The organism is Sulfidibacter corallicola (genome assembly GCF_017498545.1).
Lineage (GTDB): Bacteria > Acidobacteriota > Holophagae > Acanthopleuribacterales > Acanthopleuribacteraceae > Sulfidibacter > Sulfidibacter corallicola.
Window position 1 is genome coordinate 2,133,842 of the sequence record NZ_CP071793.1, and the last position, 115,343, is coordinate 2,249,184.

The window sequence follows — 115,343 nt, forward strand, 5'->3', positions numbered from 1 at the left end:
AATGCGTCGGTCACGCGCGGATCGCGAATCCACGCGTCCGTTTCAAGGCTCTCCTCGGCCGCGGCCTCCAGCGCGATCAAGCCGGCAGCCCGCGTTCGCGTCGCCACGTCCCGATCCCCTCCGAGATCTCGCAATACGCCGTCCATCCTCCGCAGCAGAGCCGGATCCGGAGGGATCAAATCGTAATAGGCAGCCTGTACCGCCGGATCCAAATCATCGATGAATCCGGCTTTCAGCAACAATTCCTTGGCTTCACCAACATCGCCCCTGGCGAGAAGGCGTTTGGCCTCTGCGATTTCCACACGAACACTCCCAGCCGACTCGTTTCGACAAGGCGACCCGAAAGGCCGCTCACCCAAGAGGTCCACCGACGCCCTTCTCCGCGAATCCGATATTTCCGTCACGAACACTGACGCCGAGGCCGGATTCATTTCGATGGCAGTCGCGGACCCGGTCTTCGCGTCAAGTTCCATGGAGGTCTCTCGTTCGAGCCACGTGGACACGAAACGGGAATAACGAAAGATAACAGGCCAAAACAAAGGATAACGAAGGAGATACCGCGAATCCTAACACGTTTTACCGTCAACGCAAGATCAAGCAGCCGCGTTTTTCCACACCAACAAGAAAACCCCGCGCGAACGCGGGGCATCCCATCTGCAATTCGATTGGTAAAAGCGCGGCCTCACAGCCAAAGCCATCAGTTGAGTTTAACCAAGGCGCCGGAAATTTCGTGCAGGCCGATCGCCGCGCTGGTGATCTTGACCCCACCGACTTCCACACCGGAAGGTTTGATGGTGATCGTATTGGCACCAACCCCCAGGGTCAGTTCCTGCGTGGCGGTGATCGACACCTTGGCGCCGGAGATCGAAACCTGCTGGTTGCCGATCGCGGTCAGGGTCTGGCCGCCGGTGATGGTCACCCCTTGACCGGCCGCGAACGAGGCGTTCTTGGCTGGAGCGCTGAATCCCATGTTGCCCGTGGCCACGGTGGTGGTCATGTCGCCGGTATTGACGTTCACCGTATGGCTGCCGGTCAGAACGTTGAGGGTGTTGCTGCCGGTATTGACGTTCACCGTGCGGTTGCCGGTCAGAACGTTCTGGGTCTCGTCGCCGGTGTTGACATTGGTCGTGCGATTGCCGGTACAGATGGTGATTTCCTCGTTGCCGTCCAACACCATGCGGTGGTGTTCGTTTTGAACGGTGATCACCTTGTCGCGGCCGGTGTACTCGCCGTAATCCTCGTCGATCACGTCGACCGTCTTGGTTTTCTGGACCACCTCGTGGCTGTTGTTGTCGACCACGACGAACTTGTCGTGATGCACCGTGGTGGACATGTCGTTGTCGACCACGATGGTCTTGTCGTGGTGCACGGTCGTGGTCATGTCGTTGTTGACGGTGATGGTCTTGTTGTTCAACACCAGCGTGTTCATGTCCTTCTGGGCACGGATGTCGATCATCTCCTTGCCGTCCTCGTCGTCGAACATGATGTGGTTGTCTTTGATGGTCTTGATGATGTTCTGGTACTTCTTGTCCGGACCCAACGGGCACTTGTTGAAGTCGTTGTAGACCCGGCCCACCACCATGGGGTGATCGGGCATGCCGTTGAGGAAGGCCACCAACACCTCGTGCCCGACCCGCGGAATCCACTGAATCCCGTAATCCTTGCCGGCATATCCGTTGGAAACGCGAACCCAAATGGAACTGCGATCGTTTTTCTGTCCCTCGCGGTCCCAGTGAAACTGGATCTTGCAGCGACCCAGATCATCGAGGTACACCTCGGCCCCCGGCGGTCCCGTGACGGTCGCGGTCTGGATCCCGTAAACCCGAGGCGCCTTGGTCTTGCGCTCGGGTCGGAAGTTGAGCTTGATCGGGAAGCAGGTGAAATGAACCACGTAGTGGCCCTGCTCGAGACTGATATGACAGGAGGTCAGCAGCCATTTGGCGTTGAAATCATCGCGATAGTGGTCGGTCATCTCGAAGACGTGGCCCACTTCGAACGAGCGGCAGGAGGCCATGCCCTTGCCGACCTTGTTGATCGACTCTTCGGCTTCCTTGCGCAGCGGCTTGTAGTAGGAGACATTGCCCGAGACCTTGTAGTTCTGGGTGTGCTCGTAAACCTCCAGTTTGGAGAAAAACGGCGGCGCGGATGCGGTCTCGCTGTCCATCAGGCCGGTTTGCGAGGTCTCGTGGTGGTAATCGTTAAGGGTAAAATTGCCGGTGGAGAGAACTTCCCGGTAATGAAAATCCTGAATGTGTTCCTTGGCCCCGAATCCCTGTTTGAGGTCGTCGTCTTCCATGTACTTGGCTTTGGGGTTCGGTTTACAGTCGTCGTGGCCACCGGCGTGATTGGCGAACACGACCTGCTGTTGGTCGTGATCGAAGTAAAAACAGATGCCGTCCTCTTCCATCAACCGGGAAACGAAGGCGTAGGAACTCTCTTCGTACTGAAGGCAATAGTCGCGGGTCGGCGGCGTGCTCTGCAACTCCCAGCGGTGAGCGATGCCCAATTCGTCCAGGCACTCGCCGACAATGTCCTTGCTGGTCTTGTCCTGGAATACCTTGGAATAGGTTTTCTTTGTCGCCAGCCACAGATCGGGCCGAATTTCGACCTGATAGAGGAAGGCCGGATCGGAGGTGGTGCCCACATCCCCGTGAGAGGTGCGTGCCTGGGCGAACCCGGTGATGATACCCGAAAAAACGCGTCGATCCGTCAATTCCTCGCCACACATCAATACGATACGGGCGTTGGCGTGGATCATGTCTTCGAACTTCAGATCCCGTTGTTCCGACTTGATGTCGGCCTCGATCACGTACAGCTCGGAGATGGCCTCCCTGATTTTGGCTTTAAGGACCACGACCTCGTCGCCGCCCGGTCCTTCCCAGAAAATATCGCGCTCTCTATTGGCTAGTGAAGTCACGGCATTCCTCTTCATATCATAGGTTTTTCGAAAGCATGAGCCGCGCTCTCCATATAGGGAGAGCAAGGATAAAGCCTTGGCACATACTGTGTTCCGGCGATTTTGGAGTTCATCGTTCCCGTGTTTCGGGACACACGTGGCCGGCAAAAAAAGATCCGAATCGATTTCATTATAGCCAGAAGAGTTCCCCCTGTAACGGGAAAATAGCGAGATCCGCATTTTTCCGAACGAATACGTCATGTTCGGTGAAATCTCACACAAAATGTCTCGAAGAGAAAAACCAAACCCCGAAATTGGCCACGTGCCCTCGCATGACCAGGGTCGAGGGAGCGGAAATTCCCCTCCCCCAACCGTGAGTAAAAACAACCCCGATCCAGGCGAAATGACATAGAATGAATCGGATTCCCGGGCTTTCCAATTTCCCTCGAGGCGACGCTTACTTGTCCACCAATAGGCCTCATCCAGACTTGGTTCATTCACCAAATCGACGGTTTTCCGACCCTAATTTATCGTTCGTGATCTAGAACACTCTTTCACTATTTGTTTCACCTCAGACATTTTCTATATTGAAAAAAACCTATCTTTCTGAACCGTTCCGCCAACATCGTTCGATTATTTGGAGGTTTTCATGTACTCCTGTCGCCGTCACGCCAACTCTCGCACGCTTCCGAGCCTGTTCCTGGGCCTTCTTCAAGGAATCGCCATGTTTGGGATCTCGACCGCGTTGCCTGTGGCTGCCGTGAAGGCCGGCGAGATTGCCTTCGATACGCTGATCGTTCAACCGACCGGCCCCCAAACGATCGAGCAAGGTTCCGCCCTGACCTTCGCGGCCCAGATCGAGAGTGCCGAACAAATCGAGGTCAAATATATATGGACGCTTCGCAATAGCGACAGTGGCGCCACCCTGGATCAGCGCGAGGGCCAGACGACGACCTTCTTTTTCCAAGAGGCGGGCAACTTCCTCGTGCTCTGCGCCGCGGAAGACGTCCAGGGCAATGCGGACCCGACCCCGGCTTCGATCTCGGTTCGGGTCATCGGCGGGACCGAACCCGTGGAGACCGCGATCGTCTCGCCCACGTCGCCACCCCAGATCACGGCGGGCGAGAGTGTGTCCTTTTCCGCAACGGCCAGTGGCGGTACGGGTAACGGTTACGTGATTACCTGGAACGTCACGGGCCCCGCTGCCTCGCCCTCCACCGCGGAGGGTGAAACGGTCAGGATCACCTTCGAGGAGCCCGGCAATTACACGGTCTCCTGTGCCGCTCGCGACGAACAGGGTCAGATCGATGAAACGCCGGCCACCATCGCCGTCTTCGTGGAACAGGTCCAAACCGCACCGCCGGAGACCTTCATCGTCGAACCGCAATCCGATATGGAAGCCCAAGTCGGTGCGCGGATCACGTTTTCGGCCACGGCCGAAGGCGGCGCGGGCGGTCCCTATGGTTTCACCTGGCAACTGCAAGTAGGTACCAGCACCCAGAATTTCGACGGCGCTACGGTTACGATCACCCTCGAAGAGCCCGGGACCTACCGCATGTTGTGTGCCGCTACGGATGTGGGTGGTGAGACCGACCCCACTCCGGCCCAGCGCACGGTGGTCGCGGTGGCGCCCGTGGAAATCGAGACCACGATTACGAACCCTCAGGGAACCTCAACGATTCAGGTCGGCCAGTCGCTCACGTTTTCGGCAACGGCCTCCGGCGGCACGTCGCCCTACAGCTTCGCATGGGAATTGAGCGGACCGCAAAGCGAGCAACTGAGTGGTGAAACCGTCACATTCACCTTCCAGGAACCCGGCAATTACGTCATGAGCTGCAAGGCCACCGACGCCGAGAACCGCAGCGACGATTCTCCCGCATCGGTTCAAGTGGTCGTGGAAGAAGTCGTTTCGGAACCCATCGACACCGAGATCAGCCCCAGTGGCTCGCTGGAACTGCCTTTGGGTGAATCGATCAGCGTCTCGGCCACGGCCAACGGTGGAGACGGCGGGCCCTACAATTTCGCGTGGTCCCTGCAGGGGCCGGACGGCACCCAGGTCCTGAGCGGTTCCAGTGTCACCCTGACTTTCACCAATTCGGGCAGCTACGTGTTGAGCTGTACCGCCAGTGACGAAACCGGAAACGTGGATACCACGCCCGCCCAACTGAACATCGAGGTGGTCGGCACCAACGAGCCCGTCGAGACCCGCATCGAACCCGGCGGCCCCTTTGAAATCGACGAGGGCCAGAGCCTCACCTTCGAGGCGATCGCCAGCGGTGGCGTGGGCGGCCCCTACACCTACACCTGGACCTTGACGGGACCGAACGCCAACGAGACGTTCAGCGGTCCCAACCTCACGATCACCTTCCAAAACCCGGGCACCTATCAACTGCGTTGCGTCGCTGCCGATGCCCAGGGGAACCGCGACGACACACCGGCTTTCGTCGACATCACGGTCAACGAGATCGACGAAACGCCGGTCGTCACGCAAATCACCAGCCCGTCCACCAATTTGGAGGTGGCGCTCGGCCATCGCCAGACTTTTCGAGCCGCGGCAAGCGGCGGTTCGGGTGGGCCCTACACCTTCGAATGGACGATCGTGGAACCCGACGGCACCACCGACACGGATGAAGCCACGGAGATCGCAATCGTGTTCGACGAACCCGGAACCTGGCGCATCAGTTGTGTGGCTTCCGACAGCGACGGCGTCCGTGGCATCACCCCGGCATCGCGAACGGTGGTCGTCCTCGAAGATGCCGAACCGGTCAATACCGCGATCGTGGAACCCAGCGGTCCGGTGACGATCGACCAGGGCACGACCCTTTCCTTCGCGGCCGCCGCCGAGGGCGGGGCCGGACCGCCCTACACCTACACGTGGACCACCGACGTGCCGAACGGCACCAACACGGTGAGCGGCCAACAGGTCGCGATCACTTTCCCCGAACCGGGCACGTTCACGGTCGCCTGCGCGGCCACGGACAGTGCCGGCAACCAGGACACGTCCCCCGCCACGGTCACGATCACCGTGCGCGAACAGGATCGGGAACCGCCGCAGACCTTCATCACGGAGCCCCAGGGACCCATCGAGTTGACGGTCGGCGAATGGGCCACCTTCTCGGCCGCGGCCGAAGGCGGCACGCCTCCCTACCAATTCACCTGGAACATCACCTCCGGCAATATCACCTCACTCGACCTGCCGGGCCAAACCGTGAGCTTCAACTTCACCGTGGCCGGCACCTACCTGATGCGTTGCACGGCGACCGACAGTGCCGGCCTGAGCGATCCCACTCCGGCGACCCTGAGCGTCACGGTCCATCCCGAGCAGGTGGACACCGTGGAGACCGTGATCACCCAGCCCGCGGAAGACATCTCGGTCGCACAGGGCACCAGCGTCGTATTCCGAGCCACGGCCTCGGGCGGCGCCGGTGATCCGTTCGAATTCCGCTGGCAGGTCAACGGATCCGACGGCAACGCGGCGACCTTCACCGGACGCGAGCTTTCGTGGACCTTCGAGAATCCCGGCACTCACCTGGTGCAATGCACCGCCATCGATAGCGAGGGCAACGAGGATCCGAGTCCGGCGATCCGCCAAGTGACCGTGATCGAGGACAATCAAGGCGATCCGCCGGAAACGGTGATCGTCAGTCCGGAACAGGATCCGGTTTCGGCCCAGGTGGGCGACGTGATCACCTTCGCCGCGACGGCGCAGGCAAGCGACGACACGCAACTGTTCTTCGATTGGGAATTGCGCGACGAGTCCGGCCATGCCATCGAACGGTTCAGCGGCATCACGGTGTTCCTGACCGTTCGGGAGCCGGGTAACTTCACGATGGCCTGCGCAGCTCGCGACGCCGCCGGCAACCGCGATCCCACGCCGGCCACGCGCACCCTAAACGTAGCTTCGCAAGGCGGTCCACCGGAGACCCGCATCGTCGAACCCGATGGAGACCTGACGGTCGAGCCCGGCACGACGGTTTCTTTCAGAGCCGAGGGAGAGTCGGAAACGGACGACGTCCTGCGCTTCGTGTGGCAACTGACCGCACTGGAAACGAATGCGGTACCGGAATACGGAGAGGGCGCCCAGCTCAGTTTCACGTTCGAGAATCCGGGTGCTTACGAGATTCTCTGTGCCGCCGAGGACACGAGCGGCCGCAGGGATCCGACCCCGGATCGCCGGATCGTCACCGTGCAACGCGATGATACGGTCCCGCCGGAAGGAACCATCGTGGAGCCTCAGACGGATGTCACCATCGAACCGGGTGACACCGTGCGCTTCGTCGCCGGCGCGGACGCCAACGGCTCGCCGGTGGCGACCTTCCTGTGGCGGGTCTTCGGCGGAGAAGACCTCTCGACGCAGCGAGAGTTCGTGGGCCGCGAGGCCATCATCGATTTCGACGAGCCCGGCAACTACACGGTCACCTTGACGGCGGTCAGTCCCGACGGCATCCCCGACCCCAGCCCCGATTCGCGCACCGTCATGGTCGTGAGCAGCCGTCCCGACCCCGCGACCGAGGTGACGATCACGGAGCCCGCCGCCAACCTCAGCGTGGCCCAAGGCAGCAGCGTGACCTTTTCGGCAACGGTCACACCGGAAGAAACGTCGCTCGTCTGGGCGGTGATCCTGCGCGGTGCCGATCCCAACGGTCGTAGCTTCGAGGGTCCGACCGCGATCGTTTCCTTCGACGAAGCCGGGGTCTACGAGGTAGTGTGCGTGGCGCTCAACGCCGACGGCAACCCGGCCGCATCCGACAGCCGCACCGTGACCGTGGTGGGCTTGGGTGTGGAGATCGTATCGCCCACCGAGCCGGAGTTGCACATCGACACGGGCAGCACGCTGACCTTCCAGGGCAACGTCACCACGGGCGAGAACGCGGCACTGGAACCCTATTGGTATTTCGCGGACGCACCTCAGAATCGCACGTTCGGCACCACCTTCTCCCATACCTTCGCCGAATCGGGCATCTTCCAACTCTTTTTCGAAGCCCAAACGAATGCGGGATCGGTCGATCGCGATTTCCGCTGGATCCAGGTCACCGGCGTCGAACCCCTGGCGGTGAAGATCACGAGCCCCGACAATGGCGCCACCTTCGGAATCAACGAAAACTTCACCGTGGCCGCGGAGATCACGGGCGCCGACTCGGATTCGGTCGACATCGATTGGGTGGTCAACGGCGAGGTCTTCCAGGGTGGCCCCCAAATCGCGCAGGTCTCGATTCCGGAACCCGGCAACTACACGGTGGAAGTCATGATTCGCGATTCCCGCACCGGTGCGACCGCGGCCGACCTCATCCAGATTTTGATCTACGACCCCACCCGTTCGCTGATCGCGGAGATCATCGAGCCCTTGACCGATCTCCAGATCGTTCCCGGCGACACGATCTACTTCAAAGGCATCTCCAACGGCAGCCAATTCGGCGACGATCTGGTCCAACAATGGGAAGTGATCGACCTCGACACCGGCACCATCCTTCAAACGGCATTCGAACTGGGGAACTACACCTTCCCCAATTCGGGTCGATTCCAGGTTCGCTATTGGGTGACCTCGGATACGCTGACGAGCAACTCGGACACGCGAACCATCGAGGTGGGCGACGTGCCCTCCGACCTTTTCTCCAACAACGACAGCGAGGAACGCGCGGCGGACATCCAACCCGGCCGCTACGACGCGCTGACCCTGGACCGCGATCATTACTTCTCGATCGACCTGAGTCGCGGCGATCAGAACATCGAGGTCGGTACCCAAATCGAGGGTCAGGCCGATATCTCGGTCTATCGTCGCGAGGGCGATCAGTTGGTCATGTTGCGCACGGTACGCGTGAACGGGACCCGAGGGTTCCGGGTGAACCAGGTACCGGCCGGCACCTACCTGATTCGCTACCAACCGGTGGCGGGCAACAAGAAAAACCTCAGTTTCGGCTTCTCGGTGACGGTTCTGAGCCCGGCCCTGTATTTCCCGGATATCACGGACGACGCCTCGTTCTCCACGGAGTTGGGCATCGTCAACCCCAGTGACGAACAGATCATCCTGGAAATGGTGGGCTACAATGCCGAGGGCAACGTGGTGGCCCAGTCGTCCCGTGAAATCAAGGCCATGGGTAAACTGTCCGGCGACCTGGACGCCTTCTTCGACAATTCGGAGGAGGAGATCAGTTGGGTGGCGGTCAATTCACCGCGACGATTGCTGGGCTTTGCCCATACGCTCAGTCGCGACGGCGAGGAGGCCTACGCGACCTGTGCCGCCACCAAGCTGAGCTCGGAACTCTTCGTACCACACATCGCCCAGAAGACGTTCCAGTGGTACACCCGCGCCAACGTGGTCAACGGCACCGCCAAGACATCGACCGGTGAAATCCAGGCGGCCGGCGGCAACACCAGCGACCTGGTCAACTCGAAAAGTTTCTCGAAGGACCGGTTCCTCTTCGTGGACAAGTGGGATGGTAGCCTGCCCGAGGGGGCGGTGTGGGCCAAGTTCAAGGAAACCACCGAATCCCTGTCCCTGATCGGCAACGAGATCTTCGGCCGGGTGGACGGCGCGCGTCAGGTGGCCGGTCTCGGCCTGGCCGACGGCGAGCCCGACAATCCCAATTTCACCTATGTGGGACGGAACATCTATTTCACCCACGTGGCGCGCGATGTGGGCCAATTCTGGACCGCCTTCGCGCTGGTCAACGTCAGCGAGGCCGATACCGGCGTCCGCATCATCGGCTACGACGCCAACGGTCAGGTGACCGGAGAGAAAACGCGAACCCTGGCCCCTGGCGAGAAGGTGGTGGATCTGGCGGACGATTTCCTGAGCGGCATCGGATCTCCGGCCACGGTGGACTGGGTCGCGGTGGAAGCCGATTCGGGCATCGTGGGCTACGAATTGTTCGGCACCCACGACGACAAACGCCTGGCCGGTTTCGAGGCGACCACCTCGCTGCGGCAAACACTCACCTTCCCGGTGGTCGAAGCCGGCGACAAGTGGCAAGGCATCTCGGTGGTCAACGTCAACAGCCAGGAAGCGCAGCTCACTTTCACGCTGTACAACTCGGTCGGGACGCCGCTGCACAGGGTGCAACGCACCCAAGCGCCCAACACCAAGGTCCTGGCCACCCTTCGCGACCTGTTCTCGTTGTCGGAAATCCCGGCGAACGCCAGTTGGGTCCACTGCTCGTCCAGCCTGCCGATCGCGGGCTTCGAGCTGTTCGGCGACAACGAGAACAAGCGCATGTCGGCACTGATCGCGGAATGATCGAAAACCCGGCTTCCCGAGCTCGGGAAGCTGGGTTTCACCGGAGCCATCCGGTGCGGAGGTCCCGCATCGAAAGAGAGCCGCCAGGCCCGTAGGTTGAACAGCTTGTTCAACCAATCGAAGTAACCCAAGCAACAGCAATCAACTGCGCCAAAGAGCCAAGCCAGTTTTCGCCCATATCGAACACCAACCAGGTCGCAAAGCCCAAAGTCCCCGCATCACGAGATGGGCGTCGGGCCTGTAGGTTGGCCCGCCGGGCCGACGCATCGAAGTAACCCAAGTAACAGCAATCAATTGCGCCAAAGAGCAAAGCCGATCATTTCCCTCACGCCCCCAATCGGAAGCCGTAAAATCCAAACTCCCCGCATCACAAGATGGGCGTCGGGCCTGTAGGTTGGCCCGCCGGGCCGACGCATCGAAGTAACCCAAGTAACAGCAATCAATTGCACCAAAGAGCAAAGCCGATCATTTCCCTCACGCCCCCAATCGGAAGCCGTAAAGTCCAAACTCCCCGCATCTCCAGAGGGGCGCCGGGCCTGTAGGTTGGCCCGCCGGGCCGACGCATCGAAGTAACCCAAGCAACAGCAATCAATTGCGCCAAAGAGCAAAGCCGATCATTTCCCTCACGCCCCCAATCGAAAGCCGTAAAGTCCAAACTCCCCGCATCTCCAAAGGGGCGCCGGGCCTGTAGGCGGAGCTGCCAGCCTTACCGGCCCTGCTCCACCAATCGAAACGATGCCAGCTTCGGCTGATCATTGGCCCAAAGAGCGAAGCCGGTTCTTCTGCAGAAGGTTCTCCACCGAAGTGCGTTGCCTCGTAGTTCCCGCATGCCGAAAGAGGCGTAGTTGCCGTCGGTTGCTCAGAGGCGGTAAGCCGGCCCGAGCGACATGTCGAAGCAACCCAGCTAGCGTTTCCGTGGGTTACGCAAAAGCGTAGCCGATCCCTTTCGCCGAAGAGCCTCCGTCGAAGGAATCACCCACCTTGTTTCTGCCAGGGCACGACATCACTCTGGAGATGCGGGCACTACTAGGATGGATCGCTTCGAACGGTTCATCGGGCCGATGAACCTACCTGGCTTTACGTCACTCTGGAGATGCGGGCACTCCTGGAATGGATCGCTTCGAACTGTTCATCGGGCCGATGAACCTACCTGGCTTTACATCACTCTGGAGATGCGGGCACTACTAGGATGGATCGCTTCGAACGGTTCATCGGGCCGATGAACCTACCTGGCTTTACGTCACTCTGGGGATGCGAACACTGCTGGGATGGATTGCTTCGACGGGTTGAGCGAGCTGCCTGCGCGGCCCGGCTCAACCCACAGGCTTTGCATCGTTTATGCGGATGCGGGCCCTGCGGACAGTGACCCTTCGCGGGTCGCGGCTGGTCCACCATCCGGCCACTGTTCCCGATATCGCCAAAGCCCATCGATCGCGTCGCCCCCTTCCAGGAGCACCGCCGGGAAAACCGAACGAGCCCGAAAACCATATAGATATAGGATTGTGGGCCCCTCGGGCGAGCCCTATCTTTGAAGGTGTAACGGATACGAGCCCGCCAACGTCACGAATACGCGGGCCGGTATCGCTTATCAATATGATTCACCGTCGGATATCGACGCATCGCTGCACCAATGATTATGAACCTCGGGCATCCGGTTCCGCGCCGTTCACCGCCCCTATCAGCGATTTCGTCGACCGACCGCGCGAAGGGCAGGTAGCACCGTGAGTTTATCGTTCGAGCACCAAGAAGATTCAGGTTCTTCATCGGGCGGGGACATCCCCACCTACTTCCATCAAAACAACACCGAAGACCTGCTGTGGCAAGGCCCGGGCGGCCCCTGCACCGTCGTCGAGATGCAACACTCGGAAACCCTTTCGGAGCCGGCGCTCACCCGTGTCACCCTGCGATTCGGCGATGTGCTCGATCCCCAGGAATTGTTGCACCGCCAAGGTGCCCTGGTTCTCAAGGCCGGCGAGCAACAACGCGCCAATCGTTTCTTCTCGGGCGTCATCACCCAGGTGAGCCAATCCAACACGGTCCACCACCACCTCAACGCCGCCACGCGCAAATCCTACGTCTACACCCTGGAAATGCGGCCACGCCTGTACCTGCTCAGCCGGGTTCGTCGTTCGCGGGTCTACCAAAAGATGACGGTCCCCGAGATCGTGACGGCCCTGCTGCGCGAAAACGGCATCGTCCACGAGTGGCGCCTCCAGGGCCATTTCAAGGCCCGTGAATATTGCGTGCAGTACAACGAGAGCAACCTGGACTTCATCCAGCGGCTGCTGGAAGCGGAAGGGATTTACTTTTTCTACGATCACGAGCAGGGCAAGCTGATTCTGGTGGACTACATCGGGGCCCACACCCTGTGCCAACCCACACCCCATGCGGACTACGTGGAAGGCGCCTACCAGCTCAAGGAGCGCGACCGCGAGGGCCTGCTCTCGGCGCGCTACAGCGTTCGCCTCGATTCGGGTCGGGTCGCTTGCCACGACTACAACTACCAGACCTCGCAGATCAACCTGACCGAGGACGGCGCGATCGCCAACCCCGCCGTCGACACCGCGCTCGAGGTCTACCTCCACAACACGCTGCACGCCGACAACGACGGCGGCGCCTCGCTGGCCAAGTTGGAGCGAGAGATCATTCAGGCCAACTTGGCCGCCTTGATCGGCGAAGGTAATTGCCGCTCCTTCGCCGTGGGGTTCCTATTCGAGTTGCAGGGTCATTTCGACCCGTCGCTCGACAAGCGCTGGATGCTGACCGAAATCGAAGCGTCGGCCCAGCAAGGCAGCTTCCACTGTCGCTACAAAGCCGTTCCCGGCGACGTCATCTTCCGCAAGGCGCGCACCGCGAGCGCGCCGAAGGTGCGTGGACTCCAAACCGCGGTGGTCACGGGGCCCGAGGGCAGCGAGGTCTACCTGGACGATCTGGGCCGTTGCAAAGTCCAGTTCCACTGGGATCGCGAGGGCGAGCGCAACGACCGGAGCTCGATGTGGGTGCGGGTCAACAACAACTACGCCGGCAAGAACTACGGCATGCAGTTCATTCCACGGGTCGGCCACGAGGTCCTGATCGAGTTCCTGGAAGGGAATCCGGACCATCCGGTGGTGATCGGCAGGGTCTACAACGACGACCAGGCACCGCCGCTCGGGCCCGCACAAAAGTACCAAAACGGGTTCAAAACCATCAAGGACCACCACTTCATCATGGATGACATCGACGGCAAGGAGTTGGTCGACCTGCGCTCCGCGCGCGACATGAAGGTGGAAATCGTGCACGACGATACGGAAACCATCGGCAACGATCAATCGATCCAGGTCGGCGCCAACCAGAGCCAGTCGATCGGCGCCAACCAGACCGAGAGCGTCGGCGTGGACCGTACCATCTCGGTGGGTCGCGACGATACGCTGACGGTCAACCGCGATCGCAGCACCACCATCGTGCGCAACGAGGAACGCGAAGTCCTGGGGAACCACCGCAAATCGGTGGCCTTCTACGATACCGAGTCGGTGGGCATTTCGAAGTTCCTCTCGGTGGCCGCCAACTACGTCATCAGCAGCCCGTTCATCAACCGCAACGCCAATATGATCACCGAAACGGTGAGCACGGACATGACCCTGAACATCGGCGAAACCCTGACCATCACCTGCGGCGCCAGCTCTCTGACCCTGGCCAAGGACGGGACCGTCACTCTCGCGGGAACCACCATCAACATCAACGGTTCCAACCGGGTACAGGTCCAGGGCGGCCGGATCGATCTGAACTGAGTCACGAGCGGCAGGAGGAACGCCATGGGGAAACTGGCAGCCTATCAAAATGGCGGCGAAACCATTTCGACCCCCTCTCCGATCAACGGGACCCCGGCCCCGATCGACATCTACGTCGCTCCGGCGGCCTCGTCGCCCGTGCCCTGCACCAACGTGGCCGGTTTGGATGTGGCGGTCGACGTCTCGCAGGACGTGTACATCAACAGCAACAGGGTCGTACGACTGGACACCACGGTACCTACTTCGCTGAGCGCCGGCGCGCCGCCCGGCGGATTCGGCATCACCTCGGGCCAACCACCGCACAACGTTTCGGAAATGGTTTCGGGAAGCGCCACGGTCTTCGCGAACGGGGAACCGCTCATCCGTCACCGCGACCCGACCACCCAAAGTGCGGCCAATTGTGACGGCGCGGTCAAGCTGGCCAACGGCTTCTCGACAGGCAACGGGATCGAGATCGACAGCTCCCTGACCGAGGCCGAGCAGCAGCAGATCATCGACGCGATGGACCTGCTGTACGAGCGGCCCCGCAGTCGCGAATTGATCGAGACCATGCAGGACACCGCGAACAACCAGGGCCACACCACCACCCTCACCCTGACGCCGGACGGCAACGCGGCGGGCGGCTACAGCGACGGCAGCGCGCGGTTCATGGTGGATCCGCCGGCCGGTTCGTCGGATCCACCCACGCCCGGAGTCGGAACGAGCCTCACGGTCTGGTTCAATCCCACCCGAACCTTCGCGGGCACGGCGATGGAACGACCACCCGAGGTGGGATTGGCCCACGAGCTGGTTCACGCCTACCAGGCGATGGCCGGCATCATGATTGATGGAACTCGGCAAAACCCTGGCCACTCGAGACCCACTAACATAAGAGAGCTCCAAGCGGTCGGTCTGGAGGAATTCGCCGACGACCCCTTCACCGACAACGCCTTTCGCGAGGAGCGCGGCCTTCCCACACGCGACAGCCACGACAACACCAACACCTTCGATTACATCCCCACCAACGTGCCGCCCATCGCCTGGGCCACGGGGACCGGCGGCGAATCGCTGGTCTACTCCGGTTGAGGAGATCCCATGACCATCAAGACAGAAACCGAAGCGCTCGAGATCTCCTTCAACGTCCACAACACGTCCGGCCGCACGGTGTATCTCTACGAACCGGATCCGCCCTATCTGCTGCCAGGCTTGGACGACCGCCTCCTGATCCTGTTCGGGCGATTACCCGTGCCGGAGGATCACGACGTGGAGGTTCCCGAAACGCCAGGGGTCGCGATCCTTCGACCGGGAGACCTGCTGCACCGCAGGCTGAACCTGAGATTGCCTGTCGAAAAAAAGTACCCCTACCCGGTATTTCCGCTGGGAACCCGGGCCACGCCCACCGTGCTTCGCAAGGTACAGGTCGCGTTTGGGTACGTCGCCGGCGACCTGGACATGGGCATCGGGTATTTCGGAGAGCAGGAGGTCGCGACTCCCAAGATTTCGGTGACCCACCAGGCCTTCGTGCTGTCGCCCCTGTTCGAGATCGAGGTACCCGCACAGGCCTGGAATTGGCCTTTTCACGCACCCGAGGCCGAGCTGAATCCATCGATTCAGACCCAGGTCAGTGCCAAGATCACATCGCATTCCGACTTGCAGGCAAAGTGAAGGAGCCCGTAGCGAGCTCGCTTCACCTACATAGCCCCACCACGGGGGGATCCCGGCCGACTCATCTGGGGAGGTAAGTCGGTCGGGATCCAACTTTTTTCGGTGGTCCACCACCACGCCAAAACGCCTTCGAAAGGATGGATTTCATGACGACCAAACGGGCTTTTTTCCATACCCAGTCCTATTACGACCAGCAGGTGGAGGATCGCGGTCAGGAAGTGGTGCGCCTGGACTACGCGGTTCGCGGCGAGCGCGGCACGACGGACCACCTGAACGCGTGGTTGTGCCAGCGCATCGAGTTGTTGATTTGCCGTTACAGTCAAGGCCAGAGCCGAGAGGCCCTGCGCGCGAGCTTCAAAGCCACCCTGGCTACCCTGATCGCCAAGGATCCCGTCAAGCCGCTGGAGCTCTTCGAGCTGGATACCATCGAACATTACTACCTGGCGCTTTCCACGTTCTCGCTCGCCATTCTGTTCGAGATCGACGACGCGATGTTCGCCGGTCTGGTAAACGTCTACGAAGATCAGCGGGCGGCCGCGGGCCGAGACCGTTTGATCGATACCCTGATCGCGGCACGCATCACCACCTTCTCACCTGTGGAAACCGCCATTCACCCATCGACCTACGAGCCTCTATTGGCGGCAATCGAGTTGGACGACACCCAGGAACGAACCAACCGGCTGACCCTGTTCATGACCGAATACGATCGACGCCTGGGCGAGCTGAGCTGGCACAAGGGCCAGTGGTCGGGCAAGAGCCGCAGCATCGGCCTTTGGTCGTTCGCGACCGCCGCCCTGGTCAAACTGTGGCGTTGTGACGATGCGCTTTTCGAGAGAAACATCTTTTATCCCAGTGAATTAGTGCGAGAAGGCGGTTCTTGGGGCGGCGAGAACCCCAAACCCGCAACCCGGATCCAGCAGGCGGTCGGAGCCTGAATTTGATCTCAGGCCCCGGGAACCAGGACACCGGCCGCCCGCCTGGACCCTTCGACTCGAGCCCTTCCCGACGGCAATTTGCCGCCATCGGATATAATGACGGTGGAGGCATGGATGGAAAAAGCCGTAGTCCTGTTCGATGGCGTCTGTAACTTCTGCGTGGGGTCCGTCCAATTCATCTACAAGCGAGACCCCAAGGGCCGGTTCCGATTCGCCTCGCTTCAATCGGAAGCCGGGCAAGCCCTCCTGCGCGAGCACCGATTGCCCGCCGACGATTTCGACTCCATGGTGCTGATCGAGGGCGATCGGGTCCACCTGCGCAGCTCGGCCGCGCTGCACGTCGCCCGCGGCTTGAAAGCCCCCTGGTCCCTGTTGGCGATCTTTCTCGTGGTTCCTCGGCCCATTCGCGACCTGGGCTACCGACTCATCGCCGGCAATCGGTACCGTCTCTTCGGCAAACGCGAAGCCTGCATGGTGCCCACGCCAGAATTCCAGGCTCGCTTCCTCTGAAAATCCGACATCGTCCCAAAGATCCCTCAACCGGGAAAAAGTCACCGTATCCAGCTCGTTTTCGAGCGGTTTCAGGGCCTGTCATTTTTATGCCCAGGGCAGGAAACAAAGAGTTTTTCCCCTTTTGGTGGTAGACTGAGAGATCATATGGGCCATTTTGTTTTTCTTTCGATGAATGAACCGTGACCTGGTGTGCTCCCATGTTCGACGGCGAGGGTAGGCGTCTCACGTGCTCCTACTTCGAGCAGCGGATCGCGACAGTGACATGGTTCGCTTTCCGGCACGAAGAGTGGGGAACATACGTTGCTGTTCGAGGACCATCTCAGCTTATTCTTTTTTTCGATCATCCTTGCGCTGTTCCTGGTGGCCTTTGTCTGGGCATCGCTCTATCTGCGCCGTAAAAACCGGCTGATGGGAAAGCACCACATCGAATACGTTCGTGACGAAACGACCGAAATCATCGCCATTCAGGAGAACCTGCTTTCGGAGAACCGGGACGAGCGCGAACACGCCACGGTGATGCGCGCCATCCGCCAAATCCTCAACGCCAAAAGTACCGAGGCCATCTACGAGGAGATTCCGGCCGGCCTGGCCGAGGGCTTCGATTTCGACTTCGTCTGGATCGACGTGATCCAGGTTGACGCCAATCGCATGATCCAGGCGGGCGCCTATTGGAACGGCCGCGATATTCGAATCGATCCCACGTACCGATTCAACCTGTCGCAGCGAGTGTTGGAAACGGGCAAATCCCACATCATCGCCGATCTGTTCGAGGACGACCAGCCGCTCTACGAACCCTACCGCAAGGAATCGATTCGCGCCATCCTCGCGGTGCCGCTGGGCACGGACGAGCATCCCTGGGGTGTCCTGACCCTGGCCGGAACCCAAGCCCACGACCTCTCCAAAAACGGCTTGGAAAAGCTCCACATCGTCACCGATTTCCTGTCGCTCTCGGTCGAACGCCGCCGCGATACCGAAGCGCTGCGCATCAGCGAGGCCCGCAGTCGATCCATCGTCAATACGGCCGCCGACGGGATCGTCACCATTCGCGACGACGGCACGGTCACTTCCGTCAATCCCGCCTTCGAAGAACTTTTCGGGTACTTCGCCGAGGAGATTCTCGGCCACAACATCGACCTGATCATCCCCGCCCCCCACCGCGATCTGCACGAGGAATACATCCTGCGCTACCTGCAGACCGGCGAGCGGCGCATGATCGGCACCACCACCGAGGTCGAGGGTTGTCGCCGCAACGGCGAGATTTTCCCGATGGACATCACGATCAGCGAATTCGTGCTCGGTTACAACCGCATGTTCACCGCCATCATTCGCGACATCACGGCGCGAAAACAGGCCGAGGTGGAGCTCCAGAAGGCCAAGAACGAAGCGGTTCAGGCCACCAAGGCCAAGAGCCAGTTTCTCGCCAACATGAGCCACGAAATCCGCACGCCCATGAACGGCCTGTTGGGCATGACCGCGCTCCTCTCCGAGACCGAACTGAGCCAGGAACAGCGCGAATACACGGAGGCCGTCCAAACTTCGGGCGACGCCCTTCTGGCGATCATCAACGACATTTTGGATCTCTCCAAGGTGGAAGCCGGCAAGCTGGAATTGGAGAGCATCTTTTTCTCGCCGTGCAAGGTCATCGAGGAAGTGGCCGACATCATGGCGGTTCGGGCCCAGGACAAGGGCCTGGACGTGGTGGTCTTTCTCGACCGCCACCTGCCGGCCCGCATCAAGGGCGACCCGATTCGCCTGCGCCAGGTGCTTTTGAACCTGCTGAGCAACGCGGTCAAGTTCACATCGCACGGGCAAGTGGTCCTGCGCGCCCAGGCCATGGGCACCAACGGCGAGAAGGCGCACCTGCGCTTCGAAGTGAACGACACCGGGATCGGCATCCCCGCCGACCGCCTGCAGCTCCTGTTTCAGCCCTTCTCACAGACGGACGCCTCCACCACCCGCCATTTCGGGGGTACCGGCCTCGGGCTGGCCATCTGCCGGCACCTCATCGATTTGATGGGAGGTCACATCGGGGTCAGCAGCGAGGAGGGGTTGGGCGCGAGTTTCTATTTCGAAATCCACTGTGCCACCAAGGAATCCTCACAGCCGGAACCGCCTCCCGCGTTGCGGGGCCGGCGGATCCTGATCCAGATGGCCAACAGCCAGGCCTACGCGGCCCTCAACGAGCTACTGGCGCCGTTGGACTGCACTTGTCTGTGGGCACCCGATTTGGAACATGCGAGCAAAAAGATCGAAGCGTTACATCGCGAAGGACGCGTGATCGACCTGTTCATCGCGGAGTATCTCGACCGGGATTCCGTTCAATCGATTTCCCGGTTGCTGGCGCGAAACCCCTGGGGCGATGCGCTTCCCCTGGCCATCCTGACCCCGTTCCGAAAACGGAGCGAATCGGTGGAGCTGCTGGGTGACCGGGCGGCGTTCCACCTCGTCAAACCCGTGAAGCGCCGCTTCCTGCTGGATGCCCTCAACAATGTGTTCGAGGTGGTTCAGACCGGCAACGACCCATCTCGGTCGACCGACAAAGAGCCGGCCCCCCAGGGACCCAAGTACAAGATCCTGCTGGTCGAAGACAACCCGGTCAATATGAAACTCGCCCTGCGACTGCTCACCAAGCGCGGTTTCGAATGCCTCGGAGCCGCGAACGGCCAAGAGGCCATCACCATGATGGCCGAAAACGAAAACAATCAACCGGACCTGATCTTGATGGATTGTCACATGCCGATCATGGATGGTTTCGAAACCTCGCGACACATCCGAGATGGCGAAGTGGACGACCATCGCATTCCCATCATCGCCATGACCGCCGAAGTCATGCCCGGCGTCCGCGAGCGCTGCCTGGAAGCGGGCATGGACAACTACATCAGTAAACCCGTGCGTCCGGAGGAACTCATGAAGGTGATCGAAAAGTACCTGCCCCCTTCCTGACGCCGCGCCCAGCCGGCGAACGTGGTTCCGCAAGCCCATTTCCACCGAACGAAAAGGAGGCTGTCTTGTGCGGTCGATTCGGCCTGCATCTACCGGCCAAAACCATTGCCGACTTTTTCCTGACCCTCAACGAGCCCCAAATCCCCCCGCGGTACAACATCACGCCCATGCAGGACATCCTCATCGTTCGCGACGACGAACAGGAGAAGGGTCGAATCGCGGTCTACCACCGTTGGGGGCTGATTCCCTTCTGGGCCAAGGACGAGAAGATCGGAGCCAAACTCTCCAATGCACGCTCCGAAAGCCTGGCCGAAAAACCTTCGTTCCGGGCCGCCTTGCGCTACCGGCGCTGCGTCATTCCGGTAAGCGGCTTCTATGAATGGAAACGCGAAGGGGGCCGCAAGCAGCCCTATTACATCCAGGCCGCCGAAGGAGACCTGCTGGCGTTCGCGGGACTGTGGGAAACCTGGACCGGGCCGGACGGACGGCTCATCTTCAGTGCCACGATCGTCACCACCGCGGCCAACCGCCAAATGGAGGAGGTGCATCACCGCATGCCGGCCGTGCTGGACCGGGATCAGGCGGCGTTGTGGCTGGATGCCTCGCAAAACCGGGTCAAGGAATTACGGCCGTTGTTGAATCCCCTACCGGAGGGTGCCTTGGTCCTGCGCCCGGTTTCGACCTTCGTCAACCGGGCGGGCAACGAGGGCCCGCGCTGTATAGAGCCGCCCGGCGAGGGTTCGCCAACCGCCAACGAGGGGAAAAAGGGCGACGGAGCGGATCCGTCACCCCCCGAGGGCGAACAACTCAGCCTGTTCTGAAGCACGGAGTCGCTGCTCAGGCCGAAGGCCGGATTGCCGTGGTCGGGATGCCGGTGGCCGGTGTGCCGGACCATCGGCACACGGGCTACTGGGTTCTCGAGTTGGAAATAAATAGAAGCGAGCCAATCCGGGGAGCCCGCATACGCGCAAGCGACGTAAAATCTGTAGGTTGAGCAGCCTGCTCAACCAATCGAAGCGGGCTAGAATGGATCAAAATCGATCACCGAGAGATCTGGGGGCCCGACTTATCTGCTTCGCGCTTTTCTCACTCGATCTTGCGAAGCCTGGGCGCTTCGAAGTGTCGGCCGGGCCGGCATACGCCCCGTGACCAACCTACTGCCGTGCCGATCCTCAAAGCTTGCGGGAACTCCTCGCATGGCTCACTTCGGCGAGTTCAGCCAGCGGCCTTACCGGCCCTGCTGAACCTACCGGGCACGACGAATCTCCCGGCATTCGGGAACTCCGAGCAGGTTTGTTTCAAATAAGTGATCCGGCCGATCGAAACGTCGCGCACAGGGGCCCAACGCTTCGATCGGTGCGGGAAAGGTCCCCAATCACTCCCACTCGATGGTGCCCGGCGGCTTCGAAGTGACGTCGAAGACCACGCGGTTGATGCCTTTGACCTCGTTCACGATTCGGGAGCTGACCTCGGCCAGGAAATCATAGGGCAACCGGGTCCAATCGGCCGTCATGAAATCGTTGGTGGAAACCGCGCGAAGCGCACACACCTGTTCGTAGGTGCGGCCGTCGCCCATGATGCCTACCGAGCGAACCGGCAACAGTACCGCGAAGGCCTGCGACACGTCGTTGTAGAGACCCTTGGTGTGCAGATGCTCGATGAAGATGGCATCGGCCTCCTGCAGAATGCGAATCGATTCGCGATCGATGGCACCCAGGATTCGCACGGCCAAGCCCGGGCCCGGGAACGGATGGCGTTCGACCATGACCTCGGGCAGGTCCAGGAGCCGTCCCACCCGTCGAACCTCGTCCTTGAAGAGCTCGCGCAGCGGCTCCAGAAGCTCCATGTTCATTTTCTCAGGCAGTCCGCCGACATTGTGATGGCTCTTGATCGTCTGGGCCGGGCCTACCGCCACGGCGGACTCGATCACATCCGGGTAGAGCGTGCCCTGGGCCAGGAATTTGGGCGCCGGCAACTTGGCCGATTCCGACTCGAACACTTCGATGAAGGTTCGGCCGATGATCTTCCGTTTGCGTTCGGGATCTTCCACCTCGTGCAACCGGCCCAGGAACAGTTCGGAGGCATCCACGGCAACCAGGTGGATGCCGAACCGATCGCGGAACGTCTGTTCGACCTGTTCGCGTTCGTCCTTGCGCATCATGCCGTGATCCACGAACACGCAGGTCAACTGATCGCCGATCGCCTTGTGAATCAAGGCCGCGGCAACCGACGAATCCACGCCGCCACTCAACCCGAGGAGCACGTGTTCGTCGCCCACGCGCTCGCGGATCTCGGCGACCGTCGCGTCGATGTAGTCTTCCATGCGCCAATCTTGCGGGCAGCGACACATGTCCAGCACGAAGTTGCGGAGCAGGCGGTCGCCGTTGACCGAGTGGGATACTTCGGGGTGGAACTGGATGCCCATCAAGGGGCGGTCGCGATGCACCATGGCCGTCACGGGTGCGTTCTCGCTGGTTCCCACGACATCGAACCCCTCGGGCGGCAGCTCCAGCCGATCGCCGTGGCTCATCCAGACACGCGTTTCCTCGTCGAAGCCGGCGAACAGGGGATGATCGGTCTTGGCCAGGTTCAAGGTGGCGGGACCGTATTCGCGGTCGTCGGCGGAAATGACCTTGCCCTCGAAATCGTGGCACATCAACTGGAGCCCGTAGCAAATGCCGAGAATGGGTTTGTCCAATTCCCAGAAACCAGGGCTCAAAGCGGGCGCATCGGTATCGAAAACGCTTCGAGGTCCTCCGGAAAGAATGATCCCCTTGATGGCAGGATCGGCCAGCGCTTCGGGTTTGGTATTGAACGGCACGATTTCACTATACACGGAAAGTTCGCGAATGCGCCGGGCGATCAGCTTGGTGTATTGGGATCCAAAATCTAGAATGGCGATTTTGTTCAAGTGTTCCATGGGACCTTCCTCACGAAGAATCGTCTCGTTGTCGAGTCAAAATTCTGCATTATACCCAAAGTGAGCGATTCCCCAAACACCGGCGGTCTCCCGATATCGATCATCCCCGGACTTCGCGGGGACCCCGATTGCAGCCCGCTCGAACGATTTCGAACCGGCACCGACGCTCACCGCCTATTTGCGTCCTCCCGATTTCGGGGCGCTCCCTTCTTCGAGACTGATGGCATTCTTGATCATGCCCTCCAGGACCTTGCTCATCATGGGGGGCGGGTTGGTGATCGTTTTTCCGGCTTTCTCGGCCAGTCTCAGATACTCGAGCGCCTTGGAACCCTTGCCCAGAAGCAGATAGTAGCTTGCCACGTTGATGCCCCATGTCACGCGAGCCAAAGGTTCGTCCGGACGCTTTTGGGCATAACCGTCGATGAAGACCTGATCCATTTTGGTGATCTTCTGAACCAGGAGGTACTCGAGATAGGTTTGGAACAGCGACGGCGATCGGGGATCGAGATCCAGGTAGGACTGAATGTGGGCGTTGTATTCCGCTTGTCGTTCCATGGATCGAAGGCAATCCATCCCGATGATCCAAACGAAATTGTGGCCCGGCACCAGCTTCAAGGCATGGTTGACCGAGGTCATCGTATCTTCGTAACGACCCATTTTAAAGGAGGCGCGAGCCGCACCGGACAGACTGTTGACGCGCTGTTCGGGATTCGCGGCTATTTCGAAGAGGTGCCGAGCGGTCTTGAGTGCCTGCGCATTGCGTCCCGAGGCGAGCTGCAGGTTCATCATGGCGTCGAGTCCTCGCGGGTGATCCGGGTCGAGCGCCAAGACCCGTGCGAACAAGGGCTCGATGGACTCCGGTTTCTCGTTCTTGCCATAGCGGGTGATACCCAACTCCAGCGTGCTCTCCGCCGTGTCGTACCCCGTTTCGAAGGCCCGCTGAAACGCGGCGGAAATATCGTCCGCGCTCACAGTGAACAGCGGTTTGACCAGAAAACCTTTGCCGTAATAATAAAAATAGGCCTTGGCAAATTGGATTTGAGGATGATCGGGGAAGGTTTCGGCCGCTTTGACCAACAACTCGCCCAGGCGATCTTCGACCGGCATCTCACTCTCCCGCGCCACGATCGCCTTGCTCATGTTGCGAAGGTCTTCCAACCGCTCCCCGGGCAGCATGTTCTTGACGAAGAAAACCCGCCAGGCGAGTTGCTTGGTGTGACGATCGACCAGAAGGGTGGTGTAGCGGCGAACGACGGCAGGATCCTTCAGTTCCCAGGCCAGGGGCTTGAGCAATTCGGCGGCGGCAAGGTAATTGTCGGCGCCCAGGTGCTTCTCGAGTGGCGCCTGCCACTTGGGCACCGCGGAGGGTGTCGGTCTCTCCGCGGCCTCTCCCTTCGAAGCGGGCGAAGACGGTGATGCCTGATCACCCGCGAAAGCCGGAGCGAAAGCCATCAACAACCCGCAAGCGAGAAGCGCCGGGCGAAGCGGACGCCCCCACCTCGCAAAAAAATCAAAAATCCGCCCAACGGGGGAAAATGAACCAAAAACTTTTCGCGAAAAAGAACCAATCACAGAGATTCTCCATTCCATGCCGAGATTCACGTTCGAGTGCCTACTTGTTCTTTCGATCCGGGAACGACGTCTCATTAAAAGAAATTCCCGAATGGGTGCGTAGAACCATGTCGAAATGCCTCAAAATTATATCTCGCAGATCGATGAGATTTGGACGGGAACCCGAACAAAGGTATTAACATTGAGCGAAAAGGTTTCGAAAGTGACCTGTCACCCACTGATCTAGTATAAGCTTGACATCTACATAAGAGAGGAATACATTTGAGCTAAATCACAAATGGAGCGAGTTCATGAAATCCAGAAGCGGTTTTTCCTTAACAGAGCTCATGGTCGTCGTTGCGATCATTGCCATTTTGGCCGCCATTTCCCTCCCCATGTACCGGAATTACGTTCAGCGATCCAACTGGGGCGAAGTCCAACCCTGCCTGTCCGACATGGCCTTGAGGGTGGAGAACCAACGGGGCAACAGCAGCGACGGACGTTATCCTCTAGAAGCTGACATTGCCCAGACTACCTGCGGCAACTACACCACCATGTATTTCGTCAATGGAGATCGCTCGCGCTTCTTGATCGTCGCATCCGACGAAAACGATCCCATTGCCAACAACGGTCTCAATGACATCTGGGCCGTAACGGATTCCAGCATGTCCATTTTTCACATCAGTAACTCGGTTCAAAGCACCGACGGTTCATGGGAAGATCTTCCCACCGGGTATAGCTATGCGGTTGGCGGTAGCGGGACCGTACCGGACTGAAGACTTTTCAACCAACAAGACATCGAAAGCTCGGCGAGTTCCGCCGAGCTTTTTTTATTTTTGGGCGGACGCCAACCAACCGAGTCGAAACCCCCTGCAATTGCGGCCAATTGTCGGCGAGTTAGGCGAAAAAACGTTCTCGTTTTCAAAGTGAACGGCGCACCCGACCGAGTTTTGTCGCGCGGTCTTTTTTGGTATGGAGTCACCGTTCAGGCCGGTGGCCGAAGGATCATCGAAGTGAATCGCTTGGGAGTTCCCCCATTTGTGAGAAGGGCATCGTGCCGGGTAGGTGTCGGGCCCGCCCAGGGCGCTGGGCCGCCTTTTTGACGGCAGTTCCGACCAACACGCACCAGCGGGCATCCTCGCTCGATTTCGAGAAAGAAACAACCCGAAGCGAGCCGGCATGGCTGGTCCCGGCGGCCTGAGAGGGTCGTCGTGCCGGGCCGGTATGGCACGGCCGGTATGGCACGGCCGGTTTGGCACGGCCGGTATGGCCAGGTAGGTGCGATCGCTGGTCGCACATCCCGAAGCTCCTGCTTCTATTGATGCTTCGCTCTTTGGCGTTTCGTATTTTCGCAGCCTTGATCACTTCGAAGTGTCGGCCGGGCCGGCCAACCTACTGCGGTTCCGACTCTCAAAACATTCGGGAACTCTGGGCATGGATCACTTCGGCGAGCTTACCGCCCCTGCTGAACCTCCCTGGCACCACGACTCTCCCGGCATTCGGGAAATCCGGCGGATTCGTTTCAAGAGAGTCGTCGCTGGGTCGCGGGAGGGGTTCGAGCGACATTGTCCTGGGCAGTTCATCAGCCGTAAATAGAGGGCGCCATACCATCATTAGGTACGTGGAACCCACAACTCGGCACTTTGGTAACGAAACCAGGGCAGCTCTCACTGCCGTGAAACGATGCCACTCCGAAACTAAAAAACGCCAACACGCAGCCCGTGGTGCATTACTATGATTCGAACTTCATTCTCGCAGGAGAACCGACAAAAAAAGGCCCGTTTCCGTTCGAGAGAGAACGGTACGGGCCAAGTGAAGGGTTAGTATTTATTGGAGGGTTCAGTTTCCGATGGTGATTCGGTTAAACAAAGTATCTTCCCATCCGAGAATACCGAACACGGTTGCCGCCGACATCTGAATCGGTTCGGTTCCGCTGGGCTGGGACGACCACGGCGACGAAGCCTGATCGCTCAAGGGAACCCCTCCGTTGCCGGCCTCGGTCGACATGTTGTTCATGTGCACTTCGACCTGAGAGCCGCGAACGATGATGGCACCCACGACCGGCGCCGAAGTGGCGAGGCTGTCCTGCAGCTCGTCACCGGCACCCAGGCGACTCACGTCGACCAGCAACAGGTTGCCCGGATCGTTGCGATCGTAATCGCAAATGCTGTAGGTATCCCCGGTGGCCGTACCGACCACCAACTGGCTGCCAACCAGAACCGGGCGACTGAACACCTTGTGGCGCGGGGCCAAATCGTAAGAACCCAAGCCGTTCCAGGAGTTGTCGCTCGGGTCGAATTCGAAGCCGTAAATGCTGTTGACGAAGTTCGAATTCACGTACTCGTCTTCGTCGTAGACGAACGGGCTGTCGCTGCTGATGACGAACATTTGCAGGGTCTCGTTCGCGACGCGTACGTTGGGCGTGTGGAAGAAACGGGCATTGGTCACGGATCGCGTGGACACCGGACCGCCGTTCTTCAGGTCTTTGACGAACAGGATGCCCTCGGAAGTGGCACCGACCAGGTGATCGTGAAGGCCGTTGCCGTCCACGTCGAGCAAGGCGGGAGATCCGACCATGACCGAATTGGAGTTTGCGGTACCGATCGTGGCGGAAAGCGAATCGATTTTCTCACCGGTGATGGCGTCCAGTACCAGGTAGCTGGGTGCCTGGTTGGGCACGGGGGTCGCACCGGAACCGTACACGATCACCCAACGGCGCGAGTTCGCGCCCGTTTCGATCCAACCGATACTCGGCAGGGTCACGATGTCCTGGGTTTCCAGGTCGCGACGATGCCACATCGGCTGGGGATTGTCGGGATCGGTGAGATCGAGGGCGAGAACCACGTTTCCGGTACGCGACTCGCCGCCGGAGTACTCTTCGTTACCGGCTTGATAACCCTGTACCACATAGGCCACGCGGCGCCAGGTGGTGTTGGTTTCATCGTAGACGATAAAGCTGTGTACGGTGGCGTCAATCTTTCCGAGGATCTGACTGGTACCGGCGTAATTGTGTTTCATGTCGTCCAGCAGGTGGCCGGGCAGCATGGCCCAGACTTCCTGGCCGGTTCCGAAGTTGTCACTGCGGAAGTGGCCGTCGGCGTACTGGTCCGTGGGGTTTTTGCGGTTACCGACCCAGGTGCCCGCGTCGATGCAGTGCAACAAGCCCCATTCGGTGCCGATCAAGACACGCGTGGACAGGTTTTCCTGCGATTCCATGAAGTCGATGTAGGAGCGTTTGATGCTGGAAGGCAGTCCGCTGCCGAAAATCCAAGGAGGTACCCCGGGGGCCCGGATCACGTCGACTGCAGGCCGGTTGATGCCGCCCAGAATCCATTCGCGTTCGGGACCGGTGCTGTCCACGTTGCCGCTGGAAACCACGGGGTTTGAATAACCGTGAATCCAGTTCTGAAGCCACAGAGCCGCGGAATCGCGATCTTGGGCCGGTGCGGACGGGTCGTGGAAGTTGTACAGCCACACACCGTTGCTCTGTTCACCCGTGAGATTGAAGGCGCTGACGATGTCGGCATCGACGGTGGTCCGGCTGAAATCATGACGAGCGAGATTGTTGCTGTATTCCGCGGTGGCATCGCTGGGAATGTAGGTGTAGATGTTCCGGGTGGTTCCGGAATCGAGATCCGCCTTCATGGACACCCCGGCATCCCATTGGATCGGCTGGGGGGGTTGGGCGGTCGGCGTGTCTTCGGGGTTTTGGTTCAAGACGGTCGGGGTCAAGGTTTGACCGTGGTCGAAAGCCTTGTGGGCGTAGAGGTGACCGCGATTCCGGTGGCGCTCTTCCCATGCGAATTCGGGCGTTTCCACGGAGGGAATGTAGCGAATTTCGGCGCTGGGGATGATCGGCGCATTGTAGAAGAAATCGTGAACCAGGGTCTGGTAGGAGACCTCCGCGTCGTAGACTCGAGGTTGGAAGAGGTCGACACTGTCGGTGGCCATTTCCACTTTCCAGTAGAGTTCCTGCTTGCGATCCTGGACCTGGATGGTCACGGTTCGCGTCACGCGGCCATTTTCGACCGTGGTGGATCCGATATTCGGATGGAACACGTCGGGCGTGCGCTCGTGTTTCCCGCCGAGCAGGGGAATCCATTCGTCGTTGGAGGCGAGGCGGTAGAAGTAGTTCACGTACCGACCCTCGATGTTCCAGTTCCCATCGGTGAAATTGTCCTCGAAGGTGAAGGACACCTGGGTGAGCGAGAAATCCTCGAATTGGTCCCGAGCTTCCTGGGCCACGTTCAGCGACTGGAGCTGACCACCGGCCTCGCGCTTGACGTAGAAAACGACGTCTTCATAGTCGCGGTCGTTGCCGCCGTCGGTTCCGTGCAAATCCTCCCAACCGAGCAGCCAAGCGTCGCGCGAGGACTGCGGGGCACCGACCATCAAGTGAGCCATTTTGCCGTTGATGGCGCGAATCAGGGAGCTGTCGTTCTCCTGGGACATGTCGAGACCGTAGCGGCCGTTGATGACGTTGTTGGCATCGACGCTCGTGCCACTGAACCAATCCCGCAACGAACGGTACTGGAGAATGCGGCGACTGTTCTGCCAGTTGGCCCACATGTCGACCCACTCCTGGTTGGCCGAGTTATGGGCCACCGGGGCACTGCCATCGGTAGGCGAAGTCGCGATGTCGCCCCAATCCGTCCCGGATCCGAAAACCCTGCGGGCCAGGAGATTGTGATCGCTGGTGTGTTGGAAGCGCGGATACCAGTCGTTCAGCGAAGCCGCACCACCGAAGGCGTCCCCGTTGGTGCCCGGCGAGTTGGGCGCGGTGTTGAAGACATTGAAATCGTCGTTGTTAAACGCGGATTTGGAGTAGTACGTGTTCACCTGGGAAGGACCACTGGGGTAGAACACAACCAGGAAGAACACCATCTCGCGAGCACCGGAGACGTTGGACTGGTACCAACGGAATTGCCAGTATTGCTCGTTGCGGGGCGCCCCTGTGGTCTTGGGTGTGCCGTCGTCGTTTTTCAGGATTTCGGGCACGTTGGGATGGGTACCGCTGTTCACACCATACAGGTAATAATCGGGTTGGGCGTTGGTGCTGCTGAGGACGTCGTTGACGGCCGGATAGTAGGGCGAATAAGTCTGGTACTGACCGGTGGTACCGCCACCGCCATCGTCATCGGCGATGTAGAAGATGGTGGACCCGATCCAATGGAACTTGTCGTCCACCGTGGTACCCGGGGTACCTTCGTAGGAGAAACTGCCCAAAAACCCCAGCCAAGTGCCCTCGCTGACGTGGGTCGCATCGTAATCGCGATCCACGACGAAAGGCGGCAACTGGTTGTTGTTGTATTCCAACACGTCGGGCACGCCGTTGGGACCTCCGCCGCCACGGCGGGTGTTGTCCACGTAGATGTAGGCGCCCGGATGCTCGAAACGCCCGTTGTAATCGCCGCCGCTGATGGTGCTGTTGGGAACGAACTGCCAGTAATCGTCGGAGTGATCACCGCCGGTGTAGGCCTCTTCCCCATTGCGGAAAAAGGTGTAGGGCATCGAGGTGACACCGGTGGGCTCGCGATCGGAGCTATCGGGGATGCCGTCGTTGTCGTCGTCGCTGTCGTCGACGTTGGGAATCCCGTCACCGTCCAGGTCGTCGTTGGGCCCCACTTCGAAAAAGTCGGGGATGCCATCCTTGTCGGTGTCGATGTCGAGGAAGAAAAATCCGAAGAGGTGGTTGGCGCCGGCACCTTCCGAAAGGTAATCGACATAGAAGGGTTGGTCGATACCCAATAGCAGGTTTTCCGTATCCAGGGTCAGATCCAGGGGAAGGTGGATCTCGTTGTCGACGATGATCCCGCCGTCGGCTTGAAGAAAATCGTCTTCATCGAATTGGCTTCCGTTGTTGTATTCCTTTGTCTGTTCCGTGCAACTGTCGTCTCCCACTTGAGCCATGAGGGCGAGGGAGAAGAAGCAGAAAAGCATAACAAGCATGATCTTGATTGTATTGTGCACTGTCATTCCTCTCTTTCACGGCCCGCTCGAGGATAGAAAATCCCCTAGTCAGGCCCATAAGCCATCTGTTGTCGAACCCGTCGTACGTTGGAATCAGGCCCTATGTCAGGGATTGGACGCGGGGAACGTGATCGTATCGGGAGAAGTGGAATATCCGTCGTTGGATCCGTCGCCGCCGGCTTCCGAAGTAGCCACGGCCGCACCGTCGGCGATCGTCATGCCGGTCGGTGCGATGAGCGCCGATTGAACCGCGAGGGGTACACCCGGCTCGGCGGTACGGAAGACGACAGCCGTCAGGACGATGCGGCCGTCGGTATCGAGGGTGGGATCCAGGTTGGTCGCCAAACCATCGGCGACGATGGAAAGGTCGTCGGGGTTGTTGGCGACGTAGACCTTGTAATCCAGACTGACGTCGGGATTGACTTGAAAGGTGCCGGTTCCGAAAAGGTTGCCGTAGCCGTCCGGGCTGATTTCGCCGTCCAGCGGGGCGGATCTCAGCAGTTGGGTGAAGCGAAGGTTGCCTTCCTCACCCGAACCGTTGGTGATGTCGCCGGGGGAGACGAACGCGTCCATCAGATCGCTTTTGTGCCGGTGAATGGCGTTTTTGGCGACCAGGGTGTCGATTTGAGATAATTTCAGACCGCCGGTCATGACGGAGCGTGACTTGGCTTCCATGGTCAGACTCAGTGCGAGCCCGAGAAAAATGAGAAGGACCAGCATCGAAAGAACCAATGTGGATCCGCGGTGGTGGTTCTGATATGCCATCTTATGAAGCTCCTTGACTAAAGGTAGGGCGTGGGCAGCGTCGTATTGATCTTGAACTGCTGGCTGAAGGACCGAGCCTGTTTGTCGGGTGTCCCACTATCTTTGACCAAATTGGAGGTCAAGGTCTCGAGTCCGAAATCGACCCTGGCGACCATGGCATGACGCCCGATGATGATGCGATAGTTGTCTTCGCTGACGCCGAGGTCCGCCGCCGAATCGGCCCAGGTCGTGAGGGTGTCCCTCACCGAGACGGCGCCATCCATATCCGCCAGCAGTACCAAACCGGGATCACTGCTGGGATCGACGTCCATCCCCAGGGAGATCCTGAATTGGGTCACCCCTACGGCGATCACCTCGGGCGTGTCGTTGTTGTGGAAACGAAGCAGGGTGGGTACGGTCTGGCCGGTGTTCGGGTGGACTCCGGAGAGATCCACTTCGTAACGAACCCGGTGGAACCCGGTCCCGGGACTCAACCGGCGTGCGATGATGATGTCCGCTTGAACCGCGAACTTGTTGTCGCCATCGCCCTGGGCGTTCAAACCGAGATCGGGAAGCGTTTGGGGCCCCGTCTCGGCGTACACGTTGTCGATGCTGCCGCCGGGAAAGTCGTTGTCGAACATGTTGTCCCCGGCGGGCGTGAACTGAAGCTCCCGTTGAAACGCAAGGTTCAGGCTGGACGCTTCAACCCCGCCCATCGCGGAGACTTGAACGAGCAGCGCATCGGTCTTCGCCGTACCGGGCTGGTTGAGGGCGGGATTGTTCCAGGCAGCGGGTTGACCGTCTTCGCGCTGATAGGCCTCGTTTTGCGTCAAGGCGCTGGTTTGGTAGACCAGGAAGACATCGCCCTCTTGGAGAAGGTTCAAATCGTCTTCATTGTTGGAGTGCACGAGGCCGGAAACGACCTGACCTGGCCAGGCGTTACCGCCGCCCGGCAAGGTGAACACGAAACTGGGGGTGGTGGATGCTTCCGCACCGACCAGGTCGTAATCGAACCACTGAAGCGTGATACTACTAAAACCGTTCCCGTCTTCAACATGGTTGGTCACGCCGTAAAAGAAGTTTCCATTATTGACTTCGGCAACGAAACCCGGCGTAAAACGATACTTGATGTTCATCGCGCTCATGTCGCTGAGACCTTTGGCGGCATTGGCGAAATCGTGACGAAGTTGGGTGGAGAGACCGTTCATGGACACGGTCATATCGTTGCTGCGCGAGGCATCTCGCGTAGATTGATTGATTCGGCTGAAAGAAGCCATGAGGCCGCCCAATACGACGATCGAGATGACAAGGGTGACCATCAGCTCGGTCAAGCTAAAGCCCGACCGGCCGCGAAATACGGGGTTCATGTTGACTCCTATAAATTGTACCGCTGGAACCGATTATCGATTACGGACTGGCGCCGCCCGATAAGACGTCGTATTGCGCACTGAGCAGCACATTCGCTTCATAAGCGAAAACGTTGGTTGAGTTGATGCCTGATTTCTCGGCCTCGGTGACCCACCCGGACCAGGTGACGCCGACCGAGAGTTGAGACCAGCCGAGACCCGTGGCCGTCTCGTCCAGGGTCACCGTGTAATAGACCGGATCGGACCCGGCTTCGGGGGTGCCCATGCGATGGCCTTGATAGGTGAATTGGAATTCGTCTTCCAAAGCCGCCAGATCCCACTCACCGAACGAGGTGGCCGTCAGCTCGTTGACCACGGTTTCGACGATCATCGCCGCTTGGGCGTGATTGCGCGCGGTCACGGCCTGAAAAATGTTGTGCTGAAAGGCCGCCGCCAAACCGCCGATCCCCACGATCAAAATGATCAGGGAAACCATCGCCTCGATCAGCGACAGTCCACGGGAGACATGGGTGCCGCACGCTTCGTCTTCGATCAGTTTCGGTTGGATGAGTTCTTCAGACTTGTAGCTCATGATGTCACGCTCCTTCCAATCCGGACCTATTCGATCCAGTTCCATTCTCCGCCGGAATGCCCGTCTCTGAAGGCCATTTTGACCTCGCCTTTCGCGGTGATGTGGACCGCGGCCTGGTACTCGGGTCGACCGTCGATCGCAAAGGAATCACTCGCCAGGAAGAAGGTACCGCTCGTCGTTTGCAACGGGGTACCGGACAAGATGCGACCGTCGGGCAAAATGATGAACTCGTTGTTGGGAAATTCCTCGACGGTCAGCCCCGCAATTCCGGTGTAATGGGGCAGATCGTTGATTTCGGGGGAGAGAACCACATTCCGGTAGGGCGAAGGGTTCCCCGTAGTGACGTCGAAGCCGAGAATCAAGCTTTCCTGACCGGCAGGAAAGAGGCCGGTCCGCGACGTGTCCCAAACGACCAGGATGGAGCGATCGTTGCCCACGGTCACCCGGACGGGTGCACTGTGTTCGATGGCCCGGGCCTTGGCGATGGCGAACGTAGATTTGAACAACCGTGACTGGTTGATGATTTGATTGGAGCGCAGGACGGAAGTCGTCAGGCGCAATCCAATGGCTGCAAACAAAGTGATGATGACCACGACGACCATCAATTCAATCAACGAGTATCCGGTCCATCGTTTTCCGAGATCTCGTTTTGGATGATTTTTTAAATCGGTCATGTGCTTCCTACCTCTCTCGACGGTCTCTTGTAAGAACAAGACCCATGCCACCGTACAAGACTATTATTATCAACTAATTAAACTCTAACCTATCCATACCACGGTAATCTGACGGCAATGGAACTCGGCAACAGTGCAGTTTTCTGCACCTCACGCCATGTTTCGATTCAAGCTGCCCGAAATGGCCCCGTTCGCGCAATGCTTCGTCTCGCGTCTCTCGACATGCAAAGGGAGGGTTGGCCGAGGCGCCCGTCGACATGGCGGGCGATCCGCATTCCCTCCGTCTGAAGATCGGTTCGAGTCCGTGGTTCACCATGGCTCCCCCGTTTTGGGATCCGCGCCGGAGACCGATCGAAGTTGGAGTGTCACTGAACGGGGCGCTCCGTCACCCCGCTTCGGTCACTCGTCCGAATTGGAACGAAAGTGTCGCAAGGTGATCGCTTGCAAGGCATTGATGACTGCAAGGCGAACTTTGCGCTCGTCCAGGTCCTTCTGCTTGGAGCAGGTTCGATGGGGACTCGTGAAGATGACCTTCTCGACATCCCAGGATTCTCGTTTTGTTTCGTTCTTGCTCTTCACCGTGTACTTACCGTCCTGAGCGGTAAGGTTCAATTGCACCACTTCCCTTTTCTGATAGGTCACCAGCCAGAACTCCACGTTCTGGTCGCGAATATCATCCGTCCAATCGATCTGAACGACGGGCCCGCTCTCCAACGTGCTGTTCTTGGCTTTGTCGATCAGTTCCTTGCGGCCGATCCGCTCGCCACATTTGGCGCGCACGAACAGTCGCAGGGTGGCGGGGGTGGAATACACCCGACGGAACGTTTTGTCCGGCGCATTTTCAGGCGCACGGGATCCGGGTCTCGGTCCAAAGTCACGCGAAGAGGTGCCGAATTTAGGCGCCCGCTTGGGTACCGGATACACCACGTTCTGTGCGAACGAAGGCACGGCGAAAGCCATGAAAAAGACCATCAACCAAAAGCAGGTGCGTGTCGGATTCGAAGTGTGGATGTTGTTCGAGGATTTCATTCCCAGGTGCTCCTTTTCGCTCTCATGTATGTGTGTCGAGAATGCATGAAGCCAAACCGGTTGGGGCTTTTGGGCGATGCCAGGTTCAAGAAGCCACTCTTGAAGGCGAGGGTCGGAAAAGGTGAAGGGTGAGGTGACACTCGATTATTTAGTGTAACCCGAATCCCGGGTTTTGACGGTTCCTTCGCGACATTTGGTGAGAAGATCCGACGGATCTTCCCTAACCCATCTTCCGCGAGCGAGCGATCCAAGGCCTTGCACTTTTCGTAAGCCCCTGATTAGGTGGAGCTTCCCGAATCAGCCCGACCAACCCGAGAAAGGCTCACTCTTTTACCACGCATATCCATGGGTAAAAAAGCGAGCCTCCCGAATTGGCCTCATTCGGTGTGATCCGTCACCGGAATCACTCCGTGTCCAGCGACAGGTTCCGCAAGAGGTTGTTCTGCCAACCCAGGGTTCCGAACACCGTGGCGATGGTTCGGCGTACCGGAGGGTTGAATTCCAGAGCCGCATTGCCATCCGCGTCGGTCTGGACCTCCTGGAAGGGACTGCCCGCCGGGTTGTCGCTGCGGATATTGTTGACATGGGCATGGATTTCACGACCGTAGACCATGATCGAACCGGCGATCGGTGCCCCCAGGCTGACCTCGTCCTGCAATTCCTCGCCGGCACCCAACAGACCGGTATCGATCAGCATCAGGCGGCCGGGATCGGCGGGATCCACATCGCAGATGCTGAGCGTATCGCCGGTCGAGGTACCCACGACCAATTGGCTGCCCACCAGGGCGGGCCGCGCAAAGGGCTTGTGGCGTGTCGGGAAATCGAAGGTGCCCAGGTCGGACCATTGACCGGACTCCGGATCGAATTCAAATCCGTAGAGGGTATTGGTGAAATTGGATGACGCATAGAAACTTTCGTCGTACACGAAGGGGTGATCGCTGGAAATGATGAACATCTGCAGTTTGCCGTCCACCAAGCGAACGTTGGGCGTGTGGAAGAAGCGCGCGCCGGTCACGGACCGAGACGAGAAGGAGCCGCCGTTCTTCAAATCGGTGACGAACAGAATGCCCTCGGAAGTGGCTCCGACCACATGGTCGATGTACCCGTTGGTGTCGGTATCGAGCAAGGCGGGCGTGCCCACCATGACATTGGAGGATCCCGCGGTGCCGACCGTCCGGGAAATGGTATTGTCCACCTGCCCGGTCAAGGCATCGACCATGAAGTAGGCGGGTGCCTGGCCGGTAACCGGTGTGGCACCACTGCTGTAGGCCACCATCCAAGAGGTGCCGCCGGAGGTTTCGACCCAACCGATGCTCGGCGGGTTGATCATGTCCTGAGTGTTGCTGTCGACGCGCTCCCAGAGTGGCGTGGGATTGTCGGGATCGGTGATATCCAGGGCGAAAATGGCGTTACCGGTGAGATCGTTGCCGCTGACCGTTTCGGTTCCGCCCTTGAAGCCCTGGGACACGAAGGCCACCCGTGTCCAATCGTCGCCGTTTTGGATGACGGCCGAAATCGCCGTGGCATCGACCTTGGCGGTCACCGTATTGGCGCCGGTGTAGTTGAATTTGACGTCTTCGAGCAGGTGGCCCGGCAAATAGGACCACACCTCGGAGCCGGTACCGAAATTGTCGTTGAGGTAGTGACCGTCGGCCCAGATGTCGGTTTCGTTGCGACGGCGGCCCACCCAGGAGCCGGCGTCGAACATGTGCACCAAACCGGCTTCACTGCCGATCAGCAGCCGAGTCGGCAGGTTGAGTTGGAAATCGGTGGTGATGAAATCCACGTAGGACCGCTTGATGGACGGATCCACATCGGACCCGAACACGAACGGCGCGAGACCGGGGGCACGGACAACCTGGACCGAGGCCCGGTTGATACCGCCCAGCAGCCACTCCTTGGTGGGACCGGCCGCCTGAACCGCGCCATCGGCCACCAAAGGATCACTGTAGCCGTGGATCCAGTTCTGCAGCCAAATGGACGCGGAAATCTTGTCCTGGTCCACCGCATCGGGCTCGTGGAAATTGTTCACCCAGATATTGTCCTGTTTTTCGTCGGTCAGGTCGAAGGCCTCGACCAGATCGTCGGTCGTGGAGGAACGCGTCATCTCGATCTGGGTCAGTTGGTTGCTCAGTCCGTTGGATACGGCGCCGGTTAAGTAGGTGTAGATTTTCCGTTCGTTACCGGTATCCAGATCGTTTTTCATGGTGACCCCGGCGTCCCACTTGAAAGGCTCCCCGGGCTGGGCTTCCGGTGTGTTCTCGGGATTGACGTCGATGGTTACGGGCGTCAAGGGGTTGCCGTGATTGAAGGTCTGCACCGCGTAGAGGTGGCCGCGGTTCTTGTTGAAGATCTCCCAATCCAGATCCGGTGTTTGAAACGCGGGAACGTAGCGGATGTTGGAGTTGGGAATGACCGCCGAGTTGTAGTAGAAGTCGTGAACCAAGGTCTGGTAGCTGATTTCGGCCTCGAACACCTTGGGTTTGACGGTATCCACGTTGTCGGTGGCCATCTCGACCTTCCAGTAGATTTCCTGCTTCTTATCCTGGACTTCGATGGTGATCGAACGGGTGATGCGTCCGTTGTCCTCCGTGGTGGCTCCACCGGAACCGGGCTGGAAAAGATCGGGATCACGCTGGTGTTGGCCGCCCAACAGGGGGATCCACTCGTCGTTGGCAGCCAACCGGTAATAGTAGTTGACGTAGCGGCCATCCTGGCCCCAGAGATCCTCGGTGAAGTTGTCGACAAACTCGAAAGAGACCTGGGTCAACGAGAAATCGTCGAAGGCCTGACTGTCGTTGTCGACCACGTTCAGCGATTGGAGCTGACCGCCCGCTTCGCGTTTGACGTAGAACACGACGTCTTCAAAGTCGCGGTCGCCGCCGGAGAACAAATCCTCCCAACCCAGCAACCAGGCGTTCTTGGTTTCGGAGGGCGCACCGACCATCAGGTGAACCATCTGGTTGTTGAAGGCGCGGATCAGCGAGCTGTCACCCTCGGCCGACATATCGATACCGTAGCGGCCGTTGATGACGTCGTTGGCATCGACCGCGGTCGCGTTGAACCAATCACGCAGGGCGCGGTACTGGATGATGCGGCGATCCTGGCGCCAGTTCTCCCATTCGTCGACCCAATCCTGGTTGGCGGGGTTGTGGGCCACGGGCGAGGTGCCGTCGGTGGGTGCGGTGGCGATGCTGCTCCAGTTCTGGCCGTAGACCGCTTGAGCCAAAGTGTTGTGATCGCCGGTACTGCGATAGCTGGGGTACCAGTTGTTGAACGAATTGGAACCACCGAAGTGATCGCCGGTGGTCGCACCCTGACGGTTGGGGCTGCCCGGCGGATTGTCGCGGTTGAAACCGGACTTGGAGTAGTAGGTGTTGACGTTGGAACCGCCACTGCCCCAGAACACGACCAGGAAGAACACCAACTCGCGCGAGCCGGAGATGTTACTGCTGTACCAACGATAGCGCCATTGGGCGACGCCCCGACCGTCGATGATGGGAGAGCCGTCGTCTTCTTTCAAGATGCTGGGAATCGCGTCGCTGCTGGGGTCGGACGTTCCATAAATATAGTAGTCCGGGTTGGCGTCGGTGCTTCCCGAGATATCGCTGTAGAGGTTGCTGCCACTCACGCGATAGGGGTTGTTGTTGTAGTTGCTCGTCTGTCCGCTGCCGCCATCGTCGTCGGCGATGTAGAAAACGGTGGAACCGATCCAGTGAAACTTGTCGTTGGTGACACCGCCAGGCGTCCCGCTGTAGAAGAAGTTACCCAGGAAACCCGGGGTGCTGGTGCCCAGGTAATCCTCGGTGAGCCAGTCGCGGTCCACCACGTAGGGCGGAATTTCGTTGGCGCCGGTCACGTACTGCATCATGTCGGGGATTTCGTTGTTGTCGTTGTCGACGTAGAGGTAGGCCCCGGGATGCTCGAAAAAGCCGTCGTAGTCGTCGCCGCTCTCGAGAAGGTTGTTGGGAACGAACTGCCAGTAATCGCCGGCATGTACGCCGTTGTCCGCGGCGACCGTCCCGTTGCGGAAATAAGAGGCCGGCATGCTGTTGGTCACGCCCGCGGGCTGCGTGTCGGATCCATCGGGGATCCCGTCGTTGTCGTCGTCGGTATCGTCCTGATTCAAGATTCCGTCGCCATCCAGGTCATCGCCCGGTTCGGTTTCGTAAAAGTCGGGAATCCCGTCCTTGTCGGTGTCGAGGTCGAAGAAGAAGAAACCGAACAGGTGGCTGGCACCGGCACCTTCCGACAGGTAATCCACGAAGAAGGGCTGATCGAGACCCAGTACCAGGTTCTCCAGGTCCAGTTCGCGATCGGTATCGAGGCGAATCTCGTTATCGACGAGGATGCCGCCGTCGGCACTGAGGAAGTCGTCTTCCTCGAAACCGTTGTTGTTGTATGTCTTCGTTTGCTCGGTACAACTCTGATCGCCTTCCGTCTGCGCATGGACCGGCATCCCCAGGCCGATGAGGGCCATCAGGATCAACACATTCGACATTTTCGACATTGTCAATCGGGTCAAGTCTCGCACTGTCTACCTCCCGTACTGGGCTGCTTGATGGTACAGGTTTGTCTCAGGGGCTTTGCATTTCGCTGGATTTCGCAACCGGGCCATGCCGTGGGGCACGGGCCCCAATCACTGGAACTTGCCCAGATCGAGTTGCGAATCGAACGAATCGATGGAACCAGTCCCCTGGCGGTCCATGTTCTGTTCGGTCACCGACAATTCGGCGTGTTCCACGGTCTCTTCGCCGGTGGGCGCGATGATCGCGGACTGAACGGCAACGGGCGATGAAGTGTCGTAGCTGTTGAAGATCTCCGCGGTCATGATGATCCATCCGTCGGTGTCGACCCACTGGTCGTAGGTCTTGCCGTATCCCTGCATGCCGCTCATGATCACGGCCAGGTCGTCCGCGTTGTTCTTCACGTAGACGTTGTACACGAGATCCATGGCGCCGGCATTCATGGTCACCGAACCCGAGGCGAACAATTTGCCGTAGCCGTCGGCGCTTTCGGGCCAGGCTTGCCCCAACAGATCCGAAAACCGCGTATCGTCCTGCCAATAGGAGCCGATCTCCACCTTTTCACGTTGAATGGCGCTGAGTGCGGCCATGTTGTGCATGCGCGAGAGTTTGATACCCGAGGTCTGAATGGAGACCGATCGGGATTCGAAAAACATACTCATGGTCATGCCCAGGAAGATGAGCAGGGTCAACATGACCAGAACCAAAGTGGCGCCAGGCTGGCGATGACGGGAAACACGTGACATCATGACTCACCTCCTGCAATTCAATAAAAAGGGGTTGGCAAATTGTTGTTGACGCGGAATCGCTGCTGGAAGCTGCGCTTGGCCCTTTCCTTGGTCGTCAGGAGCATGGTCGTCGATTCGGCGCTCACGGTCACGTCGGCGGCCATGGCGTGGCGACCCACCAACGTCAGGTAATCCTCGTAGCTGGTCTGAAAATCGTTGAAGTCCTCGGACCATATGGCGGGTTCGATCATGGATACCAACCCGTCCATGTCGCCGCGCATGACGCTGTCGGGAACGATGCCCGGCTGGATGTCGAAGCCCATCAAGACCTGGAAATCGGTGATGTTGGTGGAGATCACCTCGGGACCGTCGGCATTGTGGAAGCGAAGCAGCGTCGGGAAGGTACCCGTGGTGTCGACCGAATACCGCACACGGTGGAAATTGTCCCGATTGCCCATCTTGCGGGCGTAGAACACATTGGCCAACGGGCCGTTGTTGTAGTTGTTCTGCACGTCACCGGCGGAGGGGAAGGTGTAATCCATCAGCAGGCCGTCAGCCTGCAGGTCGTTGTCGAAGATGGATTCGGCGGTGGGGTTGTCGAAATTGACCGTGACCATTTTGAGGGTGGAGAACGGATCCCGGCCATCTTCCACACCGCCGACGGCGGTCACTTCGAGAATGATGGCGGTGTTCTTGGGCTCCGATCCGCCGCCGACCTCGAACACGTTCCAAACGGCGGGCTGATTGCCCTCGTCGGTATCCTTGTAGACCGTGGCGTTCTGGCGAACCTCGTTCTTGTAGATGAGGAGAATGTCGCCGACTTCCAGTTGGCCGATCGCGTCTTCCTGTCCGATCAGGTTGGCATCGGTGAAAACCCCGTCAGCGGGGAAGCTGGTGGCGGTCTCGTCGGTCAAGGCAAAGATATAGGTGGGGGTGGTGGTCTGCGAGCCGCCCGCCAAATCGTAATCGAAATACTGAACCACGACGGTGTGATGACCGGAAGCGGCGTCGATGTCGTGATCCGCAATGCCGTAGAAATACCTGGGCAGGTTGGTCTCCGCGACGAAACCGTCCCTGAAGTTGTAGCGGATGTTATAGGCGTTCAGGTCGTTGAACCCCAAACCGGCATTGGAAAAATCCGCTTCCAGTTGGATGTACAGTCCCCGATTCGCCATGGTGACATCGGTTCCTCGCGAGGCATCCCTCGAAACTTGATTGATCCGCTGGAAGGAGAACATGACCCCCCCCAAAACCGCTACGGAAATGACCAGGGAGGCCATCAATTCGGTCAGGCTGAATCCTTGACGACGTGCTGCCATGATTTCTCTCCTTTCCCTTGGAAAAGCTCGTTCGGGCTTGTGAAAGCGCCGAGAAGTGGATCGCGATCGACGGGTCGACCGATGCCGAAATTCGGACTCGAACGTGAAGGAAGACGGATGCGTCTCCAAAACGTCACACAGGTGACGAGACCCATGAACGGACCCTCGAAACGATGTTTCAGGCGATGGAACTCCAGACATGAACTCCTCCCCAATACCTGACAACCCGAACCGGCCTGAACCGGTCAAAAACAAAGCGGCCGCGTAAACCGAACTCGATCAGGGGGAACGAGACGGGTATGCGGACAGGTTGTGAGGGCCACGACGCCCCGGGCTGTTTGGCTTGTGCTGACTCTGGAACATGAACTTCTTCTCAATCGGTTTGAAAACCGGGGCGTTTCGGTTTGGATGGGCCAATCCGATCCCGGTCAAAGGTTAAAAACCGTTACCAGTAAACTGGTGGCGAAGGATTCCTCTTTGAGATGCTGGGTTGCGAGGATGGATTCCAGATAGGCATAGCGATCCGATCGCGCACCGGGGTGACATAGGCCTCGAGCGCGAAGATCGGAAACATAGCGGTACAAACCGCAGCCAAAACCCGATAGAGGGTGGCGGGAGTAAAGGACGATATGGAGCTTTTTATAGGGCGATAGGAAGAGAAAACACGGCTCCGGAGAGCCAGGACATTGGGGTCATCGACCACGAGGGCCAATGACTTTAAATCGAGGCCACGACCGAAGGTCGCAATTGGATTTGGGCACGCCGAGGCGGCGAACGTTCGTCCAAAAGCGGTCCAAACGGTTTCATGCGCATTACCACGTGAAGTGTGGCCTATTTCCATGGTGAAGTCTCCTGCCGTTCCAAAAAGCAGAAGCTGTGCCACAAGCAAAGTGCCTGATATTTTTCGACTAACGAAAAAATTAAAGGTGCCGACACGCAACTCTCACGGTAATTTACCGGCACCATCTGCAAAAAAATGCATCGACTTATATCGAAAAGTTGAGTATCTGCCTCTCAACAGCCCTCCCAATATCGTCACCGATGCCATGACCAGCCCCTTCGACCAGGTGAAATTCACCTTCATTTCCCCGTTCGAGGATCTCCCCGTGACAGGAAGCCGCCCGCTTCGGATCGACCATCAGGTCGCGCGCACCGTGTACGGCATCCAACCGAAAGGGCAACTTGCCAGTCAGGGATTCGGCTCTAAAGCGGCAATTGATCCCGATCACCTGGGTCACTCTTTCAAGGGCAAGTCCTACGAACGGCGCGAGATACCCTCCCTGAGAATAGCCGATGACACGTTTGGGCCGGTGCCACCAATCCATCGCGCGAACCAGGGCGGACACTTGGGTGACCGCCTGCTGCATGTCCACGTGGTAGATCCCCGTTTTGGGATCGAAGAAGTACCAGGTGAACCCCAGGCGAAATCCGCCTGCGGTTTTTTCGGGTATCGGAAAAGGTGCATCGGGCGCGATCCGCATCGCCTCCATGTTTTTCAGAAAGGGCTGCAGTTTGGTTTGGATCACCGCACCACGCTGGCCGAAGCCGTGGAGCAGAATCAAAATCTCGCCGGAATCGTCGCCCTCCAGTTCATAACTCACACGCCAGGTAAGGTCGAGGTTTCGCTCGGGCATGGCTGCTCCTTTCGATTCAAAAACGCTTGTATTTTCGGCATCGCCTTCTGGAAGACCTTGGTCACCGGGATTTGAGCGAGATCGTCGGCGGAAACCCAACGAGTGTCGGCATAGCCGTCGGGAGCGATCCGCCAATCAAACGGATGGGCGGCCTGGAACAGAGAAAGTCGATAGGTGGCGTGAAGATGGGTGAAACGGTGGACGACGGGCTCTTCGAGCCGTCCCAGATATTGCAGCTCACCGTGGAACCACTCCGGCCAGGGCCGGCCCTCGTCCCGGACTCGGGTCGGCAGCTCCCACATCGAAGCCATGAGCCCCGAATCGGGTCGACGTCCCATCAGAAACAGCGGCGATTCACCGGCGACAAACACGAACAGGCTCTCGAAATCGACCTTGGAGGGCTGAACCCGTTTGGTCTTGACCGGGAACGCCTCGGCCATCAACCCCCGTTGCACCACCGAACAGTGGTCCGACACCGGGCATGCGAGGCAAGAGGGGGACCGCGGCGTACAGATGGTCGCCCCCAGTTCCATCACGGCCTGATTGAAATCTCCCGGTTCATGACCGGACAGCAGAGCCTGGGCGGTTTCCTGGATCCGTTTCTTCACGGCGGCGCGACCCACGTCCTCGTCGATGGCCGCGATCCGGCTGATCACCCGAATCACGTTGCCGTCCACACAGGCGAAGGGCAACCCGAAGGCGATACTGGCCACGGCCGCGCTGGTGTAGGGCCCCACCCCCGGCAGGGCGTCGATTTCGGCCTTCGTGGAAGGAAATCGGCCACCGTGGTCGGCCACGATCGCCTTGGCCGCTTTTTGGAGATAGCGAGCGCGGCGGTAATATCCCAGGCCCTGCCAAAGCTTGAGCACCGACGCTTCTTCCGCGGCGGCCAGGGCGGCCGGGTCGGGAAAAGCTACCAGGAATCGCCGAAAATAAGGAATGACGGTCTTGACCTGGGTCTGCTGCAGCATCAGTTCGGAGACGAGAATGGCGTAGGGGTCCCTGGTTTCGCGCCAGGGCAGCTTGCGCTGAAAACGACGGTACCAGGCGGTGAGTTGACTTCCAAACGAGTGTTCTTCGGGGGGCAAGGGACGACTCCTTCCGGGAATGAGCCACCCATCATAACCCGTCGCGAAGGGGGAAGCCAGTTGACCCCAAAGGCCACTTCCCCCCGTGCCGGACCACTCAGGAAATCATTTCGCTGAAATCGATGATCTGCTTTCGCAGCGCGAACACCACGGTGTCCAAGGCGATCGCATCCGGATAACCGAACCGTTTGACCATGTTCTCGAGAATGGTCTCCACCAAATTCCGAATCTCCACGGAGTAGGTCTTGTAGTAGCTGTAGTTGTTCTTCTTCTGGAAGAAGGCATCGCGCAGCAGTTCGGCGTTGATGCCTTCCACCGTACGCCGATGGGAGAGCAATTTGGCGTAAAGATCGTGAAAGCAGACGATGACGTTGTCGTTGCGGGAACTGAGGACGTTCTTGCCGTCTTCGATCAGAATCTCGCCGTTGCTCTGCATGGTCAGGAACTTCTGGGCGATTTCGCGCCGAAAATGTCCCGGGTCACGGTCGGGTGCGATGACCTTTTCCAGCGAGGCCATGTAGTGAAGATCGGGCGCATCCACCTTCTCCCCGGAATTGGGGTGGATGAAGGCGAACTTGGGTACCATGATGTGCGCGAACGCCTTGTTTTCGATGGCGTTGGCCAGCAGGACGTATTGCAGGTAACGCCGCAGGTCGGCTTCGATTTCGGTGGGATCGCGGTCCACCGTGGCCTCGGTGATCTCCTGGTCGATGATCATGAAGTACAGCGACTGCACGACCTTCACCAAGCCGCTGAAGTCTCCGTAGTCGCCTTCCCCGGCGCCCAGTCGGAACCTGCCGATCTTGCGGCTGGGCACCGCCTTGCGTTCTTTCTTGTACTTGTGATCGATCGACATCCAGTGATGCAGTTCCGCCCCTTCCTTGATCATGCGTTTCAACTGGCTGAGGAAGGTACCGACGTGCACCTTGCGCCCATCGGAATTGGAGATCGTGTTGCGCATGATGTTCTGGAGCTGCCGAACCGAAATGCCCTCCCTGCCTTCGTAGGGATAATGCTCGCGGAACAGCTCGCGCATGAACTCGTCGTCGATCAGTGCCAGTTCCTCGTTGGAGAAGAGCCGTGATTCGCCCAGCGAGACGGCGTCCGGGTGCCGGCTGATCAGTTTCTCCAGCGATTCGGGATCGTAGAGGTTGAGACTGAGCTTGAGCGCCTCGTTGCGGAACGGGTGCCAATGGGGCAGCTTCTGGATGGTCGCCAGTGGATCTTCCGACTGACAGGCGTACAGAAACAATTTTTTCTCGACGGTGATGTCGTTGTAGAGCATCTGCTTGCGTTGGCTCCAGTTGGAAAGGAACTTCTTGCGGGTGGGCGGCAGCAGCCGGGTCATCACCGCATAGTAGGCGGCGATCCGCAGGAGGTTGGGATCGACCTCGTAATTGGATTCCATGATCGCCATGTCGCGCTTGAGAATGTCCATTTCGGAATTGGCGTCGAGCAGGTAATTGACCGGAACCTTTTCGATCCGATCCAACAGCTTGGAAGAGGTGAGCTGTTTCTCGAGCAGCGCCATTTCCTCGAGGTTGGTGGTCATGACCACGGTGCCGTCCACCGAAGCCTGGGTCGACTCCACCGACACCTTGCCGCTGCCCAGCAACATCAACAGCGGTTTGTAATCGCTTTCGCTGGAGTTGTCGGTGCCGAAGGCGTCGTGGATGTGCAGGAGGCCACGATTGGAACTGACGATGGCGCCGGTGTACTGGTAGATGTCGCCGCCGGGCAGGTGTTGATCGAGAATGCTCTTGTCCTCGGCGCTGATGTCGCGGCGCCGCATGCGCACGTTCAACTGCTTCATGTCGTCGATGTTGGCGATGCCGGTGGCCTGGCCGTTGGAAAACACGATTTCCTCGATGCGCACGTACTCTTCCAAAATGTCGTACAGGCTCTTCCCCCGATTGAGGGGGTTCTGCAGCAGCCCTTCCATGATGTCGAGGCTGCACTTGTCGAGGCAGGCGTTGTGGTAGTAGGTGGGAATGACCACCTTGCCCTTGTGGGTTTCCTTGATGTGTTCCAACAGTTCCTGGCGAGGACGGGTCACCGTGTCGCCCTTGGAGAGCACGGTGGGGAAGAGCAGCAGGGGATTGTGGAAGAAGCTGCTCCACACCTCGAGACTGCGGTTCCCGGTCTGGCCGCGGAACTCGAAGAAAAACGAATAGAGCTTGACCGACTTGCGCTTGGTGTACTCTTCCAGGGCTTCGGTGATGAGGTCGATGATGTTGGTCTTGCCCGAGGCGGGCGGGCCGACCAGGACCAGGCCGCGGTTGGGGCCGGTCTCCTTACCCGCGGAATCGATCGCCGACACCAAGTGTTTGATCGCCGCTTCCTGACCGAATACGGCGTTGGTGCCCTTGTTGAAGATGTCGTGAAAAATGCGGTAACTGATGATGGGTTCTCCGGCACGAACGACGATATCGAAACCGAAGTACTCGATGGCCTTGGCCAACAAGGTCGATGAAGTCTGCAAAAAATCGTGGGGCCGACGAATGACTTCCTCCACGAAGTTTGAGAAGCGCAGGGTTCGGTTGCGGGTGTAACCCAGAACGCTTTTGAAGTCGAAATCGGTCATCCATACCCCCCGGTTTGTTTCTGTTAGGAACGAGGCACCGGAATGATGTTCCCTGACAAGGTCGATCGCTTTCTTATGATTACATATCGAAGCGTGTGGGATTCTGGATTAAAAAAGAGAGAAACCGAGTGAGGCTTTCGGTTCGCACGGAATTGGGATTTGCCGCTCGAGGGCCGCTTTCCACAGCGTGCCGCCGAGCGGTTCCGGAAGGGTTGAAGTACCTGTTCGAGAGCTGATAGGTATCTAGAAGCAAGTGACATGCCTACAAATGCACGTCCTGGGGAGACAAAACCTGGGCGCCGCTCCTTCGCGGGAGCCACGGCTAATCGAGCACCAGCGGCTTTTTTCCGTCCCGCATGCGATCCACGACGACCTCGAAATCGACCTCGGGAATGCGCATCTCGCGATAGCGGCCACCGGTATATCCGTAGAGCGTGTTCTTCGAAACCAGCGAGATCCCGCCCTTCCAGATCATGTTCAGGTTCTTAAGGGTGGGCTGGATCCAATTGGCCTTGAGGCGTCGACCATCGTCGCGGTGGAACAGCAGCAGCCCGCCGTCTTCGAAATCGGCGTCGATGACATAGATGCGCGGGCGGTAGAAGTGCGTGAAGAATTTGAGCATTTCCTTCTTGATGGGCTCGGGGTTGAGCCAGACCCAATAGCGATCTTCCTGGATCACGTCGCGCTTGGAAATGCCCAACCGCGCCACATCGCGCTGGGGTACGCGATTCAAATGGAATTGGTGGATCAATTCGGGCGTGAGGAAACGCCGCAGATATTCGTAATCGGTCACCGTGCGTACCAGATGGCGCATGGCGTCGATGGGCTGGGTGCCGGATTCGCGTTTCCAAGCATCCTTGGCCTTTTGGTCCTTTTCCTCGTGGTAATCCAGCGACACCTTGCCGTCTCGGTAGAGTTCCTCCACGTGACACCACATGTGGAACCCCAAATGATAGGGATTGCGCATGTAGTAGGGCCTGGGATAGCAGACCCCGGAAAAGACCTTGGAATAGTCGATGATACCGGTGCAGGCCCGTTCCTTGAACAGCTCCAGCATGATCTTCTTTTCCCAATACATGGCCCACCCTTCGTTCATGATCTGGGTACGCACGACGAAATCGGAAGGGGCGTGAATGGTGTAGAGATAGTCCAACACGGAGCGTTCTGCGTTGGTCGTGGGTGCGTAATACCGCAAAAAGGCGAACACGTCCTGACAGGGGCAACGCAAGCGGAAACCGCGGCGCGACAGGGTTTCCTGGCGGAGCTTGGTTTTCATTTCCCGCTCGTAGGGATTGGCGTCGTTGCGCGGTCGCAACAACGCGTCCAAGGTCGAGGAGAGCGGGGTGTAGAACGAGGGCGTCACCGGCGCCTCTTCGACGCGCTTTTTGGTGCCGGTGCCGGTGACCGTGTCGGATTCCACGGCGCGACCCACGTTGTACTGGGAATTGGGCGCCATCATCGGCAGGGCCGATTCGGCCGCGTTCCAGTAGCTGATGAAGCTTTTTTCGCCCATCTGGTGGCGACCCAGGTTGACCTTCTTGACCAGGAACATGACGAACTCGGTCCGATCCGGGTTGGAATCGCGCAGCACGTTGAGTTCGCTGAATTCGCAGTGTCCCAGCACGTGGGCCATGACCGAGGCCTGCATCATGGGCGAGTTGGTGTTGTTGAGGTAGGCATAGCTGGGATTTCCGGTTTGGACGACCTCGTAATACAGACTCGATTCCATGCCCTCGGAAATCCGGTATTTCTTGCTGACCATGCGCTTGCCTTCCCAAATGTTGGAAGGACTGGCCGGATAGACCCTTTTTTCCAGGAGCGAGGCGAACTCCAGGCCGTCGAGTATGTAGAAGCGAACTTCCGGCAGGGTCATCCCGAACTCTTCGCCGAAGTACAGTACTCGATCCTTGAGGTGGTTGAGAACCTCGTCGGTGTGAATCATCCTCATGGTGCCATCTCCGTTTCGGGGGTCTCGATTCGGCGACAAGCGAAATCGATGGTCTCGGGTTCGCGTTGACGGGAGATCGCGCGACCGCTTCCGAATAGGGCTCGGGCCGTGCGAGTGGTGGTCTGGAGGCCTTCGTTTGGGTGTCGGAGGGTGAGGGCGGGATGGATTCGACGAGGCGGGCGAATGAGGGCACCGAGGGCATTCACCGGATGCTCAATTGCGCTCCCCGAACAGTTTCTTGATGACTTCGATGGTGTCTTTCTTGTGTTTCAATTCACCCAGCCGCACGATCTTGTCGCGGCGAAAGCGATTGCTGATCTTGGTGTTCAGGTGGGAGGAACGGCTGGGCTGGACCTCGACCACGCCGAGCCGATTGAAAATGGGCACCATCTGCTCTTCGACGATGGTCACGATTTCCTTGGCGTCGTCGGCGAACAGTTCACCGTCGCCGAAGTAGAAACCGTAGAAGTTGGTGGTCGTGGGGTCGTATTCGTTGACGGCGATGCGCGCCACCAGGTCGAAGACAATGGAGGCACGGGTGCCGCCGGCATTGGCCACTCGATAGAAATCTTCCGGCATGACCTCGTAGGCCTCGGAATCGTGCACGAAGAAGCGATGTTCGACGGCCTTGGGCCCGTAGTTGTAGTCCAACCAGTTGTGGATGAATTTCACCAGGCGCTTCTCCAGTTCCAACCGCTCGCCGTAGGTCGAATAGGAAATGTCGCCCATGTAGAACACGACGGCCTTGTACTTGGGTCGCTCGACCCGTTGCGGCAGCTTGTAGCGCCGATCGCGGCGACGAAACTGGAGTTCGTAGATGCCCTCTTGCGGTTGATAGGAACCGGTGGCGATCGAGGTCTTGAGGACCCGCTTGAACGTGCGTTTCTTGTCGAGGATGATGCCCAACTGACCGAAGGTCTTGAAGGTATAGGACACCTGCTTGATCTTGCCGCGACCTTCCTTTTTGAGGTCGGGCAACTCCAGGCGCTCGGCGATCAACTCCATCAACTTGTCGAAAGGCAGGCTGAAACTCATCTTGCCGCCGCCACTACCGGGACCGCTGCCGCCGCTGCCGCCGCCGCGACCATCGTCGCCGTAGACGAACGACGGCGGCTGGATATCGTCGAGCTCGACGATCAAGTCGCTGCCGCGTTCCCCGAATTCGGTCAGGTCGCCATCGGTGAGAATGCCTTCGATCAAATCACTGAGCTGGTCTTCGATGAATTCGTTGAACGCCCCTTCCGATTCGTCGGAATTGATGCGGTCGTTGTCGAAGGGTATCGATTGCAAGGTCATCCCCGGCCTCCTCGATGCCGCGTGGCGCGGCGGGCGTACGCAATGGCCCGGGCTCGGGCCGTTTCGGTCGCGGTCGGCGCGGGCCGGACGGATCCGGAACGCCCACGCCGCCGGCCCTGTGGGTCAGACAACGATACTCGAAGCGTTGGCGGTGATGGTCAGCGCCTGGAACGCACATTTGCCGCAATAGCCACGCGTATCCATGAGGTACTTGATGGTGTCGTTGAGCTGCTCCTGTTCCTTGCTGTTGACGTTGGCCGCACTGGTGCCGCTCTTGATCCAGCCCAACAGCTTCATGTTCTCACCCGACTTGAACTCGTTTTCGAACACGTATTTCTTGATCGCGTTCTGGTAGCTGGGTTCGTCTTTCAACAAGACCGTGTAGCTCACGCTGGAAATGGCGTCCGAGAGTTCCTTGCGGAAGACTTCCTTGTCGGGAATGCCCAGATACTGCTCGATGGTCTGCATGAACTTTTCGTCGGGCTTCACATCGGCCTGGGTCACCTCGTGTTTGACGGTGGTGTTGTGGGCGTAGGCCCGCACGTGATCGGTGTATTTCTTCCAGGTGGTCTCGACGATCGAATCGTCGCGCAGGATGGCACTGTAGACGTCGCTGGCGATTTGCCCGAAGATCCAGTTCTTGGCCTGGGGCAGGATCTTCTCGGCGTAGTGGCTCAACTTGACCTTGTTGTTGGCGAAGTTCTCCTTGATGGAGCGCTCCATGACCACGGCCAGGTCGAGCGGCGTGGTGCACGGGTTCTCCAGTGCGATCGAAGTCAACAAGGCGTGTTCACCGCTCTCTTCGCGGAGTTTCTGGATGTTTGCCGCGTATTCGTTGATCTGGAAGTGCTCGGTTTTTTCGAACACGTTCTGGATGAAGCGCGGATCCAGGCCGAAGGTCCCTTCGGTGGGTTTGACGAACTCGAACTCCTCGAGAATCATCTTGGCCATGTTGTTGTCCACCCCGGAATCGGCCCGGCCGGCATAGATCAGGGACTTCTGCAGCAACGACAGGTTGGGATTCTGCTTGGATTCGTAGAGCCGCGACATGGAGGCGGTCAGGCTCAGGAACTCCAGGCTGTGGGGCGCCACGTGGCACATGTGCTTGCGGTCCTTCAGCCAACGACGGTTGTCGTTGGAATAGGTGAAGCTGTAGATCTTCTCCTCGTCCTTGAAATTCACGCTGAGCGGCATTTCGATGAAGGTGGTGCGCGAGCGCAGCGCCTCGAAACTCTCGTTGCTCATGAACATGTTGAATTCGTGGAAGTTGGTGTGGCCGATGATGACGCCGTTGAAGGGAATCGGCGGCTGCCCCTCCGGCTTGAAGAACCGGTCCTGGGTCGCGAAGAGCAACTCGTAGAGGAACTTGTCGGAAAGCTTGAGGATTTCGTGGATTTCGACGAATCCGTTGGCGCCGGCACACAGCTCGCCCTTGTAGTCGTGGACCAGGGGATGGGATTCACTGCCAAATCGCGGCAACAGGCTGTAGTCTATGTTGCCCACCAGCGAACCCGCTTCCTGGCTCTTTTCGTCACGCGGCGTGTAGGAGCCGATCCCCGTCTTGGTACGCGCATCGAAAATCATGCGCTTCACTTTCAGATAATCCAGGACACCGTTGAAATCCAGGTCCTTGGCCGCCATGAATTCGTCGAGGACGTAGCGCGCGAACGGCGAGATGCGACCGTTGATCTTCACTTCGAACTGGCTGTCGTAGTGGGGGTGTTTCTCGAGAAAGACTTCCAGGTTGTCCCGATTCAAATTGGCGTTCAGTTCCTCGCACATGGGCCCACGAGCGTATTCCGGCATCACCTGGAGCGGGCGTTCGAAAATCGGCGCCTGCACGTAGTAGACCCCGGCTTCCTCGAACACCATGCGGTCGCGCAGGCGCTCGTCCACCGTGGGCAGCAGCAGGCTGTAGGTCAAGCCCGCTTCCAACCGGCTGTAGAGGTTCAGGGCCGTCTTGATGCCGTCCATGCTGCGCGATTTGGCCGAGCCCGGCGGACCCAACAAAATCCACAGGCGCTTGGAGGATTCCAAACCGCGGCTGGCGTTGTCGATTTTCTCGACGAGGTTTTCCTTGGCCTTCTGTTGGCCGAAGACGATGAAGGGCCCCACGGCGGTGGCGTCCTCGAAAAAGCCGTAGCGATGCTTGACCGGTTTGCCGGGCGAAAGCGAGTGCTCGACACCTCCGCTGAGAATCATGTCGTGCAACAACTGGAAGGTGTCGCGACTGATCCAGGGTTTTTGAGTCACCAGGTCCAGATATTCGAAAAAGGACAGAACTTGGTCGGTCTGGTTGGCCACCGCCGACGCCTGCAATATGTTCTTCAGCTTGTCGCGCATGGTTGCTTCCACCTTTCACGAGTCGATTGGCTCGGCAAAATCGCTTGCGGTTGGCATTGGGCTCCTGATACCGGGATACCGCGGACTCTGGCAGAACAAACCCGAGTCTCCCCCAATCGATTCGGAGGCACGTCACCGAATCCGAGTTTCTGTCCGGTTGTCAGGTTCGGGATTGAGATTTTGATGAATTAGCAAGAGTGAGTACGTTTTATCATATCGACCCAAATGGGACAAACTTGAAAAGGGGATTCTTACTGCAAGAGCTTCAATCTCAGCAATTTTCATTTCCGGTCAAGCCTTGGGACCACGGTACGGCATTTTTTGAAAAAAAGGTTTCACTTGCACCGCGGCGCACTTTCGACCACTAAATATTTAGTGAATGAAAACAGCAACCGATGTTCATCATGACCCATCCAAGACGAACGCTCAGCTTTCCGCTGCTGGTCTTCAGCAAACCGGCGAGATGAAGGAAACCTCCTCGGCTTTCTCCTTTCCAAGCGAGACCCGAATGGGGTAGATTCCCTGTGTTTCGCGCGGCGGCTGTTTCGACCGCCTTTGGGCCCGAAACCTCGAGTAAAAACCAACCCCTCGCATCGGAATCCTTCTCAAAAAGACCATGTTCCCGTCGTCATACACGGCAACGCCGTAATTTGTACGGTTCCGGATTCCCCCTCCAAAAACCACAACGGCTATAATGGGCGCGACCTTTCCCACGCGCAGTACGCCTCTCGGAGTATGTCCTTGTCTCTTTATGACTTCGGTCACAACAGTTCGCCCCAGGCGACGGATACCGCTCAATTCCATCCGGATGCGGAGCAACTCAAGAAATTCGAGCAACTCGTCAAACTGCTCGATGCGGAGTCCGAGGGTGTTCGTGAAATGGTGCGCCAGGAGTTGCTGGGCTTCGGCGACCATCTGCCGACCCTCGCGGCCGCGAGCAGCCCCGACCTGAGTCCGGAGCAGCAATACCTCCTACACGAGCTGTTGAACCGCCATAAATCGATGGCGTTGCGCGGGGCCTGGCACGAGTGGGCCCAACTAGAGGACCCCAACGCCCAACTGGAAGCGGTCCTGGGTTATTTCGCCCAAATCCAGGAGACACCCCAGCCGTTGCCGCCGCTTTCCCACCAACTCGACTACCTGGCCCGCTGTTTCCGCAATACGGGTCGCACTCGCAACGTCATGGAACTCAACCAATTCCTGTTTGCGGAGGGCCGGCTTCGGGGCGCTCAGACCGATTACTACAACCCGCTCCACGGCAACCTGTCCTGGGTCATCCAAAACGGACGCGGCTTGCCGATCAGTTTGGTCTGTGTCTTCATCCTGGCCGCCCATCGCCTCGACCTGATCGTGGAGGGATTCAACTTGCCGCGCCACTTCCTCGCCAAGGCCACCGTCAACGGGAACCTGATGTTGTTCGACTGCTTCAACAACGGCAAGATCCTCAGTGGCCAGGAAATTTCGGCGCTCACCCTGATGCCCAACATCGATATCCACGAATTGCTGTCGAATCCGCCCTCGGCCGGCCAAATCGCCCAGCGGGTGCTGCGCAACCTGATCAACGCCTACAGCAAGTCGGGCAACCTGGCGCGGGGCCAGACCATGCAGAATCTCCTGGAAGAGTTGAATCAAATGCCGCGGGCCTTTTTCATGTCCTGCCCGCGCGTGTCCTCGAACCCCCAGTTCCGGCGCGGGCAACTGGTGCGCCACGGTCGCTACGGGTATCGAGGCGTCGTGGTCGAATACGACGAGCGCTGTCAGGCCGACGAAGCCTGGTACCGAGCCAACAAAACCCAACCGGACAAGAACCAACCCTGGTACCACGTCCTGGTTCACGGCTCCAACGTGACCACCTACGCCGCCCAGACCAGCCTGATCCCCGACTACTCGGGCGCGGAAGTGATTCATCCGCTGGTGGACGTGTATTTCGATAAATTCACGAATGGTTTCTACCTGCGCAACGACCAACCGTGGCGCGAGGATCACTGAAATCGAGGGCTTCCCGATTTCGAAAACGGTTGGCCCATCCTCTCCAACCGAGATGTCTCGTCGGGCTTCCGACTGGATTCGCGTTTCGAATTCGGTAGCGTGGGCGAACCGAGCCGATCTGGTCGCCGCACCCACTTGCCCCAAACGCCCCCGCACGACGCCTCCCTTCGACAGATGAGAACATCACACAACCGGACCGAGAACGGCCGGACCCCGGTAGGCCGGACCCCGGAGGGCCGGACCCCGGTAGGCCGGACCCCGGATAGTCGTCCATCCCAGACCGGTCCGACAGTCCAGAACACCGGACCGGCGCACATCGAGGAATCTCCGCCCGAAAAGTGGCTGCCCGACCCCGAAGAACCGCCGCACCGTCAACCGTCTGTTGAAATGAACTCCCAAGTTTAGGTAGGCTTAGGTCAGATTCCCGCAACTCAACGAACCCACTTCCGACCTTCCCCGTCCGCAAACGGCAGGCCCGAACTTCCGACGGTTCCCGAAGCGGTTCCGCCCATCACCTCACCGCGACGCGAGCCGCCCGATCGATATACCGTCACGCCATCGCTTCCCGTAAACCCGCCTTATGCCCCTTCCCCTTCGCGCTGGAGATTCCCTTATGCAGCCGCAAAGCATTCCCCAGTTGTTTTTTGACGCTTGCCAGCAATTCGACAAGCGTGAAGCGGTGCTCGTCAAGCAGGACGGCGAATACGCGCCTTTTTCCCACCGCTTCTTTCGCCAGCGGGTGGACCATTTCGCGCGCGGCCTGATCGCGCTGGGGCTCGAGGTGGGCGAGCACGTGGCGATCCTGGCGCCGACGCGCTGGGAGTGGGCCATCGCCGACCTGGCGATCATCTGCGGCGGCGGCGTGGTCGTCCCGGTCTACCCGACCCTGGGCCCGGCAAAAATCGGTGCGATCTTGGATCACGCCCATTGTGTGGGTGTCGTCGTGGCCGATGCGTCCCTGGCCGAACAGGCGCTCTCGCTGCGCGAGCAACTGCCCAACCTGCGGTTCGTGATTTCCATGGATGGGGCAGACCTGCCGGAAGGGGTCCACCACCTGCCCGAGGTGGAAATCGAGGGCAGCCGTCACGACAACGAACACGAAATGGTCGCCCGGTGGCAGAGCAAGAAACCGGAAGATTTGCTGACCATCGTGTACACCAGCGGCACCCAAGGCGATCAGAAGGGCGTCATGCTGACCCACGGCAACATGATCGCCAACATCAGGAGTTGCGAACCGTTCATGAACTTCGGCCCGGAAGACATTTGCCTGAGCCACCTGCCGCTGAGCCACGTGCTGGAACGCATGGCCGGGTACTACACCATGCTCTACCGCGGCGTCACGATCGCCTACACACCCACCATCCAAACCCTGGTCGAAGACATGGAGGCGGTTCGGCCGACGGTGCTCATTTCGGTACCGCGGGTATTCGAAAAGCTCTATGCCCGGGTGTTGCGCGGCATCAACACCGCCGGTTTCCTCAAACGCAACATGGCCAACATGGCGCTCGGCGTGGGTCGCGAGGCCCTCCCCTACCTGATCAACGGAGCGCAACTCCCTTCCTGGCTCTCCCGAAAGTACCGGGTCGCCGACAGGATGGTCTTTTCCAAGATTCACGAGAAGACCGGCGGCCGGTTGAAGCTCATGGTCTCCGGTGGCGCGCCCCTGCCGCGCAAGGTCACCGAGCTGTTTTTGGGTATCGGGTTCAAGGTCATCGAAGGGTACGGCTTGACCGAGGCCGCCCCCGTCCTGACGATCAACCGGCCCGACAAGAATCGCCCGGGCACCGTGGGCCCGCCGATCCCCGAAGTCGAAATCAGGATCGCCGAGGACGGCGAAATCCTCGCGCGCGGTCCCAACGTGATGCCAGGCTACTACCGCGACCAGGAGGCCACCCGGGAAACGTTGATGGACGGTTGGCTGCACACCGGCGACATCGGCGTCATCGACGCCGAGGGCTGCCTGCGCATCACCGACCGAAAGAAGGACCTGATCATCACTTCCGGCGGCAAGAACATCGCGCCCCAGCCGCTGGAAAAGGCCATCGTCCTGAGTCCCCTGATCGAGCGCGCCGTGATCATCGGCGATCAACGCCCCTTTATCGCGGCCATCATCGTCCCCGCCTGGGAAAGTATCGGCGAGTGGGCTCCCGAGCGCGGCTGGTCCACCAATCCCCAGGTCCTGGTCGGAAACCAGGCGTTTCGCGACACGATCGAAGCCGAAATCGCCACCCATTCGGAAAATTTCGCCTTTTACGAACGCGTCAGGAAGTTCCAAATGCTGCCTCATTCGCTCAAGGTGGAAACGGGAGAGCTGACGCCCAGCCTGAAGGTCGTGCGCCGCGTGGTCATCGAACGCTACGGGAAGTTGGTCGAGGACTTGTATCGCGAAGAGGAACCCGAACCCCTGGTGCCCACCGACGAGGCCGACGAATCCCTGGAAGCCTGAATCCTCCGGACGAAGCGCGCGGCGCATCCACCGGCGGATGAAGCCCCGAAATCCATTTGGCCCCATCGGGACCCAGGATGCGCAATGGTTCCATAGAGCCCGTCACCATCGTTACCCGCCCAGCATGCCGCCCGACGCGGCAGCATGCCCACGAAAGTCAGCCCCATTTTCGCGAAAGATCATTCAAGTCGCCGGAGGTGTTTCTTGGTCGACCATGCCGAGCCCCGCGTTTTCCCCTGTCGTCACTGCGGCGCGCAGAATCGCCTGCGCCCGCTCGATATCGCTTCACGAGTGAACAAAGTGCGTTGCGGCGGTTGCAGCAAACCCTTTTTCCTGGATCCAGACGCCCCCTTCCCCCATTTGACGTCGACCGCCTACGAACATCCGTTGGACCGCAGTGCACTCGACATGTTGCGTCGCGTACCGGGCGTGAACACCGTTCTTCGCTTCATTCTCCGCGAGCTTTCCGAGCGACGCATGCGCATGCTGTTCGTCCAAACCGCGGTCAAGACCCATCCCGAGCACCTGAAACCGTTACACGACATGGTGCTTCACGGTTCGCGCGTGCTCGATCTGGAAACCACGCCGGAGCTCTTCGTGATGCACGACCCCAGGCCCAACGCCTTCGCCATCGGGGTCGACGACCCGTTCATCGTCCTGACGACGGCCATGCTGGACGTGCTCGACGAGCGCCAAATCCTCGGCGTGATCGGTCACGAGCTGGGCCACATCCACGCGGGTCACCAGCTCTACCGCACCGCGCTGTATCTGCTGCTGGAGTTGGCCGATCGCCTGGTGGGCAGCCTGATCCCCTTTCGCGAGGCCGCCATGCTCACGATCTATCAGGCCCTGCTTTACTGGAACCGTTGTAGCGAGTTGACCGCAGATCGCGCCCAAATGCTGGTTCAACGGGATTTCGACAGTTTCGTGCGGTGCGAGATGCGCTTCGCGGCCGGTTGCGACTATACCCGCGACCTGTTGAACACCGAACAATTCCTGATCCAGGCCGAGGAAGCGACGCGCATGCAGGAAGAGCACATTCTCAATCGCGTCTACGCCACCATCCAAATGGCCGACACAACCCATCCCTTCCCCGTCTGGCGCGCCGGTCACATGCTGAAATGGGTCACCGAAGGAACCTATCTGGATATTTTGTGCGGCAACTATACCCGCCGCGATCCTCCACCCCAGCCCGACCTGGAGGAAGAAGACAGCCCGGTATCGATTGACCGCATGCTGGACGAGTTGCGGGGGTTGCTCGGTAAGACGGGACTTTGATCATGGGTGGACGCGTGAACAGGAGCACGGATTTGGAGGATTTGAACGAAGATACTCGGTCGCACTTGCGCTGATCAGATGTTACTTTAGATGCCTCTACCATCTCCGGCTGATTCGGGTCGACGGTCGAGCCGGATTGGGAACCGTTACGCGCAGAGAGGCTGACCCATGGTTTTCGATCAACAGGTTCTGGCATTTATCGCGGTTGCGGCGATACTGACGATTACGCCGGGAGCGGATACCCTCCTGGTCATCCGCGGGGTCTTGGCACGGGGCGCCAAAGCGGGGCTCTGGATCACGGTCGGCATCTGCTGCGGGCTCTTCGTTCACGCCCTCCTGTCCGCGGCGGGGCTCTCCCTCCTCTTGCTCCATTCCGCCACGGCCTTCGCGTGGGTGAAGATGATCGGTGCGCTCTACCTCATTTTCCTGGGAGCCCAATCGCTCTGGGCCGTGGCGCGAAATCGCGACGACGACCTCGACGAGATGGAGGTGGACACCGATCCGGCACTTCGCCGCAAGAGCGATTGGACCGGATTCCGCGAAGGCCTGTTTTCCAACGTGCTCAACCCCAAAGTGGCGATCTTCTACCTGGCCTTTCTGCCGCAATTCCTTTCGCCCGGTGATCCGGTCATTCTCAAGTCGATGGTACTGACTACGATCCACTTCGTCATGGGCGTCGCCTGGCTGTCGTTGGTCGCGGTGTTCCTCGGTAAGATGCGCGCCTGGTTCGTCCGGTCCGGCGTACGTCGCTGGCTCGAGGGATTCAGCGGTGCCGTACTGGTCGCCCTGGGCATCGGGTTGGCCCTCGAACGCAAATAGCGACCACTCCCATGTCCGTGGAGAAAACGAAGTGATCCATTCGAGAAGTTCCCGCATTCTTCGAGGGTCGGCGCTGCAGTAGGTGCCGGGCCCGCCCAGGGGGCTCGACCGACATTTCGAAGGTAGTCAGGTTTCGAAGATTGGAAGGGTTAAAGAGCGGAGCCTATGGCCGGAGTAGAACCATCGAAGCATTGGGCTTCAGGATTTTCGGCGGGCAGGGCCGCTCAAGTCGCCACACATACCAAGGCGAAAAATGTCAGGTAACTGACAACGCGAAGGTCCTTTGCTCTTTTCCCAATCGAATCTGGGAAGGGGGATCGCTTCGAAATGTCGGCCCAGCGGAGACTGTGTGAAAACGTCGCAAATGGACTCAATCCGGCTTGGTCGCATCGCATAAGTGCCTTAAAACCAATCTAACTAACCTGAAAACTATAAACACGAACCGCGTTTTCACACAGTCTCCAGCGGGCCAACCTACTGCCACGACGCCCCTCCCACGATGCGGGAACTTTGGACTTCACGGCTTTCGATTGGGATCGCGAGGGAGATTTCGGGCTTCGCTCTTTGGCACAATTGATTGTCGTTGCTTGGGTTGCTTCGAAATGTCGGCCCAGCGGGCCAACCTACAGCGATGACGCCGCTCTCGCAAATGCGGGAACTCCAATGCGATTCGCTTCGATGGAATGTTCTACCCTGAAACCTTATACCGTGCCCATCCAGGCGAACCGCTTGGGCAGTTACGATCTTTCCGTTCCTGGATGGGTACCCGACTACAGTTGGTCGAGGATCTTCTGGCGCAGGCGAGTGTATTCTTCGGCGGTGATCAGGCCCTCGGCCTTCAGCTTCTCGAGCTCGCGCAGGCGATCGCTGATCGTGCGCGTCTTCTTGTTCAGGACCGTCGGCTTGTTGGACAGCAAGCGGTCCACGTCACTGCTGGCGGTGGGTTTCTCGGGCTGCTTGCCTGAAGGCTTGGGCGTTTTCCCATCCACGGTCGGCATGTGGCGCGCCGAATCGGAAACCGAAGGATCCGCCGGTCGCTCGCCGAAGCCAGGCTTTTTGGTTTCACCTTTACCCTCCGGCTTGGACGCCGCCACGTTGCGCGTCGCGTCCGTTGTCTCGGCGGTTTCGGGCTCTTTCGGGGTTTCGGCTTTCACGGGTTCCCCCTTTTGCGGCCCCGGCTCCGGCATGTGCCGCGCCGAGTCCGATACGCTCGGATCGTCGGGTCGATTCCCGAAATCGGGTCGCTTCGGCGGAACGGAAACTCTGGCCGGCTCGGCCTCGCGCGCTGCGAGCGCTTCGGCGTAGCTGCGTGTCAGGTCCGGGCTCCAATCCGCGACCGGAAGCGCCGGCAAGGTGGCCGGAAGGCCGCGAACCGCATCGAACCGCGTCAACACCTGTTTCTGAAACGCGATATCCGGGTACAACACGTCGATGATCGGCGGTTGGGCCGGATCGGCGTCGAACTCCAGGCCGAACTGTTCGGGAGACCGCCCCGTGGTCAGCGGCACCATCATCAGCCCTTGGCTCACCCCCTCGTAACCCAGGAAGCGCCAGTCCAGGCGCTGCTCGGGATCGGAGGCGGTCACCAGAACCAGATAGGACCAGTCCGATCGGGCCGCACCGCCCAGAAAGTCTTTGGGCACCAGGAACGATATTTTGTTACCCCGCACGCGAATGCGGTCGGAAAAGAAAAAGCTTCGCTCGATCACGGACTTCACTTCCTTGCGAATCGCTTTCGATGCCGCGGCATCCAGGCGCCCCCGAGTCTGGCGCGCTTCGCCACGACGAACCCGGGTCATGAAGTCTTCGAGCAGGGCACGCGCCTCGGGCGGGCGCGGCGTGAGGATGACCGCCTTGTCCCAGGCCGTATCCGGATGGACCTGTATCCTTCTGCCCGGCAACGTGACCACCGATCCCGACTGCGATTTACCGTCGGTATCGATGTAGATGTCCACGTTGAGGTTGAAAAATCCATGACGCAGGAAATTGGTCAGGGGTTCGGGCGAGTTGCGCGAAGTTCGGTTTCCCACGGGCCGCACGGGATTGGCGAAGGTCACCTCGAACCAGGTACCGCGGCGATCGCGCTTGGCGGAAAACTTCACCAGGTCCAGGTCGCCTTCGTCGAAGTCGGCGTTGGAGGGGTACAGAATGGCGCCCGCACCGAAATCGTCACCGCGCGGATCTTCGACCGCGAACAGCTCTTCTCCGGCACGCAACGCGATGCCGCAAAGCAATAGGGCCGGAATCACAAATGGATAAAGCACTCGAAACATAGAGGAAGCCTCGTAAAAACATGGATTCGTCTCCCATCGGAGATGGCCGTAGCGGCATCGACGGCGACAGACGATTGGTGGGGAGTTCAGGGGACAGACACCACATTATAGAATGCATTCCCGAGGACTGCACCGACAGCGCCGGCGGGGACACTCAATTCGAGCTGTTTATTGCCGCCACAGAACAAAGTAGTAATGTAGTTACATAGCGAGGTGACCCATGACCATCACGACGGTCTCGAGCCGAACGTTCAATCAGCGCCCCAGTCAGGTAAAGGAAGCCGCAAACGGTGGGCCTGTCATCATCACGGATCATGGAAAACCATCCCACGTCCTGCTCTCCATCGAGGAATACCGAAACCTGACAGAATCGAACAAAACCATCGTGGATATGATTGCGATGGATGAAGATATCGATTTTTCTCCACCCCGTCTCTCTGATTCCCTCATCAAACCGGCGGATCTTTCATGATGTACATCTTGGATACCAACGTGGTGTCCGAATTGCGCAAAGCCAGAACTGGCAAGGCAGATCCTGCAGTAGTTGCCTGGGCGGAATCGGTCCCCCCATCATTGCAGTACCTTTCGGTGATCACCATTCTAGAATTGGAAATGGGGATCGCCCAAATTGAACGCCGCGACCACTCGCAAGGACTGATCTTGAAGAAATGGTTGAAAACCCAAATCCTAACGGCATTCCAAAAACGCATTCTTCATATCGACCTGTTGATAGCCCGAAGATGCGGTCGGTTACCCGTACCCGATCCACGCTCGGATCGAGATGCACTGATCGCGGCCACCGCCCTAGTCCACGGCATGACAGTTGTCACGCGAAACATCGACGACTTCTCACCTACGGGGGTCCCGGTATTGAACCCTTGGGAAAGCAAATAACACTTTCCAGCGACCTGTCTTGTATTTAAGAAATGACAATCAGGCTGAGTTCGGGCGGCGCTGGCCTCTTGGGGAAACAAATATTTTCTACAGGAAACGATATTTTGGTTTGGAAATGTCAATGTCTTCAAACCGGAGCTAAGCGCTCATTCATCAGGGGTTTGCCCCTCGCCTAGGTCGTTTCGGCAAACTTTTCGCCATCCGGGGCACCCACGCGACGCGGTTCTGGGTATAATTGGCCCATTTTCTACGGGACCGGGTGCCCGCGATCAGCGGTTCGCCCCCATTCAGGTCCCCATCCATCCGCCCCTCCCCACGGCGGCGGAAGCCACGGTTCAAGGAGAACACATGCTCGAAAAGCACTACGACCATCAGGCAATCGAATCGCGTTGGTACCCGGCATGGGAAGAAAACAAGCTGTTCAGCAGCAAAGTCGATCCCACCAAGAAGCCCTTTACCGTCGTCATTCCGCCGCCGAACGTCACGGGCATGCTGCACATGGGTCACGTCCTCAACAACACGATCCAAGATATCCTGATCCGTTACAAGAAGATGAACGGGTTCAACACCTGCTGGGTGCCAGGCATGGATCACGCCGGAATCGCCACCCAAACGATGGTGGAAAAGAACATGCGCAAACAGGGGATCGACCCGGACAGCCTCACGCGCGAAGAATTTTTGGAAAAAGTATGGAATTGGAAGCACGATTTCGGCGGCCTGATCATTCGCCAGCTCCGCAGACTGGGCAGCAGTTGCGACTGGGACCGCGAGCGCTTCACGATGGACGAGGGCCTGTCGAACGCGGTCCTGACCATGTTCAAACACCTCTACGACAAGGGCTGGATCTACCGCGGCAAGTACATCGTGAACTGGTGCCCCGCCCTGCAGACGGCACTTTCCGACGACGAGGTGGAGCGCTCCGAAGAGGACAGCTCGCTGTGGCACTTCAAGTACCCGCTGGTGGAAGGTGACGGCCATCTGGTAGTCGCGACCACCCGTCCCGAAACCATGCTCGGCGACACCGGGGTTGCCGTCCATCCCGACGACGAACGCTACAAGCACCTGATCGGCAAGAAGTTGCTGCTGCCGATCGTCAATCGCGAAATCCCCATCATCGCCCACACCCACGTGGACCCCGCGTTCGGTACCGGCTGCGTGAAGGTGACGCCCTCCCACAGCAAGGAAGACTTCGAGATGGCGATGGACACCAACCTCGAGTTCCTGACGGTGATGGACAAGCGCGCCATCATGAACGAAAACGCGCCCGAGGCCTTTCGCGGCATGGACCGTTTCAAGGCCCGCAAAGCGGTAGTCGCCAAGATGGAAGAGCTGGGCTTCTTGCTCAAGACTGAACCCCACAAGGTCGCCGTGGGCCGTTGCTACCGCACCAAAGACGTGGTCGAGCCCTACCTGAGCGAGCAGTGGTTCATCAAGATGGAGCACATGGCCAAGCGCGCGTTGGACGTGGTGCTCGACGGCAAGATCAAGCTGCATCCGGAACGCTGGGTCAACGTGTACCGCCACTGGCTGGAAAACATCCGGGACTGGTGCATCTCGCGCCAGTTGAAGTGGGGACATCGCATCCCGGTCTGGTATTGCGGCGACTGCGGCGCCCAGACCTGCTCGGTCGAACTGGCCGAGGCCTGCGGCACCTGCGGCTCCAAGAACATCGAACAGGATCCCGACGTGATGGACACCTGGGCCAGCTCCTGGCTCTGGCCCTTCTCGGTCTTCGGCTGGCCCGAGAAATCCGAGGACCTGGCCTACTACTACCCCACCTCCACGCTGGTGACCGCGGCCGACATCATCTTCTTCTGGGTCGCCCGCATGGTCATGTCCGGGCTGGAAGCGTTGGACGAGATCCCCTTCGACCAGGTCTACTTCAACGGCATCGTGCGCGATCTCCAGGGCCGCAAGATGTCCAAAACGCTGGGCAATTCGCCCAACCCGCTGGACGTCATCGACAAGTACGGCGCCGACGCCCTGCGCTTCTCGGTGGTCTACAACACGCCCTACGGCGAAGACACGCGTTTCGCCGAAGCGTCCTGCGATTTGGGCCGCGGCTTCTGCACCAAGATCTGGAACGCCAACCGCTTCCTGCAAATGACCTTCGAGGGCGTGACCCCCGACGACAACTGGCGCGAGGCCGAGGGCGACATCGTCGCACGCTGGATTCTCAGCCGCCTGCACAGCACGATCGACGGTATTACCGAAGAGCTGGAGAACTTCCGCCTGGCCAATGCCGCCAGCCGCATCTACAACTTCTTCTGGAGCGAGCTGTGCGATTGGTACGTGGAATTCCTCAAACCCCTGCAACGGGAAGCCGATGAAGCCGGTCGTGCGGTCATGCTCGGCCGGACCCAGGCCGTGATCGACACCTGCCTGCGCATGCTGCATCCGTTCATGCCGTTCGTGACCGAGGAGCTGTGGCACCACCTGGACGATCGCCACGAGGGCCGCTACCTGGTGCAACAGGACTGGCCGAAACTGAATCGCGACCTGATCGACACCGAAATCGAAGACGCCATGAGCGCCATCCAGGCCCTGATCAGCGGCACGCGGGCGGTGCGCAAGTCCTACAACCTGCCCAACAACGCCCACTTCCACCTCTATCTATATGCCGCGCCTTCGCAAATCCGCTACATCGAGGAGATGAAACCGATTTTGCTGAAGCTCGCCGGACTGGAAGATTACACCGTTCTCGAAGAAAACGCCGCGCCGCAAGGCTGCACCGCCATCAACGTCAAGGGCATGAGCGCCTATCTCGATCTGCGCGGCCACTTGGACATCGAAGCCGAATTAGGTAAAATCGACGCCAAGATCGCCAAGATCAACAAGGAAATGAAGCCTCTGGAGGGACGCCTCAAGAACAAAGGCTTCGTGGACAAGGCGCCCGCCGAGGTCGTGGACAAAGCGCGCGCCGATCTGGAAGAACTCAAGCGGCAAGTCGACACACTATCGCAGACGCGGGAGGATTTGCAGAAATTGGGACAAGCATAAATGGGTCATAAGCAATGGCATAAGATGATTCGCTCCGGCGAGAACATCCAGGTGGAGTTCAAACGCCAGATTCCCAAGTTGGACCGTCTGGCCAAGTCCATTTCGGCATTCTCCAATTCCGCGGGAGGCACGCTGTTCTTCGGTGTCAACGACGACGGCGGCTTCCACGGATTGGAACACGTGGAGGGAACCGAGGAATTGGTGACCCAGGTGGCGCAATTCAATTGCAACCCACCCGTGGAAACCAAGACCCATTTTTGGGAACCACTGCGCAACATCCACATCCTGGTGGTCGAGGTCCCGGAGGCGGAGGAGAAGCCGGTCTACGCCATCAATCCCAACGATCCCAAGGACGCCTGGCCGTTTTTCCGTTCGGACAAGGAGAATCTGCCGCTCGACCGCAAAAGCCTGAAGACCATGTGCCGCACCACCTCGGTCCCGCTCGAAGAAGATCTCAAGAATCTGGACAAGCACGCCCATTTGATCCTCACCCGACTCAAGGAACACCCCCGCCAGACCGCGGCCCAGCTCGCCAAGGGCTGCAACATCGGGGTTCACCGCGCCAAAAAAATCATCGTCAAACTGGAACAGAACGGCTGGATTCACAGCTTCTTCAACGAAAAACGCAGAGAGTATTCGTTGGCCATTCCCTGGAAATGAGGCCAAACCCCAAGACCTCCATCCGAATCGGTTCACGCTGACGGGACCTCACAGGAGCGCACCATGAGCGGTCTCTCCGAGTTCTTCCAAGCCCGCCAAAAACAATCGTTGCTCGTCCTCATGCTGCTTTTGGCAGGGATCGCCTGGGTCTCGTCGCGCACCGATCCCCTGTCGCCCGAGGGCCAAATCGAGAAGGCCATCACCGAAATGGTGGAAGGCGCCGAAAAGAAATCGGTTTCTCCCTTCAAGGAACACCTCAGCGAGGACATTCGCGACGATTCCGGACGTGGCAAGAAGGATATGCTGAATATCCTGCGCGGTATCTATCTGCGCCACCAAAAGATCCACTTACAGATTCTCTCGTTGGATTTCGCTGGAAGCACCAATCCCCACATCATGAACGTGCAGTTGGAACTCTTGATGAGCGAAACCAACTTGCCGACCGATCGCGGCCGGTTCAGTCTCACCTTCCGCGACGAGAACGGCACCTGGCGTTTGACCGAGGCAGTCTGGAACGACGGCTACGGCTATGAATGAGGGCCGCGTCCTCGACCCGGACGCGGATCCCGACGGAACATTCCAGAGGAGATATCATGAAGCAGCAGATCCCCGGTCCCCTGGTCACCATCGTCTTGGATGGCGTGGGTGAAATCGACCGCACCGAGGGGAACGCGGTCAAACTGGCACACGCCCCGCTGTACAACCACCTTCGCGCGAGTTCGCGCTTCACGACCCTGTTGGCGCACGGCAAGGCGGTCGGCCTGCCCAGCGACGCCGACATGGGCAATTCGGAAGTGGGCCACAACGCGCTGGGTTCCGGCCAGATCTACGATCAGGGCGCCAAGCTGGTCAACGACGCCATCGAATCGGGCGCCATGTTCGCCGGCTCGGTGTGGCGCCAGTTGGTGGATCGCGTGTTGCGCAACGACGCGACCCTGCACTTTTTCGGCCTGCTCTCCGACGGCAACGTGCACAGCCACATCGACCACCTGATCGCGATGCTGCGCCGGGCGGCCTCCGAAGGCGTGACCAAGGCCCGCGTCCACGCGCTGCTGGATGGCCGCGACGTGGGCGGCACCACGGCCCAGATCTACCTGAAACAGATGGAAGAGGTCCTGGCCGTGCTGAGCGAGCAGGGTCGCGATTTCCGCATCGCCAGCGGTGGTGGCCGCATGACCATCACCATGGATCGCTACGAGGCCGACTGGGCCATGGTCGAGCGGGGCTGGAACCACCACGTCCACGGCAAGGGCCGAACCTTTCCCAGTGCACTCGAGGCCCTGGAAACGCTGCGCGAGGAAACGCCGGGCATCATCGATCAGAATCTCCCAGGATTCGTGATCGCCGACGAGCAGGGCCCGGTGGGTCCCATGCGCGACGGCGACTGCGTCATCTGCTTCAATTTCCGCGGCGACCGCGCCATCGAGATGTCGCGGGCCTTCGACGAGGGCGACTCCTTCACGTACTTCGATCGCGGCACCAAACCCGACGTGCTGTATGCCGGCATGATGCAGTACGACGGCGACCTGCCCAGCCCCGACCACTACCTGGTCGGCCCGCCCAACATCACCGACACCCTGACCGAATTCCTGGTTCCGGAGAAGGTGCAGATGTTCGCCATCTCCGAAACCCAGAAATACGGCCATGTGACCTACTTCTGGAACGGCAACCGCTCCGGCAAGGTGGACGAACGCTACGAAACCTACATGGAGATTCCCAGCGACCGGGTGAGCTTCGACCAGCGCCCCTGGATGAAGGCCGCGGAGATCACGGATGCGCTGATCTCGGCCCTGGCCTCCGGCACCTATCGCTACCTGCGCGTCAACTACGCCAACGGCGACATGGTGGGCCACACCGGCAACCTGGACGCGGCCATCACGGCCATGGCCTGCCTGGACATCCAGCTCCAGCGGTTGCTGGCCGCAATCAAGAAAGCCAACGGCGTGGCATTGATTACCGCCGATCACGGCAACTGCGACGAAATGTTCGAGCTGGACAAGAAAACGGGCCAGCCGAAGCGCGAAACGGACGGCAGCATCAAACCCAAGACGTCGCACACGTTGAACCGGGTACCGTTCATCGTCTACGATCCCCACGGGCACGTGAAGGGCGGGCTGAAGGACGATCCGTCGTTCGGGATCGCCAACATCGCCGCCACGACGGTCGAGTTGCTGGGTTTCGAGGCCCCGAAACGGTGGTGCCCCTCGCTGTTGGTTTGATCGGCGAAGGTCCAGCCGAATCCATTCAGGATGTCCCCATTGGCGGCCCATCCTGGGGGATTGGGCACGAACGGTGAACCATCGAACATTCGGTTGACCGCGATGATGCCCACCCCAACATACCGCAACGTTGGGATGGGCACGCCCCGGCTCGCGCTGAAGGTGCGAGCGGACGTCACTTTGGACCACCACTTATTTAAAACGCGCGCCTTGGCGCGCCACCAGCAGGGACCCTGAAAGGGTCATACATTACAGCGAAGGGTAAGGAGTCGGAACGACCCCGCAACCCTGGTTGATCGGGGTTCCCGAACTCCAGCCCTGTAGGGGCGGCTCCGCGAAGGCTCCTCCGACATGACAGATCCTCCGCGATCGGCTCCGCGTACATGACGGGAACTCCGCGAGGGTCCGCATAGTTCCGCCCCGTTGGGGCTTTCTAAAATCCTCTTAAATCACTTAAAACACACCATTTATATTGTTAAGAATTGTGGTTTCCGACTGCGTGCCGACATCTCTTCTCTTTACTAAATATTTACACAAGACGAGTGGCATTTTACATTTGCGGGGGGGGGAATCCTTCATGAAGAAGAATTCCCCCCGCAAATTTAGGAGATATTCTTCACTTGGGGATTTTTCCAAGTTGCGATGTATGGACTGCGCAAGGGGTTTTTGCAAAATGGGTTCGAGCTGCGCATGTTGGGGAGTCCGGGCTTGGATGTCGGAGGGGGTTTGGATACATCCGTCCGGTGTTTTCAGCGTATCAAGAGTATTGAAGGCAATACATGCTGCGTGTGAAATATCATGCGTGTCTTCATGTCAATCGTCATGTCTTCCGGCTTGACGACTGACACCTATGTACTCCTCAAATGGCTTCGTCTTGCCAAAAGACCTTGGTTTTTTTATGAACATTCCTGGTACTTCCGTACAACTCACTTCCTCCGGCTACGTATTTATTGGAGTATTTTTGTTCTTCAATAGGCCCGCTATCAGTTTCATGTCTTCCGGTTCCAGGTAAATATACGAGCCTCTTGGCGTTTGATTTTGCTTCGAGCTGCTTTCGCTGCCTTCCAAAAGCGCCAATGGGTTTACCCCCAAATACTCTGCGATGTTCTGTAGTCGCTTCCATTGCTTGGCGAATTGTGAGCGAAACTCTCGCACTTTGAGCCATTTGTATTTGTCTGAGGCTGCTCCGGAAGCTCCCAATGCTGCGGCAATGCCCAAAATACTCTTTCCGGAGTTTCTTTTGGTGTGGGCATGAAAATTCACCTTGAGCACATCTTGTAGGTCCATATAAAAATAAAATTAAACTTTGGAAAAAGACACATCTTGGTAATTATCTCACATGTAGCGCTGGTGACTCAATACTATTTTGCTATACATCCATAGTATTAATATTGACAAAAATGAAAAACAAGAGTATAATGCACTCTCTTGTTTTTATAATTTCGATGTGTGTATCACTTTTTTCTTGCGCCCTGCAAATGGTTCTTTCTGTGCTCATATTGGTGATGTTCGTCAAAGAATCTTGTACGCCTTCGGCGGTTCCGCCTCCGCTTCTTTGGGGAATTGTGGTGCTGTGTGCGTTGGCAGTGTGGGCCTAAATTATTTTTGTTTTGTTCTTTTTTCTCTTTGTATGTCTGCAAACGTCAAACATCCGGCTATTGTGACTCTGGTGCAACTTCGGCTGCAATTGCGGCACATTTCTTCGCAGTGGTGGTGGGATGAAGTATTGCTGCAAAAATTACGGAAGAGTGATGCTTTGATATCTGTTTCATTGCAGGAAGTTCGGAAGCTCGTCAAAGCACAACAAGAATTTCAGGAATAAATTCTTTTTTACTTTCTCTGTGTCTGTGGATTCTTTTCATTTGGGCTATAGTAAGTATCTTCCGTTGCCTCGGAGTTGGAAACGCTGTTTGTACCACTGGCGATTACGCCGCTTTTTTCCTCTTCCGGCTCGTGAGCGGCATATGTATCTGGTTGGAAAGTCCGGGTGTGGGAAGACCACATTACTGCAATCTTTGGCACTTATTACCAAGCTCAATGCCAAGTGGTACGAGTGGCGTAAATTGGGATTTCCAAATCGAAATCAGACTTTGGTTGTGTTTGACCCGCACGGGGATTTTGCGGAAGAGTTGGCCCACCATGCCATGTTTGCTGCTGATTTCGGGGCGTTTCCCAAAAGTCCCAATCTGATCTATGTTGACCCGCTCCTCGGTTCGGCTCAGGGCAAGTTTCCGGTACTGAATCCTCTGGAAATATCGGTCAAAAATCCGTCTGCCGATGTGGTGAACTTACGAGCGGAAGTGCTCACGGCTACTCTTAATTCGTTATTTACTCATCATTCCCTCAGTGCCACCATGCAGACTATTTTTCTGCCTTGCTTGCACGTTCTTTTGCGTCGGAAAGGCAGCACGTTATTTGATCTCTTGCGATTTATGAACAGCGCGACCAGTCAGGATTTATGGGAGCAAGGCTGCAAATTGCCGCTTCCCGCCCATCGGCATTTTTTTCAAGTGGCCTTTCGGAATCGTCGTTTCTTTCCGACAAAAGCGGCTATTGCCAATCGGCTTCAACATTTGCTGAATCATCCGGTGTGTGCCCAAGTGCTTGCTTCGGGGAAAAGTACCTTCGATTGGTCGCAAGCTCTGAATTCCGGCAAGACCATTGTGGTGAATGTTGCTCTGGGCCGTTTGGGAGCATTCACTACCGCTTTGTTTCTGAAGTTTTTTACGGCGCTCACTTTGGCGACTGCATTGGAAAGAGTGCAGCGGCCTCAGCAGTTTCGTTGTCCTATTTGGCTGTTTATTGATGAAATGCGCTATGCCGTCTGTCCTCAAATGGAAGCCATTCTCACGGACGCTCGGAAATTTGGTTTGCATTTGGTGCTGGCGTGTCAGGCCTATGGCCAAGGAGTTTCTCCGGTGATGAATTCTCTGATTCTGGGGAATACGGGTATTCATGTCTCCGGTTCATGTGGAGCCGCTTCTCAACAAGCAATGTCTCGGGAAATGGACGTGAAAAAAGGAGAGTTTGCCCATTTAAGAACAGGGAAGTTTCTTCTGAAAAGAGACGGCTTGCCTTCCCAAAAAATCTGTTTGAGCGCGCTTGATGTGGTTCCCCGCCGCACCAAAAAGCATGTGTTCAAAAGGGATTTAGGCCAATTGTCCCCACGAGAACGGCGCAGGGCAAATCTGATGACTCTGAGGCAGTGGGAAAAGTTGTGCCAATTTCAAATAGCTCGGTATTACCGCTTAATTTCACTCCCAAGGGGTTCTCAGACTCGTATAGGAAGCAGTCCGTTTTCTCGGCAGTAATTTTTTCTCTTCTGTATGATTGTGATTTCACCAATTGAACGCCGCTTGCTCTTGGCCTTGGCCGCTTTTCGTTTGCTGACGCACAGCCAAATGTATCGGCTGCAAATTGCTCATTCCAGTTATCTTCGCACGCTGACGCATAAACTCTGCTCGTTTCCGAATCCTGCATATCCGCTGGTCGGCAGGCTCAAAAAAAATCGTTTCGGATGTATGGAGCACATGTTTTTTCTTACCGGAGCCGGAGCGTTGTTTTTGGGAATTGTCCCTGACAAAAAATTGTGGCCTTGCCCTCCGCGACATCGAGAATCGGCCTATGATGATTATTGGCACCGTAAGTATTGTGTGGATTTTCATATTGCGCTGGTACTGGCCTTGCGCCAGTCTGACCTGGCAGAATTGGAACACATCGACCGTTACTATCTGAGCCAGGCTGGCAGCAAAAACGCTGCACATCATTCGGTTTGCGCCCAATCACGGATTGTTTTCCCTGAAGGTCAACAGTTCTTTGTCCCGGATATGAACTTTCTGCTCCAGGGCAAAACAAATTCCTCGATACGGGCACTCTATACCTTGGAAATGATCAATGGCCGTAATACCAAACGAGTATTACAGCAAGTATTCCGTCATACCGAGGCACATGAACAAGGGGCCTTTTCTGCACGGTATGGAATGCAGGTTTCGGCAGTGTTACTCCTGTTTTCCTCAGATCAAGCCTTGGAGGCAGTGCGGCGGCGATTTTTTGAAATTCGCCCGGACGCAAATCGCTTTGCCGCCTTGTTCTATTTTGGCACGGTTGCCAGAATCAATAGGAGCGTGCTTGCTTGCTGGAAAATGGCCGGAAAGGACGCGAAGCAGTATTTTCATTTTGTGACGGGAAAGGCGGTGTAAGAGATTGTTGAATACTCATTTTTGGAAATTTCTTGTGTTGGTATGAACCTGTGGGAACTTCATCGACGCTTTCGGCAATTCGGAGCCATTGAAAAGGGCTGGAGCGGAGCCACCCTCAAAGGGCAAAAGGCCGCTCTGAGCTGTTTTATTCACCGGACAAACATTACCCAACTGCACGAACTCAAAGAGGATACTCTTCGCAATTGGTTTTATGAAGGACGAGAACGATACCAATGGAGTGCCAGCAATTACGGGAATTATTGGCTGTATTTCAAACAATTCTTTGATTGGTGCCTTGATCGTGGATTTTGCAATGAAAATCCCGTACTCGCTATTTCCAAACCGAAAAGAGCAAAATCGCTGCCCCGGAGAATCACCAGCGGCCAAGCTGAAAAGCTCTTATACACTTCGTATTCCATGCCGTGGAGTGCTCATTTTTACCGTCTTCGGAATCATGCCATTATCGCCACTTTTCTGTACAGCGGATTACGCGCAAGTGAACTGCTGAATTTGAAATGTGCTCATGTCAGTCTGGCCGAACGAGAGATATTTGTGGAAAAAGGAAAGGGAGATAAAGATCGTATCGTATTTATTGGCGAAAAATTAAAGATTGCTCTGAAGCCATACCTGGAAGAAGTACACCGGCAAGGTATTGCTTCTCTCTATTTTTTCAGCTCCCTTCGTGGAAACCGTCTGACCTATAAAAACCTCTGGTTGGTGATTCGATCAATCGGCAAAGCGGCAAAAGCTCCGGCTACGTGCCACCAATTCCGACATACCTTTGCGAGCATGTGTATTGAAAACGGATATAATCCTTATGAACTTCAGCTTATAATGGGGCATGAATCATTTCAAACAACGGAAAGGTACCTCAGCCTCACACCGGAAAAAGCAAAAGAAAACTTCCTAAAAATGCCGTCATTTTGATTTGATTTTTTTGCGAATTTCTTGTACCGTTCTGTTGAGCCGAATGGTCGCTCAAGTCTTCTTGGTTTTTCAAAAGTGTTCCGAGAACTTGGCTTCACAAAGCGATGTAGGAGAATGTTTTCGTACTAGGGCCGTCTGTTAACCGACAGGTCACTGGTTCGAATCCAGTCCGGGGAGCCAAAACTGCTTCGTGAAGCCAATAAATTGAAATCTGAGAGAGGGCCAGCGACCATTCGGCAACGCCGATTGGTCGTTTGCTCTTTTGTATTTTCCCTATGGATACGAGACTGAATACATTATTTGAACAATTTTGTTCCGAAAAACTGGTGATCAGAAATTGCACTCCGGCTACTATTGATTGGTATAAAAGGTCGGTAGGTATGTTTTTTAAGAGAATGCCTCATGTAACTACGCTCAGTGATTACAACAGCGACAATATTCGAGCGTTTTTGTATGAAGGCCGTATCAAGTACAAGTGGAAGACGGTAACATTTAAAAGCTATTTTGGGGCACTGCGAGGCTTTGCTTCGTGGTGTGTAAAGCGAAAGCTGTTGCCGGAGAATCCGCTACTGGATATCGAAAGGCCAAAAATGGAGAAGACGATACCAAAGTCGCTCAAAAAAGATCAAGCAGAGGCGTTGCTTGATCATGTCTTTCACAAGAAAACCATATATCGGTTTGAAAGGTATCGAAACCGGGCGTTGTTTGGACTTATGATCTTTGCAGGATTGCGTGTTGCGGAGGTTTTGGCCTTGAAAATACATGATGTGGATTTTCAGGAAAATTCTATTTTCGTTCGCTTGGGAAAAGGCTTAAAAGACCGAACCGTACCATTGCTGAGTCGATTAAAGGTATATCTCCATGAATATATGAAGGAGCGGGAACGTATCCAACGAACAACGCCGTTTTTTATTACTTCTGTGAATGGAGATCGCCCGTTTACTGCGAATGGGGTAAAGAAGGTGGTAGAGTGGCTTCGTCATAAATCGAAAATCTATTTTACTTGTCATGGATTGCGCCACACTTTCGCTACGCAAATGCTCCGAGGAGGCTGTAACATCTATGCCTTATCAAAATTTTTAGGGCATTCGGATATCAGAACCACAACTATTTATCTTTCGGCTTCTGCGGATTATTTACAAAAGGAGATTGTCAAACATCCCATGAACTTCAATGGGACCCATGTATACTCATAGTGATGTTCTGGTAGACATGTTTGACGCTTCAATTCGATTTACTCATGCAACGCCGCTTTCCACCTCCAACCAAACCAACCCGGCGTGGGAGCTTGCCCCTTGAGAGTGACGATACCGTCCCCTTCATCGGGGAAATGGTGATTGTTGGAAAACCTTCCCAGAGCTATGCGAATGCGTTGATAGGTGCGTTTGGCTTCTTTTGTATTGGCCGTTTGGCAAGGGTCGATTTTGAGAGCAATCATGGCAATGGTAGCCGGAGTGTAGAGTTCGTCCTCATTTAATGAATGCAGGATGCGCCCGTATTTCATCGGTCTTCCACTGATTCCCATGTTCGTTCCTCGTGACGAGAGAAACTTTGACTTTGATCAAAGCTTCGATTCTCGCTAGGCTGTGTCATGTCAACGAGTTACGAATTTAATTGGCGATATTATTCGATATCACAACAGAACATCGGCCTTATGGAAATTCTTAAAAAAGTGGTGGAGGAAGCTTGTAGCAATGGTTGACGGAGAATCGCTTCAATCTCTCTGCGACAAGTTTGTCCAGTTGCAGAAGTCAGAGCGCACCAAGCGCGCTTACCGTTGCGATCTGCGGCAATTCCTCGAACATCTTCAACTCACCAAGAAGGGATATCGTTCGGTCACGAGGCGCAAACGGTCAGACTTGGTAGCTGACCTGTCAGAATTTGTGGAATCCTTTGGCAAATACGACATCCACTCTCAGCACCTCACCAATGGAACCACGCTTAACCGCAAACGCTTCACCCTGGTCAAATTCTTTGACTACCTCATTGATATTAAAGATTTTCCCTTTAATCCAGCCCGCAAATTGCCCGTATATCCGGCACGAGAATTCAGCAATACGCCGACACTCAGCAAAGAACAAATCACCAAGCTGATTGCCCAAATGAGTGCAGATCGAACCAAAAGCAAAGCGCATTTTCGGAACTATTTGCTGATAAGTACCTTGTTTCACTTTGCCTTGAGAAGGCATGAATTGGTCAACTTGAAGTGGTCACAAGTCCTTGAACATCCTATTCCGCATTGGCAGGTACGACAAAAGCGCAATCGCATCAAATATTTACCGTTGTTCTCCAAATTCCAAAATCGTTTGGATGAGTTTGTGACATTGCACGGTAAGCCCAGCGACTACATCTTCACACCACTGAAAAACAATCGAACCAAGGATTTGGAAAAACCGCTTTCGACGAATGCGGTACTGCTCATTGTTCAAAAGGTAGCAATGTCTTACCTCAACGGAAAACATGTGCATCCCCATAGCTTTCGCGCTACCTTTATTTGTCTGGCTCGTGATGCCGGAATTCCCAGCAAGACGATCATGAATACAACCGGACAAAAGAACGTCCAAACCCTGGATTATTACGATATTCGCTCACACCTCGAAATCAACGCTGTACATCATATGGCCAATATATTTGTGTGATGGTGAGTTCTAATCTGGCTTCATCTGTGCTACTTTGTATTCACGAATTCGAGTTGCATTTATTGGTGATATCGAATAATATCACAATAGATTTTTTCTTGTTTTTTTATGTCTTCCCAAAAACCACGCGCTTTGCTGGCGGAAGATCATCCGATTTTGCGAGATCTCTACAAAGCATGTCTGGAAGCCTTGGGCTTCCGATGTACCCAAGCAGCACACGGAGCCGCAGCCTGGCAACAGTTTCAACAGTCCCGCTTTGATCTGCTGGTGACCGATCACCACATGCCCGAGATGAGTGGCTTAGAGTTGATTCAAAATATTCGCGCATATGAACGCACACATGCCAGACCGAGAATGCCAATTGTGGCGATGACGGCAGGGCATGGGAAACTTTTGCAACACCTCAAGGACGCAGGCGCGGATGAGGTGTTGACGAAGTTGTGTGTGCCGAGTCACATCAAACAGTTGCTAATTCGGCGGGGATTGATTCCTGCTGGGAATCGTCATTGTCTTCGGGAGGGTATACAACTACATCAAATCACACATTTAAAAAAGTAAACAACAAAGTCTTGCCCTATAGAATGGGACATCATGAGTTCCACTACCGGGTTGAAAGAACTCCTGCAACTGGAACAGTGTATTTTTCTTGGAAGCGCAGGAGTGATTCCCGATGGATTGTTTTCCATGCTGATGGCTTCTCTACTTCCACAAAAAAGATTATTTTGTATGCAGGACATAACGACATCGAATTTCGGATTGAAGTTGAAGCGTACAACGATAACATTTTTCATTTCCGAAAATGCACTGACTGATTGTTCGTGAAATCATCTTGACGAAAAAGGCCCTGTCTCTATATCTTGGCAGGGTCTTTTTTTATTGTATGAAAACCTCAAAGAAAACACTGCTTTTATTCAGCATTATTGCCATTACTATTGGGACGCTCGCTTTTTTTGGGCAAAGATTCTTTGCTTTTCATTACCTTTCTGATGTTCATAGCATGGCCACCGGAGAAAGACTCCGTTGTCATGACTGGGCACTTCTTCAGTTTGAACACCCCGATTCTGAAAATATCCCGTTTCTTCCCTATAGAATGGGACATCATGAGTTTCATTTTCGAGTAAGCGATGTCACTAACGCCACAAGAGATGGTCGAATAACCTTCTTTTCAAAACGACAAAAAGATTCTATTTGGAATCAATTTCACACAGCCGGACTCTCAAAAATCCCACAAAGAGTAGAGTTGTTTTCCGGTCACCATGACATGGAATACAAGATTAATATCGACTCTTCGGAGCCTATGAATTTATATTTTCGCACCTGTACTGATTAGAGCACTTTTCTCTCACTAAGAAGTACGGCAGTTAAATTCCCGAGGTGGTACATTTTCTGCGAATTATAAAAGTCCACATACTACGTGAAAGAAATACCCGCGCTGCAACTGCTTTAACCTGGTTATTCGCGCCACTTTCGCCACTTTGCTTTCAGAGATCGAACCTCGTAAATCCTCCGCACTCAGATCCAATTTTCGGCTTGTGTTGATTACAGTTTTCTCTTCGCGCCCTGTTTGCCTTAAAAATTCAGCCTTGATACGCAAGATGTAATCGCAAACTATACTGCCCCGGACAACGCCATCCTTCCCCCTCCTTTTGCACAATGCTGCGTTGTGCTCTTTGCTGCGCGTCGGCACAACCAGGACATTGTGCAAAGTTTCGGTTCCTGGCCTTCCTCCTGCCCCGAAACCCGTCAGGGGAAGGATTGGCTCATTTGTAGCCGTAATCTGCAGTTGGGAAAAAAACCACCCCCACCCCCACCAACCACCAGCGAGTGCGCCAGCAGAAAAGACCACCGGAGTCCTTTTCCTGTGCCCTCAAACATACGCTTGCAGACGAAGACAATTTTTTTTCAAACCCATTAAAACCAGACAGAATCACAAATCAGGGGTACATGGTTGCCCTACTACTTTGCCCTACATCCTCACCATGTAGGGCAACATGTAGGGTTCCGGCCTTTGAGAACAGCAGGAATCAAGCGGCATTCGCGGCGTTGTGCTCTTGTTGCAGTTGCCGAGCCTCTTCCAAACTGAGGCCCACTTCCAGCGCATACCGCTCTATTTTTTTCAATGCTTCGAGTTGGTCAAACCCTTCTTCAGCTCGCTTTCGCTGCCCCAAATACTCCGCTTTACAGCGCCAGATGTAGTCACAGACCATTTGGAAATGCACTCTGCGTTTGGCCGGATTAAAGCCCGGATTAATGTAGCCACCAGTGACCCCACCTTCAAAGGCATGATTGAGAGAACGCTTCACCTTGAGGAAATCCAAACCCACTTCATCGGCAATGGAGGCAAAGGTACGGCGGCAGGCATGGACGGCAAAAGGCATTTGCAATCGTTCACTGAGCTGTTTGGCCAAAGCTCCGTACTGCGTCATGGGTTTGTGCAGAGAAGAAGCAGACGGAAAGACAAAGGGACTCACGGTGTTTCGTTGGTGTTGGAGTTTTTGAAACAGTTCCAAAGCTGCTGACGACAACGGAATCAGATGATCCCGTTTGTTTTTCGTTCCCTGAAAACCGAATTTTTCATCTGCTACTCGTCCGGGCAAGGAAATCACCTCCTGTTCCAAGTCGATATATTCCCAGCGCAAGTTTTTGGCCTCAATACCCCGCATTCCCGTAAACAGACACAAAAGCACCAGATGACAAAATCTGACAATCAGTGGTGACGCAGTGGGGTTTCTCTCCGCCTCTGCTGCCCAGACCTCTACGGTCACCACAAATTTGCCAAGATGAGCAGCCGGAATAATAATTCGTTGTGGCTGATCTTTTTTGATATGTTGCAGCATTTGCCGGGCCAGAGGCACTGGATTTTCCTTCAAAATGCGCTGTTGGTGGCCATCGAGAAACAAGGGCGTACACGTCGTCCAGATATTATTGAAGACCTTCAGAAACTCAAAACAGCGTTCCCTCGCCGTTTTCCTGATCTCGTGAAACTGCTCCACCAGCATTTCCGGAGTAATGGCCGTGAGACACTGCTTCTTCCAGGCCGTGGGAAAATGATTGCGGACTTCTTCCCGGTATTTGGCCAAGGTGCGAGGACTCAAAGCAGCCTTCACCGCAAAAAATTTGTCGAGAGCTTCCGCCACCAACACTTTTTGCGTTGGGCAATCTCCTACTTGCTGCTGTTTGACCTGCCGAGGGTCAAGACCCTTTTCGCAGAGATTGGCCAGTTTGCGCGCTTCCTGCCGGGCTTCGTCAATAGAAATAGCCGGAAATGCCCCAATGGTAATCGTGATCGGCGATCCTTTGCGCCCGGAAATCCGTTTCTCAAACTGAAACGTAGACCGTTTACGGCCCACAGTAAATTTGAGTCCGGAGACTTCCGTATCGTGTAAGGTCACTTTCTGCTGCGCCTGAATCAAACCTGTGAGCAGAGTTTTATTGAATCGTTTCTTTTGAGCCATGATGTTCTCCTTCTTTTCAAAAGTGATGAAGGAGAAAAGCGCTTTTCTCAGCCGACATCCCGCCGACAAATCCAGTCTATATCCCGTGAAATGAAAAGCAAAACCCGGGCATCCGGCGCTGTTTTACATAGCATAATATCTTGGAAATAGTGAAGTTTTGAGCAATCGGGATGAGTGATGATGTATCGAGAGGAGGGGGAGGGAAGGCCCCGTTGGGGCTGGTGCTCGGGAACCCCCGACAACCAGGGTTGCGTCGCCTCCGGCTCCTTAACCCTTCGCTGAATTGTGTCGTCCCTTCAGGACGCCCGCTGGTGGTGGACCTCCGGTCCACGTTTTTATGTATGGTGGTCCAAGCATACGGTTGGCCATCCCTTCAGGATTGGCCGCGAACGGTGAACCATTGAACATTCGGTTGACCGCGATGATGCCCACCCCAACATACCGCAAAGCAGGGATGGGCACGCCCCGGCTCGCGCTGAAGGTTCGAGCGGCGCCGGGAAAAGCTTCTCGCGGGCAACCTCCAACCAAGCATCCCCCGTGAGTGGGGGCGTTTCAACATCGCCAGGTTTGGGGTTGGGACGGCGCGGGGTATCGGTCCCCCTCGCGTGATGCCCACAAAAAAACGCCGGGTGGCTCCTTTCGGGAAACCACGCGGCGTTCGTTTTTTCGAGACGACGCCTCGGTTTAGAACTGGACCTTCATGAAGGCCTTCAGCCGGTAGTGATCGAATTCCGCCTCCGAGGTGGAAATCGGAACGTGCACGTGCGGCACGTCGATCTGGGCCGTGGCCGGCGTGAATTCGACCACCTGGCCGTTCTCGCCGCGGAAGAACCGCGGATCGTAGGTGCCGTCGATCCACTGCGCGTTCAGGCCGAACTCCATGCCCGACAGGAAGTACTTGATGATGAGCGCCACCTTGTCGCGCTCGTGATCGCCGGTCATGTAGTTGATCCAGCCGAACTCCGGCTCCCAGGACTCCATCCAGGCCGGGGTGACCTCGACGGTGCCGTCGAACAGGTCCACCTCGTAGTGCTCCAACCACACTTCGACGAAGATGTCTTCGGTCACCTGGCTGCCCAGGCTGGCGGCGATGGTCGTGTAGTCGGCCTCGCGATCGTCGTAGTTGACGTGCTCGACCGTGGTCAGCCGATAGGCGTCGTCAAGGAACTGGGGATCGGTGACGCGCTCGTCCTCGTCGTCGATGACCTTGTACTTGAACTTGAACTCCAGGCCATCACCCACTTCGAAGATGTAGGAGCCCTTGACCAACATGATGGTCGTTTCCTTTTCCTGGTAGGGCCCGAAGGGCGACCGCCAGTCGCCACCCACGCCCCAACTGTGAACGCCGTCCACGGTGGGGTACAGGCACGGGGTGCCGCCACAGTTCTGCCAGTTGCTGTTGTAGTCGACGAAGGTGAATTCGGCTTCCATCTCCAGGTCGCCGATGGCCCATTTGGGCACGATCGTGAAGCCCTTCCAGCCGGCGACCGATTCGGCCATCGACTCGTCGAAGTCGGTGAAATCGTTGTCCGCCGCGAGGCTGATGACCTGGTGGGCGTTGCCGTCCCAACCACCGTAGCCGATGCCCGCGCGGGAACTGCCGCGATCGTTGGAACCGATGTTGTAGTCGGGGCGCGACCAACCCCAGGCGCCGTCGTGACCCTCGGTCAACAACACGTCGCTTTCGCGACGGGCCGCCATCACCGACATGTAGGAGGCGCCGAAGTCGAAGTACTCGACGTTGATGGTGAGCACGTCGAACAGGTCGTTGAAATCGAGGTTGACCTTGACCGCCGTGTCCTCGTCGTCACCCAACAGGGTGGGGTTGAAGCGCACGAAATCGCCGTCGCCGTTGAAGGTGGTCGCGAACTCGGAGCGGTAGAAGGCCCCGGCCAGGTCCACGTAGTCGCTGGGCGACCAGTTGAACTTGAACCCGACGATCGAGTTGCGGTAGCGCTGGGTCAGCTCGACCCCGTCGCGGTTGTCGGGATCGGTGGCGTCGATCTCCTGGTCGTTGATGTACTCGAAGATCCCGGTCACGTCGAAGTCCTTGCCGGAATCGTATTTCATCTGAACCGCATAGGCCGCGTCCATCTGGTGCAGGTCGCCCGTCGAATAACTGGGACCGGCCCACAACTTGGGCAGGCTCACCCGCGCGAAATCCCAGCGAAACTGCTTGCGGTCGGGCTCGCTGCCCTGAATCAGGATACCGCTGACGTTGTCGCGGTCGATGTAGCGGATCTTGCCGATGGTGAAGGCATCGAACTGACCCCAGTCGTTGGAGCCGATCACGGCCGAATCGATCCAGCGATAGCCCGGCGTGACGCGCACGTAGGCACCACGGAATTTCATGTACTGGGCGGAACGGGGCTCGTTCTCGTCGTCGGCGAAACCGCCGCCGTTGGTCCAGAAGTTCCGGTCGAAGCGGGCCTTGAGGCGCCCGCCGATCTCGATTTGGCGCGAGACCTTGGAGCGGAACATCAATTCGAATTCGGTGCCCTGGCCCTGGTCGCCGTTGCCGAATTCGGAGTTGTTGTAGAGCGCGGTGTTGGTTCGACGGTTGCCGTCGAGGAATTTGGTGTAGATGTTTCCGAAAAATTCGATGCCTTTCTTGTCCTGGGCAGAAACGAATGGGGCGATGAGAAGCACGGCCGTAAACCAAAACGTACATGCACGATAATTCATGGATCGTCTCCTTATGTACCTAAATCGAGCGATTCTTGGCGGCGCTCTCGCACAATCTGTTGGGCTGCAACGTATCGCGGCGATGCTCGACGTACTTTCCGAGTACGCCTCCGGAATGCCGGACCACGCTCGCCCCAACACGTTTCGCACCAACATCTTGCACGATCACATCCATCCGAATCGCACACTTTAGGTTGTAATCTTCGACCGTCACTTGGCGGATATCATGGTCAGCACGGCCTGCTTGCCGTTGCCTTCCTCGTCGCAGGTGTGCTTCAGCATGTCGTACTGAGCCTGCTTCTCGCTGTCGTCACCCTTGCCGGAACCGGCCAGGATGTCCATGACGTGGGGATCGCAATCGCCGTCGTTGCCACCGCCGAAACGGTGCTGCCCTTCGTATTCGTTGACCTTGCGGGTGAGCAGGTCGCTCTTGGCGGGAAAGCCTTCGTTGGACTGGACCACGACCTGATAACGCCACGACTCGGGTTCGCCGCCGCCCAGATCGGCCAGTTTGACCTTGCCGCTGATGGTCTTGCCCTTGCCGTTGGTGCGCCCCGGCACCAGGATGTCGCCGTAGACGTCGGCCGCCTTCTCCTTGGCTTCGGAGGTGACGCGCGATTTGGATTGCGGCGAAAGAATGACGACCTTGTCCCAGGCGTGCTCTTCGCTGAACTTGAGATTGTTGCCGGGCAGGCCGTCGGTATGGCCGGATCCGGCCTTGCCGTCGGTATCGATGTAGATGAACACCATCTGCACCGCGAAGCCGACACCCATCCCCCATGGGTCGTCCAACTTGGCGGCCATGGAGACGCTGAACTCCACGTTCTTGCCCTTGTGTTTGACTTCCAGTTCGGTCAGGTCGAAGGACCCGGCCTTGTACACGGCATCGGTGGGGTAGACGTAGTTTCCGGGTCCGTTGTCGTCCCCGGTCGGATCTTTGAAGGTAATGGGGCCGGCCCAGGCGAAGCCCATCAGGCACAGCACCAGGAAACTCGAAATTGTCTTGCTCATGTCAACCATTCTCCTCTTCCATTCAGGAATTTGCTTGGTATGTGTGAAAGGCAAAGCGACTCGCTCCAATCCCCCGATCGCAACGCTCTCTTCCCCTTCGCGTTCCTAGCCTTTGACACCTCCGGCAGTCAGCCCCGAAACCAGGTACTTCTGCGTGTACATGAACAGAACCACCACGGGAATCGAGACGATGATGGAACCGGCGGCAAAATAGCCCCACTGCGTTGCATGCTCGCCAACGAAAAATTTCAAGCCCACCGGTGCGGTGTACATCTTCTCGGACTCCATCAGGAGCGAGGCGATGATGAACTCGTTCCAGCCGGTCATGAACGAGAACAACGCGGTCACCGAGATGGCGGGCTTGGCCAGCGGTAAAATGATGCGGAAAAAAATCATCGATCGAGAGGCGCCGTCCATGATGGCCGACTCCTCGATTTCTATGGGAATGGTGTCGAAGTAACCCTTGAGCATCCAGACGCAAAAGGGTATCGCGGTCGTCGTGTACACCAGCACGACGCCGAGGTAGTTGTTGCCCAGGCCGAGCCACTGCACGACGATGATGTAGAGCGGCACCATCATCAGCGTCCCGGGGAACATCTGGGAAACGAGAAAGGACATCAGCCCGGTGCGCCGGCCCGGAAAGCGGAAACGGGAAAAGGCGTAGGCCGCGGTACAGCTCAGAAACACGCCCAGCAAGGTGGTCATGGCGGCCACGATGGCGCTGTTGCCCATCCACACCAGGAAGTTTTTCTGGGTGATGACCTCGACGAAATTGGTGAGGGACACCTGCTCCGGCCAGGGGATGACCGCCTTGAGCCGATCGAAGAAGGTGGGATCCTTGGGCACGTGGCGAATCACCAGCAACTGCCGCCCCGAGAAGGCGATGGTACAGACCCACATGATCGGGTAGATCGTGAGCAGGGTGAACCCCATCAGAATGATGTGCAGGAAGATTTGCGGACTCTCGTCCTTCATCGAGCGACTCATGCGTTGGCCTCCGCGGCCTTGCCGGCCTTGCTCTGGAAGATGCCGTAGATCAGCAGGATCGCGAAAATCACGGTGGAGTAGGCGGCCGAGTAGCCGTACTGGTAGTTCTGGAAGGCCAGCTTGTAGGCCTTGGTGATCAGGATCTCGTTGGATCCGCCCGGGTCTCCCCCGCTGACCAGGTAGATCACGTTGAACATGTTGAAGGTCCAGACGACGGACAAAATGACGGCGGGCGTCAGGGTCGGCTTCAGCGAAGGCAACGTGATGTAGCGGAACTGCTGCCATTTGCTGGCGCCGTCCAGCCTGGCGGCCTCGTACATGTCGGAACTGATCGACTGCAATCCGCCCAGGCAGGTGACCATCATGAACGGGAAACTCAACCAGCCGTTGGTCATGACCCCGGTCAGGAACGAGGTGAACACCGAATCGAACCAGGCCAGCGGTTCACCGCCGAACATCTGGATGATCTGGTTGATGGGTCCCGATTCCTTGTTGAACATGCCCTTCCAGATCAGCGAGGTCACGTAGTTGGGAATCGCCCACGGCAGGATCAGCAGCCCGCGGTACAGGGGTTTGAAGCGCAGCCGTTTGTTGTTCAACAAAAGCGCCAGGGTCAGTCCGACCGAAACCCCGATGGTCACGTTGCAGATGGTCCAGGCCACGGTGATGAACAGCGTCCAGTAGAAGTTCTCGTAGTTGAAGTTCCAGCCGGTCTCGCTGGTCTGGATCAGGTTGAAATCACCGAGGATTTCGATGTAGTTGTTGAGCCCGATCCAAATTTCGACGAGGGTCTTGTCGGTGTTGTAGATGTTTTGATCGGTGAACGACAGGGCGATGCCGTAGGAAAAGGGGAAAAACACCAGGACCAGCATGCCGATCAGCGCGGGCAGGGTGTACACGTAGGCTTCGCGGTTGTCGACCAGGGTGCGCCAGAGCAGCGCCGCCCCGCCGAAGCCGAAGAAGAACAGCAGCGCGAAGGCGAGACCGGCATTGCCGAAGAAGGCCAGCCCCAGGCGGTTGGCGACCGCCTCCTGGGCGCGGTCGACGCCGATGTACAATTCCCCGTCGAAACTGATGAACGGATGCGGTCGCCCATAGAGATCCAGGTCCCAGGTGTTGCGAAACGGCAGTTCCAGGCCCAGTTCCATCTGGGTACCGACCTGGGCCACCGCCCCGCGAGTTTCCATGTAGCGCGCCGCCAGGTTCTGCTCGAAGGTCAGGTGTTGACGCCCCAACTGGATCAGGTGGTAGTTACCGAAGGCCACCAGGCCGGTCGCCAACAGCAGGCAGGCGGAGACCATCAACCCCCACATCCCGTTTGCGTCGTCCTCGTCCCGGAACTTGGCGAGCACCAGGTTGCCGATCAGGTACAGCAGCGCGGGAATGAAGGCCAGCAGCAGGGTCGGCCACCAGGGCAGGGGCTGCAGCTCGAGCCGTGGTCGCGAAAGGACCTCCACGTATCCTGCCACCCGATCGGGCTTCGATTTGGGGAAAAACGGAACGGCCAACTGTACCGCGCCGTCGGGTCGCCACTCGATCATGACCTCTTCTTCGCGCGCCAGTTGCTCCTGACGGTTGGTGTCGATATTGGCCCGCAGCAACTGACCGCGATCGTAGAGCGCCTTTTCGGCGCGCTTGAGACGACGCGGCGCGGCGCCGTGTTCGGCATCCTCGGGGAAGGAGGAAGCCAGCAAACGCGAACCGGAGAGGCGCAGCACCCGCACGGCCTCCACTTCTTCGGCGGCCTCGCCCCAGCGTGCCGCGATCCGCAGATAGGCCTCTTTCGATTTCTTGTCGATGGTTTCCTGGGCACCGACCAAGTCGGCCAGCGCACTGGCGCGCACCGTGGCGTGGCGCACCAGGATGCGCTTGGTTTTGTCCTTCAGGGCGCCGTGAGCGAACCAATGCCCCAGTAGCGCGGCCACCAGCCCTCCGACCAAAAGTCCCAGTGTGACCCGAACGACGTTTTTGGACATGTTTGACTTCCTTCTCCCCGATCGTCACGGCCGGCCCACGGGCCCGCGTCGCGACATGCGAACGCCGTTATTGGCCGCGCAGTTTTGCTACCGCTTTTTCGACCTGCACCTGAGCCTTGTCCATGGCGGCCTTGGGATTGGCCGTGCCCTTGACGATGGTGTTCATGGCCGTGGTGGCGGGCGACCAGAAAATCGACATTTCCGCCAGGTTGGGCATCGGTTCGGCTTGTTTGCCCTGCAGCAGGAAGACCTTCATGATCGGGTCGTGGAGAATCTTGGGGCTCTTGTAGACGTTGCGGTTGGCCGGCAACTGACGTCCTTCGACCGCCATCACGGCCGCGGCCTCCACCCCGGTGAGGTAGTTGATGAAGTCGAAGGCCTCTTCCTTGTGCTTGGAAGGCGCCGCCACGTAGAGACCCTCGATGGTCATCCAGGGCCGCATCGGTGCACCGCCGGCCTCGTCGATGGTGGGCAGGACCGCCAGCCCGTAATCCACGCCCGACTCGATTTCGCCCAGAAACCAGGGACCGTTGAAGATCATGGCCGCCTTGCCTTCGTTGAACAGCGAGGTGATCAGGGCGGTGGAAGGCTCGCCCGGCATGATCTTGTCATCCTTGTACCACTTGAGCATCAACTCGATGGCCTTGAGGTTTTCGGGTCGGTTGATGGTCGCCTTGGGGCCGGGTTCGAAAACGCCACCACCGAAGCCGTTCATCAACGCGGCGTGGTAGAAGTAATCGGAATAGGCGTAGGCCAGTCCGTATTGGCCGATTTCGGCGTTGGTGTGCTTCTTGGCGAGGGCCACCAGTTCACCGGTGGTCTTGGGCGGCTTGGTAATCATCTTCTTGTTGTAGATCAAGGTGATGCACTTGAAGTTGAACGGCAGGCCATAGACGATGTCGCGGTAGGTGACGGCCTCGAGCGTGCGCTCCAGGAAACGCTCGCGAATCTCGTCGTCCACGTAGAAATCGATCGGTTCGACCGTGTTCCCGGCCTCGATCCAACCACCGAGGCGGTCCTGGGCGAAGATGAACACGTCGGGGCCCTTGCCACGCGGCACCGCGGCCGTGATCTTGTCGGCGTAGGCGTCGTAGGGCACGGCCAGCGTCTTCACGGTCACGCCGTCCCCGTTGCTTTGGTTGAACTGTTGGACGACCTTTTCGAAGGCCGCCTTTTCCTTACCGCGGTAGGCGTGCCACACCACCAGTTCGGTCGCCGTCAGCGGCACGGTCAGCCCGACGAGGGCCGTCAAAAACAGAATCGCGAGGGTTCGAGCAGTTCCGGTAGTCATCGTCGTTCACTCCAAATGTTCCACTGTATCTGTGATCCGTGATTTCTGGGTTCCAGTCGCTCCGGTACGCGCGGCCCGGGCGACGGGGCGTCGCCTCGGTGCCCGACCTTCAGGTCAATCGCAATTCCGTTTCGGGATCGAAGAGATGGAGCCCGTCGCAACGTGCACTGAGTTTGAGGGTTTCACCGGTTTCGGGAATGTGGTGGGGATGCAGCTTGGCCACGATGCGGTCCTCGCCGGAACGGCCGTGCAGGATGACCTCGTGGCCCAGGGGTTCCACGACCTCGACCTTGCAGGAAATCTCGGCGTTGGGTACTTCGGGTTCGGGATTGGAACCGATGTGCTCGGGTCGCAGGCCCACCATGATCTTGCGGCCCCGATGACGCTGTCCCAGGTTGCCCAGCTCGCCCTCGAGCGGCAGGACCAGCGTGGCGGTCTCGACGGCCGAACCGTCCTGTTTGACAGTGCCCGCCACGATGTTCATGGGCGGCGTGCCGATGAAGCGGGCCACGAACAGGTTGCGCGGCGTCTCGTAGAGATCCAGCGGCGTGCCCACCTGCTGCACGTCGCCGCCGTTGAGCACCGTGATGCGGTGACCCATCGTCATGGCCTCCACCTGATCGTGGGTCACGTAGACCGAGGTGATCTGAAGCCGCTTCTGGAGGCTGCTGATTTCGGCGCGCATCTGCACGCGCAGCTCCGCATCCAGGTTGGAGAGAGGTTCGTCGAACAGGAACACGCTGGGTTTCCGCACGATGGCGCGCCCCAGGGCGACCCGCTGGCGTTGCCCGCCCGACAACGCCTTCGGCTTGCGATCCAGCAGGTCGATCAAGCCCAGGGAGGTCGCGGCTTCGTCGACGAGCTTCTTGATTTCGGCGGCCGGCACCTTGCGTACCTTCAGGCCGAACGAAATGTTTTCGCGCACGGTCATGTGCGGATAGAGGGCGTAGCTCTGGAACACCATGGCCACGTCGCGGTCCTTCGGGTGCATGTCGTTGACGATGCGGTCTCCGATCTTCATGGTGCCCTCGGAGATGTCTTCCAGGCCGGCGATCATGCGCAGCACCGTGGATTTGCCGCAGCCCGAGGGACCCACCAGAACCATGAATTCCTTGTCGCGGATCTCCAGGTTCAGGCCCTCGATGACCGAGACCGAACCGTAACGTTTGCAAAGATCCGTCATTGTAATGCCTGCCATAAGCTTCACCCGTTTCTCTCGAGGATTCTTCGTTCTCCAATGGGTCGGCGAGGTCGGGGACGCCCGCACGGCGGCATGGCGGTTCCTATCGAAACGTCCTCGTGCGATCGACCGGGCTCGTCCCGATCCAAATCCCGCCGCGCCTGCCTGTCCGTGCTTTCTAGCTCTCGCATACCATCTCCAGGGTTCGCGTCAGTCGCGCCCCGCGATCACTCGGGCGCCCAACGGTGGCACGGCGAAGTGCAGCTTGCCGTCGGCGACCTCGACCGGTGCTCCGGACAGCAGCCCGCGTGCGGCCGGTTTCGTCCATGATTCGGGTTTGGCGACCACTGCGGGCGCGGGTACCTTGCCGCGATTGACGGCCACGACGACCGGCCCCTGCGAGGTCGCATCGCCCTCCGCCGGGGTGCGCGCGAAGACCAACAGGTCGCCCGCCGTATGGAGCTCCTGGTAACCGCCGACGGCGAGAACCGGATGTTCGCGTCGCAACCGGATCAGCTCGCGATAGAACCGCCGCATGTCCTCGTCGCGCGCGACCCCCTTTCCGGGCTTGATGTCGCGGGAGCCCCAGGGCATGTCGGAGCGGTTGTCCGGCCAATCTCCACCCAGTCGGCCGACCTCTTCGCCGTAGTAGATCGTGGGCAGGCCCACGCTGGTCAACTGCAGTGCAACCAGCAGTTTGAAACGCGCCTTGTCGCCACCGAGTTGGAACAGGGCGCCTGGCACGTCGTGGGACGAAAGGTAGTGCGCCAACTGGTAGCCCGGCCGCACCCGATGGCGTTTCATCAGGTACCGACTGAAGGCGATCGTGCGGCCGCGACCCTGCACGAACGCCAGCGCCGAGCCGACGAAGCTGAAATCGAAACCGCCGTCCATTTCGTCGTGTTCGAACCAGTCGTCGAGCACCTTGTAGTCACCGCCCCACACCTCGCCGAGCAGGAAGAAGTTCTCGCCCAACTCGCGATCGCAGCGGGCACGATGCTCGCGCCAGAATGGGTGGTCCACGTGCTTGACGGTGTCCAACCGGAACCCGTCCAGGCCCACCCGTTTGGCCAGCCCCAGGTGCGCCTTCATCAGGTAGTCGGCGACCTCCGCCTTTTCCGTCTTGAAATCGGGCAGCCCCGACAGGCAGGAAGTCAGGTCGTCGTCACCACAGGGACTTTCCCGCCGGCCGGTTCGCAACCAGTCGTTGGCGTGATCCTTCTTCAGGTAGGCCGCACCGTAACCGCAGTGATTGTAGACGACGTCCAAAACCACCTTGATCCCGCGCCGGTGGGCTTCATCCACCAGCTTCTTCAGCTCGGCCTCGGTCCCGAATCGATCGTCGATCCGATAAAAATCATCGGCCCAATAACCGTGGTAACCCCAATCGGGAAAACCGACTCCGTCCACATAGTGGTCGATGTTCTTGACCACCGGCGTGATCCATACCGCCGTGATGCCCAATTCGGCCAGTTCGTCCAGTTGCCGGGTCAACCCGACCAGATCGCCTCCGTGGAAGGTGCCCTTGGCCTGGATGTCCACATCGCGGTTGTTGCCGGGATCGCCGTCGGCAAAGCGGTCCAGGACCACGAAGTACAGCACGTCGTGGGACCAATCGGTCGTCGGTACCGGTGTGCCGCGCGGTGGCGGCCGATCGGAGGCGAGCGAACCGCAGATGGAAAGCGTGAGGAAGGAAAGCAGAGCCAGTCGCCCGAGTCGCCGCGAATACGTGCGCAACCACGGACACCGGACGGAAGCCCGGTCTTTCGGTAGATAGTCGAGGAGCATCATACAGGATATATCCCAGAAAAAATCAAGTCTGTAGACAGGGCCGCCCGCCCAGCGCGAAGCCCGGGTACAAGGAATGCTCGGAAATCCCCGAAGGATTCCATAGGACGGCCGTGAAACCTGACAAGATACCAATCGAGTAGCGAACGAAAGCAATATGTCCCCGCCAAACAGACGGACGGAGAACGATAGATTCCGAGAATCAAGATGAGAGATCGTTTTGTGGAATCAGTAATTAGTGCGCCTATTTTTAGCACGTGGTTCACAACCAGAGCAACAGTTTGATGGGTCTTTTTTTCCCAAAGCGCCAGGTTCGCCGAACCAGCGAAATTTGCCGAAGGGCACTTAAAAAGCCATTCACGAGGATACCCTTGGTTTCCTTTCATAAATCTGGGATTTTCAATATTTTAATTACATGAAAGCATCAAATCGCGTTGGATTCTTTCACAGCTCCCATGGCATACTTTTCCACCGGTGCTCATCCGGAAACCGCGGTTTTCACAACCGTTCACCTGAACCACGGTCGGCTGTTCAGGATATCGCGCCTCGGGTTCACGCCCTTCCAAAACCGCGTGACCCAAGCCCGAACGGCGGTGGCGAGGCCTCGCCGGTCCGCCGATTCGCGGGGGCACCGGCGATCGCCGCCCGGATCGAGGAGGTACTGCCTCTTGAATCGATCGAAAGATGACCGGTAGAATGTGCCCATCTCCCCTTGGTTTTGACAAACCGCGGCAACCGCAAGGCCCTCCGCCTCGGCGTTCCGGTCGAAACCCATCCCCTCCAAAGCCTGACCCGGACAACCGGAGTTCCACTTCGCGGTCTTCGCACCGGTGCGACCCATCGCGAAAATAAGCTCCCCTCCAGAGCCTACCGATACGGTTCATGGCGTGTAACTCGAAAAGAATGTAGTGGGTGGCGGATCGCGGAACCCAAACAGGAGAAAGGATCTCATGAAAATTCTGATTGCGGCCGCGGAAGCGGTACCCTTTGTCAAAGTCGGCGGTATGGGTGATGTGGTCGGCTCGCTGCCCAAGGCACTCCATGCGTTGGGGGTCTCGGTGCGCGTCATCATGCCGGGCTACGGCTTCATCGACAAGAAGGCTTTCGACTTGAAGGTCGCTTTCACCTTCGACTACCGCTACCGAGGCGAAACGGTCCAGGTCGTGATCTACCGAACCCAGCGAGCCGGCGCCGAATTTTTCTTCGTGGAAGCCAAGCCCTGGTTCGGCGAGCAGTCGACGGTCTATTCCCCCGATTCGGAATGGGATGTCCCGCGCTTCACCCTCTTCAGCCGTCTGGTCCTGGAGACGATGTCGCGCATGGCCCAAACGGACGACTGGACGCCGGACGTGCTGCAGGTCAACGATTGGCACATGGGTCTGCTGCCGCTTCTCCTGAAGGTCGAGCACCAGGCCGACCGCTGGACCAAGACGGCCAGCCTGTTGACGATCCACAACTCGGCCTATCAGGGCGAGAACGCCGGCAACTACATCGAGGACCTCGTGCCGAAACGGAACCATCCCGATCTCCTCGACCTGGAACTGGAAGACAACTTCCTCGCGATCGGTGTGGCCTATGCGGACAAGGTCAATACCGTCAGCCAGGGTTTCGCGGACGAAATCAAGGCCACCACCAAACCCAAACCCCTGGAGGTTCTGCTCCAGCGCCGAGGCGACGACTTCGTCGGAATCCTGAACGGCCTGGACTACGATCAGTGGGATCCCCAACGCGACAAACACATCCACCGCGACTTCCACGCCAGCCAATTGGAAACCCAACGATTGCTTAACAAAAGATTTCTACAATCGTCGAGCGGTCTTCCCCTCGATGACGAAGCCCTGTTAATTGGCATGGTGACTCGGCTGGTTCCCCAGAAGGGAGTCGACCTGGCCCTCGACGCCTTGGAACGGCTCTCCCAAGACCGTCCCTGGCAACTGGTCGTCCTCGGAACCGGATTCGACGCTTTGGAAAAGCGCCTGCTGGACATCGAAGAGAACCGGCAACCCGACGTGCGCGCCATGTTGCGGTTCGATGAAAAAGTGGCGAGAGACATCTACGCAGGCTGCGACCTTTTCCTCATGCCGAGCCGGTTCGAGCCCTGTGGCATGGGCCAGATGATGGCGATGCGATACGGCGCGCTTCCGCTGGTCCACCGAACCGGCGGATTGGCGGACACCGTGACGGCGCCCACCGAGGATCCCGATCAGGCGACAGGATTCGTTTTTGATAAACCCGAGGCAGAAGCCCTGAAAGAGTCCCTGGAGACCGCCCTGAAAATCTACAATGAGGCGCGCGACACCTGGCGCCGCATGCAACGCACCGCGATGGCACGCGATTTCTCCTGGAGCGCAAGCGCCCGCTCCTATCTCGACCTTTACCGAATGACCGCCAGGATACGCGAGGGAGCACATTCGTGAAAGTGAAAGCGATCGTTTTGGCCGGTGGACGGGGTACCCGCTTGGCCCCCCTGACGCTCAAACGCGCCAAACCCGCAGTCCCCTTTGCGGGCAAGTACCGAATCATTGACTTCACTTTAAGTAACTGTGTCAATTCCAATATCTTCGACATTCTCATCATTACCCAGTACCGACCCCACAGCCTCAACGAACACATCCGCAACGGGCGCCCCTGGGACCTGGATCGCGGATTCACCGGCGGCGTTCACCTACTCCACCCGTTTCAGGGCCTGAAGGAAAAGGATTGGTACGCGGGCACCGCCGACGCCGTCCTGCAGAATCTCAACTTCGTGCGTCACGGCGTGCCCGACCTGGTGCTGGTGGTCAGCGGCGACCACGTCTACAAGATGGATTACACCAAGTTGATCCGCTTTCACCAATCTCACGGCGCCGATGCCACGGTGTGCACCGTCCACGTCCCGCTGGACCAGGCCAACCGGTTCGGCATCCTGGAAGTGGGCGAAGAGCAGCGCATCGAAGCCTTTATCGAGAAACCGGAGGACCCGCGCTCAACCCTGGCCAGCATGGGCGTTTACTTGTTCAATTACAAGGCTTTGGAGCGGGCACTCATCGACGACGGCGACCGCCGCGATTCGTCTCACGACTTCGGTCGCGACCTGATTCCCCACATGCTGCGCGGCGGCACCGACATCCGCGCCTTCCCCTTTTCCGGGTATTGGGTCGACGTGGGCATGGTCGACACCTATTGGCAGGCGCAGATGGATCTCTTGCGCCGTCCTCCGGCCATGGATCTCAACGACCGCAACTGGGTCATCCACACCCGCAGTGAAGAGCGTCCGCCGACCCGGATCGCACGGGGCGCGGAGGTCGCCAACAGCCTCATCGCCAACGGGGTCGTGATTTCCAAGGACGCCATCGTGGAGGACTCGATCTTTTCACCCGGTGTCTTTGTCGGTCCCGGCGCCCGAATTCGCCAATCGGTTCTGCTGAGTGACGCCCACATCGGCGCCGAATCGGTGGTCGATCGCTGCATCATCGACAAGATCGTGGCCACGGGTGAACGCTCCACCATCGGCCGTATCGAGGAAGGCGACGGGCTGGGCATCACCTGCATCGGAAAGAGCACCCATCTTCCACAAAACCTGGTGGTCGGGCGCGGCGCTCGAATCGGTACCGATCTGACCCCGGAAGATTTCGCGGTGTTCGAGAGCGGTACGGTTCCGGACCATGCGCGAGTCGGTTTCGAACCGGGGAGATCGAAGCTGTATTGAGCCGGCGTCACAAACGAAAAAGCCGGCAAGCGCGAGGCCTGCCGGCGTGATTCGAGCCGCGGTCGCAACAAGGGCGACCGCGGTGGGATCGGCTCAGCGGTGAGCCGCGGTATCGATTTTCAAACCGTACCGGGTCACACTGTAATCGGTGACCAGGACGACGCGAATGGTGTCGCCATCGACCAGCGCCCAGCCGTCGGTGCGCCCGAAAGCACTGCCCGAACCACCGGAGATCAGGTTTCCGGAGACCTCGTAGATCATCTGATCGCTGGCGTTGAAGATGCGCACGAAGTCGTAGTTGCTCTCGGTATCCAGACGATCGAAATGAACGCCGACCTCCGAAGCGCCCGGCTGGCTGAAGGTGTAGGTGTAGGTCTGGTTGTTGGCGTAGTTGTGCGGCGACTCGCGCAGGAAGGCGTCGTCGTAGACCCAATCGCCGCCGGAGCTACCGGAGGACCAGGTGGCGCGAAGCGTTCCGGAGGAGGCCTCGTAGCCGTGGACCAGCACGTGCCAGGCCCCGGATGCCGGGTTGCTGAAGGTCACCGATTCGTCGGAACCCACCTCGTAGGGCGCCTTGAACTCGCTCTCGTTGTGCGAGCCGGAATCGCCGGGCCAGTTGATGGTCGCGCGCTTCACGTAGAGGTCGGCATCGCCGCTACCGCTGATGGTGACCGTCAACTGCGTGGTTCCGGCCGGCAGGTTCAGGGTGTAGCGAACCACATCGTCCTTCGCGAGGTTGAAGTTGACCGGCACGTCGTTGGCCAGGTCACCGGTGCCGCCATCGCCGCCATCGCCGCCGTCACCGCCGTCACCGCCGTCGGTACCGCCACCGAAGCCCCAGGCGGGAGCGACCCATTCGGGGTTGTCGACATAAGGGTTGCGGTTGCCCTGGTACTGCGCGACCAGGTCGTTGCGCTGCAGCTCGTCCCCATCGACGGGATCGGCCAGGTGCCAGGCGTAGAACAGGTCGAGATCCCCGACCTGGGCGATGTCGTAACTGGGATACATGGTGTAGAAATAAAAAACCGCGCGGGCCACATTTCCTTTGTGATCTTCGCGCGGTTCGAATCGGCTGTTGGTGCCTTCGCTGTAAGCGTCGATATTTTGCGAGGGTATCGAGCTGGTGGTCTGGTCGTCGATCATCCAGGCCGTGGTCTGGCTGTCGGCAATGTCCGCGAAGGGATAATTGGAGCGCCGACTGTTGAATACGTTATAGGTGGGAAAGAGATGGTGGATGTCGGACCGCATCGGCTCGGCTTTGTTGAAAAAGCTCTGCGGGACCGTGTGCTCGGCATTGATCGGCCAGGGGTTGGTGCCGGTGCCGCCGTAGGTCCAAGAGACCTCGTGACCACCGTACACGCAGATGACTTTGTTGTTCTTGTTGTCGATGAGGTTGTACATTTTGCGGCGCGCATCCGAATAGCCGAGGCTTTGGATTTGGCCATCGTAAAAGTTGTTTTTGATCCAAGAGCGGAGTGCCGCCCCTTCAAGTCCGGAAGGCGGGGTTTGGGCAAAGGCCGAGGACACACAAAGAGCGAAAAAGAAAAGGCATACGGCCTTCTTCGCCAGAGCGCGAAGATCTTTCATGGCGTGAAATCTCCTAGATTTACATCACATGGCGGCAATATCCCGCGAGTGGAGCCCTCTCGAAAAAATATGAATTCGTCGACTGCCGGCGCCTCCTACGTGGGAAGCGGTTAAGCCGGCTTTGCTCCGTGGATCGCCGCATGAACATCGAAATAGAATGCCGGACCGCAGGGTCCCTAAAAACACGAACTCAAACTTACCAAAGTTTTACATCCATGTCTGTTAATTTTTTGTGAGCAAAACTAAGAAACCGAACGAAGAATCACATCATCCCAAAACAACAACTCACAAAAACACAACACAAATATCAAGATTAAAACAGGTTACTCACAGAACCCGCCTCCCGCGCGAGTCCTTCCGAAAGAGGACGACAGCAAGCTGGCAACCAAAAATCACGGGTGCCCTTCGCGCCATTTCCTCACCGTTTTTTTACATTACCTAACAGAAACGCCCCGGCCCGATCCGTGAAACGCCGGAATCGCCGGCTTCCATCACACCCACCGACCCGTGCCGGCTACATGCCCACCAAAACGCGCGCCACTTCCCGCTCGAATCGATCCAGGGTCAGGGGTTTGGCCACGTACCCGTCCATACCGGCGGCGAAACACCGCTCTTCGTCGCCCTTCATGGCGCTGGCCGTCATGGCCACGATCGGGGTGTGACCCTCGCGCTCTTTCTCCAGTTCGCGAATGGCCCGGGTCGTTTGGATGCCGTCCATCTCGGGCATCTGCAGGTCCATGAGAATCAAGTCGAAATGGTGGTTGCCGAAGGCCTTCAATGCGGCCTGGCCGTTCTCCACGAGGGCCACGCTATGACCCAGATTCTCCAACATGTCGCGCGCGACGATCTGGTTGATGGGATTGTCTTCCACGAGCAGGATGTGTTGGGGCGACAACTTGGCGGGGGACATCATTTCGTCGGCGGGCTGCGGCAGCACCTCGGCGGCACGGGAACCGTCGCCGGATTCGGAAGGCGCGTCGGTGGCTTCCTGCACCGGTATCTCGAAAGTGAAGGTACTGCCCTCACCCGGCTGGCTGCGAACCCAGATTCGCCCACCCATCATCTCCACCAAGCGCGAGCAAATAGCGAGACCCAGGCCGGTTCCGCCGAAAAAACGGGTAATGCTCTGGTTCGCCTGGGAAAACGCCTCGAAGATGAGCTGTTGCTTGTCGGCCTCGATGCCGATCCCTTGATCCTCGACGGAAAAGGCGAGCCGGAGGTGATCGGGATCGCTCTTTTCGGGCCTGGCATCCACGACCCGAATGATGACCTTCCCGCCGGAACTGAATTTGATGGCGTTGCCGATCAGGTTGTTGAGTACCTGTTCCAAACGAAGCGGATCGGCGAGGACCCGTGCAGGCAGATGCTCGGCCACTTCCAATTGAAGCTCGATACCCTTTTTGCGGGCGCCCAGCTCGTGCGATCGGCGCAAGGCCTCCAGTCGCCGCTCGAGATGGAAGCCGACTCGTTCGAAATCCAACTTTCCAGCTTCGATTTTGGAGAAATCCAGGATGTCGTTGAGCAGGCGCATCAGGATTTCGGCGGAATTCTTGATGATTTCGACCTGTTGCCGCTGCTCGTCGCTCAAGTTGTTGCGAAGCACCAATTCGGTCATGCCGATGACCCCGTTCATGGGTGTCCGGATCTCGTGGCTCATGTTGGCGAGAAAACGGCTTTTTGCCTGGGAGGCCTCGCGTGCCTGCTTGAAGGCCTCGCGCATGCGACGCCCGGCGAGCCGCAACTCCAATTGACTGATCACCTGGCGGGCGATCACCTTCAACATCTCCACCTGATGGGGCTCGAGCTTTCGCGGTACCACGTCGATGACACACAGCGTGCCCAGGTTCAATTGATCGGGCGTGGTGAGCGGTACCCCGAAATAGAACCGGATATTGGGCGCGCCGATCACCAACGGGTTGTCCGAAAAACGGGGATCTTCGGAGGCATCGGCCACTTCCAACGGTTCGAAGTCGTGTATCGCGTGGCCACAAAAGGAGATCTCGCGATGGGTCTCGCAGGCTTCCAACCCCTGCTTGGACTTGAACCATTGGCGGTGGGCATCGACGAGGGAGACGAGAACGATCGGGGCACCCGTCACCTGCTGCGCCAGCCAGGTAAGGTCGTCGAAAGCCTGCTCCGGCGGCGTATCGAGGATTTGATAGCGCTCGAGGGCAGCCAGCCGTTGAGGTTCGTTCTCCGGAATGTCAGGCACTTTCATGGGCCGGCTCTCACCGAGGGCGCGGGTTCGAAGTCCAACGCCAAGTTCTTTAGGACCGCACAAAGGGGTAACTGTCAAGAAAAGAGAAGAGCGTGCTCGATTGTAGCACGAGTCAGATGGGGCCACAGGAGTGAATGAGCGTGGAGAGGCGAGGCCGAGCAGGAAGGGGACCACCACGTAAACATCTTGCAAACATCAAAATAGAACACGAAAACAGAAAATATACATTTCTGAGAAAAGATACAAAACAAGAAAATAGGCACATTTCTTTCTCCAAGCCAGCTCACGGAGAGTTTTCTCCACAAAAAGGCAGGCCAAAACTCCACTTTTAACCATTCCTTAACATTGCAACCTCCTCGAGGAAACGAACCAAATCACAAAAACGCTGCCCACCAACAGATCTCCCCTTTTGGCAGGCTACTTGTTCCTAGGCGGCGCACCCTGGATGCCCCATCGGGCCATGGGTAAACACTGAGGAGTTTGTGAATGCATAGAATGCGTATTATTTCATTCTTGATCATGATGTGCTTTTTTTCCGTCAATTCGGTTTCCTTGATGGCCGCCCCGCTGTCAGACCAAGTCCCCCAACTTCAGGTGGGTGACGCTTGGACCATCAAAGTCTCCCAATACGATCTCCACGGAACCCGCGGCAACCTGAAACCCGCCACCCTGTACCAGTTCCGCGTCAGTGCCGCCGCACTGGTCGACGGCGAGTCCGCACTGATCGTGGACATTGCCGAGTACGATACCGGCATTGCCTACGGCAGGCTGTATCTCGACGCGCTTACTCGCCAGGTATTGCGTTGGGAAAAAAGAGCTTCTGCCAACACCGTCTACAACTTCGTCACGGCCGACGCGGCCGATCGGAACGGTCTTCCGGTCATGGCGGAGCGCAGTCTCGTTCCGTTCGACATGCCGTCCTTCACCCAAGAGAAGGACGAAGCACGCTATCGCTACGTACCCGCGATCGAGGGCGACTGGGGCTTCGAAGTCGAAGTGCACCAGACCCAGGTCGACCACCCCGACTTCACCCGCATCGCCTTGACGCAGGGTCCCAAAACCATTCTGCAGGATTGGCATCGCGGTGAAATCTGGTGGCGTCGCGCCGAACAGCCCGGCTTCTTCGTCGCCGAGTTGGTCGACGTGAACCTCAACACCAAATCCTTCAAGAAACACAAGACCCCCAAGGTCATAGAGCGCGACATCCGCAAGCCCGAGGGCCGTTGGTCCTATCCGACCGAAGCGAGCGCCACTCAACCCTGGAGCGAGGCGGGCGGCCACGATCACCTGGAACACCGCGAGCGCGCCCACAAGTTGGAGAGCCACGACGCAGAGGCGAGCCACTTCGTATGGTCGGGCTACTGGTGGGCGTCCGCGCGCGGCGACCAGGCCCCGACGCCCGCGACCCGCACCTATGCCGACGGCGGCCTGCTGGAGAAGTACGACCAGTACTACCGCGCCCGCTACGGTCGCGACAACGCGCCCAGCGCCAAACAGTGGGAGCTGGACAACTACAGCACCGGCGAAGCCTGGTTCGGGCACTGCAACGGCTTGGCGGCAGCGTCCATTCTGGCTCGTGAACCGCGCACCGGCATCACCGCCGAGGGCATCGATTTCTCCGTGGGCGACCTGAAGGGCCTGCTTTCCGAAGCCTACTACGACATCAACGTATCCGCCTTCATCGGCGACCGTTACTACGGCGAAGGTTATCCCGCCGCCGATCCCTCCGCCTACGATGCCCACCGCGCATTCGTCACCTACCTGGGCCAACAGGGCCAGGCCATGGTTCTCGACATCGACCGCCGTTCCGAGGTTTGGAACTTCCCGATGTACAAGTACGAAATGACCGTGACCGAAGACACCGAGAACGCGAAACGCGTCAACGTGGTCTGCAAAGCGTTCTTCGCATCGGCGTCTGTTGGCGCCAACTACCTCGGTCGCAAGCACTTCGTCGTGACCTACAAGTACTGGTTGACGGTCGACCAAAACGGCAACCCGACTCCGGGCCCCAGCGGCTGGATCGAGGAAGGCCAGGACGACAAACAGGTCAACCCGGACTTCATCTGGATTCCCGAGAGCAATCCACCCAGCGGCTACTACCGCTCGCACAACAAAGGCCTGGACTGGAACCTGATCCGCGACATCCTCAACACCAAACCCGCGACCCAAAAGCTGGAACTCGATTCGCCGCTGACCGGCCAACTGGTGAACGGTGCTCCCAAGTGGTTCGAACTGAACGTCTTGGAGCGCTCCACCTACACTATCCAAACCGCAGCCGGCACGACCAGCGACACCGTGCTCGCCATCCACGCCGATCCGAACCAGGAAGCCCTGGCCGAGAACGACGACATTTCCAACGGCAACAACTTCTCGCGCGTGTCCCTGAGCCTGAACCCCGGTACCTACTACATCATGGTGCGCGGCTACGACAACAACCAGAACGGCAGCTTCGTCCTGACGGCGACCTGCCTGGGTTGCGACGGCACCCGCGACTATCCCGAGCTGACGGTGAACGCCGCCGCGATCACCGGCGAAATCGCCAACGGCGGCGATGCGAACTGGTTCCAATTCACCGTCGCGGAAAGCGGTTCCTACACCATCGAGTCCTGGCTGGGCAGCCTGTCCGACACGGTTTTGGCACTGCACACCAACACGACCCAAAACGCCATCGCCGAAAACGACGACAAGGCCAGCGGTAACTACGCCTCGCGGATCACGCGCGACCTGACCGCCGGTACCTACTTCGTCAAGGTGACCGCCTACAGCGCGGAGCAAACCGGAAACTACACCATCTCGGTGAAACGCAACTGATTGCCGCCAACGGGAGGTCGCGCATCGCTTCGATGGCGCGATCGCTCGCTCGGCCCCAATCGGGCCCCGCCCATCTATCGATCCATGATCCCGAGTCTCGTTCGCCAGCGAACGAGCGGTTCTCTCCTGAGCCGCCGGACCCCAGTCCGGCGGCTTTTTTTATGCCGTTGCGTCCCCGGCCCGAAGAGCCCGCATGCTCGTAGGCGACGCAAAGCCTGTAGGTGGAGCAGCTTGCTCCACCAATCGAAGCAACAAACGGCACGGAGGTGGGTTCACCCTAAGAGCGAAGCGAATCACTCCGCTGGCCACGCGTCACCGAAGTCTCAAAGTCCATAGTTCCCGCATCGCGAGAGCGGCGTAACGCTTGTAGGTGGAGCAGCTTGCTCCACCAATCGAAGCAACAAACGGCACGGAGGTGGGTTCACCCTAAGAGCGAAGCGAATCACTCCGCTGGCCACGCGTCACCGAAGTCGCAAAGTCCAAAGTTCCCGCATCGCGAGAGCGGCGTAGCGCTTGTAGGTGGAGCAGCTTGCTCCACCAATCGAAGCCTACCCGGCAGCGACGAAGTACAGCGCAAAAAAGCGGAGCGAGCCCATTCGGGTGGGGGAAACGAGGCATGGATGTGCTTCGTCATATGGTGAACCCTGCCTTTGATGCACATGTTGCTTCGACTGGTTGAGCTGGCAGCTCAACCTACAGGCCTTACGCCCCTTTCGCCATGCGGGGACTTTGGACCTCACGGCTTTCGATTGGGGTCGTGAGGAGAATGTTCGGCTTCGCTCTTTGGCGCAATTGATTGCTGTTGCTTGGGTTGCTTCGATTGGTCGGCCCAGCGGGCCAACCTACAGCCCTTACGCCCCTTTCGCCATGCGGGAACTGTGGGTTTTGCGACTTCGGATTGGGGTCGCGAGGGTGATTCCGTGCTACGCTCTTTGGCCCAATTGCCTACCATTGCTTGAGTTGCTTCGACTGGTTGAGCTGGCAGCTCAACCTACAGGCCTTTCGACCCTCTCGGAATTCGGGAACTCGGGACCAGCGAAACTTCGACGAACGACCCGCGACCGTAGTAGCCGACGCGAACTCGCAGTTCGCGCCTGCCCGGCCGATCGTTTTCGATGAGCGCCCGATGCCGCGACGTGAATCGGTCCGGTCGGTTGCCGGCCATGACGCACATGCATGAATCTACACTCATTTTTTCCAGGGACTTGGCGTCTGGGGCACCCATCACCCGACCAAATGAGGTACAATGAGGCAAGATTCTGAACACAGGTTCATTTTGGCCGTGCAATTTTCAAGGAGACACGCATGACGCACTACCAGATCAACGAGCGGGATATGATGTTCAACCTGAAGGAATGTCCCGGCTTGCAGGCCCTCGCCGATACCGACGGCTACGAGGACACCTCCGAGGAAACCCTCGACCTCATTTTCGAACAGGCCAAAAAGTTTGCCACCGAGGTGCTCGCCGAGCACTTCGTCGTCGGGGACCGCCAGGGTTGCGAACTCGTCGACGGGGAAGTCAAGCTGCCCGAGGGTTTCGACAACGTTTGGGAGCAGTACGCCGAAACCGGAATGGTCGGCATCAACGCCGATGCCGAATTCGGTGGCGCCAACCTGCCCCACTTCTTCTCTTCGCCGGTCGCCGAAATGGAATGCGGCTCCAACGTTTCTTTTTCGATGTTGCCCCTGCTCACGCGCGGCGCCGCCCGCCTGATCTACACGTTCGGCACCCAGGAACTCAAGGAAAAATACCTCGAAAACATGTACAGCGGTGAATGGTCGGGCACCATGTGCCTCACCGAACCGGGCGCCGGCAGTGACGTGGGTGCCGGCCTGACCAAGGCGGTACCCGAGGGCGATCACTTCAAAATCTCCGGCACCAAGATCTTCATCACCTGGGGCGATCACGAGCTGACCAAGAACATCGTTCACCTGGTGCTGGCGCGGACGCCCGATGCACCTCCGGGAAGCAAGGGGCTGAGCCTGTTCGTCGTACCCAAATACCTGACGGACGACGAAGGCAACGTGATTCGCAGCAACGACGTCACCTGCGGCAACATCGAACACAAGATGGGCATCAAGGCCTCGCCGACCTGCGTCATCAACTTCGGCACGGACGACGACTGCATCGGCTGGTTGATCGGCGAGCCCAACAAGGGCATGTCGCAGATGTTCCAGATGATGAACGATGCCCGCTTGGAAGTGGGCATCCAAGGCATGGCCCAGGCCTCGGCGGCCTACCTCTCGGCGCTCGGCTACGCCAAGGAGCGCGCCCAGGGCAGCATTCGAACCGCCGAAGGCGCGCGTCCCGCAAAAATCATCGAGCATCCCGACGTGCGCCGCATGCTGCTGAGAATGCGCGCCATCGTGGAAGCCTCGCGCGCCATGATCTACCACATGTCGCTGTACATGGATTTGGCGCATCACGGCAAGGGAGATCGCGAGCGCTATCGCGCGTTGAGCGAGTTGTTGACGCCCGTGGTCAAGAGCTACGGCTCGGACCAGGGGTTCCGGGTGACCGAGATGGCCATTCAAACCTACGGCGGCTACGGCTTCTGCCAGGAGTACCCGGTCGAGCAGTACATGCGCGACATCAAGATCGCCTCCATCTACGAGGGCACCAACGGGATTCAGGCTTTGGACCTGGTCTTCCGCAAGATCCTCATGAACAAGGGCGCCCATCTCAAGGTGTGGCTCGGCGATGTGGCCGCGCTTTGCGGCGAGCTCAAAGGTACCCGATTGGAAGCGCAGGCCGACGCATTGGGCAAGGCCGCCCAGACGGCTGCCGCCGTCGCCACGAAGTTCGGCGAGTGGGCCGCGACCGGTAAGGCGGAGGCCGTCCAATACCGCGCGACCGATTTTCAGGAGCACCTGGGCCACGTCATGGGCGGTTACTTCCTGCTGCGTCAGGCCCAATACGCGGCCAAATGCCTGGAAGGCCAGCCTTCGCCCGCCGATCAACATTTCTACGAGCAAAAGATCGTGACCACGGACTACTTCATCGGCGATCAGGTGGTTCAATCCGTCAGTGCGCTTCAGCACCTGATGCAGGTGCCCTTCCCCGGCACGGACGTATCCTTCGACTGATCGACGCGTTTTAGCTTGATGGGGCCGGCCTCCGAAAGTACTTCGGAGGTCGGCCCTGTTGCGTTATTGACTGAGCATCGGATCAGGCTGGCTGGTGCTTCGCTCCGAGGCGCCGGTTCGCAGACCCAGTATCTCAAGAGTGCGACCAGGGCTGTAGGTTGGCCCGCTGGGCCGACCAATCGAAGCAACCCAAGCAACAGCAATCAATTGCGCCAAAGAGCGTAGCCGGTCATTCCCCTCACGACCCCAATCGAAAGCCGTGAGGTCCACAGTTCCCCCATCGCGAAAGGGGCGTCAGGCCTGTAGGTTGAGCTGCCAGCTCAACCAGTCGAAGCAACTCAAGCAACGACAAGTAATTGCGCCAAAGAGCGTAGCACGGAATCGCCCTCGCGACCCCAATCGAAAGCCGTGAGGTCCAAAGTTCCCCCATCGCGAGAGCGGCGTCAGGCCTGTAGGTTGAGCTGCCAGCTCAACCAGTCGAAGCAACCCAAGCAACAGCAATCAATTGCGCCAAAGAGCGTAGCCAATCATTCCCCTCACGACCCCAATCGAAAGCCGTGAGGTCCAAAGTTCCCCCATCGCGAGAGCGGCGTCAGGCCTGTAGGTGGAGCAGCTTGCTCCACCAATCCAAGCAACTTACCTCGGATTAGCAAGTAATGCCCCAGAGCGAAGCGACCCCTTCTCCCAAGCGGGTCAAAGCCGGGATTACGTCCCTTTCGATCAGTTATGTACATCGAATCCAAGGTGCTCCGACTGGTTGAGCAGGCTGCTCAACCTACAGGCATTACGTAGCTTATAAAAACACGGGCACTTCGAGGTCAGGTTGTTTCGACGCGTGATCGATCTTCCGAGGGCGGATCCCGACCCCGATGTTGGTCGCTCTACCGAAGAGCGTATCCTAGGAGTCCCCGCCCCTCGAGCGGGTCGCGAGGCTTGCGGAAACACCGAACGTGCGGGGGCTCAGGCTTGGCCCTCGAGCCGCATCCATTTGAAGTCTTGGTCGGATTTGGGCTGCACCCCCAGGCCCGGTCGGTTCTGGACCATCAAGCAGCCGTCTTCCACCGGATGTCCCTCGAAAGGGTCGCGACGCAGCAATACGTTCGAATCGAGGTCCAGGTAATCGACGAGCGAGGCGAGCTGGGCGGCCGCGCCGATCGCCAATCCCGACTCGATCATGCAGCCCAGCATGATCGACATGCCCAGCGATTTCGCAGATTCCACCGTGCGCAACGCCGACAGGATGCCACCGCTCTTCATGAGCTTGACGTTCACCCCGTGGAATTGGTCTCCCAAATGGTACACGTCCTCGGGTCCCGCCAGTGATTCATCGGCGATCAGCGGCAAGGGACTGCGCGCTTTCAACCACACCATGTCCTCGCGATTCAAGGCGGGCATGGGCTGCTCGACGAGTTCGATGCCCTGTTTCGCCAGCCAGTCCAATTCGCGCGCGGCGTGTTCGCGATCGGCCCAGCCCTCGTTGGCGTCGACCCGGATCGGTACCGACGTGATGCGGCGAACGGTGCGAATCAACTCGCGGTCGGTGCCACTTCCCAGTTTCATTTTGAGCACCGAAAACGGCGCCGCTTCGCGAACCTTCTCGGCGACCATCTCGAACTTGTCGATGCCGATGGTCAACGATATCGGCATCGGGCCGCGCGGTTCGAGTCCCAGGATCTCGTACAACGGTGCGCCGAGCCGCTTGCCCAGAAGGTCCAACAAAGCCATGTCCAACGCGGTCTTGGCGGCAAACTCACCGGGAAAGGCCGCGTTGACCCGATGCATGATGTGCCGGTACGGCTCGACGCGATCGCCGATGACCGCGACCAACCTGGCCAGCGCCGCATTGCAACTCTCCGCCGATTCGTCGTAGCGCGCGTTGGGCGCGGCCTCGCCGTAGCCGATCAGGCCGTCCTGCTCCAATCGAATCACGACATTGTCACGGTGACGGTAGCTCCAACGGGAGATGCGGAACTCGTAAGCCAACTCCAAACGCAGCGGTGACACCCAAATGTCCATAAAGGCCCCTTTCCCTTCCGAACCGCGCACAGGCCCGCCTCGAGCCACCTCGAATGGGATCGACCTCAAGCCGACTTGGCTTCATCCATCTCCATTCGGAATTCCAACACGCGGACGGATACGTTTTCAGCGATGACCACCCGCCAAGTAGCATACACCTCCATGGCGGGAACATCGATGGCCAGAGTATCCAATTTCATTTCCGCGGGCAATAGGCCGCCGTCGCTGTAACGCACCAAAACCAACATGCGATAGCTGGGCAAGCGAAAGTCCAGCCGGCCGTCAGGGGTCAGGTTTTGGAGCACGACCTCTTCGTTTCCTTGAAGATGCCCTGGATAGACCATGTTCGGGTGGGCCGCGTTGTAGGACGCGTAGGGCGAGTCGTCGGGACGCGGAATCCGCCAGTCCGCGTAGACCGGGCCGAATCCGGCCGGCATCACCACCTGGCCCGGTTCGGTGACGGGAAACCCGGGCGCCTCGATTTGGTGGGCCTTGTAGGTTCGGTCCTGGGCCAAGTGCTCCGGCACGACGTACCCGGATCCCAAGGGATTGTGAGGAAACGCGATCGTTTCGCCGCCATGTTCGTAGCTGCCGCCGTAGGCGTTCTCGTAACGCAGCGGCACCACGACCGTCGGCTTCGGATCGGTGATGAGCCAGCCTTTCTCGGTGTCGAACCGCCAAGCCCGCTTCCCGAAAACCTTGAGCGCCTGGGAGAGCATGCCCACCCGCGCTTCGGCCAACCACATGGGTGCGGGCTTGCCGTCGGGTGCATGGGCGAGCGCGTTGATGAAGACGTCCGAGCGTGGTTTGGAGATCGCGAGATCACTGGGCCGCAGCAGGCTGGATGCCCCGGCCTCGCCGTAGTAACCGTCCCTTGCCGCGACCGGTTTCTGTTCCTGGGTCGGCCTCAGCACCTCGCCGTTGCGAATGGAAAAGGTCGCGCGGGCCACCGCCACCACGACCGGCCGCTTGTGGGTATCGTGGCGGGTGAAGGAAAAGTGTGGAAAGGGAATGTAGCTTCGAATTTCCATGAAAACATCCTGTTGTCATTAATGAGTGGGGCCTGCGGGTGTCTTCGTCAATTTTCCCGCCAGGTCGGCGGAAGTGCAAGTTGCCACGCCACCCCGGCCGACTACCAACCTTTCTCGGCACCGACGGCCTCGATGCGTCGGCGAAGATCGCGTTCGGCGGCCTGAAAGGCCTCGGCCGACACCGACGACTGTCGATCGTAGGCCCAGTAGGCATCTTCCAGATCGCAAATCAGAGCCAAGGAGCGCAGGGCGTTGGCCGACACGACCGCATCCGGTTCCCGGGAGGCCTCGGTCAACGCGCGGAAGACGCGCCCTTCGGGAATCGCACCCAAGGCGATGGCGGCTTCGAATCGCGCCGAACCACCGCCAAACCATTTCTTTTTAAGGGCATCGAGCAGGCATTCGATCACGGTTTCATCGCGCTCGATCTGCCAGAGCGCACTGGCGATCCACACCCGAGTGACGCCTTTGGCCTTCGGAAGCATGCCCTGCAGGATCGGCACGGCGGCGCGGGAGTTCAAGTGCGCCAGCGCCCGAATCGCGTAGAGCGATTCCCCGCGCAGGGCCTGAACGAGTTGGGCCTCGGCCAGACCCCGTTCTTCGACGGTCAACTGGTCGAGCACCGCCAGATCCGGACCGTCGCGGCGGGGGTTTTCAAAATAGCTGTTTCGAAAGCGTTGAAACGCGGTGGATGTGGCCATCAGTTCCTTCGCATCGGCGCGTCCCCGACGGACGGGGCCACGCCATCGATGTGAATCGATCCCTAGTCGTGCTCGATGATCTTGCTCACCCGGCCGGATTTCATACCGTCCTGCAGAATGGGCTTCTCGATCGCGAAATAGGTTTTGTCCATGTAGTTCGGTTCGGATTTCATGCCCTTGACGAAAGCGTTCACATCGCCGGATGCGCCACCGGCGAATTTTTTGGAGATGTCGTCCCAAACTTCCTTGGCCCGATCGTCGCCGACCTTGGCGGTCAGCTCGTCCCAGGGATAATTTTTCTCCATCCACTTGCCGGCTTCGGTCATTTCGACGGTCTTGCCGTCAATGGAACGAGCGAACGCCTGGGCCGCATCCTTGTTGCCGAGATGGTAACCCGACCAAAACACCGCTTTGCCCTTGCCCGTCTTGACCCCGCGGAACGCGACGTTGGCGCGAATCCAAGTGTAGGTCACGCCGCTCTTGATCTTGGAGGCCGCACCTTTGACGAAACCGGTGACCGCCTCTTTACAGGAGAGTCCGTAGGGGTCGACCCAGCCGATGGGGTTGGGGGCATACTGGTACAGGTTCTCGCCGCCGAGAAGCCCCACCGGATCGGGACTCACGAAACGACCCATTTCGGGATCGTAGTAGCGATGGTAGTTGTAGTGGAGGCCGGTCTCCTCGTCGAAGTACTGACCTTGGAAGCGCAAGGGGTTTTGAACCCGCTCCGTATCGAATCCCACGACCCGACCGTAGGCGGAGAAATGGGCCGCCCAGGCCACTTCGCCATCGGGCCCGGTCATCTCCCGAGGCGTGCCCAGATGATCGAGGTGATAGTAGAAGACATCCTCACCACGCACCTGGCCGAGCGGCAAAAAGGACTCGGGCTGATAGAGATAGGTCACCTCTTCACCCTCGCGATCCTCTTGGACCAGGACATCGCCGTTCCAGAGGAAGGAGGTCAGATCGGATCCCGTCTGCTTGGAAACGCGGCGGCCCAGCGCGTCGTAGCGGTAATGGGTGGTGGTTCCGTTGCGCACACTGCGCACCAAGCGGTTTTCGGCGTCGTACTCGAACTCGGTGACGTCCTGCCCGCCAGGACCCTGAACGCGCTTGACCAGGTTGCCCACATCGTCGTATTCGAATTTTTTGTCCTGGAACACCAGGAGCCGGTTGCCCTTGACGTACCCGCCCTCGAGAGTGGGCCGCTCGGATTCGCCCGGTCCGTTCTCCAGCAGGTTGCCGGCGGGATCGAAAGCGAACACCTCGCGCAGCAACCCGTCGACCTCGCACAACCGATCGGCGGCGTCATAGGTGAACCGGGTCGCTTGCCCGGAGGCCAGCTCTTTGATTTGGCTCAGGTTGCCGGCTTCGTCGTAGCGGTAGTCACGACCGAACAACATGTCGCCAACCACCGAACCCGGGCGCATCACCTTCTGCTGGGCCAGGCGGCCGTTGGGTTCGTAGATCATTTCGGCGGACAACCCGTTGCCGAACCCGCGCGAGACCGGCAGGCCGTCGGTTCCGTAGGTCAGTTTGCCGACCATGCGGCGGTCGAGGTCCAGCCCCACCAGGCGACCCATGGGATCGTAGTCGTAGTTGGCCGTGCGGCCGTTGGGCAGTTGGGTTGCGACACAGTTTCCAGAGGCGTCGAAGCGACGCGACAGCACGCGATCGTCCTGCCACTCCTCGATGATGCGATTCGACGCATCGTGGAAAAACCGCAAGTCGCGATGGGGATTGGTGGCACGCGACAGGCGACCGAGCACATCGTAATCGAAGGTCGCGGTTTCACCGGCACCGGTCCCCTCGTGGCGGGCGGTCTTCTCGATGACGCGACCCATGGCGTCACGACGGTAGGCTACGGTGCGGAACAGGCCGTCCTCGTGACGAATCAACTGTCCGGCCGGGTCGTAGTGATATCGCTGCTGGCGGCCGTCGAAACCGACCTCGCGAATCAGGCGCTCGTTGGCGTCGTACTCCAGTTCGTAGCGCTCGCCGTTCTGGTTCACGACCGCGACCAGGTTTTGCTCGCGATCGTATTCGTAGGCGAAAGCGCTGCCGTCGGGATCGATGCGCCGGGTCACGGAGCCAAGGCCACTGTACTCGTATCGAGTCTCGCGGCCGGCGCCATCGATGAAGCGTCGGATCATTCCGTCTTCATTGTATTCAAAGGAAAGCGTTTGCCCGTTCGGCAGGTGAACCTGCGATGCGCGCCCCATTTGGTCCACGTCGAAACCCGTGCGCGAGCCGTCGGAATGAACCACGGCCACCACGTTCCCGCCGTCGTCGTACTGGTAGCGCGTCACGCGACCATCGGCATCGGTTTCGCCAACGAGTTCCCCCTTGCGGTTCCACTCGAAACACTTGGACCCACCGCTCGGACCGACAATCCGCGTCACCAGACCGCGAACGTCGTACTCGAATCGGGTCTTCTCGCCATCGGCATCCACGCTGGTCACCGGCAGGCCCTCGGTGTTGTACTCCCGGCGCCGTTCCTGATTGGCGGGATCCACATGGGCGATCGGGCGCCCCTCCTCGTCGTAGACGATGTGGGTGCGGGCACCCAGCTTGTCGAAGACCTCGATCAGCCGATCGTCGGCATCGTAGACGAAGCGGGTTCGATTGCCCAGGGGATCGATCTCGGCGCGAAGCTTACCGACACTGTCGTATTCGAACCGCGTCCGGTTCCCGGAGGGATCGGCGATATCGAGAATGTTGCCGAAGGCATCCCAACGATAGCGGGTGGTGTGACCGAGACTGTCGGTGATGCTGCTTTGGTTCCGTTCGGGATCCCACGCGAAGCGGTAGTCGTAGATGCCGTCGTCGCCCCAGTTGCGCAGGCAGCGCGCTGCGGTATCGTAGCGGTCCCACTCGAAGTGATAGCGGAAGCCGGTCTTGAGCGTGCGCTCGACCAGCACGTGATTGCGATAGGCGTATTTTTCGGAATGGCCCAGGGGATCCACGACCTCCACCAGATCGTCGTGTTCGTCGTAGGCGTAGGTCACCAGCGGATTTCCGATGGGCTGGCCGGTCTCGTCCAGGCCATGGATCTGGGTGATGCGACCGCGTTCGTCGCTTTCGACGCGGGCCCGACGACCCGAAGAAGTCTCGATCTCCTCGAGTCGTCCCTTGAGGCCGAAGTGAAAGCGGACGAAATTGCCGTGGGTGTCGCGCGCTTCGCTCAAGACGTAGGCACCCGTCGTGGCCTTGTAGATTTTTCTGACCGGTCCGTCGCTCTCGAGGATCAGGGTATGGGGATCGGGACGCCGCAACAGCAGTTGCTCGACTTCCTGATACACGGTTTCACCCACCGACGGTACCGGGAAGAACAGATCGCGCCCCTCGTCGTTGGACAGGATCGCTTCCTCACCGGCGAACCTGACGGATTCGACGGCGGGATGGGTCCAACCGTGACCCAACCCGCGATTGCGCGATTGGCCACTGCGATAGGTGCGACGCCACACCAACGGCATGGCGCCCGGCAGCACGAAATCCTCGTGTTGCAACAATTCCTCGCCGGTGACGACCGAAATCGGACAGCCGGCCGTGGTGCATTTGGCGATCGGCGGGGTTGCCGGAACGCTGGCCTTTTTCATGGCCTTGCCGGCCTTCTGGGCGGCCTTCATGCCTTTCCGACCGAATTTGGCCGCGGTGGCGGCGGCACCGGCGAACGGGATCATGGCCGCGGCGGAAAGGGCCGCATCGGTGTAGTTGCCCTCGGCCAGGTAGATCAGCGCGTTGAGGCCGTCGGCCACTTCGCCGAGACCCGGCACCAGACCCACCACATCCAGCGTGGTGTGCACGATGTCGGAAATCGATACGCTGGAAACGGCCGATTTGAGGCTGTCCCACCAGGAGGATTCTTCCTTGGTCTCGGGTTCCACCGGCGGATTGGTGTTGCCGACGATCTCGCCGTTGGGACCGATGCTCGCGCCGCTGGGAGCGGCCGGTGCACTGGCCTTGGGTGGTGCCGGGGCGGGAGCGGGCGCGGGCGGTTTCTTGGATTTCTTGGCCTTTTTGCTGGATTTGCCGGCGGAACCGCCGCTTCCGGCGGAACTGGAACCGCCCTTTTCGAGCAACTCGGCCGTACCGTCAAAAAAGGTGCCCGTGCGCATGTTCTCGAGGGCCTGGTACAGCAGCCGACCGGACAACACGCCGGTTTTCGGAATGGGGTGGCTGTGTTCGGAGGGGATTTCGATACCCAACGAGCGGATTTTTTCCAAGGTCCGCCACCAGCGCTCGGTTCCCAAGTATTGGCTCTGGGGCAACTGCCCCAGCCACGAGTGAAAAAAACCGGCCATGACCACGATCGCGTCCACCCGACGGTCGCGTTCCTTGCCGGAAGCGATTCGGGACAACAGGTCGTGGTTGTGGGACAAGGCCAGAGACAACTGTTGGCCGTAATTCAAGACGACACCCGGATCCTTGCACAGCAGAATCTCCAGGCGCTGAATCTCCAGATCCTTCTGTAGCCTGAGCGCATTTTCACCGGCCGCACTGTGCAGCCACATGGCCTGGTACTCTCCGGCCTCTAAAAAGGAGAGATGGTTCGAGGAATTCGGGTTCTCGGATCGGGACAATCGATAGGTAAAGGTCGGCGACACATCGGGAACGTCAAACTTATAAAAATTGGGGTCGTGATTGACGAATTCCCATTTTCGGTAGGGACTCCGGCCCTTGAGGGGTTTCATGGTCTCACCTCTTATATGAATAGCTGGCGGCTCGGAGAGGACGCGGCTCAAAAAATAAAGATTAAAAAGAGAACGGAAATGAACCACCAAATATAGTACTAATTAGGTCATTTTAACGACTGGCGAGCGAATTGGGTAGAGAAAACTGGGTAGTGGCCATTCGGCACCACGCCACAACGGGCTTACCGGGGTGATTCGCTCGGATGGCGAGGCCCTCGGGCCCAGGCCTGCAGTCATCAGCCAAGACACTCAAACACAAGGAGTTCCACAGTCCCAACCACGCACACCAAAGAGCACGTCTTTTCCTGCTTTCTCAGCTTTTCGCAGCCAAGAGTACACGCTCGAGTTCGGGTTTTCCCACCTCGATCGAGACACGCCGATACCAGGTTTTTCCCAACCCGGTACCCGCCACCCGCGACCTTACGCCGTCATTTGCGAGTCGAGCGATTTGGGCAGATTGATCGGATTGGAAGGCGTGACGGTCAGTTTGTAAATGCGGCGATCGTCCGCCTGGGCGATCTCGGTCCGGACGGGGCCGATGAACACCGTCTCGCCCACCTTGGGAATGTAGCCTTCCTTGTTGAAGATGAAGCCGCCGATCGTATCGACGTCTTCGTCCTCTTCGTCCACCGAAAAGATCTCGCAAAAGTCTTCCAGCAAGACCCGGCCATCCACCAGGTAGGAACCGTTCTGCAAGTCGACGATCGAATCGTTGCCGGGAATCTCGTGCTCGTCATGGATTTCCCCGATCAGCTCCTCGACCACGTCTTCGAGGGTGATCAGCCCGGAGGTACCGCCGTATTCGTCGATGACGATCGCCATCTGCATGCGCTTGGTCAGTATGTCCTGCAATAGATCGTTGAGGCCGCGCTTTTCAGGCACGAACAGCAGCTCCATGAGGCATGAATCGATGGGTCGGTCGTCGTCCATGATCCCGATCATGTCCTTGAAACGCAGGATCCCCTCGATATGGTCGATGTCGTTGCGGTAGACCGGGAGCCGGGAAAACTTGGTGCGCTTGAAGACATCGAACATTTCCTTCTTCGACTGGCCGATTTCCAGGCACTCCATATCGGTGCGCGGTGTCATGACCTCGCGAACGATGGTGTCGTTGAAATGCAGCAGGTTCCGCAACAGCGAACTCTCGCTTTCGTCGATGATGCCCTCTTCGGCACCGGCGCGAATGAAGGCGCGGATATCCTCGGGGTCGTCTTCCTCGTCGGACTCGTCTTCCTCGGGGAGTTCCACGGACTTGGAAACGGCCATCATGAGCCTGGTGAACGGGTAGAAGACCCAGTACACGGGCCGGAGAACGGGAAAGACGCGCGTCACCGAAGCTTCGGGCATGCGCGATGAAATCATGTTGGGCAGCAGGAGATCGAAAATCCACAGATAGAGGAAGAACCCACCCAGGTGGAAGATGTTCGGCTGGGCGATCAGCTCGAGGCCCATGACGGCGAGCAAGATCAGCGACAACTTGTCGAAAAACTGGGCGGAAAGGCCCAGTTTGTAGGGATCATCGAGAAAAAAGAAGAGCTTGGTATCGTTTTCGCGCGACTTCTCGGCGAGGGCGAACAGGGAGATACTCCCCAGCCCAAAAAATCCAGCCTTCAGAAAATTATTCAACAACCGGAACAGAATCAGTATCGAGATGATCAGGATCCAACTCGCGGGTATGGAGCCATCCAAGGTGAAATTTCCCCTTTACATAAAAATGATCTGCAGGCCTTCAAAAGAAATAGGTCGCCAGCTCTCGTTTCAGAGAGGACTGCAACGCCATCATCTCACCGTCGTCGGTTTCGTGGTCGTGACCCAGTAGATGAAGCACCCCGTGCAGGATGAGGAACCGCAGTTCCCGGGCCACCGACTGGCCGAGTTCCGCGGCCTGACGCACGAGTTGGTCATGGGAAATGACCACGTCCCCGAGGTGGTGCGAGCCGTCAGGCAGTGGACCACCGCCAGGAAAGGACAACACGTCGGTCGTGCGATCTTTGCCGCGATACGTGGCGTTGAGTTCGCGCATGTGATCATCCCGAGTGACCAGGATGGACAATTCGGCGCCGTCGAGATTGAGACGATCAAAAAGGTCGTTCACGAATTCGTGAACGCGCGAATCCGGGGGTTCGGCCTCTTCGGCCTCCCAAATAAAATCTATCTCTCTCGCTTCCCGTATCATGTCAACGCATCACACCTAAAATCGGCTTGATTGGCGAATATACCAGCTTTCAAAGGATTGCACCACAGATAAATATGGTGTAAAGGAGCCGAATCAGCAAGAAACGCCACGGGTGTCACAGAACCCAGAAGAGCCCCATCGCGACCTCGAAAGCGGGGATCGCGAAAACCCCGAATTCGAGGTAGGGTTTCGCGGGCGATGGCCGAAAACATTTCGTCAACCAAGCCTCCGCGACAATCACCGAAGGCCCTAACCACGCTCTTTCAAAACACTTAACCTCCACAACCACCTCATCCCCGGCATGCACCCCGCCAATTGCCGCAGCAAGCCGTGCTGGGCGCGTAAATGGCTCATGTGATTAAATGACTGCGCCGCACGCGCCGCCGCCTCGCTATTCCATCTCGGAGAATCTGCATGAATTTCCTTTGGCTGCTTCTTTTGACGTACACGGGACCCGAACCCGTTCCCGCCGTACCCACGCCCGCCAGCACCTGGGAAGTCTCGTACCAGTTGGATCGCGTCCTGTTGCGGCCAAACGGCGAGAGCCTGATGTTCCGGGGCCTGGACGTCTACACCTACGACACCAGCGGCAACCCGATCGCCAATTTCCAGCAGCCGTTCGCACCCGATCTCGCCTTCTTGGGACCCAAGGGTTCGCTGTGGATCCACGACGGCAAGGGTCGCCTGGGTCGCCTGAACCCGGAAGGCGGGTTCCTGTGGCAACAGGAAGTACCGCCACCGACCATCGCGCCCGTGATCTTCGGGGACGAGGTGGTCTACGTCCGCGATACCCTCCTGGAGCTGCGCGACCCCGAAAACGGTACCGCCCGATTCAGCACGCGCCGCACGGAGCGGATTTCGGCCATCAAGCCCTGGGGCGAAAACCTGCTCATCGCCCACGAAAACGGCGAAGTCCTCATGTGGAATCCGGTCAAGGAAAGCAAGCGCATCTACCACGACAAGAAGAAACGGGTGTTGGCCTACGTGGAAGCCGGCCCCGACGGGGAATGGGCGCTGGCCTATCGCGGCGGTCACCTGGCGGTGTTGGACAAGAACCGCAAACTTCTATGGAAACGGGACTTCCACATCGATATCGCGTGCCCGCCGGTCTGGCTGAAGGTGCAGACCCAAAACGGCCTTCGCACCCAACTGCTCATCACCACCCAGGGTCGGCGACTCTACGCCTACAGCCCGCGCGGTCACGAACTGGCCGGACTCCACCTGAAGGGGCGCCCGAAGGCGCTGGTCCCCTGGTCGGAAACCAGTTCCCTGCTGATTCCGTCGCTGGCCGAAACCATCCATTTCTACGACGCCCTGCAGCGAAAATTCGCCAAACAGTCCCTTTCCGGTTACCAAACCAACGTCATCACCGCCGGCTCTTTTCTTCTCCT

At 58.3% G+C, this 115,343-nt stretch carries 70 protein-coding genes (2 of these 70 running past the window's edge); 32 read left to right on the plus strand and 38 right to left on the minus strand.

What is annotated here, in order from left to right; all coding sequences use genetic code 11:
- Both J3U87_RS06270 and J3U87_RS06275 read right to left on the minus strand, forming a co-directional pair.
- Positions 1 to 302, minus strand: partial view of a HEAT repeat domain-containing protein gene (locus J3U87_RS06270; protein WP_237382177.1) — the beginning only. It extends 502 nt beyond the left edge of the window; 302 of the gene's 804 nt are visible here — the first part of the coding sequence; its start codon is at positions 300 to 302; its stop codon lies beyond the left edge, outside the window.
- Positions 303 to 697: 395 nt separating this feature from the next.
- Positions 698 to 2,917 (minus strand): type VI secretion system Vgr family protein, encoded by a 2,220-nt coding sequence (locus J3U87_RS06275; RefSeq protein ID WP_237382178.1) that lies wholly within the window; start codon positions 2,915 to 2,917, stop codon positions 698 to 700.
- A 703-nt stretch (positions 2,918 to 3,620) separates the two neighbouring features.
- Between J3U87_RS06275 and J3U87_RS06280 the strand changes: the two genes are divergently transcribed.
- The 8 genes from J3U87_RS06280 to J3U87_RS06315 all read left to right on the plus strand — a co-directional run bounded on the left by J3U87_RS06280 (position 3,621) and on the right by J3U87_RS06315 (position 20,756).
- Entirely contained in the window at positions 3,621 to 10,130 is a 6,510-nt protein-coding gene (locus J3U87_RS06280; protein WP_237382179.1) for a PKD domain-containing protein, read from the plus strand.
- Between the two features lie 1,721 nt (positions 10,131 to 11,851).
- On the plus strand, positions 11,852 to 13,900 hold the full coding sequence (locus J3U87_RS06285) for a type VI secretion system Vgr family protein (RefSeq protein WP_237382180.1): 2,049 nt from the start codon (positions 11,852 to 11,854) through the stop codon (positions 13,898 to 13,900).
- A 24-nt stretch (positions 13,901 to 13,924) separates the two neighbouring features.
- Positions 13,925 to 14,965, plus strand: a complete 1,041-nt coding sequence (locus J3U87_RS06290) for a M91 family zinc metallopeptidase (RefSeq protein ID WP_237382181.1) — start codon at positions 13,925 to 13,927, stop codon at positions 14,963 to 14,965.
- Between the two features lie 9 nt (positions 14,966 to 14,974).
- The gene (locus J3U87_RS06295) at positions 14,975 to 15,544 is read left to right on the plus strand and encodes a hypothetical protein (RefSeq protein WP_237382182.1); all 570 of its coding nucleotides are present in this window, start codon (positions 14,975 to 14,977) and stop codon (positions 15,542 to 15,544) included.
- 146 nt (positions 15,545 to 15,690) lie between these two features.
- A complete protein-coding gene (locus J3U87_RS06300; RefSeq protein WP_237382183.1) occupies positions 15,691 to 16,479 on the plus strand; it encodes a PoNe immunity protein domain-containing protein in 789 nt (262 codons plus the stop codon).
- A 114-nt stretch (positions 16,480 to 16,593) separates the two neighbouring features.
- A complete protein-coding gene (locus tag J3U87_RS06305) occupies positions 16,594 to 16,989 on the plus strand; it encodes a thiol-disulfide oxidoreductase DCC family protein (protein ID WP_237382184.1) in 396 nt (131 codons plus the stop codon).
- Between the two features lie 303 nt (positions 16,990 to 17,292).
- On the plus strand, positions 17,293 to 19,935 hold the full coding sequence (locus J3U87_RS06310; protein ID WP_237382185.1) for a hybrid sensor histidine kinase/response regulator: 2,643 nt from the start codon (positions 17,293 to 17,295) through the stop codon (positions 19,933 to 19,935).
- Positions 19,936 to 20,000: 65 nt separating this feature from the next.
- Positions 20,001 to 20,756: an SOS response-associated peptidase gene (locus J3U87_RS06315; RefSeq protein WP_237382186.1), complete on the plus strand. Its 756-nt coding sequence runs from the start codon at positions 20,001 to 20,003 to the stop codon at positions 20,754 to 20,756.
- 554 nt (positions 20,757 to 21,310) lie between these two features.
- Here the strand turns inward: J3U87_RS06315 and guaA are convergent.
- The gene (guaA, locus tag J3U87_RS06320; protein WP_237382187.1) at positions 21,311 to 22,855 is read right to left on the minus strand and encodes a glutamine-hydrolyzing GMP synthase; all 1,545 of its coding nucleotides are present in this window, start codon (positions 22,853 to 22,855) and stop codon (positions 21,311 to 21,313) included.
- A gap of 174 nt (positions 22,856 to 23,029) precedes the next feature.
- Positions 23,030 to 24,307: a tetratricopeptide repeat protein gene (locus J3U87_RS06325; protein ID WP_237382188.1), complete on the minus strand. Its 1,278-nt coding sequence runs from the start codon at positions 24,305 to 24,307 to the stop codon at positions 23,030 to 23,032.
- 410 nt (positions 24,308 to 24,717) lie between these two features.
- On the opposite strand from J3U87_RS06325, the gene J3U87_RS34965 reads away from it, so the two are divergent.
- On the plus strand, positions 24,718 to 25,182 hold the full coding sequence (locus J3U87_RS34965) for a prepilin-type N-terminal cleavage/methylation domain-containing protein (RefSeq protein ID WP_272932468.1): 465 nt from the start codon (positions 24,718 to 24,720) through the stop codon (positions 25,180 to 25,182).
- A gap of 1,063 nt (positions 25,183 to 26,245) precedes the next feature.
- On the opposite strand, the gene J3U87_RS06335 is transcribed toward J3U87_RS34965, so the two are convergent.
- The 15 genes from J3U87_RS06335 to J3U87_RS06405 all read right to left on the minus strand — a co-directional run bounded on the left by J3U87_RS06335 (position 26,246) and on the right by J3U87_RS06405 (position 52,227).
- Positions 26,246 to 30,355, minus strand: coding sequence for a pilus assembly protein (locus tag J3U87_RS06335; RefSeq protein ID WP_237382189.1), 4,110 nt, complete (start codon positions 30,353 to 30,355; stop codon positions 26,246 to 26,248).
- Positions 30,356 to 30,481: 126 nt separating this feature from the next.
- A complete protein-coding gene (locus J3U87_RS06340; RefSeq protein WP_237382190.1) occupies positions 30,482 to 31,141 on the minus strand; it encodes a hypothetical protein in 660 nt (219 codons plus the stop codon).
- Between the two features lie 17 nt (positions 31,142 to 31,158).
- On the minus strand, positions 31,159 to 32,487 hold the full coding sequence (locus tag J3U87_RS06345; RefSeq protein ID WP_237382191.1) for a PilW family protein: 1,329 nt from the start codon (positions 32,485 to 32,487) through the stop codon (positions 31,159 to 31,161).
- Between the two features lie 40 nt (positions 32,488 to 32,527).
- Complete coding sequence (locus tag J3U87_RS06350; RefSeq protein WP_237382192.1) at positions 32,528 to 33,058, minus strand: type IV pilus modification PilV family protein; 531 nt, start codon at positions 33,056 to 33,058, stop codon at positions 32,528 to 32,530.
- 26 nt (positions 33,059 to 33,084) lie between these two features.
- Positions 33,085 to 33,732 carry a pilus assembly FimT family protein gene (locus J3U87_RS06355; protein ID WP_272932469.1) on the minus strand — a complete coding sequence of 216 codons (648 nt, stop codon included), beginning with the start codon at positions 33,730 to 33,732 and terminating at the stop codon, positions 33,085 to 33,087.
- A gap of 399 nt (positions 33,733 to 34,131) precedes the next feature.
- The gene (locus J3U87_RS06360) at positions 34,132 to 34,761 is read right to left on the minus strand and encodes a hypothetical protein (protein WP_237382194.1); all 630 of its coding nucleotides are present in this window, start codon (positions 34,759 to 34,761) and stop codon (positions 34,132 to 34,134) included.
- Positions 34,762 to 35,164: 403 nt separating this feature from the next.
- Positions 35,165 to 39,262, minus strand: a complete 4,098-nt coding sequence (locus J3U87_RS06365) for a DUF4114 domain-containing protein (RefSeq protein ID WP_237382195.1) — start codon at positions 39,260 to 39,262, stop codon at positions 35,165 to 35,167.
- Positions 39,263 to 39,400: 138 nt separating this feature from the next.
- The gene (locus tag J3U87_RS06370; protein WP_237382196.1) at positions 39,401 to 40,036 is read right to left on the minus strand and encodes a hypothetical protein; all 636 of its coding nucleotides are present in this window, start codon (positions 40,034 to 40,036) and stop codon (positions 39,401 to 39,403) included.
- A 17-nt stretch (positions 40,037 to 40,053) separates the two neighbouring features.
- Positions 40,054 to 41,334 carry a hypothetical protein gene (locus J3U87_RS06375; RefSeq protein WP_237382197.1) on the minus strand — a complete coding sequence of 427 codons (1,281 nt, stop codon included), beginning with the start codon at positions 41,332 to 41,334 and terminating at the stop codon, positions 40,054 to 40,056.
- A 986-nt stretch (positions 41,335 to 42,320) separates the two neighbouring features.
- Positions 42,321 to 42,968, minus strand: a complete 648-nt coding sequence (locus J3U87_RS35220; RefSeq protein WP_420038258.1) for an alpha/beta hydrolase — start codon at positions 42,966 to 42,968, stop codon at positions 42,321 to 42,323.
- On the minus strand, positions 42,932 to 44,056 hold the full coding sequence (gene mutY / locus J3U87_RS06385) for an A/G-specific adenine glycosylase (protein ID WP_237382199.1): 1,125 nt from the start codon (positions 44,054 to 44,056) through the stop codon (positions 42,932 to 42,934). The genes J3U87_RS35220 and mutY overlap by 37 nt, the downstream gene beginning before the upstream one ends.
- A 97-nt stretch (positions 44,057 to 44,153) precedes the next feature.
- The gene (locus J3U87_RS06390) at positions 44,154 to 46,640 is read right to left on the minus strand and encodes a hypothetical protein (protein WP_237382200.1); all 2,487 of its coding nucleotides are present in this window, start codon (positions 46,638 to 46,640) and stop codon (positions 44,154 to 44,156) included.
- A 322-nt stretch (positions 46,641 to 46,962) separates the two neighbouring features.
- Positions 46,963 to 48,588 (minus strand): SpoVR family protein, encoded by a 1,626-nt coding sequence (locus tag J3U87_RS06395; protein WP_237382201.1) that lies wholly within the window; start codon positions 48,586 to 48,588, stop codon positions 46,963 to 46,965.
- 213 nt (positions 48,589 to 48,801) lie between these two features.
- The gene (locus J3U87_RS06400; RefSeq protein ID WP_237382202.1) at positions 48,802 to 49,884 is read right to left on the minus strand and encodes a DUF444 family protein; all 1,083 of its coding nucleotides are present in this window, start codon (positions 49,882 to 49,884) and stop codon (positions 48,802 to 48,804) included.
- Positions 49,885 to 50,007: 123 nt separating this feature from the next.
- Complete coding sequence (locus tag J3U87_RS06405; protein ID WP_237382203.1) at positions 50,008 to 52,227, minus strand: hypothetical protein; 2,220 nt, start codon at positions 52,225 to 52,227, stop codon at positions 50,008 to 50,010.
- Between the two features lie 741 nt (positions 52,228 to 52,968).
- On the opposite strand from J3U87_RS06405, the gene hspQ reads away from it, so the two are divergent.
- From hspQ to J3U87_RS06425, 4 genes are all read left to right on the plus strand, one after another.
- A complete protein-coding gene (gene hspQ / locus J3U87_RS06410; RefSeq protein WP_237382204.1) occupies positions 52,969 to 54,216 on the plus strand; it encodes a heat shock protein HspQ in 1,248 nt (415 codons plus the stop codon).
- 613 nt (positions 54,217 to 54,829) lie between these two features.
- Positions 54,830 to 56,662 (plus strand): AMP-dependent synthetase/ligase, encoded by a 1,833-nt coding sequence (locus tag J3U87_RS06415; RefSeq protein WP_237382205.1) that lies wholly within the window; start codon positions 54,830 to 54,832, stop codon positions 56,660 to 56,662.
- 204 nt (positions 56,663 to 56,866) lie between these two features.
- Positions 56,867 to 57,940, plus strand: coding sequence for a M48 family metallopeptidase (locus J3U87_RS06420; RefSeq protein WP_237382206.1), 1,074 nt, complete (start codon positions 56,867 to 56,869; stop codon positions 57,938 to 57,940).
- A gap of 168 nt (positions 57,941 to 58,108) precedes the next feature.
- Positions 58,109 to 58,759: a LysE family translocator gene (locus tag J3U87_RS06425; protein ID WP_237382207.1), complete on the plus strand. Its 651-nt coding sequence runs from the start codon at positions 58,109 to 58,111 to the stop codon at positions 58,757 to 58,759.
- A gap of 770 nt (positions 58,760 to 59,529) precedes the next feature.
- Here J3U87_RS06425 and J3U87_RS06430 read toward each other — a convergent pair.
- A complete protein-coding gene (locus J3U87_RS06430) occupies positions 59,530 to 61,032 on the minus strand; it encodes a glucodextranase DOMON-like domain-containing protein (protein ID WP_237382208.1) in 1,503 nt (500 codons plus the stop codon).
- Between the two features lie 220 nt (positions 61,033 to 61,252).
- Here J3U87_RS06430 and J3U87_RS06435 point away from each other — a divergent pair, with 220 nt between their 5' ends.
- From J3U87_RS06435 to gpmI, 6 genes are all read left to right on the plus strand, one after another.
- Positions 61,253 to 61,504 (plus strand): type II toxin-antitoxin system Phd/YefM family antitoxin, encoded by a 252-nt coding sequence (locus J3U87_RS06435; protein WP_237382209.1) that lies wholly within the window; start codon positions 61,253 to 61,255, stop codon positions 61,502 to 61,504.
- A complete protein-coding gene (locus J3U87_RS06440) occupies positions 61,504 to 61,926 on the plus strand; it encodes a type II toxin-antitoxin system VapC family toxin (RefSeq protein ID WP_420038286.1) in 423 nt (140 codons plus the stop codon). The genes J3U87_RS06435 and J3U87_RS06440 overlap by 1 nt, the downstream gene beginning before the upstream one ends.
- Positions 61,927 to 62,274: 348 nt before the next feature.
- Entirely contained in the window at positions 62,275 to 64,926 is a 2,652-nt protein-coding gene (locus J3U87_RS06445; RefSeq protein ID WP_237382211.1) for a valine--tRNA ligase, read from the plus strand.
- The gene (locus tag J3U87_RS06450) at positions 64,927 to 65,586 is read left to right on the plus strand and encodes an RNA-binding domain-containing protein (protein ID WP_237382212.1); all 660 of its coding nucleotides are present in this window, start codon (positions 64,927 to 64,929) and stop codon (positions 65,584 to 65,586) included.
- 63 nt (positions 65,587 to 65,649) lie between these two features.
- Positions 65,650 to 66,123: a hypothetical protein gene (locus tag J3U87_RS06455; protein WP_237382213.1), complete on the plus strand. Its 474-nt coding sequence runs from the start codon at positions 65,650 to 65,652 to the stop codon at positions 66,121 to 66,123.
- Between the two features lie 56 nt (positions 66,124 to 66,179).
- Positions 66,180 to 67,805: a 2,3-bisphosphoglycerate-independent phosphoglycerate mutase gene (gpmI, locus tag J3U87_RS06460; RefSeq protein ID WP_237382214.1), complete on the plus strand. Its 1,626-nt coding sequence runs from the start codon at positions 66,180 to 66,182 to the stop codon at positions 67,803 to 67,805.
- A 939-nt stretch (positions 67,806 to 68,744) separates the two neighbouring features.
- Here the strand turns inward: gpmI and J3U87_RS06465 are convergent.
- On the minus strand, positions 68,745 to 69,068 hold the full coding sequence (locus J3U87_RS06465; protein WP_237382215.1) for a hypothetical protein: 324 nt from the start codon (positions 69,066 to 69,068) through the stop codon (positions 68,745 to 68,747).
- 103 nt (positions 69,069 to 69,171) lie between these two features.
- On the opposite strand from J3U87_RS06465, the gene J3U87_RS06470 reads away from it, so the two are divergent.
- The 5 genes from J3U87_RS06470 (at position 69,172) to J3U87_RS06490 (ending at position 74,127) form a co-directional block, all read left to right on the plus strand.
- Positions 69,172 to 69,627, plus strand: coding sequence for a hypothetical protein (locus tag J3U87_RS06470; RefSeq protein WP_237382216.1), 456 nt, complete (start codon positions 69,172 to 69,174; stop codon positions 69,625 to 69,627).
- 88 nt (positions 69,628 to 69,715) lie between these two features.
- Positions 69,716 to 71,116, plus strand: a complete 1,401-nt coding sequence (locus J3U87_RS06475; protein WP_237382217.1) for a type IV secretory system conjugative DNA transfer family protein — start codon at positions 69,716 to 69,718, stop codon at positions 71,114 to 71,116.
- A gap of 15 nt (positions 71,117 to 71,131) precedes the next feature.
- Entirely contained in the window at positions 71,132 to 72,004 is an 873-nt protein-coding gene (locus tag J3U87_RS06480) for a hypothetical protein (protein WP_237382218.1), read from the plus strand.
- A gap of 42 nt (positions 72,005 to 72,046) precedes the next feature.
- A complete protein-coding gene (locus tag J3U87_RS06485; RefSeq protein WP_237382219.1) occupies positions 72,047 to 72,931 on the plus strand; it encodes a tyrosine-type recombinase/integrase in 885 nt (294 codons plus the stop codon).
- Positions 72,932 to 73,311: 380 nt separating this feature from the next.
- Positions 73,312 to 74,127 (plus strand): tyrosine-type recombinase/integrase, encoded by an 816-nt coding sequence (locus J3U87_RS06490; protein WP_237382220.1) that lies wholly within the window; start codon positions 73,312 to 73,314, stop codon positions 74,125 to 74,127.
- A 38-nt stretch (positions 74,128 to 74,165) separates the two neighbouring features.
- Here J3U87_RS06490 and J3U87_RS06495 read toward each other — a convergent pair whose 3' ends face one another.
- Positions 74,166 to 74,456, minus strand: coding sequence for a hypothetical protein (locus J3U87_RS06495; protein ID WP_237382221.1), 291 nt, complete (start codon positions 74,454 to 74,456; stop codon positions 74,166 to 74,168).
- A 169-nt stretch (positions 74,457 to 74,625) separates the two neighbouring features.
- Between J3U87_RS06495 and J3U87_RS06500 the strand changes: the two genes are divergently transcribed.
- From J3U87_RS06500 to J3U87_RS06510, 3 genes are all read left to right on the plus strand, one after another.
- Entirely contained in the window at positions 74,626 to 75,570 is a 945-nt protein-coding gene (locus J3U87_RS06500; protein ID WP_237382222.1) for a tyrosine-type recombinase/integrase, read from the plus strand.
- A gap of 108 nt (positions 75,571 to 75,678) precedes the next feature.
- Positions 75,679 to 76,128, plus strand: a complete 450-nt coding sequence (locus J3U87_RS06505) for a response regulator (RefSeq protein WP_237382223.1) — start codon at positions 75,679 to 75,681, stop codon at positions 76,126 to 76,128.
- A 271-nt stretch (positions 76,129 to 76,399) separates the two neighbouring features.
- Entirely contained in the window at positions 76,400 to 76,900 is a 501-nt protein-coding gene (locus tag J3U87_RS06510) for a hypothetical protein (RefSeq protein WP_237382224.1), read from the plus strand.
- Between the two features lie 694 nt (positions 76,901 to 77,594).
- Here the strand turns inward: J3U87_RS06510 and J3U87_RS06515 are convergent.
- The 8 genes from J3U87_RS06515 to J3U87_RS06550 form a co-directional block, all read right to left on the minus strand.
- The gene (locus J3U87_RS06515) at positions 77,595 to 79,025 is read right to left on the minus strand and encodes a tyrosine-type recombinase/integrase (RefSeq protein ID WP_237382225.1); all 1,431 of its coding nucleotides are present in this window, start codon (positions 79,023 to 79,025) and stop codon (positions 77,595 to 77,597) included.
- A gap of 684 nt (positions 79,026 to 79,709) precedes the next feature.
- Positions 79,710 to 81,710 carry a hypothetical protein gene (locus tag J3U87_RS06520; RefSeq protein ID WP_237382226.1) on the minus strand — a complete coding sequence of 667 codons (2,001 nt, stop codon included), beginning with the start codon at positions 81,708 to 81,710 and terminating at the stop codon, positions 79,710 to 79,712.
- A gap of 210 nt (positions 81,711 to 81,920) precedes the next feature.
- On the minus strand, positions 81,921 to 82,721 hold the full coding sequence (locus J3U87_RS06525; RefSeq protein ID WP_237382227.1) for a glucodextranase DOMON-like domain-containing protein: 801 nt from the start codon (positions 82,719 to 82,721) through the stop codon (positions 81,921 to 81,923).
- Positions 82,722 to 82,826: 105 nt separating this feature from the next.
- Complete coding sequence (locus J3U87_RS06530; protein ID WP_237382228.1) at positions 82,827 to 83,708, minus strand: sugar ABC transporter permease; 882 nt, start codon at positions 83,706 to 83,708, stop codon at positions 82,827 to 82,829.
- Complete coding sequence (locus J3U87_RS06535) at positions 83,705 to 85,684, minus strand: carbohydrate ABC transporter permease (protein ID WP_237382229.1); 1,980 nt, start codon at positions 85,682 to 85,684, stop codon at positions 83,705 to 83,707. The genes J3U87_RS06530 and J3U87_RS06535 overlap by 4 nt, the downstream gene beginning before the upstream one ends.
- Before the next feature lie 67 nt (positions 85,685 to 85,751).
- Positions 85,752 to 86,975 carry an extracellular solute-binding protein gene (locus tag J3U87_RS06540; protein WP_237382230.1) on the minus strand — a complete coding sequence of 408 codons (1,224 nt, stop codon included), beginning with the start codon at positions 86,973 to 86,975 and terminating at the stop codon, positions 85,752 to 85,754.
- 109 nt (positions 86,976 to 87,084) lie between these two features.
- The gene (locus J3U87_RS06545; RefSeq protein ID WP_237382231.1) at positions 87,085 to 88,173 is read right to left on the minus strand and encodes an ABC transporter ATP-binding protein; all 1,089 of its coding nucleotides are present in this window, start codon (positions 88,171 to 88,173) and stop codon (positions 87,085 to 87,087) included.
- Positions 88,174 to 88,365: 192 nt separating this feature from the next.
- A complete protein-coding gene (locus J3U87_RS06550) occupies positions 88,366 to 89,892 on the minus strand; it encodes an alpha-amylase family glycosyl hydrolase (RefSeq protein WP_237382232.1) in 1,527 nt (508 codons plus the stop codon).
- A 1,001-nt stretch (positions 89,893 to 90,893) separates the two neighbouring features.
- Here J3U87_RS06550 and J3U87_RS06555 point away from each other — a divergent pair.
- Positions 90,894 to 92,360, plus strand: coding sequence for a glycogen synthase (locus J3U87_RS06555; protein WP_237382233.1), 1,467 nt, complete (start codon positions 90,894 to 90,896; stop codon positions 92,358 to 92,360).
- Positions 92,357 to 93,631, plus strand: coding sequence for a glucose-1-phosphate adenylyltransferase family protein (locus tag J3U87_RS06560; protein WP_237382234.1), 1,275 nt, complete (start codon positions 92,357 to 92,359; stop codon positions 93,629 to 93,631). Before J3U87_RS06555 ends, J3U87_RS06560 begins: the two co-directional genes overlap by 4 nt.
- A gap of 93 nt (positions 93,632 to 93,724) precedes the next feature.
- Here J3U87_RS06560 and J3U87_RS06565 read toward each other — a convergent pair whose 3' ends face one another.
- Together J3U87_RS06565 and J3U87_RS06570 are read right to left on the minus strand one after the other, a co-directional pair.
- Entirely contained in the window at positions 93,725 to 95,218 is a 1,494-nt protein-coding gene (locus J3U87_RS06565) for an endonuclease (RefSeq protein WP_237382235.1), read from the minus strand.
- A gap of 514 nt (positions 95,219 to 95,732) precedes the next feature.
- Positions 95,733 to 97,436: a GAF domain-containing hybrid sensor histidine kinase/response regulator gene (locus J3U87_RS06570; protein WP_237382236.1), complete on the minus strand. Its 1,704-nt coding sequence runs from the start codon at positions 97,434 to 97,436 to the stop codon at positions 95,733 to 95,735.
- A 486-nt stretch (positions 97,437 to 97,922) separates the two neighbouring features.
- Here J3U87_RS06570 and J3U87_RS06575 point away from each other — a divergent pair, with 486 nt between their 5' ends.
- Both J3U87_RS06575 and J3U87_RS06580 read left to right on the plus strand, forming a co-directional pair.
- Complete coding sequence (locus tag J3U87_RS06575) at positions 97,923 to 100,247, plus strand: DVUA0089 family protein (RefSeq protein WP_237382237.1); 2,325 nt, start codon at positions 97,923 to 97,925, stop codon at positions 100,245 to 100,247.
- Between the two features lie 1,305 nt (positions 100,248 to 101,552).
- Complete coding sequence (locus tag J3U87_RS06580; RefSeq protein ID WP_237382238.1) at positions 101,553 to 103,334, plus strand: acyl-CoA dehydrogenase; 1,782 nt, start codon at positions 101,553 to 101,555, stop codon at positions 103,332 to 103,334.
- A 960-nt stretch (positions 103,335 to 104,294) separates the two neighbouring features.
- Here the strand turns inward: J3U87_RS06580 and J3U87_RS06585 are convergent.
- The 6 genes from J3U87_RS06585 to ybeY all read right to left on the minus strand — a co-directional run bounded on the left by J3U87_RS06585 (position 104,295) and on the right by ybeY (position 113,952).
- On the minus strand, positions 104,295 to 105,350 hold the full coding sequence (locus J3U87_RS06585) for a dipeptide epimerase (RefSeq protein ID WP_237382239.1): 1,056 nt from the start codon (positions 105,348 to 105,350) through the stop codon (positions 104,295 to 104,297).
- A gap of 65 nt (positions 105,351 to 105,415) precedes the next feature.
- The gene (locus J3U87_RS06590; RefSeq protein WP_237382240.1) at positions 105,416 to 106,381 is read right to left on the minus strand and encodes a DUF2169 family type VI secretion system accessory protein; all 966 of its coding nucleotides are present in this window, start codon (positions 106,379 to 106,381) and stop codon (positions 105,416 to 105,418) included.
- Positions 106,382 to 106,482: 101 nt separating this feature from the next.
- Positions 106,483 to 107,082 carry a HEAT repeat domain-containing protein gene (locus tag J3U87_RS06595; RefSeq protein WP_237382241.1) on the minus strand — a complete coding sequence of 200 codons (600 nt, stop codon included), beginning with the start codon at positions 107,080 to 107,082 and terminating at the stop codon, positions 106,483 to 106,485.
- A gap of 62 nt (positions 107,083 to 107,144) precedes the next feature.
- The gene (locus J3U87_RS06600) at positions 107,145 to 111,776 is read right to left on the minus strand and encodes an RHS repeat-associated core domain-containing protein (protein ID WP_237382242.1); all 4,632 of its coding nucleotides are present in this window, start codon (positions 111,774 to 111,776) and stop codon (positions 107,145 to 107,147) included.
- 420 nt (positions 111,777 to 112,196) lie between these two features.
- Entirely contained in the window at positions 112,197 to 113,465 is a 1,269-nt protein-coding gene (locus tag J3U87_RS06605; RefSeq protein WP_237382243.1) for a hemolysin family protein, read from the minus strand.
- Between the two features lie 40 nt (positions 113,466 to 113,505).
- Positions 113,506 to 113,952 (minus strand): rRNA maturation RNase YbeY, encoded by a 447-nt coding sequence (gene ybeY / locus J3U87_RS06610; RefSeq protein ID WP_237382244.1) that lies wholly within the window; start codon positions 113,950 to 113,952, stop codon positions 113,506 to 113,508.
- 414 nt (positions 113,953 to 114,366) lie between these two features.
- Here ybeY and J3U87_RS06615 point away from each other — a divergent pair, with 414 nt between their 5' ends.
- Positions 114,367 to 115,343: the 5' portion of a hypothetical protein gene (locus tag J3U87_RS06615; protein WP_237382245.1), read on the plus strand. It continues 52 nt past the right edge of the window; 977 of the gene's 1,029 nt are visible here — the first part of the coding sequence; the start codon lies at positions 114,367 to 114,369; its stop codon lies beyond the right edge, outside the window.

What these genes read in the sequence shown, in the direction of transcription:
- J3U87_RS06280 (WP_237382179.1), top strand. Translation starts at nt 3,621, where the DNA reads ATGTTTGGGATCTCGACCGCGTTGCCTGTGGCTGCCGTGAAGGCCGGC.
- J3U87_RS06290 (WP_237382181.1), top strand. Translation starts at nt 13,925, where the DNA reads ATGGGGAAACTGGCAGCCTATCAAAATGGCGGCGAAACCATTTCGACC.
- J3U87_RS06295 (WP_237382182.1), top strand. Translation starts at nt 14,975, where the DNA reads ATGACCATCAAGACAGAAACCGAAGCGCTCGAGATCTCCTTCAACGTC.
- J3U87_RS06300 (WP_237382183.1), top strand. Translation starts at nt 15,691, where the DNA reads ATGACGACCAAACGGGCTTTTTTCCATACCCAGTCCTATTACGACCAG.
- J3U87_RS06305 (WP_237382184.1), top strand. Translation starts at nt 16,594, where the DNA reads ATGGAAAAAGCCGTAGTCCTGTTCGATGGCGTCTGTAACTTCTGCGTG.
- guaA (WP_237382187.1), bottom strand. Translation starts at nt 22,855, where the DNA reads ATGGAACACTTGAACAAAATCGCCATTCTAGATTTTGGATCCCAATAC.
- J3U87_RS06325 (WP_237382188.1), bottom strand. Translation starts at nt 24,307, where the DNA reads ATGGCTTTCGCTCCGGCTTTCGCGGGTGATCAGGCATCACCGTCTTCG.
- J3U87_RS34965 (WP_272932468.1), top strand. Translation starts at nt 24,718, where the DNA reads ATGAAATCCAGAAGCGGTTTTTCCTTAACAGAGCTCATGGTCGTCGTT.
- J3U87_RS06335 (WP_237382189.1), bottom strand. Translation starts at nt 30,355, where the DNA reads ATGCTTGTTATGCTTTTCTGCTTCTTCTCCCTCGCCCTCATGGCTCAA.
- J3U87_RS06340 (WP_237382190.1), bottom strand. Translation starts at nt 31,141, where the DNA reads ATGGCATATCAGAACCACCACCGCGGATCCACATTGGTTCTTTCGATG.
- J3U87_RS06345 (WP_237382191.1), bottom strand. Translation starts at nt 32,487, where the DNA reads ATGAACCCCGTATTTCGCGGCCGGTCGGGCTTTAGCTTGACCGAGCTG.
- J3U87_RS06350 (WP_237382192.1), bottom strand. Translation starts at nt 33,058, where the DNA reads ATGAGCTACAAGTCTGAAGAACTCATCCAACCGAAACTGATCGAAGAC.
- J3U87_RS06355 (WP_272932469.1), bottom strand. Translation starts at nt 33,732, where the DNA reads ATGACCGATTTAAAAAATCATCCAAAACGAGATCTCGGAAAACGATGG.
- J3U87_RS06360 (WP_237382194.1), bottom strand. Translation starts at nt 34,761, where the DNA reads ATGAAATCCTCGAACAACATCCACACTTCGAATCCGACACGCACCTGC.
- J3U87_RS06365 (WP_237382195.1), bottom strand. Translation starts at nt 39,262, where the DNA reads ATGTCGAATGTGTTGATCCTGATGGCCCTCATCGGCCTGGGGATGCCG.
- J3U87_RS06370 (WP_237382196.1), bottom strand. Translation starts at nt 40,036, where the DNA reads ATGATGTCACGTGTTTCCCGTCATCGCCAGCCTGGCGCCACTTTGGTT.
- J3U87_RS06375 (WP_237382197.1), bottom strand. Translation starts at nt 41,334, where the DNA reads ATGGCAGCACGTCGTCAAGGATTCAGCCTGACCGAATTGATGGCCTCC.
- J3U87_RS35220 (WP_420038258.1), bottom strand. Translation starts at nt 42,968, where the DNA reads ATGCCCGAGCGAAACCTCGACCTTACCTGGCGTGTGAGTTATGAACTG.
- J3U87_RS06390 (WP_237382200.1), bottom strand. Translation starts at nt 46,640, where the DNA reads ATGACCGATTTCGACTTCAAAAGCGTTCTGGGTTACACCCGCAACCGA.
- J3U87_RS06395 (WP_237382201.1), bottom strand. Translation starts at nt 48,588, where the DNA reads ATGAGGATGATTCACACCGACGAGGTTCTCAACCACCTCAAGGATCGA.
- J3U87_RS06400 (WP_237382202.1), bottom strand. Translation starts at nt 49,884, where the DNA reads ATGACCTTGCAATCGATACCCTTCGACAACGACCGCATCAATTCCGAC.
- J3U87_RS06405 (WP_237382203.1), bottom strand. Translation starts at nt 52,227, where the DNA reads ATGCGCGACAAGCTGAAGAACATATTGCAGGCGTCGGCGGTGGCCAAC.
- J3U87_RS06415 (WP_237382205.1), top strand. Translation starts at nt 54,830, where the DNA reads ATGCAGCCGCAAAGCATTCCCCAGTTGTTTTTTGACGCTTGCCAGCAA.
- J3U87_RS06425 (WP_237382207.1), top strand. Translation starts at nt 58,109, where the DNA reads ATGGTTTTCGATCAACAGGTTCTGGCATTTATCGCGGTTGCGGCGATA.
- J3U87_RS06430 (WP_237382208.1), bottom strand. Translation starts at nt 61,032, where the DNA reads ATGTTTCGAGTGCTTTATCCATTTGTGATTCCGGCCCTATTGCTTTGC.
- J3U87_RS06435 (WP_237382209.1), top strand. Translation starts at nt 61,253, where the DNA reads ATGACCATCACGACGGTCTCGAGCCGAACGTTCAATCAGCGCCCCAGT.
- J3U87_RS06440 (WP_420038286.1), top strand. Translation starts at nt 61,504, where the DNA reads ATGTACATCTTGGATACCAACGTGGTGTCCGAATTGCGCAAAGCCAGA.
- J3U87_RS06445 (WP_237382211.1), top strand. Translation starts at nt 62,275, where the DNA reads ATGCTCGAAAAGCACTACGACCATCAGGCAATCGAATCGCGTTGGTAC.
- J3U87_RS06450 (WP_237382212.1), top strand. Translation starts at nt 64,927, where the DNA reads ATGGGTCATAAGCAATGGCATAAGATGATTCGCTCCGGCGAGAACATC.
- J3U87_RS06455 (WP_237382213.1), top strand. Translation starts at nt 65,650, where the DNA reads ATGAGCGGTCTCTCCGAGTTCTTCCAAGCCCGCCAAAAACAATCGTTG.
- gpmI (WP_237382214.1), top strand. Translation starts at nt 66,180, where the DNA reads ATGAAGCAGCAGATCCCCGGTCCCCTGGTCACCATCGTCTTGGATGGC.
- J3U87_RS06480 (WP_237382218.1), top strand. Translation starts at nt 71,132, where the DNA reads ATGATTGTGATTTCACCAATTGAACGCCGCTTGCTCTTGGCCTTGGCC.
- J3U87_RS06485 (WP_237382219.1), top strand. Translation starts at nt 72,047, where the DNA reads ATGAACCTGTGGGAACTTCATCGACGCTTTCGGCAATTCGGAGCCATT.
- J3U87_RS06490 (WP_237382220.1), top strand. Translation starts at nt 73,312, where the DNA reads ATGTTTTTTAAGAGAATGCCTCATGTAACTACGCTCAGTGATTACAAC.
- J3U87_RS06495 (WP_237382221.1), bottom strand. Translation starts at nt 74,456, where the DNA reads ATGGGAATCAGTGGAAGACCGATGAAATACGGGCGCATCCTGCATTCA.
- J3U87_RS06500 (WP_237382222.1), top strand. Translation starts at nt 74,626, where the DNA reads ATGGTTGACGGAGAATCGCTTCAATCTCTCTGCGACAAGTTTGTCCAG.
- J3U87_RS06505 (WP_237382223.1), top strand. Translation starts at nt 75,679, where the DNA reads ATGTCTTCCCAAAAACCACGCGCTTTGCTGGCGGAAGATCATCCGATT.
- J3U87_RS06515 (WP_237382225.1), bottom strand. Translation starts at nt 79,025, where the DNA reads ATGGCTCAAAAGAAACGATTCAATAAAACTCTGCTCACAGGTTTGATT.
- J3U87_RS06520 (WP_237382226.1), bottom strand. Translation starts at nt 81,710, where the DNA reads ATGAATTATCGTGCATGTACGTTTTGGTTTACGGCCGTGCTTCTCATC.
- J3U87_RS06525 (WP_237382227.1), bottom strand. Translation starts at nt 82,721, where the DNA reads ATGAGCAAGACAATTTCGAGTTTCCTGGTGCTGTGCCTGATGGGCTTC.
- J3U87_RS06530 (WP_237382228.1), bottom strand. Translation starts at nt 83,708, where the DNA reads ATGAGTCGCTCGATGAAGGACGAGAGTCCGCAAATCTTCCTGCACATC.
- J3U87_RS06535 (WP_237382229.1), bottom strand. Translation starts at nt 85,684, where the DNA reads ATGTCCAAAAACGTCGTTCGGGTCACACTGGGACTTTTGGTCGGAGGG.
- J3U87_RS06540 (WP_237382230.1), bottom strand. Translation starts at nt 86,975, where the DNA reads ATGACTACCGGAACTGCTCGAACCCTCGCGATTCTGTTTTTGACGGCC.
- J3U87_RS06545 (WP_237382231.1), bottom strand. Translation starts at nt 88,173, where the DNA reads ATGGCAGGCATTACAATGACGGATCTTTGCAAACGTTACGGTTCGGTC.
- J3U87_RS06555 (WP_237382233.1), top strand. Translation starts at nt 90,894, where the DNA reads ATGAAAATTCTGATTGCGGCCGCGGAAGCGGTACCCTTTGTCAAAGTC.
- J3U87_RS06565 (WP_237382235.1), bottom strand. Translation starts at nt 95,218, where the DNA reads ATGAAAGATCTTCGCGCTCTGGCGAAGAAGGCCGTATGCCTTTTCTTT.
- J3U87_RS06570 (WP_237382236.1), bottom strand. Translation starts at nt 97,436, where the DNA reads ATGAAAGTGCCTGACATTCCGGAGAACGAACCTCAACGGCTGGCTGCC.
- J3U87_RS06575 (WP_237382237.1), top strand. Translation starts at nt 97,923, where the DNA reads ATGCATAGAATGCGTATTATTTCATTCTTGATCATGATGTGCTTTTTT.
- J3U87_RS06580 (WP_237382238.1), top strand. Translation starts at nt 101,553, where the DNA reads ATGACGCACTACCAGATCAACGAGCGGGATATGATGTTCAACCTGAAG.
- J3U87_RS06585 (WP_237382239.1), bottom strand. Translation starts at nt 105,350, where the DNA reads ATGGACATTTGGGTGTCACCGCTGCGTTTGGAGTTGGCTTACGAGTTC.
- J3U87_RS06590 (WP_237382240.1), bottom strand. Translation starts at nt 106,381, where the DNA reads ATGGAAATTCGAAGCTACATTCCCTTTCCACACTTTTCCTTCACCCGC.
- J3U87_RS06595 (WP_237382241.1), bottom strand. Translation starts at nt 107,082, where the DNA reads ATGGCCACATCCACCGCGTTTCAACGCTTTCGAAACAGCTATTTTGAA.
- J3U87_RS06600 (WP_237382242.1), bottom strand. Translation starts at nt 111,776, where the DNA reads ATGAAACCCCTCAAGGGCCGGAGTCCCTACCGAAAATGGGAATTCGTC.
- ybeY (WP_237382244.1), bottom strand. Translation starts at nt 113,952, where the DNA reads ATGATACGGGAAGCGAGAGAGATAGATTTTATTTGGGAGGCCGAAGAG.